This is a genomic window from Cryobacterium sp. HLT2-28, assembly GCF_004402495.1.
GTDB classification, from domain to species: domain Bacteria; phylum Actinomycetota; class Actinomycetes; order Actinomycetales; family Microbacteriaceae; genus Cryobacterium; species Cryobacterium mannosilyticum.
Window position 1 is genome coordinate 1 of record NZ_SOFH01000017.1, and the last position, 114,155, is coordinate 114,155.

General features: G+C 67.6%; 103 protein-coding genes, 3 tRNA genes and 3 pseudogenes (1 of these 109 running past the window's edge). 33 read left to right on the forward strand and 76 right to left on the reverse strand.

From position 1 onward, the window contains the following. Positions 1-95 precede the first annotated feature (95 nt). The 22 genes and pseudogenes from E3O48_RS06820 to E3O48_RS06925 form a co-directional block, all read right to left on the reverse strand. A complete protein-coding gene (locus E3O48_RS06820; RefSeq protein ID WP_241982434.1) occupies positions 96-1,238 on the reverse strand; it encodes an EAL domain-containing protein in 1,143 nt (380 codons plus the stop codon). Between the two features lie 5 nt (positions 1,239-1,243). Continuing rightward, positions 1,244-1,468 (reverse strand): annotated as a pseudogene (locus E3O48_RS06825) (DUF1059 domain-containing protein). A 95-nt stretch (positions 1,469-1,563) separates the two neighbouring features. Then, positions 1,564-1,980, reverse strand: a complete 417-nt coding sequence (locus E3O48_RS06830; protein ID WP_134537828.1) for a nuclear transport factor 2 family protein — start codon at positions 1,978-1,980, stop codon at positions 1,564-1,566. A gap of 38 nt (positions 1,981-2,018) precedes the next feature. Further along, a complete protein-coding gene (nrdF, locus tag E3O48_RS06835) occupies positions 2,019-2,993 on the reverse strand; it encodes a class 1b ribonucleoside-diphosphate reductase subunit beta (RefSeq protein WP_134508909.1) in 975 nt (324 codons plus the stop codon). A 63-nt stretch (positions 2,994-3,056) separates the two neighbouring features. Continuing rightward, the gene (nrdE, locus tag E3O48_RS06840) at positions 3,057-5,189 is read right to left on the reverse strand and encodes a class 1b ribonucleoside-diphosphate reductase subunit alpha (protein WP_134537931.1); all 2,133 of its coding nucleotides are present in this window, start codon (positions 5,187-5,189) and stop codon (positions 3,057-3,059) included. A 5-nt stretch (positions 5,190-5,194) separates the two neighbouring features. After that, complete coding sequence (gene nrdI, locus E3O48_RS06845; protein WP_166788639.1) at positions 5,195-5,599, reverse strand: class Ib ribonucleoside-diphosphate reductase assembly flavoprotein NrdI; 405 nt, start codon at positions 5,597-5,599, stop codon at positions 5,195-5,197. Positions 5,600-5,677: 78 nt separating this feature from the next. After that, complete coding sequence (nrdH, locus tag E3O48_RS06850) at positions 5,678-5,911, reverse strand: glutaredoxin-like protein NrdH (protein ID WP_134363478.1); 234 nt, start codon at positions 5,909-5,911, stop codon at positions 5,678-5,680. A 517-nt stretch (positions 5,912-6,428) separates the two neighbouring features. After that, positions 6,429-7,442 (reverse strand): hypothetical protein, encoded by a 1,014-nt coding sequence (locus E3O48_RS06855; protein WP_134537829.1) that lies wholly within the window; start codon positions 7,440-7,442, stop codon positions 6,429-6,431. Positions 7,443-7,735: 293 nt separating this feature from the next. Further along, positions 7,736-8,827: a sugar-binding protein gene (locus tag E3O48_RS06860; protein ID WP_134508403.1), complete on the reverse strand. Its 1,092-nt coding sequence runs from the start codon at positions 8,825-8,827 to the stop codon at positions 7,736-7,738. A 68-nt stretch (positions 8,828-8,895) separates the two neighbouring features. Further along, positions 8,896-10,224, reverse strand: a complete 1,329-nt coding sequence (gene mmsB / locus E3O48_RS06865; protein ID WP_134508401.1) for a multiple monosaccharide ABC transporter permease — start codon at positions 10,222-10,224, stop codon at positions 8,896-8,898. After that, on the reverse strand, positions 10,221-11,771 hold the full coding sequence (gene mmsA, locus E3O48_RS06870; protein WP_134537830.1) for a multiple monosaccharide ABC transporter ATP-binding protein: 1,551 nt from the start codon (positions 11,769-11,771) through the stop codon (positions 10,221-10,223). The genes mmsB (E3O48_RS06865) and mmsA (E3O48_RS06870) overlap by 4 nt, the downstream gene beginning before the upstream one ends. A gap of 411 nt (positions 11,772-12,182) precedes the next feature. After that, positions 12,183-13,364 (reverse strand): multiple monosaccharide ABC transporter permease, encoded by a 1,182-nt coding sequence (gene mmsB / locus E3O48_RS06875; protein ID WP_134508397.1) that lies wholly within the window; start codon positions 13,362-13,364, stop codon positions 12,183-12,185. Further along, positions 13,361-14,881, reverse strand: a complete 1,521-nt coding sequence (mmsA, locus tag E3O48_RS06880) for a multiple monosaccharide ABC transporter ATP-binding protein (RefSeq protein WP_370249440.1) — start codon at positions 14,879-14,881, stop codon at positions 13,361-13,363. The genes mmsB (E3O48_RS06875) and mmsA (E3O48_RS06880) overlap by 4 nt, the downstream gene beginning before the upstream one ends. A gap of 98 nt (positions 14,882-14,979) precedes the next feature. Further along, positions 14,980-16,107 (reverse strand): multiple monosaccharide ABC transporter substrate-binding protein, encoded by a 1,128-nt coding sequence (gene chvE / locus E3O48_RS06885; protein ID WP_134537832.1) that lies wholly within the window; start codon positions 16,105-16,107, stop codon positions 14,980-14,982. Positions 16,108-16,173: 66 nt separating this feature from the next. Further along, positions 16,174-17,691, reverse strand: coding sequence for an L-arabinose isomerase (gene araA, locus E3O48_RS06890; protein WP_134537833.1), 1,518 nt, complete (start codon positions 17,689-17,691; stop codon positions 16,174-16,176). After that, a complete protein-coding gene (locus E3O48_RS06895; protein WP_134508389.1) occupies positions 17,691-18,401 on the reverse strand; it encodes an L-ribulose-5-phosphate 4-epimerase in 711 nt (236 codons plus the stop codon). Before E3O48_RS06895 ends, araA begins: the two co-directional genes overlap by 1 nt. After that, complete coding sequence (gene araB / locus E3O48_RS06900) at positions 18,398-20,134, reverse strand: ribulokinase (protein WP_134537834.1); 1,737 nt, start codon at positions 20,132-20,134, stop codon at positions 18,398-18,400. The genes E3O48_RS06895 and araB overlap by 4 nt, the downstream gene beginning before the upstream one ends. A gap of 298 nt (positions 20,135-20,432) precedes the next feature. Further along, positions 20,433-21,455: a LacI family DNA-binding transcriptional regulator gene (locus tag E3O48_RS06905; RefSeq protein WP_134537835.1), complete on the reverse strand. Its 1,023-nt coding sequence runs from the start codon at positions 21,453-21,455 to the stop codon at positions 20,433-20,435. Between the two features lie 177 nt (positions 21,456-21,632). Next, on the reverse strand, positions 21,633-22,316 hold the full coding sequence (locus tag E3O48_RS06910) for a cyclase family protein (protein ID WP_134537836.1): 684 nt from the start codon (positions 22,314-22,316) through the stop codon (positions 21,633-21,635). Then, on the reverse strand, positions 22,313-23,620 hold the full coding sequence (locus E3O48_RS06915; protein ID WP_241982435.1) for an APC family permease: 1,308 nt from the start codon (positions 23,618-23,620) through the stop codon (positions 22,313-22,315). The genes E3O48_RS06910 and E3O48_RS06915 overlap by 4 nt, the downstream gene beginning before the upstream one ends. Positions 23,621-23,721: 101 nt before the next feature. Continuing rightward, positions 23,722-24,876 carry a cystathionine gamma-synthase gene (locus tag E3O48_RS06920; RefSeq protein WP_134537838.1) on the reverse strand — a complete coding sequence of 385 codons (1,155 nt, stop codon included), beginning with the start codon at positions 24,874-24,876 and terminating at the stop codon, positions 23,722-23,724. A 26-nt stretch (positions 24,877-24,902) separates the two neighbouring features. Continuing rightward, on the reverse strand, positions 24,903-26,267 hold the full coding sequence (locus tag E3O48_RS06925) for a cystathionine beta-synthase (protein ID WP_134537839.1): 1,365 nt from the start codon (positions 26,265-26,267) through the stop codon (positions 24,903-24,905). A gap of 308 nt (positions 26,268-26,575) precedes the next feature. Between E3O48_RS06925 and E3O48_RS06930 the strand changes: the two genes are divergently transcribed. Together E3O48_RS06930 and E3O48_RS06935 are read left to right on the forward strand one after the other, a co-directional pair. Beyond that, complete coding sequence (locus E3O48_RS06930) at positions 26,576-27,811, forward strand: DDE-type integrase/transposase/recombinase (protein WP_198413041.1); 1,236 nt, start codon at positions 26,576-26,578, stop codon at positions 27,809-27,811. Between the two features lie 63 nt (positions 27,812-27,874). Continuing rightward, positions 27,875-28,606, forward strand: coding sequence for a DUF3105 domain-containing protein (locus tag E3O48_RS06935; protein WP_134537841.1), 732 nt, complete (start codon positions 27,875-27,877; stop codon positions 28,604-28,606). A 127-nt stretch (positions 28,607-28,733) separates the two neighbouring features. Here the strand turns inward: E3O48_RS06935 and E3O48_RS06940 are convergent, their stop codons facing one another. The 4 genes from E3O48_RS06940 to E3O48_RS06955 form a co-directional block, all read right to left on the reverse strand. Further along, the gene (locus tag E3O48_RS06940) at positions 28,734-30,653 is read right to left on the reverse strand and encodes an ABC transporter ATP-binding protein (protein WP_241982437.1); all 1,920 of its coding nucleotides are present in this window, start codon (positions 30,651-30,653) and stop codon (positions 28,734-28,736) included. Positions 30,654-30,842: 189 nt separating this feature from the next. Further along, on the reverse strand, positions 30,843-31,817 hold the full coding sequence (locus tag E3O48_RS06945; protein ID WP_134537842.1) for a carbohydrate ABC transporter permease: 975 nt from the start codon (positions 31,815-31,817) through the stop codon (positions 30,843-30,845). Further along, the gene (locus E3O48_RS06950) at positions 31,814-32,947 is read right to left on the reverse strand and encodes a carbohydrate ABC transporter permease (protein ID WP_134537843.1); all 1,134 of its coding nucleotides are present in this window, start codon (positions 32,945-32,947) and stop codon (positions 31,814-31,816) included. The genes E3O48_RS06945 and E3O48_RS06950 overlap by 4 nt, the downstream gene beginning before the upstream one ends. A 178-nt stretch (positions 32,948-33,125) precedes the next feature. Beyond that, a complete protein-coding gene (locus tag E3O48_RS06955) occupies positions 33,126-34,442 on the reverse strand; it encodes an ABC transporter substrate-binding protein (protein ID WP_134537844.1) in 1,317 nt (438 codons plus the stop codon). 298 nt (positions 34,443-34,740) lie between these two features. Here E3O48_RS06955 and E3O48_RS06960 point away from each other — a divergent pair, with 298 nt between their 5' ends. Then, positions 34,741-35,769, forward strand: a complete 1,029-nt coding sequence (locus E3O48_RS06960; RefSeq protein ID WP_134537845.1) for a LacI family DNA-binding transcriptional regulator — start codon at positions 34,741-34,743, stop codon at positions 35,767-35,769. 3 nt (positions 35,770-35,772) lie between these two features. Here the strand turns inward: E3O48_RS06960 and E3O48_RS06965 are convergent, their stop codons facing one another. The 4 genes from E3O48_RS06965 to rplJ form a co-directional block, all read right to left on the reverse strand. Continuing rightward, the gene (locus E3O48_RS06965; protein WP_134537846.1) at positions 35,773-37,080 is read right to left on the reverse strand and encodes an MFS transporter; all 1,308 of its coding nucleotides are present in this window, start codon (positions 37,078-37,080) and stop codon (positions 35,773-35,775) included. Continuing rightward, entirely contained in the window at positions 37,077-37,622 is a 546-nt protein-coding gene (locus E3O48_RS06970) for a MarR family winged helix-turn-helix transcriptional regulator (protein ID WP_134537847.1), read from the reverse strand. Before E3O48_RS06970 ends, E3O48_RS06965 begins: the two co-directional genes overlap by 4 nt. Positions 37,623-37,936: 314 nt before the next feature. After that, positions 37,937-38,320 (reverse strand): 50S ribosomal protein L7/L12, encoded by a 384-nt coding sequence (gene rplL / locus E3O48_RS06975; RefSeq protein WP_134510997.1) that lies wholly within the window; start codon positions 38,318-38,320, stop codon positions 37,937-37,939. Between the two features lie 52 nt (positions 38,321-38,372). Continuing rightward, positions 38,373-38,888: a 50S ribosomal protein L10 gene (gene rplJ / locus E3O48_RS06980; protein WP_134510996.1), complete on the reverse strand. Its 516-nt coding sequence runs from the start codon at positions 38,886-38,888 to the stop codon at positions 38,373-38,375. A gap of 405 nt (positions 38,889-39,293) precedes the next feature. On the opposite strand from rplJ, the gene E3O48_RS06985 reads away from it, so the two are divergent. Together E3O48_RS06985 and E3O48_RS06990 are read left to right on the forward strand one after the other, a co-directional pair. Beyond that, positions 39,294-40,994 carry an MFS transporter gene (locus E3O48_RS06985; RefSeq protein WP_134537933.1) on the forward strand — a complete coding sequence of 567 codons (1,701 nt, stop codon included), beginning with the start codon at positions 39,294-39,296 and terminating at the stop codon, positions 40,992-40,994. A 2-nt stretch (positions 40,995-40,996) separates the two neighbouring features. Continuing rightward, positions 40,997-41,443, forward strand: coding sequence for a MarR family winged helix-turn-helix transcriptional regulator (locus E3O48_RS06990; protein ID WP_134537848.1), 447 nt, complete (start codon positions 40,997-40,999; stop codon positions 41,441-41,443). Positions 41,444-41,476: 33 nt separating this feature from the next. On the opposite strand, the gene E3O48_RS06995 is transcribed toward E3O48_RS06990, so the two are convergent. Beyond that, complete coding sequence (locus E3O48_RS06995; RefSeq protein WP_134537849.1) at positions 41,477-42,955, reverse strand: cell wall metabolism sensor histidine kinase WalK; 1,479 nt, start codon at positions 42,953-42,955, stop codon at positions 41,477-41,479. Further along, positions 42,955-43,701, reverse strand: a complete 747-nt coding sequence (locus E3O48_RS07000) for a response regulator transcription factor (RefSeq protein WP_134537850.1) — start codon at positions 43,699-43,701, stop codon at positions 42,955-42,957. Before E3O48_RS07000 ends, E3O48_RS06995 begins: the two co-directional genes overlap by 1 nt. A 172-nt stretch (positions 43,702-43,873) precedes the next feature. Between E3O48_RS07000 and E3O48_RS07005 the strand changes: the two genes are divergently transcribed. From E3O48_RS07005 to E3O48_RS07025, 5 genes are all read left to right on the forward strand, one after another. Next, on the forward strand, positions 43,874-45,322 hold the full coding sequence (locus E3O48_RS07005) for an ABC transporter permease (protein WP_134537851.1): 1,449 nt from the start codon (positions 43,874-43,876) through the stop codon (positions 45,320-45,322). A gap of 66 nt (positions 45,323-45,388) precedes the next feature. Further along, entirely contained in the window at positions 45,389-46,060 is a 672-nt protein-coding gene (locus E3O48_RS07010; RefSeq protein WP_134537852.1) for an ABC transporter ATP-binding protein, read from the forward strand. A 112-nt stretch (positions 46,061-46,172) separates the two neighbouring features. Further along, positions 46,173-46,802 carry a YqaJ viral recombinase family protein gene (locus tag E3O48_RS07015; RefSeq protein ID WP_134537934.1) on the forward strand — a complete coding sequence of 210 codons (630 nt, stop codon included), beginning with the start codon at positions 46,173-46,175 and terminating at the stop codon, positions 46,800-46,802. Between the two features lie 373 nt (positions 46,803-47,175). Then, positions 47,176-48,249, forward strand: coding sequence for an NADP-dependent oxidoreductase (locus E3O48_RS07020; protein WP_241982438.1), 1,074 nt, complete (start codon positions 47,176-47,178; stop codon positions 48,247-48,249). Next, the gene (locus E3O48_RS07025) at positions 48,246-49,730 is read left to right on the forward strand and encodes a deoxyribodipyrimidine photo-lyase (RefSeq protein ID WP_134537853.1); all 1,485 of its coding nucleotides are present in this window, start codon (positions 48,246-48,248) and stop codon (positions 49,728-49,730) included. Before E3O48_RS07020 ends, E3O48_RS07025 begins: the two co-directional genes overlap by 4 nt. Here E3O48_RS07025 and E3O48_RS07030 read toward each other — a convergent pair. Beyond that, positions 49,727-50,254 carry a GNAT family N-acetyltransferase gene (locus tag E3O48_RS07030; RefSeq protein ID WP_134537854.1) on the reverse strand — a complete coding sequence of 176 codons (528 nt, stop codon included), beginning with the start codon at positions 50,252-50,254 and terminating at the stop codon, positions 49,727-49,729. The two genes, E3O48_RS07025 and E3O48_RS07030, sit on opposite strands and share 4 nt — an antisense overlap. Before the next feature lie 87 nt (positions 50,255-50,341). After that, entirely contained in the window at positions 50,342-52,087 is a 1,746-nt protein-coding gene (aceB, locus tag E3O48_RS07035) for a malate synthase A (RefSeq protein ID WP_134537855.1), read from the reverse strand. A 142-nt stretch (positions 52,088-52,229) separates the two neighbouring features. Here aceB and E3O48_RS07040 point away from each other — a divergent pair, with 142 nt between their 5' ends. After that, positions 52,230-53,720 (forward strand): helix-turn-helix transcriptional regulator, encoded by a 1,491-nt coding sequence (locus E3O48_RS07040; RefSeq protein ID WP_134537856.1) that lies wholly within the window; start codon positions 52,230-52,232, stop codon positions 53,718-53,720. A 33-nt stretch (positions 53,721-53,753) separates the two neighbouring features. Here E3O48_RS07040 and E3O48_RS07045 read toward each other — a convergent pair whose 3' ends face one another. The 7 genes and pseudogenes from E3O48_RS07045 to E3O48_RS07075 all read right to left on the reverse strand — a co-directional run bounded on the left by E3O48_RS07045 (position 53,754) and on the right by E3O48_RS07075 (position 60,400). Then, positions 53,754-54,092: a hypothetical protein gene (locus E3O48_RS07045; protein WP_134537857.1), complete on the reverse strand. Its 339-nt coding sequence runs from the start codon at positions 54,090-54,092 to the stop codon at positions 53,754-53,756. A 37-nt stretch (positions 54,093-54,129) separates the two neighbouring features. After that, positions 54,130-54,975: a transglutaminase family protein gene (locus E3O48_RS07050; RefSeq protein WP_134537858.1), complete on the reverse strand. Its 846-nt coding sequence runs from the start codon at positions 54,973-54,975 to the stop codon at positions 54,130-54,132. After that, positions 54,972-55,901: an alpha-E domain-containing protein gene (locus tag E3O48_RS07055; RefSeq protein WP_134537859.1), complete on the reverse strand. Its 930-nt coding sequence runs from the start codon at positions 55,899-55,901 to the stop codon at positions 54,972-54,974. The genes E3O48_RS07050 and E3O48_RS07055 overlap by 4 nt, the downstream gene beginning before the upstream one ends. After that, a pseudogene (locus E3O48_RS07060) lies at positions 55,895-57,036 on the reverse strand (circularly permuted type 2 ATP-grasp protein). The gene E3O48_RS07055 and the pseudogene E3O48_RS07060 overlap by 7 nt, the downstream one beginning before the upstream one ends. Positions 57,037-57,174: 138 nt before the next feature. After that, a complete protein-coding gene (locus E3O48_RS07065; RefSeq protein WP_166788640.1) occupies positions 57,175-57,855 on the reverse strand; it encodes a GntR family transcriptional regulator in 681 nt (226 codons plus the stop codon). A gap of 114 nt (positions 57,856-57,969) precedes the next feature. After that, positions 57,970-59,136: an acyl-CoA dehydrogenase family protein gene (locus tag E3O48_RS07070; protein ID WP_370249444.1), complete on the reverse strand. Its 1,167-nt coding sequence runs from the start codon at positions 59,134-59,136 to the stop codon at positions 57,970-57,972. 43 nt (positions 59,137-59,179) lie between these two features. Continuing rightward, entirely contained in the window at positions 59,180-60,400 is a 1,221-nt protein-coding gene (locus tag E3O48_RS07075) for a CaiB/BaiF CoA-transferase family protein (RefSeq protein WP_198413039.1), read from the reverse strand. Between the two features lie 142 nt (positions 60,401-60,542). Here E3O48_RS07075 and E3O48_RS07080 point away from each other — a divergent pair, with 142 nt between their 5' ends. From E3O48_RS07080 to E3O48_RS07100, 5 genes are all read left to right on the forward strand, one after another. After that, positions 60,543-61,319: a GntR family transcriptional regulator gene (locus E3O48_RS07080; RefSeq protein ID WP_134537861.1), complete on the forward strand. Its 777-nt coding sequence runs from the start codon at positions 60,543-60,545 to the stop codon at positions 61,317-61,319. Beyond that, entirely contained in the window at positions 61,291-62,112 is an 822-nt protein-coding gene (locus E3O48_RS07085; RefSeq protein ID WP_134537862.1) for a cache domain-containing protein, read from the forward strand. The genes E3O48_RS07080 and E3O48_RS07085 overlap by 29 nt, the downstream gene beginning before the upstream one ends. Positions 62,113-62,215: 103 nt before the next feature. After that, a complete protein-coding gene (locus E3O48_RS07090; protein WP_134537863.1) occupies positions 62,216-63,649 on the forward strand; it encodes an aminobutyraldehyde dehydrogenase in 1,434 nt (477 codons plus the stop codon). Positions 63,650-63,702: 53 nt separating this feature from the next. Next, positions 63,703-64,101, forward strand: a complete 399-nt coding sequence (locus tag E3O48_RS07095; protein WP_370249386.1) for a VOC family protein — start codon at positions 63,703-63,705, stop codon at positions 64,099-64,101. Positions 64,102-64,251: 150 nt separating this feature from the next. Further along, entirely contained in the window at positions 64,252-65,778 is a 1,527-nt protein-coding gene (locus E3O48_RS07100; protein ID WP_134537864.1) for an APC family permease, read from the forward strand. An 88-nt stretch (positions 65,779-65,866) separates the two neighbouring features. On the opposite strand, the gene rplA is transcribed toward E3O48_RS07100, so the two are convergent. From rplA to E3O48_RS07125, 5 genes are all read right to left on the reverse strand, one after another. After that, positions 65,867-66,556 carry a 50S ribosomal protein L1 gene (gene rplA / locus E3O48_RS07105; protein ID WP_134506161.1) on the reverse strand — a complete coding sequence of 230 codons (690 nt, stop codon included), beginning with the start codon at positions 66,554-66,556 and terminating at the stop codon, positions 65,867-65,869. A 92-nt stretch (positions 66,557-66,648) separates the two neighbouring features. Next, complete coding sequence (gene rplK, locus E3O48_RS07110; protein WP_134424703.1) at positions 66,649-67,080, reverse strand: 50S ribosomal protein L11; 432 nt, start codon at positions 67,078-67,080, stop codon at positions 66,649-66,651. 84 nt (positions 67,081-67,164) lie between these two features. Further along, positions 67,165-68,118, reverse strand: coding sequence for a transcription termination/antitermination protein NusG (nusG, locus tag E3O48_RS07115; RefSeq protein WP_134537865.1), 954 nt, complete (start codon positions 68,116-68,118; stop codon positions 67,165-67,167). 93 nt (positions 68,119-68,211) lie between these two features. Next, entirely contained in the window at positions 68,212-68,487 is a 276-nt protein-coding gene (secE, locus tag E3O48_RS07120) for a preprotein translocase subunit SecE (RefSeq protein WP_134537866.1), read from the reverse strand. Positions 68,488-68,529: 42 nt separating this feature from the next. Then, a tRNA-Trp gene (locus E3O48_RS07125) sits at positions 68,530-68,602 on the reverse strand. A gap of 220 nt (positions 68,603-68,822) precedes the next feature. Between E3O48_RS07125 and E3O48_RS07130 the strand changes: the two genes are divergently transcribed. After that, on the forward strand, positions 68,823-70,052 hold the full coding sequence (locus E3O48_RS07130) for a pyridoxal phosphate-dependent aminotransferase (RefSeq protein WP_134537867.1): 1,230 nt from the start codon (positions 68,823-68,825) through the stop codon (positions 70,050-70,052). An 86-nt stretch (positions 70,053-70,138) separates the two neighbouring features. On the opposite strand, the gene E3O48_RS07135 is transcribed toward E3O48_RS07130, so the two are convergent. Both E3O48_RS07135 and E3O48_RS07140 read right to left on the reverse strand, forming a co-directional pair. Next, complete coding sequence (locus tag E3O48_RS07135; protein ID WP_134537868.1) at positions 70,139-70,387, reverse strand: hypothetical protein; 249 nt, start codon at positions 70,385-70,387, stop codon at positions 70,139-70,141. A gap of 127 nt (positions 70,388-70,514) precedes the next feature. Continuing rightward, entirely contained in the window at positions 70,515-70,976 is a 462-nt protein-coding gene (locus tag E3O48_RS07140; RefSeq protein WP_134537869.1) for a Fur family transcriptional regulator, read from the reverse strand. A 1,011-nt stretch (positions 70,977-71,987) separates the two neighbouring features. On the opposite strand from E3O48_RS07140, the gene E3O48_RS07145 reads away from it, so the two are divergent. Both E3O48_RS07145 and E3O48_RS07150 read left to right on the forward strand, forming a co-directional pair. Beyond that, positions 71,988-72,968, forward strand: coding sequence for an ABC transporter ATP-binding protein (locus tag E3O48_RS07145; RefSeq protein ID WP_370249392.1), 981 nt, complete (start codon positions 71,988-71,990; stop codon positions 72,966-72,968). Then, positions 72,965-73,837, forward strand: coding sequence for an ABC transporter permease (locus E3O48_RS07150; protein WP_134537871.1), 873 nt, complete (start codon positions 72,965-72,967; stop codon positions 73,835-73,837). The genes E3O48_RS07145 and E3O48_RS07150 overlap by 4 nt, the downstream gene beginning before the upstream one ends. 38 nt (positions 73,838-73,875) lie before the next feature. Here the strand turns inward: E3O48_RS07150 and E3O48_RS07155 are convergent, their stop codons facing one another. Next, a complete protein-coding gene (locus tag E3O48_RS07155) occupies positions 73,876-74,604 on the reverse strand; it encodes a response regulator transcription factor (protein ID WP_134537872.1) in 729 nt (242 codons plus the stop codon). Then, positions 74,591-76,042, reverse strand: a complete 1,452-nt coding sequence (locus E3O48_RS07160) for an ATP-binding protein (RefSeq protein ID WP_241982440.1) — start codon at positions 76,040-76,042, stop codon at positions 74,591-74,593. Before E3O48_RS07160 ends, E3O48_RS07155 begins: the two co-directional genes overlap by 14 nt. 127 nt (positions 76,043-76,169) lie before the next feature. Here E3O48_RS07160 and E3O48_RS07165 point away from each other — a divergent pair, with 127 nt between their 5' ends. Both E3O48_RS07165 and E3O48_RS07170 read left to right on the forward strand, forming a co-directional pair. Further along, a complete protein-coding gene (locus tag E3O48_RS07165) occupies positions 76,170-77,864 on the forward strand; it encodes a PspC domain-containing protein (protein WP_166788641.1) in 1,695 nt (564 codons plus the stop codon). Next, positions 77,861-78,256: a hypothetical protein gene (locus E3O48_RS07170; protein ID WP_134537875.1), complete on the forward strand. Its 396-nt coding sequence runs from the start codon at positions 77,861-77,863 to the stop codon at positions 78,254-78,256. Before E3O48_RS07165 ends, E3O48_RS07170 begins: the two co-directional genes overlap by 4 nt. A gap of 222 nt (positions 78,257-78,478) precedes the next feature. Here E3O48_RS07170 and E3O48_RS07175 read toward each other — a convergent pair whose 3' ends face one another. The 3 genes from E3O48_RS07175 to E3O48_RS07185 are packed head-to-tail and all read right to left on the reverse strand — an operon-like array spanning position 78,479 to position 80,617. Beyond that, positions 78,479-79,723 (reverse strand): UDP-N-acetylmuramate dehydrogenase, encoded by a 1,245-nt coding sequence (locus E3O48_RS07175; protein WP_134537876.1) that lies wholly within the window; start codon positions 79,721-79,723, stop codon positions 78,479-78,481. Further along, the gene (locus E3O48_RS07180) at positions 79,716-80,174 is read right to left on the reverse strand and encodes a MaoC/PaaZ C-terminal domain-containing protein (RefSeq protein WP_134537877.1); all 459 of its coding nucleotides are present in this window, start codon (positions 80,172-80,174) and stop codon (positions 79,716-79,718) included. Before E3O48_RS07180 ends, E3O48_RS07175 begins: the two co-directional genes overlap by 8 nt. Continuing rightward, on the reverse strand, positions 80,171-80,617 hold the full coding sequence (locus E3O48_RS07185; RefSeq protein WP_134537878.1) for a MaoC family dehydratase N-terminal domain-containing protein: 447 nt from the start codon (positions 80,615-80,617) through the stop codon (positions 80,171-80,173). The genes E3O48_RS07180 and E3O48_RS07185 overlap by 4 nt, the downstream gene beginning before the upstream one ends. A gap of 69 nt (positions 80,618-80,686) precedes the next feature. Here E3O48_RS07185 and E3O48_RS07190 point away from each other — a divergent pair, with 69 nt between their 5' ends. The 4 genes from E3O48_RS07190 (at position 80,687) to arsM (ending at position 83,591) form a co-directional block, all read left to right on the forward strand. Further along, entirely contained in the window at positions 80,687-81,151 is a 465-nt protein-coding gene (locus E3O48_RS07190) for a GNAT family N-acetyltransferase (protein ID WP_166788642.1), read from the forward strand. Between the two features lie 72 nt (positions 81,152-81,223). Beyond that, positions 81,224-81,835, forward strand: coding sequence for a HEAT repeat domain-containing protein (locus tag E3O48_RS07195; protein ID WP_134509171.1), 612 nt, complete (start codon positions 81,224-81,226; stop codon positions 81,833-81,835). A 53-nt stretch (positions 81,836-81,888) separates the two neighbouring features. Further along, positions 81,889-82,638, forward strand: coding sequence for an SGNH/GDSL hydrolase family protein (locus E3O48_RS07200; protein ID WP_134537880.1), 750 nt, complete (start codon positions 81,889-81,891; stop codon positions 82,636-82,638). A gap of 140 nt (positions 82,639-82,778) precedes the next feature. After that, positions 82,779-83,591: an arsenite methyltransferase gene (arsM, locus tag E3O48_RS07205; protein ID WP_134537881.1), complete on the forward strand. Its 813-nt coding sequence runs from the start codon at positions 82,779-82,781 to the stop codon at positions 83,589-83,591. Positions 83,592-83,596: 5 nt separating this feature from the next. On the opposite strand, the gene E3O48_RS07210 is transcribed toward arsM, so the two are convergent. After that, on the reverse strand, positions 83,597-84,493 hold the full coding sequence (locus E3O48_RS07210; protein WP_134537882.1) for a carbohydrate kinase family protein: 897 nt from the start codon (positions 84,491-84,493) through the stop codon (positions 83,597-83,599). Between the two features lie 151 nt (positions 84,494-84,644). Further along, entirely contained in the window at positions 84,645-84,806 is a 162-nt protein-coding gene (locus tag E3O48_RS17610; RefSeq protein WP_166788643.1) for a hypothetical protein, read from the reverse strand. A 214-nt stretch (positions 84,807-85,020) separates the two neighbouring features. Between E3O48_RS17610 and E3O48_RS07215 the strand changes: the two genes are divergently transcribed. Then, positions 85,021-85,596 carry a TetR family transcriptional regulator gene (locus E3O48_RS07215; protein ID WP_134537883.1) on the forward strand — a complete coding sequence of 192 codons (576 nt, stop codon included), beginning with the start codon at positions 85,021-85,023 and terminating at the stop codon, positions 85,594-85,596. Between the two features lie 59 nt (positions 85,597-85,655). Beyond that, on the forward strand, positions 85,656-86,585 hold the full coding sequence (locus tag E3O48_RS07220; RefSeq protein ID WP_134537884.1) for an ornithine cyclodeaminase family protein: 930 nt from the start codon (positions 85,656-85,658) through the stop codon (positions 86,583-86,585). A gap of 13 nt (positions 86,586-86,598) precedes the next feature. Here the strand turns inward: E3O48_RS07220 and E3O48_RS07225 are convergent, their stop codons facing one another. The 3 genes from E3O48_RS07225 to E3O48_RS07235 all read right to left on the reverse strand — a co-directional run bounded on the left by E3O48_RS07225 (position 86,599) and on the right by E3O48_RS07235 (position 90,674). After that, entirely contained in the window at positions 86,599-88,935 is a 2,337-nt protein-coding gene (locus E3O48_RS07225; protein ID WP_134537885.1) for a bifunctional diguanylate cyclase/phosphodiesterase, read from the reverse strand. Between the two features lie 198 nt (positions 88,936-89,133). Beyond that, positions 89,134-90,381 (reverse strand): type II toxin-antitoxin system HipA family toxin, encoded by a 1,248-nt coding sequence (locus E3O48_RS07230; protein WP_134537886.1) that lies wholly within the window; start codon positions 90,379-90,381, stop codon positions 89,134-89,136. Further along, on the reverse strand, positions 90,378-90,674 hold the full coding sequence (locus tag E3O48_RS07235; RefSeq protein ID WP_134537887.1) for a helix-turn-helix domain-containing protein: 297 nt from the start codon (positions 90,672-90,674) through the stop codon (positions 90,378-90,380). The genes E3O48_RS07230 and E3O48_RS07235 overlap by 4 nt, the downstream gene beginning before the upstream one ends. Before the next feature lie 550 nt (positions 90,675-91,224). Here E3O48_RS07235 and E3O48_RS18315 point away from each other — a divergent pair. Continuing rightward, a complete protein-coding gene (locus tag E3O48_RS18315; RefSeq protein WP_370249447.1) occupies positions 91,225-91,302 on the forward strand; it encodes a hypothetical protein in 78 nt (25 codons plus the stop codon). A 92-nt stretch (positions 91,303-91,394) separates the two neighbouring features. On the opposite strand, the gene E3O48_RS07245 is transcribed toward E3O48_RS18315, so the two are convergent. The 6 genes and pseudogenes from E3O48_RS07245 to E3O48_RS07270 form a co-directional block, all read right to left on the reverse strand. Beyond that, positions 91,395-92,435 carry an NAD(P)H-dependent flavin oxidoreductase gene (locus E3O48_RS07245; protein WP_370249404.1) on the reverse strand — a complete coding sequence of 347 codons (1,041 nt, stop codon included), beginning with the start codon at positions 92,433-92,435 and terminating at the stop codon, positions 91,395-91,397. Positions 92,436-92,839: 404 nt separating this feature from the next. Next, positions 92,840-93,211 (reverse strand): DUF488 domain-containing protein, encoded by a 372-nt coding sequence (locus tag E3O48_RS07250; protein ID WP_134537888.1) that lies wholly within the window; start codon positions 93,209-93,211, stop codon positions 92,840-92,842. Then, entirely contained in the window at positions 93,208-95,064 is a 1,857-nt protein-coding gene (ctaD, locus tag E3O48_RS07255; protein ID WP_134537889.1) for a cytochrome c oxidase subunit I, read from the reverse strand. The genes E3O48_RS07250 and ctaD overlap by 4 nt, the downstream gene beginning before the upstream one ends. A 342-nt stretch (positions 95,065-95,406) precedes the next feature. Continuing rightward, positions 95,407-96,000 (reverse strand): annotated as a pseudogene (ribA, locus tag E3O48_RS07260) (GTP cyclohydrolase II); the annotation flags it as partial. Positions 96,001-96,002: 2 nt separating this feature from the next. Then, positions 96,003-97,133: a transaldolase gene (gene tal / locus E3O48_RS07265; RefSeq protein ID WP_134537891.1), complete on the reverse strand. Its 1,131-nt coding sequence runs from the start codon at positions 97,131-97,133 to the stop codon at positions 96,003-96,005. A 2-nt stretch (positions 97,134-97,135) separates the two neighbouring features. Continuing rightward, entirely contained in the window at positions 97,136-98,365 is a 1,230-nt protein-coding gene (locus E3O48_RS07270; protein ID WP_134537892.1) for an NAD(P)/FAD-dependent oxidoreductase, read from the reverse strand. A gap of 112 nt (positions 98,366-98,477) precedes the next feature. Here E3O48_RS07270 and E3O48_RS07275 point away from each other — a divergent pair, with 112 nt between their 5' ends. Then, positions 98,478-99,125, forward strand: a complete 648-nt coding sequence (locus E3O48_RS07275) for a metalloregulator ArsR/SmtB family transcription factor (RefSeq protein WP_134537893.1) — start codon at positions 98,478-98,480, stop codon at positions 99,123-99,125. Positions 99,126-99,512: 387 nt separating this feature from the next. Here the strand turns inward: E3O48_RS07275 and E3O48_RS07280 are convergent, their stop codons facing one another. Further along, on the reverse strand, positions 99,513-99,638 hold the full coding sequence (locus E3O48_RS07280; RefSeq protein WP_134537894.1) for an SDR family oxidoreductase: 126 nt from the start codon (positions 99,636-99,638) through the stop codon (positions 99,513-99,515). A gap of 115 nt (positions 99,639-99,753) precedes the next feature. On the opposite strand from E3O48_RS07280, the gene E3O48_RS07285 reads away from it, so the two are divergent. Then, positions 99,754-100,863 carry a tellurite resistance/C4-dicarboxylate transporter family protein gene (locus E3O48_RS07285; RefSeq protein ID WP_134537895.1) on the forward strand — a complete coding sequence of 370 codons (1,110 nt, stop codon included), beginning with the start codon at positions 99,754-99,756 and terminating at the stop codon, positions 100,861-100,863. Positions 100,864-100,866: 3 nt separating this feature from the next. Then, entirely contained in the window at positions 100,867-101,199 is a 333-nt protein-coding gene (locus tag E3O48_RS07290; protein WP_134537896.1) for a cupin domain-containing protein, read from the forward strand. A gap of 280 nt (positions 101,200-101,479) precedes the next feature. Here the strand turns inward: E3O48_RS07290 and E3O48_RS18320 are convergent, their stop codons facing one another. The 4 genes from E3O48_RS18320 to pdhA all read right to left on the reverse strand — a co-directional run bounded on the left by E3O48_RS18320 (position 101,480) and on the right by pdhA (position 105,577). Beyond that, entirely contained in the window at positions 101,480-102,070 is a 591-nt protein-coding gene (locus tag E3O48_RS18320) for a hypothetical protein (protein WP_134537897.1), read from the reverse strand. An 89-nt stretch (positions 102,071-102,159) separates the two neighbouring features. Next, positions 102,160-103,464, reverse strand: coding sequence for a dihydrolipoamide acetyltransferase family protein (locus E3O48_RS07300; RefSeq protein WP_174774768.1), 1,305 nt, complete (start codon positions 103,462-103,464; stop codon positions 102,160-102,162). Continuing rightward, positions 103,461-104,468, reverse strand: a complete 1,008-nt coding sequence (locus E3O48_RS07305) for an alpha-ketoacid dehydrogenase subunit beta (RefSeq protein WP_370249449.1) — start codon at positions 104,466-104,468, stop codon at positions 103,461-103,463. Before E3O48_RS07305 ends, E3O48_RS07300 begins: the two co-directional genes overlap by 4 nt. A 5-nt stretch (positions 104,469-104,473) precedes the next feature. Continuing rightward, a complete protein-coding gene (gene pdhA, locus E3O48_RS07310; RefSeq protein ID WP_241982441.1) occupies positions 104,474-105,577 on the reverse strand; it encodes a pyruvate dehydrogenase (acetyl-transferring) E1 component subunit alpha in 1,104 nt (367 codons plus the stop codon). Positions 105,578-105,759: 182 nt separating this feature from the next. Between pdhA and E3O48_RS07315 the strand changes: the two genes are divergently transcribed. Beyond that, positions 105,760-106,404 (forward strand): TetR/AcrR family transcriptional regulator, encoded by a 645-nt coding sequence (locus tag E3O48_RS07315; protein ID WP_166788645.1) that lies wholly within the window; start codon positions 105,760-105,762, stop codon positions 106,402-106,404. A gap of 190 nt (positions 106,405-106,594) precedes the next feature. Here E3O48_RS07315 and E3O48_RS07320 read toward each other — a convergent pair whose 3' ends face one another. From E3O48_RS07320 to E3O48_RS07350, 7 genes are all read right to left on the reverse strand, one after another. Next, entirely contained in the window at positions 106,595-106,786 is a 192-nt protein-coding gene (locus E3O48_RS07320) for an AlpA family transcriptional regulator (RefSeq protein WP_134537901.1), read from the reverse strand. Between the two features lie 171 nt (positions 106,787-106,957). Next, positions 106,958-107,031 (reverse strand) — tRNA-Met (locus E3O48_RS07325). A gap of 33 nt (positions 107,032-107,064) precedes the next feature. Then, a tRNA-Thr gene (locus tag E3O48_RS07330) sits at positions 107,065-107,136 on the reverse strand. An 86-nt stretch (positions 107,137-107,222) separates the two neighbouring features. Next, entirely contained in the window at positions 107,223-109,094 is a 1,872-nt protein-coding gene (locus tag E3O48_RS07335) for a glycoside hydrolase family 13 protein (RefSeq protein WP_198413040.1), read from the reverse strand. Between the two features lie 6 nt (positions 109,095-109,100). Beyond that, complete coding sequence (locus E3O48_RS07340) at positions 109,101-110,009, reverse strand: sugar ABC transporter permease (RefSeq protein WP_134509133.1); 909 nt, start codon at positions 110,007-110,009, stop codon at positions 109,101-109,103. Between the two features lies 1 nt (position 110,010). Continuing rightward, positions 110,011-111,633 (reverse strand): ABC transporter permease subunit, encoded by a 1,623-nt coding sequence (locus tag E3O48_RS07345; RefSeq protein ID WP_134537902.1) that lies wholly within the window; start codon positions 111,631-111,633, stop codon positions 110,011-110,013. 165 nt (positions 111,634-111,798) lie between these two features. After that, on the reverse strand, positions 111,799-113,031 hold the full coding sequence (locus E3O48_RS07350; RefSeq protein WP_134509129.1) for a maltose ABC transporter substrate-binding protein: 1,233 nt from the start codon (positions 113,029-113,031) through the stop codon (positions 111,799-111,801). 126 nt (positions 113,032-113,157) lie between these two features. On the opposite strand from E3O48_RS07350, the gene E3O48_RS07355 reads away from it, so the two are divergent. Then, positions 113,158-114,155, forward strand: partial view of a glycoside hydrolase family 13 protein gene (locus E3O48_RS07355; protein ID WP_134537903.1) — the 5' portion only. It continues 721 nt past the right edge of the window; the window shows 998 of its 1,719 coding nt (coding positions 1-998); it begins with the start codon at positions 113,158-113,160; its stop codon lies off the right edge, out of view.

The following is a 114,155-nucleotide window of genomic DNA, read 5'->3' on the forward strand; positions in this document are numbered from 1 at the left end:
AACACCCTCCGCCTTCGATTAACAGCGTCCACGCCGGGCCAGTCCGATCTGACTAGACGTGTACCGCTACCGACAATCGATTAGGACTCACTCATCTAGCCGCTGTCCTCACAGAGGGCCTGCACCAGTCGTTCGAGGCGCACCAGGCCGGTGTACCGGCCCGCGTTGTCGGTCGCCAGCAGCGGCTCGAACCGGGTCCCGGCATCCCGGGTCATGGCCCGATTGAGAGCCTCAGTCAACGGGGTGTCGAGGTTGACCCTCATGCCGGGGCTGAGCACGCCCAGCTGCGAAGCGTCGGCGTCGAGGACCGCGGTCGGCCGGTGGAACTCGTCGAGGAGCACGACGGATCTCAGTCGCGGATCGGCCGTGAAGGCGGCCGCTGCCTCGACCACACTCGTGGCCGTCGGCACAGGTTCGAGGAAGTCCCGGACGACCCGTTTTCGGGCGGGAGTGCTTCGCCCGGCCAGGCGAAGAGCCACGTCCTGGTCGATCCCGGCCCAGGCCGGGGCCGGCCGGGCCAGCACGTAGCCCTGCACGAGCGGGACGCCGAGCTCGGCCAGGGCGTCGAGCTCGTCCACGCGCTCGACCCCCTCTGCCAGCAGCCAGGCGTCGACGCGGCCGGCAAACGTGCCGATCATCTCGATCAGGGCCCGCTTCGCTTCGTCACGGTCGACGTCCTCGACCAGGGCGCGGTCGAGCTTGATCAACGAGGGCCGGATGGCCAGCAGGTGGCGCAGGCCGGCATAGCCGGCTCCCGCGTCGTCCACGGCGATCAGGCCCCCGGCGGCCCGGAGCCGGTCCAGGTCGGGCTCGAGCGCCAGATATGACTCGATCCGGGCCTGTTCGGTCAGCTCGACGATCAGGCCGGACAGGTCGCCCTCATCGCGCCAGACCTCGCGCACGCTCTCGGTGGAGAGCAGATCGGGCGACACGTTGACCGTGAGGAAGCAGTTCGCCGGCAGCGTCGGCCTCGACCGGAGGGCGGTGCGGAGCGCGAGAACCTCCAGGTCCTCCGCCCGCCCGTGGGCGCGGGCAGCGCGGAACCAGGTTTCGGGGTTGCCTTCGGTGAAGCCGGTGAACCGGGTCAGCGCCTCGTAGCCGACGACGGCGCCACGCCGGGTGTCGACGATCGGCTGGAACACCGTCGACACTCCCTCGCCGCGGCAGGCCGCCGCCAGCATGGCGTCCCAGTCAGCGGGGACGGGCTGCGCGCCGGCGTCCGCCGGACTGCCCGGCACCCTGTCTAACCGACCGTGACGACGGCCGCACGCACGGCCTGGTCCAGTTCGGGCGACACCTCGGCCAGACCGTGGGCAGTCGCGGCGTGCGCCGCCACCGTGAAGAGGAGCTAGTCCTCGGTTGAACACACCCAGCGGGCCTCACAGCCCGGCACGACGTCCCCGCATGCGAATGACTTCATCAGTGTCCCTTTCAGAGTTCGGGTTGCGTCGTCACGCGACGAACGCATCCAAGACACTGTCGGCAGGCAACCGACGACGGTAAGCGGCCGACCGGCTCACTCGGGTGCCCGGCTTGTGCGGGGCTGCGGAAAGTCCGTCCAGATCACGCGCCATCGACGGGCGAGAGTCCCGACATGCCCTGAACGGCCCGCACGATGCCGAGTCCGTCGGTCTCGACATCCTCCATATAGAGCGTTCCCGTGATGATCGCCTGGTCTCGGGACTCGAAGATCGCAACACCGCGCGCTTCAAAGGACCGGCCGTCGATTCGCGTGCCGGACCAGGTCCATTCGCACCAGGTCGTCGCACCGTCCTGGACCACCCGCCCGAGCTCCGCTCGGAAGTCGGGAATCCCCGCGAACATCGCATGCCAGTTGGCCCGCACGTGGGCGCTCCCCACGAAAGTGCGATCCGGATGGGCCGGCTGAAAGCTCCGGTAGTCGGGATGGAAGAGCGCCAGCATCCTGTCCAGGTCGTGGTCGTTGACCGCGGCCACCAGCGTGGCAATGCTGACGCTCATCTCTCCTCCTGAAGCGGTCCTGCCGGGCCTTGTCGTGGTTAGAAGTCCCAGTCGGCGTCTTCCGTGTTGACGGCCTTGCCGATGACGTAGGAGGAACCCGACCCGGAGAAGAAGTCGTGGTTCTCGTCCGCGTTCGGCGAGAGCGCCGACAGGATGGCCGGGTTCACGTCGGTGACGGCCTTCGGGAACATGGCCTCGTAGCCGAGGTTCATCAGCGCCTTGTTGGCGTTGTAGTGCAGGAACTTCTTGACGTCCTCGGTCAGGCCGACCTCGTCATAGAGGTCCTGCGTGTACTGCACCTCGTTCTCGTAGAGCTCGTACATGAGCTCGAAGGTGTAGTTCTTCATCTCCTCGCGGCGCTCCGGCGTGGCCGCCTCGAGCCCCTTCTGGTACTTGTAGCCGATGTAGTAGCCGTGCACCGCTTCATCCCGGATGATCAGACGGATGAGGTCGGCTGTGTTCGTCAGGCGCGCGCGGCTGGAGAAGTACATCGGCAGGTAGAAGCCCGAGTAGAACAGGAACGATTCGAGCAGCACCGAGGCGACCTTGCGCTTGAGCGGGTCGTCGCCCTGGTAGTAGTCCATGACGATCTCGGCCTTGCGCTGCAGGTTCACGTTCTCCGTCGACCAGCGGAACGCCTCGTCGATCTCCTTCGTCGACGCCAGCGTCGAGAAGATCGAGGAGTAGCTCTTCGCGTGCACCGATTCCATGAATGCGATGTTCGTGTAAACGGCCTCTTCGTGCGGGGTGATCGCATCCGGAATCAGGGAGACGGCGCCCACCGTGCCCTGGATCGTGTCGAGCAGGGTGAGACCCGTGAACACCCGCATGGTGAGCTGCTGCTCGACCGGGGTGAGCGTGTTCCAGGACTGCACGTCGTTGGAGAGCGGGATCTTCTCCGGCAGCCAGAAGTTGTTCGTGAGCCGGTTCCAGACCTCGACGTCTTTCTCGTCTTCGATCTTGTTCCAGTTGATCGCATCGACGTGCGAGACGAGCTTGAGCTTGTCAATCATGAGTTGTTCCTTTTTTGGCCACACACAGCAAATTTCACTTCCAGAATCCTCACAGCGACTCACTCATAGTGCACAGGAGACGCAGCCTTCCACCTCTGTGCCTTCGAGAGCCATCTGGCGCAGACGGATGTAGTAGATGGTCTTGATGCCCTTCTTCCACGCGTAGATCTGTGCGCGGTTGATGTCGCGGGTCGTGGCGGTGTCCTTGAAGAACAGCGTCAGGGACAGGCCCTGGTCCACGTGCTGCGTGGCAGCGGCGTAGGTGTCGATGACCTTCTCGTAGCCGACTTCGTAGGCATCCTGGTAGAACTCGGTGTTGTCGTTCGTCATGAACGGCGCCGGATAGTAGACGCGACCGAGCTTGCCTTCCTTGCGGATCTCGATCTTCGACGCGATCGGGTGGATCGATGCGGTCGAGTTGTTGATGTAGGAGATCGACCCGGTCGGCGGCACGGCCTGCAGGTTCTGGTTGTAGATGCCGTGTTCCATGACGGATGCCTTGAGCTCTGCCCACTCGGCCTGCGTGGGAATGTGCACGTCGGCCTGCGCGAACAGCTCGGCGCCGCGCGCGGTGGCCGGCTCCCAGACCTGGTCGGTGTACTTGTCGAAGAACGCGCCGGACGCGTAGGTGGAGTCCTCGAAGCCGACGAAGGCGTGGCCGCGCTCGACGGCCAGCGTGTTGGAGGCGCGGAGGGCATGGAACAGCACCGTGTAGAAGTAGATGTTGGTGAAGTCGATGGCCGCTTCGCTGCCGTAGTACACCCGCTCACGGGCAAGGTAACCGTGCAGGTTCATCTGGCCCAGGCCGATGGCGTGCGACTTGTCGTTGCCGTCTTCGATCGAACGCACGGAGGAGATGTGGCTCTGCTCGGAGACCGAGCTGAGGCCGCGGATGGCGGTCTCGACGGTCTTGCCGAAGTCGGGCGAGTCCATCGACAGGGCGATGTTCATCGACCCGAGGTTGCAGGAGATGTCCTTGCCGATCTGGTCGTAGGACAGGTCCTCGTTGTACGTGGTCGGCGTGTTGACCTGGAGGATCTCCGAGCACAGGTTGGACATGTTGATGCGGCCCTTGATCGGGTTCGCCGCGTTGACGGTGTCTTCGAACATGATGTACGGGTAGCCGGACTCGAACTGGATCTCTGCGAGCGTCTGGAAGAAGTCGCGGGCCTTCATCTTGGACTTCTTGATCCGCGAGTCGTCGACCATCTCGTGGTACTTCTCGCTGACGGAGATGTCCGCGAACGGCACTCCGTAGACGCGTTCGACGTCGTAGGGCGAGAACAGGTACATGTCCTCGTCCTTCTTGGCCAGCTCGAAGGTGATGTCGGGCACGACGACGCCGAGGGACAGCGTCTTGATCCGCACCTTCTCGTCGGCGTTCTCCCGCTTGGTGTCGAGGAAGCGCATGATGTCGGGGTGGTGGGCGTGCAGGTAGACCGCGCCGGCACCCTGGCGGGCACCGAGCTGGTTCGCATAGCTGAAGGAGTCTTCGAGCAGCTTCATCACGGGGATGATTCCGCTGGACTGGTTCTCGATCTGCTTGATCGGCGCGCCGGACTCACGGATGTTGCTGAGCAGCAGCGCGACGCCGCCGCCGCGCTTCGAGAGCTGCAGCGAGGAGTTGATGCCGCGGGAGATCGACTCCATGTTGTCTTCGATGCGGAGCAGGAAGCAGGAGACGAGTTCGCCGCGCTGGGCCTTGCCCGAGTTGAGGAACGTCGGAGTGGCCGGCTGGAAACGGCCGGCGATGATCTCCTCGACGAGGGCGATCGCCAGCTTCTCGTCGCCCTGGGCGAGGCCCAGGGCGGTCATCACGACGCGGTCTTCGAAGCGCTCGAGGTAGCGCTTGCCGTCGAAGGTCTTCAGCGTGTACGAGGTGTAGTACTTGAATGCGCCGAGGAAGGTCTGGAAGCGGAACTTCTTCGAGTAGGCCAGGTCGTTGAGGCTGGTGATGAACTCGAACGAGTACTGGTCCAGCACGGCCTGCTCGTAGTACTCCTTCTCGACCAGGTAGTCGAGGCGCTCGCGCAGGCTGTGGAAGAACACCGTGTTCTGGTTGACGTGCTGCAGAAAGTATTCCCGCGCCGCCTCACGGTCCTTGTCGAACTGGATTTCCCCGTTCGGGCCGTACAGGTTGAGCATGGCGTTGAGGGAGTGATAGTCCATCACCAGGCCGGGGGCCGGGTGAGTCATCGTCTTCACGGCTGTTGCTTCCAAAATTCTTCCAATCCGTCATGAACGATGCGCACATCATCCGGAGTTCCAAGTACTTCAAATCGATACATGTGAGGCACCTTGCACTTCGCGGCGATGATGTCGCCGGCGACGCAGAAGGCCGTGCCGAAGTTTGTGTTGCCCGCGCCGATGACCCCGCGGATGAGCGACCGGTTGTGCTCGTCGTTCAGGAATCTGATCACCTGTTTGGGCACCGCGCCCTTGGTCTCGCCGCCACCATAGGTCGGCACCACCAGGACGTACGGTTCGCTGACCCGCAACGGTTCGTCGCGCGCGTAGAGCGGGATGCGGGCCGCGGCGCGGCCCAGCTTCTCAACGAAGCGGTGCGTGTTGCCCGAGGTGCTGGAGAAATAGACGATATCGGTCACTGAACACCCCCTTCGTGTGTGCATGACAGTCGTGCGTGCCTGAGCGGCGCGCTGGAAGCCGCGGCCTGAGCCGGGCGGTCAGGCGAGGCGCTGTGCGAGTTCGTTGATCTTGTCGGGGCGGAAGCCCGACCAGTGGTCCTCGTCGGTGATGACGACGGGAGCCTGCAGGTAGCCCAGGGCCTTGACGGCTTCGAGGGCGTTCTCGTCGACCGAGAGGTCGAGGATCTCATATTCGATGCCCTTGTTGTCCAGGGCGCGGTAGGTCGCCGTGCACTGCACGCAGGAGGGCTTGGTGTAGACCGTGATTGCCATGGGAAGGGCCTTTCTCGTCGTTCAGGAATCAGTATTCAAACTCAGTATTCAAACTCAGTGCTCAAAATCGGTTTTCATGTGAAATCTGAAGTTCAAGGCGTGCTGTGTTGAACTTTTATACTACATGTAGTGATCGGAAATGGGAATGGCCACTACATGCAGTAATTACAATTATGTAGTTATCCACCGACATTCCACCGGTTGTGCACAGCCCGGCGGATGCAACAACGCCCATTCTCCGCGGCATGCGGCGAAGTTATCCACAGGCCGGCCCCCGGCCGAAGTTTCCCCCTGTGGAAACAGAAACGGCGTGTCGTGATTCCTGGTCGCGCCGCACGGCCGCCGCCCGCACGGTTGCCGCACCGGTCGCCGCACCGATCGTTCGTGGCGCACCTTCGGCGACCCGGCGCACCCTGCAACGTGCGCCGGCTTCCCAAAGGTGCGCCGCGACTTTCGAGCCTGGCCGCAGCAGCAGCCCGACCAGGGGAACACCCCGGCCCCGACGGCACCGGTTCCGTCAGGCCCGCGGCACGCCGCGCTCGCTCAGGAACCGGTGGAAGAGGGTGGGCGAGAACGCGGTGTCCCAGTCCCAGCGGTCGAAGCTGTCGGAGTGCCTCCGCAAGGCGTCCTCTCGGCGTTTCTCCTGCCACACCACTTCCCCGGGGTCCCGCCCCGCAAGCACTCTGCCGCGGGTGTACTTGTGCTTTCCGTCGAACTCACCGATCTTGCGAATCCTCCGCCAGTAGTAGTCGACCCAGTAGTCGCTTCCGTCGACGTTCAGGAAGGGCACCTGCAGCTCGGGCACCTCGAATCCGAGTTGGAAGATCCGCACCCGGCTCAACGATTCCCCGCCGTTTGCCGACCGCCCATTCCCGAACTCGATCGCCCGGTCGGCCTGCCGGGCGCCGAACCGCGGGTTGACGGTCGCGAGTTCGGCGAACAGGTGGGCTTTGGTCAGGGCGGCAGGCAGGACGATGCCGCGCCGCGCCCCACTGGCCACGCGTTCCTGGTCGACACGGAGGGCATGATCGATCATCACGACCCCCGTGAGAAAGCTCGTGGCCGCGGCAACGTCGACGAGGGTTCGGGCAAGGGAGGTGACGTGAATCCCGGCGATCACCTCGATCTGCGGAGCCGGCGCCCCGCGATGACTGGTCGTGTGACGCGCAGTGCCGCCACCGGAGGCGTCGGGGTTGAGCGTATGCACCACGGGCGGCCAGGACCCGATGACCGGCAGGCCGTGCATCGCGGCAGCCGACAGGTGGGAGACCACCGCCGGTCGCTCGGCCGAAGCCACCGTCGCCCGCGTGAAAAGGCGGTAACGCTCGTCGGGGTCGGCGGAACGCCACACCTCGCCCGGCACGTAGACTCCCCGGCGCGGGCGCACCAGCGACCCTCCCCGCACCAGCACCCCGACCGCGTGCGAGGTGAAGCCGCTCTCCCGCAACGCCGCGGCGGGGATGAGCCCGTCGTGCCGCGCACTGACGGCGTCGAGCAGGTCGGACCTGAGGGCATTTCGGATAACAGTCATCCGCCACAGTGGTTCTGGCCGGCGCCCCGGCACGGTGCACCGTCGCATCCGTGGACAAGTCAGACGGATGCCGCCCTGTGGACAACCGCGCTCCCCGAGCTCTCGCGCAGTCGTTCCCTGTCCTGGCGCACCTTGCGGAAGCGGGCGCACTCTCTACCGCGCGCCGCGTGTCCAAGGGTGCGCCGCGAGCCGCTGAAGCGCCGCGGCAACGGCGGGGGTCGCGGGCCGGGCGCGCGGAAAGGGCCGGCCCCCGAGGGGACCGGCCCTTTCTGCCTGCGCTGTGAGGCTGGCCGCTACTTGGTCAGCGGGGACAGCTTCGGGTCGTTCGCGTATGCCTCGGCCGCGTTGGCCTTGGTCACGATGACCGGGGGGAGCAGGAAGGCGGGCACGATCTTCTTGCCGTTGTCGTACGACTTGGTGTCGTTGACCTCGGGGGTCTCGCCCTTCTGCAGGACCTTGGCCATGTCGATGGCCTGCGCCACGAGAACACGGGTGTCCTTGTTGATGGTGGAGTACTGCTCACCGGCCATGATCGACTTGACGGACTCCGCCTCGGAGTCCTGACCCGTCACGACGGGGATCGGCTTGCCGGCGGCCTTCACCGAGGTGATGACAGCGCGGGCGAGGGTGTCGTTCGGGGAGAGAACGCCATCGATGGCCTTGTCACCGTACGTGCTGGTGAGGAGCGAGTCCATCCGGCTCTGCGCGTTCTCGGCCTTCCAGCCGGCGGTCGCGGTCTGCTTGATGTCGGTCTGGCCCGAGGCGACGACGAGGGTGCCGTCATCGATCTTCGGCTGCAGCACGCTCATCGCGCCGTTGAAGAAGACCGGGGCGTTGGCGTCGTCCGAGGAACCGGAGAACAGCTCGATGTTGTACGGGCCGGCCGGCTTCTTCGCCTTGAGACCGTCCAGCAGCGCCTGGCCCTGGAGTTCACCCACCTTGAAGTTGTCGTAGGCGACGTAGTAATCGACGTCGGCGGTGTTCAGGATGAGCCGGTCGTAGGCGATCACGATCGCGCCGGCGTCGTGGGCCGCCTTGACCTGGGTGCCGAGCTGGCCACCGTCGGCGGCGCCGATGATGATGACCTTGGCACCCTTGGTGACCATGGCCGAGATCTGGTCCTGCTGGTCCTTGACCGTGGTCGAGGCGCCGGCATACTGCACGTCGCCCTTGAACCCGGCGGCCTTGAGGCCGTCTTCGAACAGCCCGCCGGCGAGGACCCAGTTCTCAGAGGTCTTCGAGGGGAGAGCGATGCCGATGAGCGAATCGGCGGGGAATCCGGCAGCAGCGCTGGATCCGCCCGTCGTGTCGGTGCGGGTCGAGCAACCCGACAGCGCCATCAAGGCGACCGCGGCAATCGCGGTGGTCGTAAGGAGTTTTCGCATTGTCAATCACTTTCTGTGGGAGAGGTTGGTGCAGGGAAGGGTGAAGCGACGCCCGGAAACGGGCGGGGTCAGGTGGAGACGTCCGACGGCCGCGCGGTGTCCGGCGTGCCGGAGGTCGGGACCACGGCCGGTGGTTCGGCGGGGAACTCGCCCGTCTTGTTCTTGCGGGTCAGGAACCCGATCAGCGAAGGCCGGCCCTGGCTCTTGTTCCAGACGTCGACACCCACCGCGATCAGGAGCACCAGGCCCTTGATGATCTGCACCCGGTCGGCGCCGACACCGAGCAGCTGCAGCCCGTTGTTCAGCACGGCCATGACCAGGCCACCGACGATGGAGCCCGTCACGGTGCCGATACCGCCCGAGACGGCCGCGCCGCCGATGAACACTGCCGCGATCGCGTCGAGTTCCCAGCTCAGGCCGTCCTGGGGTCCGGATGCCACCGAGCGGGCGACGAAGATCATGCCGGCCAGCGAGGCCAGGATCGACATGTTCATCATCACGAGGAAGTTGACCCGGCGGGACTTGACGCCCGACAGTTCGGCTGCGAGCTTGTTACCGCCGACCGCGTAGACGTGACGGCCGAAGATCGTGTTGCGGGTGATGAATGAGTAGAAGAGCACGAGGACGCCGAGGATGATGCCCGACACCGGGAAACTCGTGCCGACCCGGCCACCGGCGAACAGCACCGTCGCGTAGATCACGACCGCGTCGAGAAGCACGACCTTCAGGATGCTGACCCAGAGTGGCGCGGGCTCGGAACCCATGATCTTCTGCACGCGGCGGGCGCGCCATTCGACCATAACGACGGCCACGACGATGATCAGGCCGAGCAGCAGGGTGAAGTTGTTGTACCCGGTGAACGGGCCCACCTCCGGAAGGTAGCCGGAGCCGATCGTGGTGAAGCCTTCGGGGACCGGAACGGTGTTCGCGTTGCCGATGACCTGGTTGCCACCTCGCCAGATGAGCATTCCGGCGAGGGTGACGATGAAGGCCGGCACACCGATGTAGGCGACCCAGAAGCCCTGCCAGGCGCCGATCAGCGCCCCGACGGCGAGTCCGAGGAGGATCGCCAACGGCCAGGGCAGGTTCCATTCCTGCATGGCGGTGGCCACCACGATGCCCGCGAATGCGGCGACGGAGCCGACCGACAGGTCGATGTGGCCGGCGATGATCACCATCACCATACCGATCGCGAGGATCAGGATGTAGGAGTACTGACTGACCAGGTTGATCAGGTTCCCTGAGGAGAGGGTCAGCCCGTTGGTGAGGAATTGGAAGAGCACGACGATGGCGATCAGGCTGAACAGGATGCCGAACTGGCGCACGTTGGAACTGCCGCCGCCGAAGATCTTCTTCAGGTCCCTGAGGCCGCCCCGGGGACTCGTGTCTGCGCTCATATGCTGTGAACCTTCTTCCTTGCGGAGGTCATACTTTTCATCAGGGTTTCCGGGTCGGCCGTTTCGGCCGGGATGCAGTCGGTGATCGCGCCTTCGAAGACGGTGTAGATCCGGTCGGCCAGGCCGAGCAGCTCGGGGAGTTCGGAGGAGATCAGGATGACTCCCTTTCCCTGCGCCGCCAGCTCCTGGATGATGCCGTAGATCTCGTACTTGGCGCCGACGTCGATGCCTCGGGTCGGTTCGTCGAGGATGAGCAGGTCAGGGTCGGTGAACATCCACTTGGCCAGGACCACCTTCTGCTGGTTGCCGCCCGAGAGCTTGTTGACGCCGGCGTCGACGCTGGGCGTCTTGATCCGGAGGCTGGTGCGGTAGCGCTCGGCGATCGCGTACTCCTTCGAGTCGTTGACGACCGGGCCCGCCGAGATCTTGGACAGCTTCGCGGACACGATCGACCGCTTGATGTCATCGAGCAGGTTGAGTCCGAGCGCCTTGCGGTCCTCGCTCACGTAGGCGAGGCCGTGGTCGATGGCCTCGGCCACGTTGCGCAACTCGATCTCCTTGCCGTCCTTGAACACCTGCCCCGAAAGGAAGTTGCCATAGGACCGCCCGAAGATGCTCATCGCGAGCTCGGTGCGGCCGGCGCCCATCAGCCCCGCTATGCCGACGATCTCGCCCTTGCGAACGGTGAGGCTGGAGTTCTTGACGACCATCCGCTCGGCGACCTGCGGGTGCTGCACGTTCCAGTTGCGCACCTCGAAGAAGACGTCGCCGATGTGCGGCGTGCGGTCGGGGAACCGGCTTTCCAGGCTGCGGCCGACCATCCCGCGGATGATCCGATCCTCGTTGACACCGTCCGCGACCACGTCGAGCGTCTCAATCGTCAGGCCGTCCCGGATGATCGTGATCGAGTCGGCGACCTGTTCGATCTCGTTGAGTTTGTGGGAGATCATGATCGAGCTGATGCCCTTGCCCTTGAGACCCCGGATGAGGTCGAGCAGGTGCTGGGAATCGGCCTCGTTCAGGGCCGCGGTCGGCTCATCGAGGATGAGGACCTTGACCGACTTGTTGAGCGCCTTCGCGATCTCCACGAGCTGCTGCTTGCCGACGCCGATGTTCTTGATCAGGGTGTCGGGGTCGTCTCGGAGGCCGACCCGGGCGAGCAGCTCGAGAGCCGTCTTCTTGGCGGTGATCCAGTCGATCGCTCCCCACTTCGTGGGCTCATTGCCGAGGAAGATGTTCTCGGTGATCGACAGCTCGGGGACCAGCGCGAGCTCCTGGTGGATGATCGCGATCCCGGCGGCCTCGCTCGAGCGGATGTCCTTGAAGTGCATGACCTGGCCCTGGTAGACGATGTCGCCCGAGTAGGTGCCGTAGGGGTAGACGCCGGAGAGGACCTTCATCAGGGTGGACTTGCCGGCTCCGTTCTCGCCGCAGATCGCATGGATCTCGCCGGCCCTGACCGTGAGCGACACGTTCGAGAGCGCCTTGACGCCGGGGAATTCCTTGGTGATCGCACGCATCTCGAGGATGATTGGTTCAGCGGACATGGCCGGCCTCCCCACCGCGGCGTGACTGGCCGGGCGACGTCGGAGACAGGTCAGATGTGGCCCCGTGAAGCGCGTCGGCGGAAGTCGTGCGGGCAGCCCCGGGCGGTTGTACTAGTGTTCTCACAGCTTGACCTCGATGTCGTGTCACTGACCTTGACCACGGCCAACTCAATGTGACCGATCACATTGTTTATGTTTGCGTGCGACCCGCGCGCTGTCAAGGGAAAGTTAGTCACGCTTGGGTAACGCCCGGCCAGAGCTGGTTCCGCGGGTGCGGACCGGCCCTCGCCCCGTTGATTTGATAAAGACGGATCGTACTCCCCAGTGGCCGTCACGGCTAGCGGATGCGCCCACGCCCCGCGCGCAGAAGGGCCCGGTGTCGACGACACCGGGCCCTTCTCCACTGACTGGTCAGCGACCGCCGGAGCGGCGCTTGTTGTAGACGTCGAACGCCACGGCCGCCAGGAGCACGAGACCCTTGATCAGCTGCTGGTATTCCGTGCCGACGCCGAGGATCGACATGCCGTTGTTCAGCAGCCCGATGATCAGACCACCGATGATGGCGCCGGTGACGGTGCCGATGCCGCCCGTGACGGCGGCACCACCGATGAAGACCGCGGCGATGGCGTCGAGTTCGAAACCGTCACCGGCCTTCGGGTTGGCCAGGTTCAGCTGGGCGGTGAAGATGAGCCCGGCGAGGGCGGAGATGACACCCATGTTCACGAACAGCATGAACGTGACGCGCTTGGTCTTGATGCCCGACAGGGCGGCGGCGTTGAGGTTGCCGCCGATCGCGTACACATGCCGCCCGAAGACGCTGTTGGCCATCACCGCCGCGTAGACGACCGTGAGCAGGCCGAGGACGACGAGCACGATCGGGGTGCCACGGTAGCTGGCGAGCAGGTAGGTGATGAAGAGGATGATGCCGGCCGTGAAGACGAGCTTGAGGATGAACCAGGCGAACGGCTCGTCCTCGACGTCGTACTTCTTGCGGGCCAGGCGAGAACGGATGCCCTGGGCGACCAGGAGCGCCGTCGCCAGCAGTCCGATACCCATCGTGAGAGGCTCGAGCAGAGTCGTTCCGCCGCCCAGGTCAGGCAGGAATCCGCTGCCGAGTGCGCGGAACTCGTCCGGGAACGGGGAGATCTGCTGGTTCTGCAGGGCGATCTGGGTGAGGCCGCGGAAGGTGAGCATGCCGGCCAGGGTGACGATGAAGGCCGGTATCCCGAAGTAGGCGATCCAGAACCCCTGCCACACTCCGACCACCGCGCCGACGCCGAGGCAGAGCACGATGGCGGCCCACCACGGGATGTTCCACTGCGTGATCATCACACCAGCCATGGCGCCGACGAAGGCGACGACGGAACCGACCGACAGGTCGATGTGGCCGGCGATGATGACCATCACCATCCCGACGGCCAGGATCAGGATGTAGCTGTTCTGCACGATCAGGTTCGACACGTTGATCGGCTTGAGCGTGATGCCGCTCGTCGCGATCTGGAAGAAGATGGTGATCGCGAGAAGGGCGATGATGAGGCCGACTTGGCGAAGCTGGCTGCCAAGGTAATTAAGTGCAGATCTGAACGCGCTCATCGGTTGTCCTTCTCCCTTTCCTGAGTCATGTGTTGCATAAGGTATTCGGCGGTCGCCTGACCGCGGGGTACGTCAGCCGTGATGCGCCCCTCGAAGATCGTGTAGATCCGGTCGCAGATGCCGATCAGCTCCGGCAGCTCGGACGAGATGACGATCACACCCTTGCCGTCGTCGGCGAGTTTGTTGATGATCCCGTAGATCTCGTACTTGGCGCCGACGTCGATGCCGCGGGTCGGCTCGTCGAGGATGAGGACATCCGGGTCGGAGAACATCCACTTCGACAGCACGACCTTCTGCTGGTTGCCGCCCGAGAGCTTGCCGGCCAGGGCCTCGACGCTGGGGGCCTTGATGTTCATGCTCTTGCGGTAGCCCTCGGCGACGACGATCTCCTGGTTGGAGTCCACCCAGCCGCGCTTCGAGATCTTGTGCAGCGACACCAGCGAGATGTTCCGCTTGATGTCTTCGATCAGGTTCAGGCCGTAGCGCTTGCGGTCCTCCGTGGCGTAGGCGAGGCCGTGGTCGATCGCGGCCGCCACCGTGCTGGTGTCGACGAGGGCGCCGTTCTTGTAGACCTTGCCCGAGATGTTGTGGCCGTAGCTATGGCCGAACACGCTCATCGCGAGTTCGGTGCGGCCCGCGCCCATCAGCCCGGCGATGCCGACGATTTCGCCGGCCCTGACCGAGATGTTGGCGTCCTTGACGACCTTGCGCTGGTGGTCCAGCGGGTGGTAGACGTTCCAGTCCTCGACCCGGAGGAGCTCCTCGCCGATGTGCGGCGTGTGGTCCGGGTAGCGGCTGCCGAGGTCACGGCCGACCATCCCCTTGATGATGCGTTCTTCCGAGATGTCGTCGGTGTGCATGTCGAGGGTTTCGATCAGCTTGCCGTCACGGATGATGGTGACCTCGTCGGCGACGGCCTTGATCTCGTTCAGCTTATGGCTGATCATGATCGACGTGATGCCCTGGCCCTTGAGATGCTTCATCAGGTCCAGCAGGTGCGCGGAGTCCTCGTCGTTCAGGGCGGCGGTCGGCTCGTCCAGGATGAGGAGCTTCACCTCCTTGGAGAGCGCCTTGGCGATCTCGACGAGCTGCTGCTTGCCGACGCCGATGTCGCGCACCTTGGTGATCGGGTTGTCCTTGAGGCCGACCCGGGCGAGCAGTTTCGCGGCCTCGAGGTTGGTCTTGTTCCAGTCGATCCAGCCGCCCGACTGCTGCTCGTTGCCGAGGAAGATGTTCTCGGCGATGGACAGGAAGGGGCTCAGTGCGAGTTCCTGGTGGATGATGACCACGCCGGTGGCTTCGGATTCGTTGATCGATTTGAAGGCGACGGTCTCGTTTTCGAAGACGATTTCACCGTCGTAGGTGCCGGCCGGGTAGACCCCCGATAGCACCTTCATGAGGGTGGATTTTCCTGCGCCGTTCTCACCGCAAATCGCGTGAATATGGCCCCGCTGCACCGCGAGGGAGACGTCCTGAAGCGCTTTGACTCCGGGGAAGGTTTTCGTGATGCTGCGCATCTCGAGAATATTTGTGGTCACCGTTACTTCTTCTTCCGGTGGTAGGGGTGAGGGTAGTGGCGGCGTCTCCGCCGCCACTACCCGGTGTGGGAGAAAACCTACTTGAGGTCTGCTTCGGTGTAGTACCCGGTGTCGATCAGGAGTTCCTTGTAGTTGTCCTTCGTGACGACCTTGGGCGGGAACAGGTAGGTCGGGACGATCTTGACCTTGTTGTCGTAGCTCTTGGTGTCGTTTACCTCAGGGGTCCTGCCGTTGAGCAGGTCGTCGGCCATCTTCACGGCTTCGTCGCCCAGCAGGCGAGTGTCCTTGTAGATGGTGGAGTACTGCTGGCCGGCGATGATCGACTTGACCGAGGCCGCTTCCGCGTCCTGGCCGGTGACGATCGGGAGGGCATTGGTGGCGTAACCGGAGCTGGTCAGCGCCGAGATGATGCCGATCGAGAGACCGTCGTACGGGGACAGGACGCCGTCAACCTTGCTGCCGTCGGAGTACGTGCTGGCAATGAGGTTCTGCATCCGCTTCTGGGCGGTCGCCGGGTCCCAGCGCAGGGTTGCCACCTGGGTGAAACCGACCTGGCCGCTTTTGACGACGACGACGCCCTTGTCAATGAACGGCTTGAGGGTGTCCATCGCGCCATTGAAGAAGAACGTGGCGTTGTTGTCGTCAGGGCTGCCCGCGAACAGTTCGACGTTGAACGGGCCGGTCGCGCCGGTGTCCTTGCCGTCCTTGTCGAGAACGCCGAGTCCGGTGAGCAGGCTCGTGGCCTGCTGAACGCCGACCTCGTTGTTGTCGAAGGTCGTGTAGTAGTCGACGTTCTTGTTGCCGTTGATCAGCCGGTCGTACGCGATGACCTTGACGCCGGACTTGGCGGCCTGGTCGAGCTGGTCGCTGAGGGCGGTGCCGTCGATGGAGGCGATGATGAGGACCTTGGCGCCCTTGGTCAGCATGTTGCTGATCTGCTGCACCTGGTTCGGGATCTTGTCGTCGCCGTATTCAAGGTCGACCTTATAGCCGAGCTTCTCGAGCGAGGCCTTGACGGCGTCGCCGTCCTTGATCCAGCGGGAGGAGGTCTTGGTCGGCATGGCAACCCCGACGAGGGCACCCTTGTTGGCTCCGGCCGTGTCGTCAACCGTCGTGGTGCCGCCACGGGTTCCGCCGGAGCAGGCCGCGAGGGAGAGTGCAAGTCCGATGGCAGCGATGCCGGCGAGGACCTTACGTGTCTTCACTGATTTACCTTTCGTGTTTCTGTATCAACTCTGATTGCAGTTGGTGGTGGGTGCTGATGGGTGTGATTACAGGCCTTGTGCCAGTCGGTAGTAGGCCTGGTTCCAGCGCACCTCGCGGGTGAAGTCCCGCAGGGTGGTGGTCTTGTCGATCACGAGAAGCTCGGTGCGAGCGATCTCGGCGAAATCGTGGAACACCTCGATGCCGACGGCGGTCGACATCACGGTGTGGTGGGCGGCTCCGGCGGTGAGCCAGGCTGCGGCGGAGGTGGCGAAGTCGGGCTCGGGGCTCCAGACGGCACGGCCGACCGGGAGCTTGGGGAGCGCCTCGGTGGGTTCGACGACCTCGACGACGTTCGCGACGAGACGGAACCGGTCGCGCATGTCGCTCATCGCGACGACCACGGCGGGGCCGGGGTCGGCGTTGAAGACCAGGCGAACGGGGTCTTCGCGGCCGCCGATGCCGAGCGGGTGGATCTCGAGGGTCGGCCGGGCACTCGAGAGTGCGGGGTTGACCTCGAGCATGTGGGCGCCGAGGATGAGCTCCGCCCCGGGGGTGAGGTCGTAGGTGTAGTCCTCCATCAGGCTCGCACCGCCGGGGAGACCCGCGCCCATCACGCTGGCGACGCGCACGAGGACGGCCGTCTTCCAGTCGCCCTCGGCGCCGAAGCCGTAGCCCTGTTCCATCAGTCGCTGCACGGCGAGGCCGGGCAGCTGGCGGAGGGCGCCCAGGTCTTCGAAGCTGGTGGTGAAGGCGCTGAAGCCGCCGGCCTCGAGGAAGGACTTCAAGCCGATTTCGATCGCGGCGCCGTAGCGGAGCGAGTCGTTGCGCTCTCCGCCCCGGCGAAGTTCGGGGGCCACGTCGTAGAGGTCCTCGTATTCGGCGACGAGGGCGTCGATGTCGGCATCCGTTGCCGCGTGCACGGCATCGGCGAGTTCGTTGACGGGCCAGGTGTTCACCTGCACGCCGAACCGGAGTTCGGCTTCGGTCTTGTCGCCCTCGGTGACGGCGACGTAGCGCATGTTGTCGCCGAAGCGGGCGAGCTTCATGCTGCGGGCCGCGGCCCAGCCGGCCGCGGCGCGGGTCCAGGTGCCGATCTGGTGGGTGACGGCCGGGTTCGACACGTGGCCGACGACGGTCTTGCGGGAAACCCCGAGGCGGGTCTGGATGTAGCCGAACTCCCGGTCGCCGTGGGCGGCCTGGTTGAGGTTCATGAAGTCGAAGTCGATCTCGCTCCACGGCAGTTCGACGTTGGCCTGGGTGTGCAGGTGCAGGAGGGGCTTCGTCAGCGCGTCGAGGCCCGAGATCCACATCTTCGCCGGGGAGAAGGTGTGCATCCAGGCGATCAGGCCGATCACGTGGTCGGCGGAGTTCGCGTCGAGCGCGGCCCGGCGGATCGACTCGGAGTCCTTGAGGACGGGCTTCCAGACGATCTTCACGGGCACATCGCTGGACGCGCCGAGGGCGTCGGCGATGGCCTTGGACTGCTCGGCGACCTGGCGCAGCGTTTCCTCACCGTAGAGGTTCTGGCTGCCGGTGAGGAACCAGACCTCGTAGTGGTCGAGGGTCGTGGAGAGAGTAGGCATTACTTGAGTGCTCCTTGCGGTGCTTGTCCGTAGACGTTCTGGTAGCGGGTGAAGAGGGAATCGATCGCGGCCTGCGGGATGGGGATGAGTTTGCCGCCCTGGCGGGCGATGTGTACGGTGCGGGCCACGTCTTCGACCATGACAGCAGCCTTGACGGCGTCGCGGGCATCCTTACCGATCGTGAACGGGCCGTGGTTCTGCATCAGCACGGCCCGGGAGCGGTGCCCGGTCAGGGCTTCGACGATGCCGCGGCCGATGGTGTCGTCGCCGATGATCGCGAACGTTCCGACCGGCACGGGGCCGCCGAACTCGTCGGCCATGGCGGTGATCACGCAGGGGATCGCCTCGCCGCGGGCTGCCCACGCGGTCGCGTAGGTGGAGTGCGTGTGCACGACGCCGCCGACCTCGGGCATGTGCCGGTAGACGTAGGCGTGGGCGGCGGTGTCGCTGGACGGGGACCGGTCCGATCCGGGGGTGCCTTGGATCACGTTGCCGCCCAGGTCGCAGAGGATCATGTTTTCCGGCGCGAGGTCGGCGTAGTCGACGCCGCTGGGCTTGATCACGAACAGGTCGGCTCCCGGCACGCGGCCGGAGACGTTGCCGCCGGTCCAGACGACCAGATCGTTGCGGGTGAGCTCCGCGTGCAGCCGGGCGATGTCGTCGCGGAGCCGGGCGACGGCCACCTCGATCCTTGGTCCGAACGAGCTCATGCGGGCACCGCCTCGGCGCCGGCGGCCACCGGCGCGACGGCGCCCGGCGCGAGGGCGTCGCGCCGCAGGGCCTTGAGCCGGTGCATCACATCGTTGGCGCCGCGGCCGAAGTAGTCGTGCAGCAGCGAGTACTCCGCGAACAACGTGTCGTAGGCGGTCGCCGACTCTTCGTTCGGGGTGTAGACGTTTCTGTTGAGCTTGCCCATCGCCTTCCCGGCTGCTCGCACATCGGCGTAGGCGCCGGCGGCGACGGCCGCGTGGATGGCCGAGCCGAGCGCTGGCCCCTGGTCGCTCGCGATGGTGGAGATCGGCATCCGCAGGATGTCGCTGTAGGTCTGCATGAGGAAGCTGTTCCTCAGCAGCCCGCCGGCGACGATGAACTCGGTGACCGGCACCCCGCTCGCGTTGAACGTCTCGACGATGGTGCGGGCGCCGAACGCGGTGGCCTCGAGCAGGGCCCGGTAGATCTCTTCCGGGCGAGTGGTGAGGGTCGCGCCGAGCACGAGTCCGGAGAGCTGGTGGTCGACGAGCACGGAGCGGTTGCCGCTGTGCCAGTCGAGGGCGACGAGCCCGTGGCCGCCGACCGGCTGGTCGCGGACCAGCTCGGTGAGGTACTGGTGCACGCTCAGCCCGGCATCCTTCGCGGCCTCGTGGCAGCGCGGCGGAACCTGGTTGGCGACGTACCAGGCGAAGATGTCGCCGACGCCGGACTGGCCGGCCTCATAGCCGTAGAGCCCGGAGACGATGCCGCCGTCGACGACGCCGCACATGCCGGGGACTTCGGCGAGGTGGTCGGAATTCATCACCTGGCAGGTCGAGGTGCCCATGATCGCGACCATCTGGCCGGGCTCGACCGCCTGGGCGGCGGGGGCGGTGACGTGGGCGTCGACGTTGCCGACGGCCACGGCGATGCCTTCCGGCAGGCCGGTCCAGGCGGCGGCCTCCTTCGACAGGGTGCCGGCGGATGCTCCGAGCTGGCCGATCTCGTGGGCGACCTTTTCCGTCGCGAACTGCGCGAACGCGGGGTTGAGGGCGGCGAGGAACTCCTCGCTCGGGTAGGCGCCGTCCTGCAGGATGCCCTTGTACCCGGCGGTGCAGGCGTTGCGCACGTAGTTCCCGGTGAGCTGCCAGACGATCCAGTCGGCGGCCTCCACCCAGTGGTCCATCCGGTTGTACAGTTCGGGGTCTTCCTCGAGCAGCTGCAGACCCTTGGCGAACTCCCACTCGCTCGAGATGAGTCCGCCGTAGCGCGGCAGCCAGCTCTCGCCCCGGCTGGCGGCCAGCTCGTTGATGCGGTCGGCCTGGCGCTGCGCGGCGTGGTGCTTCCACAACTTGACGTAGGCGTGCGGCCGGTCGGCGTACTCGGGCAATTCGTTCAGGGGCGTGCCGTCGGCGAGCACCGGCACCATGGTGCAGGCGGTGAAGTCGGTGCCGACGCCGATCACGAGCGCCGGATCGATACCCGCGGCAGCGATCGCGGCGGGCACAGCGCTCTTCAGCACGGCCACATAGTCCGCCGGAACCTGCAGCGCCCACTCGGGCGGGAGGACCGCTCCGGTGACGGCGAGGACGGTGTCCATCACGGCGTGCGGGTAGTCGAGCACGGCCGATCCGAGTTCGACTCCGTCGGAGACGCGCACGACGACAGCGCGACCGGACAGGGTCCCGTAGTCGATCCCGATGACGTAGCTCTCGTCGCCTGCCTGTGCCGGCGGCTGCTCGGTCGTGCTCACGAAATCGACTCCCTTGTCTGGCTGGTGCTGCGCCTGCCCGGGTGGTTCTCGGACCGGATGTGACAGTCGAATGTGATCGGTCACATTCGATGGTCTTATGTTAGTCCCACTAACGACTCCGGTGTCAAGTCCGATTTGCGTCGACTTGAGAACGGTCCCCCCAGTCCGGGGTTGGGCGGTTTCTCGGCCGACCGGGCGCGGCATCCGCTCGCTCCGGTGCGGCTTCATCGTCAGGGCGCGCCGGTTTCGGCAGGCCGCCCCCGCCCCAAGGTGGCGGCCTGCCGAAACCGGCGTGGGCTCAGAAGGCCGGCGGCGCCGTCGACTCGCGCACGATCAGCCGCGGCATGATCGGATCGCGGTCGACGATGGGCTCACCGCCCGGGAGATTGCTCAGTAGCAGGGCGATGCAGCGGCGGCCGAGTTCGCCGAAGTCCTGCCGCACCGTGGTCAGCGGCGGCCAGAAGTGCGCCGCCTCGGGGATGTCGTCGAAGCCCACGATGCTGATGTCCCGCGGGATGCCCAGGCCGGCGTCCCTGGCCGCGTGCATGAGCCCGAGCGCCATCTGGTCGTTCGAGGAGAAGATCGCGGTGAAATCGCGGCGGCCGAAAAGCTCCCGCCCCGCGTGGTAGCCGAAGTCCGCGGTCCAGTCGCCGAGGATCGGAGCCGTCGTGGGGACATCCATCGCCCCCATCTCATCGAGGAAGCCGCGCATCCGCGCCTCCGCCTCGATCCAGTCCTGCGGGCCGGCCAGGTGGTAGATCCGCCGGTGGCCGAGGTCGATCAAGTGCCGGGTGGCAAGCCGGGCGCCGGCGATCTGGTCGACCGACAGGGCGTGGTCGTCGAGATGGCCGGTTGACTGCAACGACACGAAGGGCACCGTGATCGAGAGTTGCTCGAGCACGTCGAAGACCCGCACCTGGGGTGCGATCACCACGATTCCCTCCACGGCCTGCAGCATCAGGTGCATGAGGGCCGCCTCGATCGACTCCTGGTCGACCGTGGTCAGGTTCGCGGTGTTGACGTAGTACCCGGCTTCCCGTGCCGCGTCCTGGATCGCCGCAATGCTGCTGGCGGGTCCGTACTCGGAACTCTGCGCCGAGAGGATCCCGATCGTGCGGGATCGCCCGCGGGAGAGTGCCCGCGCCGCACGGTTCGGCCGGTACTGGAGGTCTTCCATGACCTGGAGTACGCGGGCCTTGGTCGTCTCACGAATGCTCGGGTGGTTGTTCAGAACGCGCGACACGGTCTGGTGGGAGACCCCGGCCAGGCGGGCCACATCCCGGATGCTGGGCGCCCGCACCTTGGGCAGATTCTCTGTCACGTAACGACCTTGTTCACATGTGCACGGTCACAAACGTGAACGCATATCAATTATGCACACCTGGCCGCCGGTCGGAAAGCACGGTGTGACAGTCACATTGCCGGGAGGCGGTGCCGGCGTTCCCTTGAGGTTACTGTCACATCCCGGCGCGTGACTGTCACATCGGGCCGGTGAGCGTCACAGCCGCGCGTAGGCCCGAACCGGGAAGGTGCCGAAGCCCGCGACCTTCGGCGGCACGGCCGTGAAGCTGGCGCCGGCGTCCGGCAGCGCCGCGAGCCCGGTGAGGTGCTCCACCACATGGATGCCCGCGGCAAGCAGCAGGGAATGCGCGGGCCGTTCCCCGCCCGACTCGGTGTCGTCAATGTTGAGGGAATCGATCCCGACCAGGACGACCCCGGAGTCGATCAGCACCTGCGCGGCCGCGCCGGTCAGGTACGGCGCGCCGACGGCGTACCCCGGGGTGCCGAAGTGGGCGTCCCAGCCGGTGTGGAGCAACACGGCGGAACCGGCAAGGCCGCTCCCCCGCCGGTTGAATGCGTCGGGGGATATGCCGCGGGAGGTGGCATCCGTCAGATGGAATACCTCCGCGGGCAGGTCGGCCAGGGTGTCGAGGGCGAGGCCCGCCAGGTCGGTGCCCTGAGGGTAGCGGTGGAACGGGCTGTCGAGATAGGTGCCCGTGTTGCCGATCATGGTGATCATATCCATCGCGAATTCGGTCCCGGGGGCGTATTTCGACCGGGAGTCTTCCCGAGTGAGGTGCGGCGAGATGACGGGGGCAGGAAGCCCGGGGTAGGTCACCAGACCCGCCCGGATCTCGTGGCTGAGGTCGACGAAGCGGGGGCGGGGGCGGGTGCCGGTCATAGGGGCTCCTTGGTGAGGGACGGACGGAGACGGTGCCGTTTGGCGGCCCGCACGATGAGCGCCACGACCGCCAGCAGGGCGGGGACGACGAGGTTGGGCCCTGCCAGCACGAGCAGCCCGGCGGTGAGCGCCACAGACACGACGGCGAGCCACCAGCCCGGCGACCAGGTGGCGAGCAGGCGCACGGCCGCGATCATGCCGAGCGTGTAGATGGCCACCATCGAGCTCGTGTGGATGAGGATGAAGGCCGCCAGGGGCAGCCCCTGGCTGACCATGACGGTGAAGTAGCTGCCGGTGAGCCCGGCCACGACGGCCAGGCTGCGGCGCGGGATACCGCCGGATTCGACGCCGGGGGTCATCCACCCGGGCAGGTCGCCGTCCCGGCCGAGTGAGGCGCCGAGCTTCGCGAAGGCGCCGATGTACACGTTCAGCACACCGAGCGCCACGACGGCGGCGATCACCGCCACGAGGAGCGGCCCGACCCCGAGCGGCGCGGCCTGGACCAGGTCGAGCAGGGGCACCTGGCCGTGGCCGGCCCGCGGGCCGAGCACGGCGATGGTCACGTACTGCAGGGCGAGATAGGCGATCCCGACCACGACGAGGGCGATCGCGGTGGCGAGGGGGATGACCCGGCGCGGGTTGCGGAACTCGCCGGCGATGTGGGTGCCGACCTCCCAACCGGCGAAGGCCCAGACGAACAGGCTGATCGCCGTGCCGACGCCGCCCCAGCCGTTCGGCAGGAACGGTTCGAGGTTGCCGGGGTCCGCGGCCGGGAAGGCCACGGCGACCACGCCGACGACGACGAACAGGAGGGCGCCGGTGAGCGCGAGCTGCACCAGGCCGGACACCCGCAGGCCGAAGAAGTTGGAGACGAACGGAGGGATCAGGATCAGGAGGGCCACCCCGGGGACGGCAGCCCGGTCGGCGCCGATGATCGCCACGACATATTCCGCGCCGAGCATGGCCACGACGGGGGCGCCGAAGCCCACCCCGAAGAAGAACCAGTAGCCGGTCATTCGAGCCCAGGTCTGGCCGAGCGAGCGCCGCACATAACTGGCCACGCCACCCGGGTCGGGGTAGCGCGAGGCCAGTGCGGCGAAGGTTCCGGCGAGCGGGATCGAGAGCAGGAACACGGCGAAGACGGCCACGAGCGAGGCCGGCCCGGCCGCGGTCGCCGCGAGGCCCGGCAGCACCAGGATTCCGGTGCCGAGCACGGCCGCGATGTAGAGGGCCGTGCCCTGCACCAGGCCGAGGGATCCGGCGTGCGCGGGCCGCGCATCCGTCGACAGAGGGTCAGGGATCACTGTCTCAGTGTCTGGGTTGATCGTCACTCCACCATGATCGTGCGCCGTCGCCGCCAGCGAAATGGCAGAGACGACACACTCCATCGAAAAACTGCCAACGTTTAGCGAGTGGGCAGGGCCTGCTCCACGTCGTCGATCAGGTCGGCCACGTCTTCGATGCCCACCGAGAGGCGGATGATGTTGTCGGGCACCTCGAGTTCGGTGCCGCGCACCGAGGCGTGCGTCATCTCGGACGGGTAGTTCACGAGGGACTCGACCCCGCCGAGAGACTCGGCCAGCTGGAACAGGTGGGTCGACTCGGCGAAGGCGCGCGCCGCGGGCGCTCCCCCGGCGAAGGCGAGGGACAGCATGCCGCCGAAGCCGCGCATCTGCGTTTTCGCCAGGTCGTGGCCGGGGTGGTCCGGCAGCCCGGGGTAGTACACGGTGTCGATCGCCGGGTGGCCCTGCAGGTGTTCGGCGATCGCCTGCGCGTTGCTGCAGTGGCGGTCCATCCGCACCGACAGGGTCTTGATGCCGCGCACGGTGAGCCAGGCGTCGAGGGGCGCGGAGACCGGGCCGGCCGCGAACTGCAGGAACTGGGCCTTCTCGGCCAGGGCGTCGTCGTTGATGACCAGGGCGCCGCCGAGCACGTCGGAGTGGCCGCCGAGGTACTTGGTGGTGGAGTGCACGACCACGTCGGCGCCGAAGGCCAGCGGATGCTGCAGCGCGGGCGAGGCGAACGTGTTGTCGACGATGACGGTGACCCCGAACCGGTGCCCGAGCTCGGCGAGCGCGGCGATGTCGCTGATCTTCATCAGCGGGTTGCTCGGCGTCTCCACCCAGAGGATCTTCGTCTCGCCGGGGATGATCGCCCGTTCGACGGCGGCGAGGTCCGACATCTCGACCGTGGTGTTCCGCACACCCCAGGCGCCGTGCACCTTGTTGATCAGCCGGTGGGTGCCGCCGTAGACGTCGTTGCCGAGCACGATGTGGTCGCCGGGCACCAGGAGGGCGCGCAGGATGGTGTCCTCGGCGGCGAGCCCGCTGGCGAAGGACAGCCCGTGTTTGCCGCCCTCGAGCGCGGCGAGCAGGGTCTCCAGCACGGTGCGGGTGGGGTTGCCGCCGCGGCTGTACTCGTAGCCGCCGCGCAGGTTGCCGATGCTCTCCTGCACGTAGGTGGAGGTCTGGTAGATCGGCGGGATGACGGCGCCGGTGGTCGGATCGAATTCCTGTCCGGCGTGGATGGCGATGGTGTCGAAGTTCTGCGTGCGAGCCATGGGTGGTCCTTACTGTCGGAGACGGTCTAGGCGCTCAGGTAGGTGAGCAGGTCGTGGCGGGTGATGACGCCGAGGGGTTTGCCGCCGTCGGTGACGAGCAACGCATCGTGGCCGGCGAAGGCGGCGCGGGCTGCGGCGACGGGCTCGTTCACGCCGATCATCGGCAGGGAGTCGCTGACGAAGGCGCTGACCTGGTCGCCCAGTTTGGCTTCCCCGGAGAAGACGAGTTCCATCAGGTGGCGTTCGTCGAGGGAACCGACGACCTCGCCCATGACGACCGGCGGTTTCGCGGTCAGCACGAGCACCTGGGAGACGCTCGACGACGTCATCCTTTCGATAGCGTCGCGCACGGTGGCGCTCGGGTGCACGTAGACGAACGCCGGGAGCGTGCCGGTCTTCGATTCGAGCAGGTTGCCGACGGTGTGCCCGGCGGGCGCGTTGGTGAAACCGTAGCTGCGCATCCAGCCGTCGTTGAAGATCTTGCCCAGGTAGCCGCGGCCGCCGTCGGGCAGCAGCACGACGATGGTGTCGGCGGCGGTGAGCTTCTCGGCGGCGCGGAGGGCGGCGACGACGGCCATGCCGCTCGAGCCGCCGACCAGGACTCCCTCCTCGAGGGCGAGGCGGCGGGTCATCGCGAAGGAGTCGGCGTCGGAAACGGCGATCACCTCGTGCACGACGGCCGGGTCGTAGGCGGCCGGCCAGAAGTCCTCGCCGACGCCCTCGACCAGGTACGGCCGGCCGGTGCCGCCGGAGTAGACCGATCCCTCCGGGTCTGCGCCGATGATGCGCACGGTGTCGCCAGACACCTCGCGGAGGTAGCGCCCGGTGCCGGTGATGGTGCCGCCTGTGCCCACGCCCGCCACGAAGTGGGTGATGGTGCCGTCGGTGTCGCGCCAGATCTCGGGGCCAGTGGTCTCATAGTGGCTGAGCGGCCCGTTCGGGTTGGCGTACTGGTTCGGCTTGAACGCCCCCGGGATCTCCCGGGCCAGCCGGTCGGAGACGCTGTAATAGGAGTCGGGGTGGTCGGGGGCGACGGATGTCGGGGTCACCACGATCTCCGCGCCGTAGGCCGTGAGCACGTTGCGCTTGTCCTCGCCGACCTTGTCCGGCAGCACGAACACGCACCGGTAGCCGCGCTGCTGGGCGACCAGGGCGAGGCCGACGCCGGTGTTGCCGGAGGTGGGCTCGACGATGGTGCCGCCGGGCAGGAGCAGGCCGTCGCGTTCGGCGGCGTCGATGATCCGGGTCGCGATGCGGTCCTTGGACGAGCCGCCCGGGTTGAGGTATTCGAGCTTGACCAGCACGGTGGCGGTCACGCCCTCCGTGACCTTGTGGAGCTTGACCAGCGGGGTGTCGCCGATCAGGTCGAGAATGGTGTCGGCAATTTTCATGGAGTGTCCTTCGTCATGGTGTCGCGTCGTGGTTCACTCGCCGCGCGGCCGGAGGCTGCACGCGCCGAGGGAATCGCGAGGTCGTGTGGGAATACGGGGTTGGCTAGCGACAACAACACCACGGACACGACATCAGAACGAACACGTTTCCCACTCTAGCGATGCGTGCTCGGAGTCACCAGACTGCGACGAGACTCACGTAAAGTGCTCGCGTAATGGGGTGCGTGCCTCATTTGATAATTGCTCGCGAAATGCCGGTCGTCGTTTGAGTACTGCGGTGTGCTTGGCGGATGGGTGAGTCATTGTCGATGAGCGCACGTCGAGAGATCACGAAGAAGCACGCCGCGGAGTATGCGCGGGCGCCCAAGAAGGCCAAGGGGGTGATGTTGGACCAGTTGGTTGCCACGACGGGCTGGTCCCGGGCGAACGCGAGGCGGGCGTTGACGGCCGCGTCGAAGCGGAAGGGGCCGGTGAAGCAGGTGAGGCGCAAGCCGAGGCCGCGGACCTATGGGTATGACACCCTCAAGCTGTTGATCCAGGTATGGAACCTTGCCGGGCGGCCGTCGGGGAAGTATCTGGCCGCGACGATGCCGATCTGGCTGCCCAAGCTGGAGGACCATCACGAGCTCGACGCGACGCGATTGACTGATCAGACCCGGGCGCAGCTGCTGGCGGTGTCCGGGGCGACGATCGACCGGCTGCTCAAGCCCACTCGTGATGGCGCGCGGCTGGTTGGCCTCTCGGGCACGAAACCCGGGCCCCTGCTGCGCAACTCGATCCAGATCCGCCGCGCCGGCGATGAGCACGAGCATGCCCCCGGGTTCGTCGAAGCGGACCTGGTGCTGCATTGCGGTCCGACGCTGATCGGCGAATTCATCCGCACCTTGACCGTGACGGACGTGTTCACCGGGTGGACCGAGAACATGGCCATCAAGAACAGCGCCCACCGGTGGGTGATTGACGCGATGACCGAGATCGAGGCCCGCCTCCCGTTCCCGCTGGTCTGCCTCGACACCGATAACGGGGGCGAATTCATCAACCACGCCCTGATCAAATGGGCCGGAGATCGTGACTTGTTCTTCACCAGGGCCAGGCCATACAAATCAAACGACAATGCCCACGTCGAGCAGAAGAACGGAGACGTTGTGCGCCGCCACGCGTTCCACTACCGGTACGACACGAGCCTTGAGCAGCAGCTTCTCAACGACCTCTACGCGCTCGTACGGGTGCGGCTGAACATGTTCACTGCGACAACCAAAGCGATCAGCTGGCGGTCCAACAAACACGGCAAGAAGACCCGGGTCTACGACAAACCGCGAACCCCCTACCAGCGCGTCCTCGATTCCGGAGTCCTCACTCCGGAACGCACGAACGAGCTCGACCAACTCTTCGCCGACACGAACCCCGCCAAGCTGACACGCCAGATCACGGCCATCCAAACCCGCCTCATCTCACTCGCGAGAGACAAAACAAATACCCTCACCACCGGAGTTTCGCGAGCAAAACTAGATGAGGCACCGGAACAGATTTCGCGAGCATCTTGACATGAGGCATCTCGGACTGCGGCCCGCGCAGCAGGTTCAGCCGGGCTGCGTAGAATCGCGACCATGCTGAAGACGCCCGTGCCCGCTGACGACACGACGGATGCCCCGCGCTCGCCCCGCGAGGTGAAGCGCCTGGTCTGGAACCGCCGGTTCGGCCTCGCCCTGGGCGTGCTCGCCGCCGTCGCCGTGAGCGCGCTGCTCCTCTCCTCGGTGCTCGCGCCCGCGAGCGCGCCGGGCGAGTCCGCCGGCACCACCGGCGCCGACACCACCGGAGCGGACACCACCGGAGCCGGCGCGACGGGAGCCGCCCCGGCGACGCCGAACGCGATGCCGGCCGCCACCCCCGGCGCGGCCCCGATCGCGGGGCTGGAGACGTTCGCCAACGAACCGAGCCACGTCACGACATCCGTCGCCTACCCGCAGACCCCGCCGACCGGCGGGCCGCACAGTCCCGTCTGGCTGGACTGCGGGGCCTACGACCGGCCGGTGCCGAACGAGAACGCCGTGCACTCCCTCGAGCACGGCGCGGTCTGGGCGACCTACGACCCGGCGCTTGCCCCGGCCGAGGTCTCGGCATTGCGGGCGGCCCTGCCCGGCGACCACGTGCTCGTCTCGCCCTACCCCGGGCTGGGCTCACCGGTCGTGCTGACCGCCTGGAACGTGCAGCTCCGGCTGGACTCGGCCGCCGACCCGCGCATCCCGGCCTTCGCCGCCTACTATCGGAACGGACCGACCGCGCCCGAGCCGGGCGAGTCCTGCTCGGGCGCCCTCGACGCCCCCGGCAAGGTCGGCTAGTCGCCTGCTCCGCTCACGCTCGTGGCGCACCTTCCGGCTGCGGGCGCACGATAGAACATGCGCCCGCTTACCAAAGGTGCGCCGCGAGAGCCGATAGCTCGGACTACGCGGGCGCCGGATGCCGCGGCTACTCCGCGGGGAGCAGCCGGGACGGCGACGGTGCGGTCACCTGCTCGGCGTACAGCCGCGCGTAGACGCCGTTCGCGGCGAGCAGCCGGGCGTGGGTGCCACTCTCGACCACCCGGCCGCCATCCACGACGAAGATCACGTCGGCGGAGACGATCGTGGACAGCCGGTGGGCGATGGCGATGGTCGTGCGGCCCCGGGACGCCGTGTCCAGCGCGGTCTGCACGATCCGCTCGGAGATGGAGTCGAGGGCGCTCGTCGCCTCGTCGAGGATGAGCACCTCGGGGTCCTTCAGCAGCACCCGGGCGATCGCGATCCGCTGCTTCTCACCGCCGGAGAGCCGGTACCCGCGCTCCCCCACCACGGTGGCGTAGCCGTCGGAGAAGGAGGCGATGGTGTCGTGGATGCTCGCCGCGCGCGCGGCGGCCTCGAGTTCGGCGTCGGTGGCATCCGGTTTCGCGTAGCGCAGGTTCTCGGCGATCGTGGCGTGGAAGAGGTAGGTCTCCTGGCTGACGATACCGATGTGCGAGACGAGGGACTCCTGCCGCAGCTCCCGCACGTCGACGCCGGAGAACAGCACCCGCCCGGCCGAGGCTTCGTAGAATCGCGGGATCAGGTAGGACACCGTGGTCTTGCCTGCCCCGGACGGGCCGACGAACGCCGCGAACTCGCCCGGTTCGATTCGGAACGAGACGGCGTCGAGGGTCGGCCGGGAGTCGGCCGCGGCATCAGGGTAGGCGAACGTGACGTCATCGAACTCGACCCGGCCGGTGGCCTCGCCGGCGGCCGGAACGTCCCCGGCGGTCGGCGCGTCGCTGATCGCCGGGGTGAGGTCGAGGTACTGGAAGATGCGGGCGAACAGGGCGCTGGAGGTCTGCAGGTCGAGCGCCACCCGCATCAGCCCCAGCAGCGGGAACAGCAGGCGGGACTGCACGGTGGTGAACGCCACGATCGTGCCGGGGGTGACATCCGTGGTGCCGTTGGCCATCAGCAACCCGGCGACCAGGTAGACGATCGCGGGAATGCTGGAGAGGAAGATGCTGACCATGGCGAAGAACCACTGGCCGCTCATCTGCTGGCTGACCTGCAGCCGAACCTGGTTGTCGTTCTCGTCCGAGTAGCGGCGGATCTCGGCCTGCTGCCTGGTGAAGCTCTTCGAGAGCAGGATGCCCGACACGCTCAGGGTCTCCTGGGTGATGGCCGTCATGTCGGAGAGCGACTCCTGGGTCTTCGAGGCGATCCGGGCGCGCACCTGGCCGACCCGGCGTTGCGCGATGACGAGGACGGGCATCAGGATCACCGCCACGATGGCGAGTTGCCAGTTCAGCAGCAGCATGGCGACGAGGGCCGCGATCACCGTGACGACGTTGCCGAGCAGGCTGGAGATGGTGTTGGTGAGCACGCTCGCCACCCCGCCGACGTCGTTCTGCAGCCGGGACTGAATGATGCCGGTCTTCGTCTTGGTGAAGAAGCTGAGTTCCATCGCCTGCAGGTGGGTGAACAGGCGCACCCGGAGGGCGCCCATCACCGAATTGCCCACGGTCGCAGTCAGCCAGGTCTGCCACACGCCGAGCAGCTGGGATCCCAGGTAGATGCCGATCATCAGGCCGACCAGGGTGGCCAGGCGCGGCAGGTTCGGGTTGCCGCCCGGCGGGAAGAGGCCCTCGTCGAAGGCTCGCTGCACGAGCAGCGGCGGCACCACCGACAGGGCCGCGCTGATGAACACGAGCACGATCGTGATCGTCAGGTCCCGGCGGTGCGGCGCGAAGAGGGAGCCGATGCGTCGCAACAGGTTCGGGATGCGCGGCGCAGCCGCGTTCTCCGCCCGCTGGGCCACGGCATCGCCGCCGCTGACGCGGCCCCGGGGACGCCCGTACTGACCGGCCTGGCGAGGGCTGCTGCCGCCGTGCATTCCACTCATGGATTCACTCTAAGCTCCCCTACCGCCCCGATCTCGCGATGTCCCGCAGTCCCGGGCGCCTACCAGCGGCGTGCAGGTCGGTGTTGCTGCCGAACGCGCCATTTTCGCCGCTACGCCCCCGGCGTGCCTGGCGCGTAGCGGCGAAAATGGAGCGCTGGAACAAGCCGAGCGAGGGGGGCGGATGCCGGGCTAGCCCTTGGTCGAGCCGGCCAGCAGGCCGCGCACGAAGTAGCGCTGCAGGCTGAAGAACACGATCAGCGGCACCAGGATCGAGATGAAGGCGCCGGCCGTGAGCAGGTGCCAGTCCTGGCCGCGGCTTCCGGTGATCTCGGCCAGAAGCTTCGTCATCGGGGCGACGGCTCCATCGGCGAAGATCAGCGCCACCAGCAGGTCGTTCCAGACCCAGAGGAACTGGAAGATGGCGAAGGATGCGATGGCGGGCATCGTCAGCGGAAGCACGATCCGGAAGAAGACCTGGCCGTGGCCGGCGCCGTCGACGCGCGCCGCCTCGATCACGTCGGCCGGGATCTCCGAGACGAAGTTGTGCAGCAGGTAGATCGCCAGCGGCAGGGCGAACATGGTGTGGGCGATCCAGACCTGCGAGTACCCACCCGCGTCGCTGATCGCCGTGACCACCGGGAAGCCGAAGATCTCACCCTTGGAGAAGAACCGGAGCAGCGGCACGAGGGCCATCTGCAGCGGCACGATCTGCAGCGCGAAGACCGCGATGAACAGCACGTTCTTGCCCCGGAAGTCGATCCAGGCGAACGCGTAGGCGGCGAGGCTGGCGACGATGAGGGGAAGCAGCGTAGCCGGGAGGGTGATCGCAATCGAGTTGATGAAGGCGCCGGCCAGGTTCAGCTGGCTGTTTCCGGCCTGGAGCACGTCGGAGTAGTTGTCGAACGTGACACCCCAGTTCGCGAACAGCGTCCACCAGCCGGTGGTCCGCACCTGCTGGGCGGGCCGGAACGACGAGACGAAGAGGCCGAAGGTGGGAATCGTCCAGACCACGGCGATCACGAGGGCCGCGATCGTGGCGCCCCGGCTGGTCAGGCGCTTCTTGGTGCGCCGGGCCGCGGCGAATTCCGTCCTGCGGGCACCGTTGCGCAGCTGCTTCGCGGTGGACTTGTCGACGGGGAGCTCAACTGGAAGGATCGCGCTCATCGGATTTCCCTCTGCTTCTGGATCTGGCGGGCGTTGTAGATGACGATCGGAAGCACGAGCAGGAACAGCACGACGGCGAAGGCCGCCGAGCGGCCCAGCTCGAAGTTCTTGAACTGCGTGTACATCTCGTTCGCGATGACGCTCGTGTCGTTGGCGCCGGCGGTCATGGTCCGGACGATGTCGAAGACCTTGAGCGAGGCGATGGAGATCGTCGTCAGGACGACGATGAGGGAACTGCGGATGCCGGGGACCGTGACGTTGGTGAACTTCTGCCAGGCGTTGGTGCCGTCGAGTTCCGCGGCCTCCAGCTGCTCGGCGGGCACGCCCTTGATGGCCGCGGACAGCACGACCATCGCGAATCCGGTTTGCACCCAGATCAGCACGATGATCAGGAAGAGCGTGTTCCACGGCTCGTTGGCGATGAAGTCGACCGGCTGGCCGCCGAACCAGACGACGATCTGGTTGAGCAGGCCGATCTGGTTCTGGTCCGCCGGGCGGGCGGTGTAGACGAAGCGCCAGATGATCGACGCGCCGACGAAGGAGATGGCCATGGGCATGAACACCATGATCTTGAAGTACTTCTCACCGCGGCTCTTGTCGATGAACACCGCATAGGCGAGTCCAGCGATGGTCGACACTAGCGGGGCGATCAGCACCCAGACGATCGTGTTCAGCACCGTGCGGATGGCCTCCGGCTGGGTGAACACCCAGATGAAGTTGTCGAGGCCGATGAAAGCGGTTCCCCGCGCATTCATGAACGCCTGCACCGTGGTCTGGATGGTCGGGATGACCAGGCCGATCACGAGCAGAAGGACGGCCGGCGAGAGGAATCCGAAGAGCTGGAAAAGGTAACCGGCTCCGGCGCGGGAGCGGTAGTCGACGATGAAGAACACCCCGCCGAGCACCGCGGCGGCCGCCGAGGCCCACCAGTACGACCCGGCGGCGAGGAGCACGAGAAGCGGAGCAGCCACGCACACCACGAGCCGGATGACGGTGTAGATGGTGCCGGATCGCGGGGCGATCTCGACGAAGAACAGGATCGCCCCGACCATGGCCACGAAGGCGAGGACGATGATGGGGATTTGTGCGAGGGACGGCAATTGCCCCAGCCAGGCAAAGAACGCTGACATCTGAAACCTCTCGAGTACGACTGTGGACTCACGGTGATCGCTGGTCTGGCGGGAAAATTTACCGCCACGCTACACCCACAGCGGCGTGGGCCGCCCGGTTTTGAGGACGAGCGGCCCACCATTGCTGGGTGCTGCTACTACACGTGCTGTGTTGCTGGAGGCCTGAGGCCCGGTCGTGCTACTTGGACGGCCAGCCGCCTTCGATGCTGGTCAGCACCTCGTCGGTCGGAGTGCCGTTGATCCAGTTGACCATTCCCTTCCAGAACGTCCCGGCTCCCACCGAACCCGGCATGAGGTCGGAGGCGTCGAAGCGGAAGGTGGTCTTCGGGTCCTGCAGGATCTTGATGGCTTCCTGAAGGATCGGGCTCTTCGCGTTGGCCGCGTCGAGACCCTTGTTGGCGCTGATCACTCCTCCGAGACTGACGCGGCTGTTGGCCCAGTCGGCGCTGGAGAGGTAGGCCTGGACCTTCTGGGTGTCGGCGTCGTCGGAGAATGCGCCGACGATCTCGCCACCACCGGTGACGGCCTGTCCGCCGGCCTTGGCGGCCGGGGTGATGAAGGCCCACACGTCGCCGTCAGGACCGACCTTGCCGCCGGCATCCGTGATGAAGCCGTCGAAGAAGGATGCCTGGTGGGTCAGGGCACAGGTGCCGTTGGCGATCGGAGTGGCGACGTCGCCGAAGGCGGTCGTGTTAATCGAGCGCACGTCGCCGAAGGTGGCGTTGACGTAGGCCGGGTTCAGCAGGATCTCGCCGAGGGAGTCGAACGCGGTCTTGATCGCGGGATCGGTGAACGGGATCTCGTTCTTGACCCACTTGTCGTAGGTCTCTGGTCCGGCCTCGCGGAGGACGAGGTCTTCGACCCAGTCCGTTCCCGGCCAGCCGGTGGCGTCGCCGGAGCCGAAGCCGGCGCACCATGGTGCGGTGCCGGACTTCTCCTGGATGGTCTTGGTCACGGCGAGGAGCTCGTCCCAGGTCTTGGGAACTTCCACGCCCCACTCCTTGAACTTCTTCGGCGAGTACCAGATGAAGCCCTTGACGCTGGCCATCAGCGGGGCGCCGTAGAAGGTGTCTCCGACGGTGCCGTACGCCTTCCAGTCCTTGGACCAGTTCTTGTCGACGTTGTCTTCGACGGTCTTCGGAGCCGGCTTGAGGAAGTCGCGGCTGGCGAGGTCGGCCATCAGGCCGGGCTGCGGGAAGATCGCGAGGTCAGGAGCGTTGCCGCCCTGCGCGCGGATCGCGATCTGCGCCTCGAACTCCTTCGACGATTCGTACTGAATGTCGATGTTGTTCTTCTTCTCCCAGTCAGCCCAGGACTGTTCGAGCAGCTTGGCCTCGGTGTCGGCGATCGTGCCGTAAACGGTGACGACGCCATCGCCCTTGGCTCCGGCGTCGGACGTGGTGCTTCCGGGTCCCCCGGAACAACCGGCCAGGGTCAGGCCGGCGATCGCCGCGAAGGCGATGGATGCTGTGAAACGGCGGTTCGAGAGCCGCATTAGTCCTCCTCATTGAGATGTTGCGGTGTTCGAGTGGGCTTTTCCCAGGGACACCGAAGTGCTGCAGGTGCTGGAAACGATCGAATAGGGAACCGGTTCCACACCACAAGTTACGGCACGACCCCCTGATCCGCAAGACCGATGTGGTCACGAATTGAAAAAGATCGGATGAGAGCGCTCTCCAACGGCGATGGGGCACGTGCGGGCGGCGCACCGCACAGATATTCATGGAACCGGTTCCAGATCGGGGAGAATTGCCGCTAGTCTGTCGTCAGCACCACCAAGGACGGAGGCCGGAATGAGCGCGATCGCGGATGTCGCCCGCCTGGCCGGCGTGGCGAAGGCCACGGCTTCCCGGGCGCTCAGCGGCCGGGGCTACGTGTCGGAGGAGACCCGGCTCAAGGTCGTCGCCGCGGCCAGGGAGATCGGCTACGTCGCCTCCCCCAACGCCGCCAGCCTGGTCACCGGCCGCACCAAGAGCATCGGCGTCATCATCCCGTTCATCAGCCGCTGGTTCTTCTCCGAGGTGCTCGAGAGCATGGAGGAGGCTCTCCTCGCCGAGGGCTACGACATGACCCTCTACAACCTGCCGGCCGCATCACCCGAGCGGGACAGCGTGTTCGAGTACTTCCTCGCGCGGAAGAGATTCGACGGGGTGATCTCGGTCGGGGTCGCCCTCAGCGAAGGCGAGGTGGACCACCTGCACCGCCTCGGCCGGCCGCTGGTGGGCATCGGCGGGCCCATCCGCGGTGTGCCGACCATCGCGATCGACGACGTCGCCGCCGCCCGGCTCGCCACCGAGCACCTGCTCAGCCTCGGCCACCGCGACATCCTGCACATCGGCGGCAACCAGGCCGATGAGATGGACTTCAAGGTGCACAGCCAGCGGCTGACCGGGTTCTACGCGGCCATGCACGACGCCGGCTGCCGCACCGAGGGCGCCTTCTACCCCTGCGAGTTCACGATGCCGGGCGGCTACCAGGTGGGACTCTCCGTCTTCGCCGACCCGCGCACCCGGCCGACGGCGATCTTCGCCGCGAGCGACGAGATCGCGATCGGCCTCATCGTCGCGGCTCGGGAGCTCGGCATTCAGATACCGGCGGACCTGTCCGTGATCGGCATCGACGGGCATCCATACGCCGACATGTTCCGCCTGACCACGCTGGAGCAGCACCCCCGGCAGCAGGGCCGACTGGCGGTGGCCACCCTCCTGGCCGAGCTCGCGTCTCCCGCGATCCGGGAGGAGTCCGACCACCTGACCGTGCTGCCGACCAACCTGGTCTTCCGTTCGAGCACGAGCGGACCCCGAAGCCCGCTGAGCGCCTGAGTCTCAGCTGTCGCCGGCCCCGATCGCCTCGGCCTCCTCGAGCGGGTCGACCTGCCCGAGCGGGTCAACCTGCCCATTGGCCCGGCCCAGGTGCCGGTGCCCGGCCACGAGGATCGCCACGGCGACGAGCACGGATGCCGCGGCGGCCACGAACGGGCTGGCCGGCCCGACCGACGCCGCCAGCAGCGTCGCGGCGGGCGGGGCGATCGCGCCGCCGAGGAAGCGGACCCCGGAGTATGCCGAGCTCGCCACGGATCGCGGCAGGTCGGTCGCCTCCATCACGCATTCAGTGAGGACTGTGTTCAGCACGCCGAGCAGCAGCCCGCCGACGACGACGCAGGCGACCAGGCCCACGGCGGACCCGATCGACACGGCCGCGGCCAGGAGGTCGAGCGCGAGCAGCGGAAGGACGATCCAGAGCACCTGGGTGCGCGGCATCCGGCGGGTCAGCAGCGGAGCGACCCAGACCGAGGTGACCGCGAGAGAGAGCCCCCAGCCGAAGAAGACGAGCCCGAGGGTCACGGCGCTGCCCAGGCCGAGCGGCACGAGCGCGAACGGGGTGTAGGCGAGCAGCACGAAGAAGCCGATGTTGTAGAAGAACGCGGCGGCGGCCAGCACCCCGAGCCCGGGGCGGGCGAGCGCCCGGAACGGCGCCGAGACGCGGATCGGCGCAGGCCTGGTCGGCTCGCTCTTCAGCATCACGACGATCGCGATGAATCCGACCGCCATCAGCGTCGCGCTTCCGAAGAACGGGCCACGCCAGCTCACGCTGCCGAGCAGCCCGCCGATCAGCGGCCCGATCGCGATACCGAGGCCGAGCGCCGCCTCGTAGAGGATGATCGCCGACGAGGTGCCGCCGGAGGCCGCCCCCACGATGGTGGCCAGGGCGGTGGAGATGAAGAGCGCGTTGCCGAGGCCCCAGCCCGCCCGGAAGCCGATGATCGACTCCACGTTCTGCGACAGGCCGGCCGCGAGGGCGAAGGCGATGATCAGGGCGAGGCCGATCAGCAGGGTGCGCTTGGCGCCGATCCGGCTGGACAGCCAGCTCGTGAAGAACATGGCGATGCCCGTGATCACGAGGTAGCTGGTGAACAGCATCTCGGTCTCGGTGGGCGTCGCCGCGAGGTCCCGGGCGATGGCCGGCAGGATGGGGTCGACCAGGCCGATCCCCATGAACGCGATCACGCAGGCGAAGGCGACCGCCCAGACCGCGGTCGGCTGGTGCAAGATGCTGCGGGCAGGTTCCGGTGCCCCGGCGTTCGCCGTCGTGCCGGTCGCCTGCACCGTCGCGTCCGCGTTCGCGCGGCTCATGCGCTCACTCCGGCCGCGGTGCTCGAACCGGGCAGGGTGCTCGTCCCGGGCAGGGTGCTCGAACCGGGCAGGATACCGCCGGATGCCGTGTGGACGGCCGGGCGCACGGCGGACGTCTCGCTGCCGTCCAAACGTGCCCGCAGGATCCCGATCGCCTCTTCGAGGGTCTCGATCTCGGCATCGGTCAGCCCGGAGAACATCGGCAACAGCGCCTCGGCGAGCTCGCTGCGCCAGGAATCGAGCGCGGCCACTCCGGCGGGGGTGATCACGGTGCTCGCGACGCGTGCGTCGAGCGGGTCGGCGAGGCGCTCCGCCCAGCCCCGCGCGGCGAGATGGGTGACGAGCTTGGTCGCGGTCGGCTGCGAGACGCGGCTGCGGGCGGCGAGTTCGCCGAGCCGGATCGGGCCGAGCTGGCGCAGCACGCTCAGGGTGCGCCAGGTCGCGGGCGACTCCGTCCCGTGCGCGGCGTGCGCCGCCACCCGGGTGAGGCGATTGTTCACGGTGATGAGGTCGCCCAGGAGGGCGGAAAGATCGGAAGACATTCCCCCACCATACATAGCCTGACTATGTACGTCCATAGCTCGGCTATGGACATCCGTCACCCGCGTCGCCGCCCTGTGCCGAATTCAGGCGTGGAACCCGATTCCGGTCCGCCTCAGCCCGAAAACCCCGGGAAGCGGATGCCGACACCTGAATTGGGCGCACACTCCCGCAGGTGGACGGCGAGAGGGGAGGCGGGCGGGGGCCGGGGCCGATTAACGGCCGACGGGCGTCGCACCCAGTGGATGCGACGCCCGTCGGCGTGCTGGACGACTGACGCCGTCCGACCTCACTGGACCCCTGGGGGCCCGGTTGGTTACTTGAGGACTGCGGTGGCGCCGGCAGCTTCGAGAGCAGCCTTGCCCTTTTCAGCGGCCTCCTTGGAGACGCCTTCGAGGACGGCCTTCGGCGCGCCATCGACGACGGCCTTGGCCTCGCCGAGGCCCAGGCTGGTGAGCTCGCGCACAACCTTGATGACCTGGATCTTCTTGTCGCCGACGGCTTCGAGAACGACGTCGAACGCGCTCTGCTCTTCGACCTCTTCAGCAGCAGCGGCAGGTCCGGCGGCACCGGCAACGGCGACCGGAGCAGCAGCGGTGACCTCGAAGGTCTCCTCGAACGCCTTGACGAACTCGCTGAGTTCGATCAGGGTCAGGCCCTTGAACTGTTCGAGCAATTCTTCGGTGGAAAGCTTTGCCATGATTTTTCTCCCTATAGTTTCTTAGTTACTCACCGCGATGCCAGGCAAATGCCTAGTTCGCGGACTCCTGCTTCTCACGCAGCGCGTCGATGGTGCGAACAGCCTTCGACAGCGGTGCGTTGAACAGATATGCGGCTCCGAACAGCGAGGCCTTGAAGGCACCGGCCAGCTTGGCCAGCAGCACCTCACGGGACTCGAGGTCGGCGAGCTTGCCTACCTCTGCAGCGGTGAGCGGGTTACCGTCGAAGTAACCACCCTTCACCACCAGGAGAGGGTTTGCCTTGGTAAAGGCACGCAGGGTCTTCGCTACGGCGACGGGGTCTCCGTGCACGAAGGCGATTGCGGACGGACCGACAAGCTCGTCGTCAAACGACGTGATGCCGGCGTTGTTGGCCGCAATCTTGGTCAGCGTGTTCTTTACCACGGCGTACGTGGCGTCCGCACTGATGGATACGCGCAGCGTCTTGAGCTGCGCAACAGTGAGACCGCGGTACTCGGTGAGCAGAACGGCGGTCGAGCTCTGGAATTTCTCCGTCAGCTCGGCGACCGTTGCTTCCTTGTTCGCCATGGCGCTCCTCTTGGTTTTCATGTGCCGGTAGCCCGGGGCGCAGACATGAAAAAAGCCCCAGCGCAAGCGCCGGAGCTGGGAGGCAATCCACGAGGGAGTGCATTCTGACTTCGATTCCTGCGCGGGCCGTTCACGTGAATGAACCTTCGATCAACGCTTCCTGTGCAGGGGCGATGACAACCGGCGGTCTTTGGCTGTAGATCACTCTAGGTGACCCGGGCCCGGCCCGCAAATCGACGGCCCGGCGTTCGTCCCCGACATTTAGTTGACCTGAGTTCACTAACGCCATATAGTTGACGTCTGTCAATTATATCCGGGAGTCTCATGCCACGCGCTTCGCGCACCACCACCTCGTCCGCCAGGCCCGCCGCGCCGGCCGCACGCACCGTTTCCGCCGACGGTTCCATGTCCAAACGCCAGGTGCTCGAGGCCCTGTCCGGCCTGCTGCTGGGCATGTTCGTCTCGATCCTGGCCGGAACGGTGGTCAGCACCTCGCTCCCGATCATCATCTCCGACCTGCACGGCAACCAGTCCGCCTACACGTGGGTGATCACGGCCACCCTGCTCGCCACCACCGTGAGCACCCCGATCTGGGGCAAGTTCGCCGACCTGTTCAACCGCAAGCTGCTCATCCAGCTGGCCCTGGCCGTGTTCGTGCTCGGCTCGGCGCTGGCCGGGCTGTCCCAGGACACCGGCACCCTGATCGGCTTCCGGGTGTTGCAGGGCCTCGGCGCCGGCGGCCTCGCCGCGCTCAGCCAGATCATCATGGCCGACATCATCAGCCCGCGCGACCGCGGCAGGTACGCCGGCCTGTTCGGCGCCGTGATGGCCGTCGGCACCGTCGGCGGCCCGCTGCTCGGCGGCGTGGTGACGGATGCGTTCGGCTGGCGCTGGAACTTCTTCATCGCCCTTCCCGTGGCGATCGCCGCCATCGTGCTGCTGCAGCGCACCCTGCACCTGCCCGAGCGGATCCGTCGCGCGGTGCGGATCGACTACCTCGGCGCCGTGCTGATCACCGGGGGCGTATCGCTGCTGCTGATCTGGGTGACCCTGGCCGGGAGCCAGTTCGAGTGGGCATCCGTGTCGTCGTTCCTCATGGTCGGCGGCGCCGCGCTGCTCCTGTCGCTGGCCATCGTGGTCGAGTCCCGGGTGACGGAGCCGATCATCCCCCTCGGCCTGTTCCGCGACCGCACGTTCACCCTGGCCACCATCGCCAGCGTCTCCGTGGGGGTCGCCATGTTCGGCACCTCGGTCTTTCTCAGCCAGTACATGCAGCTCGCCCGGGGCGCGACGCCGACCCAGTCCGGCCTGCTCACCATCCCGATGATGGGCGGCTTCCTGGTCTCCTCGACCACGTTCGGCACCCTGATCAGCCGCACCGGCAAGTGGAAGTCGATCATGGTCTCCGGCAGCGTGCTCGTGATCGTCGGTCTGCTGCTGCTCGGTTCCCTGACCAGCACGACGAGCCTGCTCTTCGTCGGGGTCTTCATGTTCGTGCTCGGCTCCGGGCTCGGCATGCTGATGCAGAACCTCGTGCTGGTCGTGCAGAACGGGGTCGAGGTCGCAACCCTCGGGGTGGCCACCAGCGCGGTCACCTTCTTCCGCAGCCTGGGCGGCACGATCGGGGTCTCCGTTCTCGGCTCCGTGCTCGGCACGGTCGTCTCCCAGCAGATCACCGCCGGGATCGGCCAGTTGAGCCCGGCCAACCAGGCGGCCGCTGCGGCCGCCCTCGGCTCCGGCACCATCCCGCAGATCGCGGCATTGCCCGACGCGATCCGGGTACTGGTCGAGTCCGCCTACGGTTCGGGCGTCGGCACGGTCTTCCTGCTCGGCGCGCCGCTGGCCGTGATCACCCTCATCGCGGTCGCCCTGCTGCCCAACGCGTCGCTCGGCACCCGCACCGGCATCGCCCGGGCGCACGCAGACGCGGCAGGCGGTGCGGCCGACGGTGCGGCCGTGCGTGAGATCGCGCTGGTCGAGGACATCCTGATCGACGCGGGGGCGGCGGCCTCGGCCCTCCCTCCGGTCGGCCTGAACGATCCGACGGAGGCGGCCCTGGTCGGCTGCGACGGCGAGCCGGCGCCGTCCGGGCTGCGTAGTCTGTGAGCATGACGCAGACCAGCCAGGGCGACACCGGCGCCGCGATCGCCGAGGTCGAGGAGCAGTTGAGCGTGCTCGCCGGGCACATCCGGGCGAGCATGCGCGACGCCGCCCTCAGCATCGACCCGGCGCTGCAGCCGTTCGGACTGAAGATGCTGCGCCTCCTCGCCCGGTGCGGGCCCACCCACGCCAGTGCCGTCGCCGCGGCGCTCTACGTGGACAAGAGCGTGATCAGCCGCCAGGCCAGGCTGCTCTGCGATCTGGGGCTGCTGGAGACCCAGGTCGATCCGGCCGACGGCCGGGCGCGGTTCCTCGCGGTCACGCCGGAGGCGGTGCGGAAGCTCGCCGAGGTGCGGGCCGGCGACACGGCGATCGTGCACCGCCGTCTGGGCAGCTGGCCGGCCGGCGAGCTGCGCGAACTGGCCCGGCTGCTGGCCAAGCTCAACACCCCGTAGCCGCGCGCGGCCCCGGGTCAGCCGAGCGACAGGTCAGCCGAGCGGCAGGGACACCCGGAAGCAGGTGCGGCCGGGGCGACTGTCCACGGTCACCTCGCCGTGGTGGGCGGTCACCACGGCATCCACGATCGCGAGACCGAGGCCGGTGCTGCCCGTGCCGCGGAAGCGGGAGCTGTCGCCGCGGGCGAAACGCTCGAACAGGGTCGACATGAGGTTCTCGGGGATGCCCGGGCCGTCATCCGTCACGCTCACCACGGCCCGGTCGCCCAGGGTGGTCAGCGCGACCTCTACCCTGGTCTCCGGCGGCGTGTGGATGCGGGCGTTCGCGAGCAGGTTGGCGAAGACCTGGTGCAGCCTGGCGGCGTCGCCGACGACCTGGACCGGTTCGTCGGGAAGGTCGAGGTCCAGGACCCGGTCCCGGCCGGCCGCATGGGCGTCGCTGACGACGTCGACGAGCAGGCTGGTGAGGTCGACCGTCCCGTGTTCGAGCTCCCGGCCTTCGTCGAGCCTGGCGAGCAGGAGCAGGTCCTCGACCAGCCCGGTCATCCGGATCGACTCCGATTCGATCCGCCCGAGCGAGTGCAGCGCGTCGGCCGGGAGATCCTGGCCGGTACGGCGGGTGAGCTCGGAGTAGCCGCGGATCGAGGCGAGCGGCGTGCGCAACTCGTGGCTGGCATCCGCGACGAACTGGCGCACCTTGCGCTCGCTGGCCTGCCGGGTCTCCAGGGCGACGTCGACGTGGTCGAGCATCCGGTTCAGCGCGGACCCCACCCGGCCGACCTCGGTGCGCGGGTCGGTGTCGGCGGCCGGAACCCGGTCGACCAGGGAGACCTCCCCGTGGTCGAGCGGCAGTTCGGCGACCCGGGCCGCGGTCTCGGTGACCCGCTGCAGCGGGCGGAGCGCGAGCCGCACGATCCACAGTGCCAGGACGGCCACCACGATGATGCCGACCAGGGAGACAACACCGATGATGATCGCGAGTTGCGCCGCGGTGCCGTTCACCTCGGCGAGCGGGAGGCCGACCAGGTAGAGCACACCGTTGCGGTTGACGTTCGCCATGATCCGGTAGTCGCCGACGCTGCCGCCGAGGTCGATGCTCACGGCCCGGGACGGTTGCAGCTGCCGGGCGAGAAGTTCTTTCTGGTGCGTGCTGAGCGCGGCGATCTCGCCGCTGACCGTCGTGTAGCCGGAGGAGACGCTCGCCCCGTCGAAGACCAGCGCGAGGGTGCCCGGCGGCTGGGCCGGGCCGTTCAGGATCGTCTCCGCCGTCGGGATGAAGAGCGCGGGGGCGCCGTCGTCGAGGTCGCGGTGCCCCTCGAGCACGCCCCGGGAGCGGTCGGCCGCGGCGCTGAGCTGCTGGTCGAGGCCGTCGAGCAGGGAAGCCCGGAGGATCGCGACGCTGACCACGCCGATCGAGACGCTGACCAGCGCGAGCAGGCCGACGACGGCGAGCACGAGCCGCCGCCGGAGGGTCCAGGGCGCGCGGGGACGGCGCAGCCGCCGGGGCGTCATCAGGCGGTCTTCAGCATGTAGCCGGCGCCGCGCACGGTGTGGATCATCGGTTCGCGCCCGGCGTCGACCTTCTTGCGCAGGTAGGAGATGTAGATCTCCACCACCGACGATTTGCCGCCGAAGTCGTAGCTCCAGACCCGGTCGAGGATCTGCGCCTTGCTCAGCACCCGGCGGGGGTTGCGCATCAGGAAGCGCAGCAGCTCGAACTCGGTGGCGGTCAGCTCGATCGGCACGCCCGCCCGGGACACCTCGTAGCTGTCCTCGTCGAGGGTGAGGTCGCCGACCGAGATCCGCGGGTCGGTGGAGTCGGACACCGCGAGGGTGGACCGGCGGATGAGGCCGCGCAGCCGGGCGACGACCTCTTCGAGGCTGAACGGTTTGGTGACGTAGTCGTCGCCGCCCGCGGTCAGGCCGGCGATCCGGTCGTCGAGGGAGTCCTTGGCCGTGAGGAAGAGCACCGGGGTCTCGTACCCGTCGGCCCGGACCCGCTGCAGCACCTGCAGTCCGTCGATGTCCGGCAGCATGATGTCGAGCACGATCGCATCCGGCCGGAATTCACGGGCGATGGTGAGCGCCTGACGTCCTTCGCCGGCCGTGCGCACCTCCCAGCCCTCGTACCGGAGGGCCATCGACAGCAGATCGGTGAGGGTGGGCTCGTCGTCGACCACCAGCACCCGGATCGCACTGCCGTCCGCCTTGTGCAGCCGCGGGCCGCGCGCCGCATGGTCGGTCTCACGAGTGCTCATGCTCCCAGTATCCCCAGTCGGCTATGAAACGGCTATGCGAGACCCGTGCCGTTCCTGTGAAGACGCCTATTCCCGGTTCCATGGCCGATTCATAGCCTGCCGATAGCGCCGCCATAGCCGGCGTTCGTAGCTTCAGTTCCGGCGGTGATCCCATCGCCGGAACTGGAGAGCCATGTTTATCACCTACCTGCGGCGGGAGCTCGCCGGCCGCCGAAAGCAGACCGCGATCGTCGCGATCGGCATGGCCCTGGCCATCGCCCTGGTCATCATCGTCAATGCCGTGTCCAGTGGGGTGCAGCTCGCCCAGGCCACCGTGCTCGAATCCGTCTACGGCGTCGGCACCGACATCACCGTGAGCCAGACGCCGGCGGCCGGGGACACCAGCGGCGGAGGGCAGAAGTTCGATTTCGGCGCCGCCGACGGCACCAGGGCCGAAGGCACCACCACGGTCAGCCGGTCCCGGCTGACCGCCACTCGCGGCACGTCGACGTTCGATGCGACGGCGCTGGCCACGGTCGGCGCCGTCGACAACGTGAGCGGGGCATCCGCCACCCTCGCGCTGGAGAACACGACCTTCAACGGGGCGCTGCCCACGCGCACCCAGGGCACCGCGCCCGCCGAGGGCGCCACCCCGCCGGAGGGCGGCCCGGACGGTGCCGGCGGCAGCTCGTTCAACGTGGACTCCTTCTCCGTGCTCGGGTTCGACCCGGCCGATGAGGCCGTCGGCCCGCTCTCTGCGGTCACCCTCACCGACGGCCGCTCCCTCACCAAGGCGGATGCCGGCGCCCACGTCGCCGTGCTCGACTCGAGCTACGCCACCTCAGCGTCGCTCGCCACCGGCGGCACCGTCGCCATCGCCGGGACCGACTTCACCATCGTCGGGCTCGTCACCGCGGCATCCGCAGACGCCGCCACGGCCGCCAACGCCTACATCCCGCTCGATGTCGCGCAGACCCTGTCCGGCCTGACCGGGCAGGTCTCCAACATCTACGTGCAGGCGGCGTCCTCCACCGACATCATTCAGGTGCAGTCCGAAATCGAGAAGGCGCTCCCCGCCGCGACCGTGAAGACCCAGGCCGACCTCGCCTCGAGCGTCTCCGGGTCCCTCTCGAGCGCCTCCGACCTGGTCAAGAACCTCGGCCTGTGGCTGTCGCTGATCGTGCTCGCCGCGGCATTCCTGATCGCGGTCCTGTTCACGGTTTCCGGGGTCACCCGGCGCACCCGGGAGTTCGGCACCCTGAAGGCGATCGGCTGGTCCAACGGCACGATCGTGCGCCAGGTCGCGGGCGAATCGCTCGTGCAGGGCCTGATCGGCGGCGCCGCGGGCATCGCCATCGGCCTGCTCGGCATCCTCGTGGTCAACCTCGTGGCCCCGACCCTGACCGCGGGCACGACCAGCGTGGCCGCGGCCGGCGCGGGCGGGCCCGACGGCGGACGCGGGTTCGGCGGCGCCGCGCAGGCGGCTGCGACCTCCGACATCGTGCTGACGGCACCGGTGACGGTGTCGGTGATCCTGATCGCGGTCGGCCTGTCGGTGCTCGGCGGGCTGCTCGCCGGCGCGATCGGCGGCTGGCGCGCCTCCCGGCTGCGCCCGGCCGAAGCCCTGCGCAGCATGGCGTGACCGGCCCGCCGTATCGGCCGACCCCGCGTCTCGACCCTCGACCCTCGGCCCTGAAGGAACCAACAGATGTATGAACTGACGAACGTGACCAAGAAGTACGACCAGGGCAAACGCTCCGTCACCGCGCTGAGCAACGTGACCCTGACGATCCCGGACGGCCAGATGGTCGCCATCCAGGGGCCGACCGGCGGCGGCAAGTCCACCCTGCTGCAGATGCTCGGGGCGCTGGACCGGCCCACCGACGGCACCGTGCACCTCGGCGAGGCGGACCTGTCCCGGCTCGGCGACGGCAAGCTCGGCGTGATCAGGGCCACCAGGATCGGCTTCGTCTTCCAGGGCTTCAACCTGATCCCGACCCTCACCGCGCAGGAGAACGTGGAGACGGCGCTCGCCCCGCTCGGGCTCGGCCACGCCGACCGCCGGGCACGTGCGGCCGCGGCGCTCGACTCCGTCGGCCTCGGCGACCGGGGCGGGCACCTGCCCGCCGAGCTGTCCGGCGGGCAGCAGCAGCGGGTCGCGATCGCCCGGGCCCTGGTCAAAGAGCCGACCGTGCTCCTCGCCGACGAACCCACCGGCAACCTCGACGAGGGAACCCGCGACGAGATCATGGACCTGCTCGAGGGGCTCTGGCGGGACCGCGGTCTGACCCTGATCGTGGTCACCCACGATTCGGCCGTCGCCAGGAGGGCCCAGCGCCGCCTGCAGATCACGCAGGGAGTGCTCAAGGAAGTCGCCTGACTCTCCGCCTCCGCGACTCTCCCCCTCCGTTGTCTCTCCCGAGCAGACTGCCCCACCGCGCCTGGCGCCGGCGGGAGCCCGGACGGGAGACAATGGGGAGGTGACCGACACCATGCTCTCCCTATTCGAGGAGGACGAGTCACCGGTTCCGGTCGTGGCGGCCACGGCACCGCACCTGCTCCGCATCGTCGCCGATTCGACCGACCGGGTGGCCTGGCTGCGGGCGCGGGCCCAGGGGATCACGGCCACGGATGTCGCCAAGCTCGCCACCCCGAAATCGGTGCAGAACGCGGCCTTCGACAAGTTCAACGGCAGCAGTTTCAGCGGCAACACGTTCACGGACCACGGCCGGGCCCGGGAACCGGAGATCGCGGCCTGGGTGCTCGGCAACTACGGGATCGAACCCAGCACCACCCTTTTCCACGCGGCGGAGCATCGCCGCCACCTGGCCACGCCCGACGGCGTGGGCGCCGGGGCGGCAGGGCTGGAACTCGCCGAGATCAAGACGACCAGCAAACCGTGGCGCAGCATCCCCCGCTCGTACCTGCGTCAGGTCTGGTGGCAGCAGTACGTGCTCGGCGCCGAGCGAACCCTGCTCGTCTGGGAGCAGCACAGGGACTTCGTGCCGGTGAACCCCGAGCCGGAGTGCCGCTGGATCGAGCGAGACGACGACCAGATCGCGATCCTCGTCGGCTACGCCAACGACCTCATCGCCCGGCTCAACACGATGAGCGCCCGGTAACGGACAACCGCAGCCCGGGCGAGTGGCGGAGGATCGCGCCGGTTCGGGTTCGGCGCGATCCTCCGCCCACTGCAGGAAGAAATTGATCGTGGGACCGGATCCACCGGTTGCCCGGTGGCGCCGCCAGTGATGCTTCCCCCCTCAAGGGAGAACCGCGGTCCCCCTTTGTGAGGACAGACTATTGCGGGACGCCATCCGACGTCCAGACCCCGGCACCCCCAAGCCGAGGGACAGCGGCGATTCCCGCACCCCCCAATTCGGGGCCCCACCCTGACCGCGGCCGGGATCCGGCCGACTACTGCCGCGGCACCTCCCGCCGCCTGGCAACCTCCGGCCGTCGCGGCGGCGCGGGCTGCCGGTGGAGAATGGGGAAATGGGAAACGCCACGAAACTGCCCTTGTCCATGCGCGCCCTCGTGATCGACCGGCCCGGCGCTGCCGACGAGTTGCACCTCGCCGACGTGCCGGCTCCGATCGCCGTGCTCGATGAACTCATCGTGCGTGTCGTGGCGGCCGGGGTCAACCCGATCGACGCCAAGACCCGCGCCGGGAAGGGCGTGTCCGCGGCGATCTCCGCCTACCCCGCGGTGCTCGGCAACGACTTCAGCGGCGTCGTCGTCAGCGCGCCGTACGAGGCGTTCCCGCTCCAGCCCGGCGACGAAGTGTACGGCATGGCGAGGGTCCCTCGCACCTCGGGCAGCTACGCCGAGTACCTCCCCGTGTCCAGCCTGAGCGTCACCCGCAAACCCAAGCGGCTCAGCCACATCGAGGCCGCCGCCGTGCCGGTCGCCGCGCTCACCGCCTGGGGGATGGTCGTCGAACTGGCCGAGGCAGCACCGGGGCAGCGGATGCTCATCCACGCCGGCAGCGGCGGCGTCGGCCACTTCGCGGTGCAGTTCGCCAAGGCGTTCGGCGCCCATGTGATCGCCACCGGGTCGCCCCGCAACCTCGACTTCCTCCGCCAGCTCGGCGCCGACGAGGTCATCGACTACACCGAGACCCGGTTCGACGAGGTCCTCTCCGAACTCGACTCGGTGATCGACCTGATCGGCAACGTGCACGACAACACCGGCACCCGGTCGCTCACCGTGCTCCGCGAAGGCGGCATCCTGGTGAACGCGCCCACCGGGAGCTGGCCGACGATGGCCGCGGATGCCGCGGCCGCCGGCATCCGCGCCACCGGCTACAAGGTCCCCGCCGACGCGCGCACCCTCGACCGGATCAGCGGACTGATCGAGGACGGCACCGTGCGGGTGCACGTCGACCGGGTGTTCGAGCTCGCCGACGGGGCAGCGGCCCACCGTCTGATCGAACAGGGCCACACCAGGGGAAAGATCGTGCTGCGAATCTCGGACGTGCCGCTGACCACCGCGGGCGGCGCGGTGACCGGGAGCGAACCCGGCCCCGCGAACGGCCGGGGCCCGGCTGACGCGGACCCCCGCGCGTGACCGGCGCTCGTGCAGGGGACGACGCCGCCGCGGGAACCGGACCGTCGATCGTCTGGTTCAGGGACGACCTCCGCCTCGCCGACAACCCGGCGCTGCACGCGGCCGTCGAGCGCGGCCGGCCGATCGTGGCCGTCTACGTGCTCGACGAGGAATCGGCCGGGATCCGGCCGATCGGCGGTGCGGCCAGGTGGTGGCTTCACGGGAGCCTGGTCTCCCTCGCCGATTCGCTGGAGAGCCTCGGCGCGCGGCTGACGCTCCGGCGCGGGCCGGCCGAGGCGGTTCTGACCGGACTGGCGGCATCCGTCGGGGCGGGCGCAGTGTTCTGGAACCGCCGCTACGGCGCCGCCGAACGGGCCGTCGACGCCCGCCTGAAAACAGGGTTGCGGCAGTCCGGCCTCTCGGCCGACAGCTTCGCCGGGTCGCTGCTGCACGAGCCGTGGACGATCCAGACCGGCCAGGGCGGGTCGTATTCGGTGTTCACCCCGTTCTGGCGGGCCTGTCAGGCCGCACCGCCGCCCCGGCCTCCCTACCCGGCGCCGGCGGCGCTCCCCGGCTACCTGGGGACGCTCCCCTCCGACGACCTCGCGGACTGGGCGCTCCTGCCAGAGCGGCCCGACTGGGCTCCGGGGCTGCGCGCGGCGTGGCAGCCGGGCGAGGCCTCCGCGCAGCGTCTGCTCGACGGTTTCCTTCGCGACGCGCTCCCCCGGTACGCCGACGAACGTGACGAGCCGGCCCGGGCGGCCACCTCCCGGTTGTCGCCGCACCTGCGCTGGGGCGAGATCAGTCCATTCCAGATCTGGCATGCGACCGAGTGGACTCGGATCGGCCTGACCGGTCGAGCGCAGGAGAGCGCTACCCGGTTCCTCACCGAGGTGGGCTGGCGGGAATTCGCCCACCACGTGCTGTTCAACGCCCCCGACCTGGCCACCGTGAACCTGCGGCCCGAGTTCGACGCATTCCCCTGGCCGCCGCTCGACCGGACGGCCCTCGCCGCCTGGCAGCAGGGCCGCACCGGCTTCCCCCTGGTCGACGCCGGGATGCGCGAGCTCTGGCGCACCGGCAGCATGCACAACCGGGTGCGGATGGTGACGGCGTCGTTCCTGATCAAGAACCTGCTGATCGACTGGAGGGAGGGCGAGGCGTGGTTCTGGGACACCCTCGTCGATGCCGACGCGGCGAGCAACCCGTTCGGCTGGCAGTGGGTGGCCGGCTCCGGCGCCGACGCCGCGCCCTACTTCCGGGTGTTCAACCCCGAGCTGCAGGCGAAAAAGTTCGACCCCCAGGGCGAGTACATCCGCGAGTACGTGCCCGAGTGGGGCACGGATGCCTATCCAGCGCCGATCGTCGACCTCGGCGAGACGAGACGGGCGGCCCTGGCCGCCTACGAGCAGATCAAGGGCGGCAAGGATCAGGCGCTCGCGGCCCGCGCCCTGGATCCAGGGTCGACCGGCACCCGCTCCGGCGGACCCGGATCGGCTTAGAGGGCCCGTTCCAGCACGAAGTCATCCTCGTACCGCCCGCCGACGAGGAAGCGCTTCACGCCGACCTTGACGAAGCCGTTCTTCTCGTAGAACCGGATGGCTCGCCCGTTCTCCTGGTTCACGCCGAGCCAGCTGCCGACGGCGCCGCGCTCCCTGGCCGCAGCCAGCGTCGCCGCCATCAGCGGGGCAGCGACTCCGCGGCCATGGATTTCCTCGCGCAGGTAGCATTTGCTGAGCTCTGCGGTGGGGCGGATGCTGATGGCGGCCCTGGCGTCGGCATCCGTCGGATCGCCGAAGACGAGCATGGTGTACCCCTGCAGGGTGCCGTCCTCCTCGGCGACCAGGACGACCCGGTCCGGGTCGGCCAGAAACCCGGCGAAGTTGGACTCGGCGAGCACGTCGCGGAGGAACTCGGCCACCGCCTGCTCCGTGGTGTGCGCGGGCGTGGCCAGCCGGAAGGTGGCCGCGGCCAGTTCGGCCAGCGCCGCGGTATCCGCCCCGGTTGCCCGTCGTATCGTCACCATCGCTTCACCCTACCGATAGCCGCGCCCGCCGGTCGCAATCCCCCCTCCATCGCCCGACAGGCCGCGAGGAGGGGAGATCGGACGGGGTTACAGGTAGCGGGCGTAAGCGCCGACGGTGAGGAACGTCGGGAACTCGGGCTCCAGGGCGGATGCCCGGAACACCTCGAGGGCGTCGTCGAAGCGATCGCCCGGCGTGCGCTCGAACCCGGCGAAGACCTCGGCGACCTGCTCGTTGACCCAGGTCTTGTCGATCCGGCGACCCTCGGCGGTGACCGAGTTGTCGTGGACCCACTGCCAGATCTGCGAGCGGGAGATCTCGGCAGTCGCGGCATCCTCCATCAGGTTGTCGATCGCGGCAGCCCCGACGCCGCGCAGCCACGACTCGATGTAGCGCAGCCCGATCTTGATGTTGTCGCGCACCCCGGACTCGGTGATCTCGCCGCCGGCGGATGCCACGTCGAGCAGGTCGGACGCGGTCACGGACACGTCGTCACGGGTGCGGTGCACCTGGTTCGGCGTGTCGCCGAGCACAGCGTCGAACTCTGCCTGCGCGGTGGGAATGAGGTCAGGGTGCGCGACCCAGGTGCCGTCGAAGCCGTCGGTCGCCTCACGCCGCTTGTCGGCGGCGACCTGCTCCAGAGCGCGGGCCGTCACCTCGGGATCGCGACGGTTCGGGATGAACGCGCTCATGCCGCCGATCGCATAGGCCCCTCGGCGGTGGCAGGTGGAGACGAGCAGTTCGGTGTAGGCCCTCATGAACGGCAGGGTCATCGTGATCTGCTTGCGGTCGGGGAAGACGAATCGGCGTCCGCGGGAGCGGAACGTCTTGATGATGCTGAAGATGTAGTCCCAACGGCCGGCGTTCAGCCCGGCGCAGTGGTCGCGCAGCTCGTAGAGGATCTCTTCCATTTCGAACGCGGCCTGGATGGTTTCGATCAGCACGGTGGCGCGGATCGTGCCGTAGTCGATTCCGAGGCGTTCTTCGGAGTGGCTGAAGATGTCATCCCACAGCCGGGCCTCGTAGTGGCTCTCCAGCTTCGGCAGGTAGAAGTACGGACCGCTGCCGTCCTCGATCAGCCGTTTCGCGTTGTGGAAGAAGTAGAGTCCGAAGTCGACGAGGCTTCCCGACGCGCTCATCCGCCGGTTGGCCCGGTCGACGAAGATCAGGTTCTTCTCCACCAGGTGCCAGCCGCGCGGACGCATCACGATCGTGGGGGTCTGGCCCGTCGGTCCGCCGGTCACCGTGTACTTCTTGCCCTCCGGGCTGGTGAAGCTCAACTGCCCGCGCACGGTGTCGAACAGGCTCAGCTGGCCCTCGATGACGTTCGCCCAGGTGGGGCTGGTGGCGTCTTCCTGGTCGGCCAGCCACACCTTCGCTCCGGAATTGAGGGCGTTGATCGCCATCTTCCGGTCGGTCGGGCCGGTGATCTCCACCCGGCGGTCCTCCAGGCCGGGCCCGGCGCCGGCGACGCGCCAGCTCGGGTCTCGGCGCACGTGCGCGGTCTCGGTCAGGAAACCAGGGTCGCGGCCGTTGGCGGCGTCGACGCGCTTGCGGAGCCGGGCGGCGAGAAGGTCGTGCCGGGTTCCGGCGAACCGGTCGTGCAGTTCAGCGAGGAAGACCAGGGCTTCGGGGGTGAGGATCTCTGCGTATCGGGGCCCGAGGTCGCCGGTGATCTCGAGGTGCGGCTCGATCGTGGCGAAGCTGCCGGTATTGGTCGTGGTCCCGGTGGTCGAAGCGGTGCCGGTGGTCGAGCCGATCCCGGTGGTCGAGCCGATCCCGGTGGTCGAGCTTGTCGAGACCCGGTTGGTGGTCGCGAGGGGCGGGGTGTTCATGATCTGGTCTCCTTCGGTGAGCGTCCTTGCTTGCCTGTGCACCAACTCTGCGCCGCCCGGGCACCCCGCAGGCCGTTCCAGTCAACAGAAGAAGATCAGTTCTTCTGCTTGCGTGAACTTCTGCCCCGTGTGACGATGAGTCATGGTCAACGCCGATCCGCTCCTTCGTTCCGCCCTCTCCGCTCCCCCGGCGGCCGAGCACGGGCTTGACGCCCTCACGCTCGGGCGTCGCATCCGTGAACTGCGCACGACCAGGAGGATGACCCTCGACAGCCTCGCTGCGGCCATCGACCGGGCCCCGTCGCAGGTCTCGATGATTGAGAACGGCAACCGGGAGCCACGCCTGTCGATGCTGCGCACGATCGCCATCGCCCTCGGCACCACGGTCGACGACCTCCTGAAGCCGGAGGCCCCCTCCGAGCGGGCCGCGCTGGAGATCGCCGTCGAACGCGCCCAGCGCGGTGCGGTCTTCACGGCGCTCGGTCTGGCGAAAATCCGGGTCAGCCGGGCAACCAGTGACGAGACGCTGCAGACGATCCTCACCCTGCACCATGAGATCGAACGGCTGCATCGCGAACGGGCGGCCACCCCCGAGGAAGCCAGGCGGGCCAATGCGCAACTGCGGGCGACGATGCGCGCCAGGGACAACTACTTCCCGGAGCTCGAGGAACAGGCGCTCGAGTTGCTCACCGCCGTCGGCCATTCCGGCGGGCCCGTGTCGCACCAGGTGGTCGCCGACATGGCCACCCACCTCGGCTACTCGCTGCACTACGTCGGCGACCTGCCGCATTCGACCCGGTCGGTCACCGACAAGCGGAACGGCCGGATCTACCTGCCGACCGCCCAGTCTGCCTCGCGGGACTCACGCACCCCCATCCTGCAGGCGTTCGCGAGCCTGCTCTGCGGCCACGACGAACCCGGAAACTACGCAGAATTTCTCCGCCAACGGGTGGAGACGAACTACCTGACCGCGGCCATCCTGCTGCCCGAGAAGGACACCGTTCGGCTGCTGACCGAGGCGAAGAACCTGCGCCGCATCTCGATGGAGGACCTGCGCGACGCCTTCTCGGTGTCCTACGAGACGGCCGCACACCGGTTCACGAACCTCGCCACGGCGCGACTGGGCATCCCCGTGCACTTCATGAAGGTGCACGAGTCCGGCACGATCATCAAGGCCTACGAAAACGACTCGGTGCGCTTTCCGAGCGACGCCCTCGGCGCGGTCGAGGGCACGACCGTCTGCCGCAGCTGGACCGCACGGACCGTGTTCGACGTGCCGGACCGGTTCAGCCCCTGGTACCAGTACACGGACACCCCGAGCGGCACCTTCTGGTGCACCTCGCGGATCGAGAAGGCGAAGGAGGGCGAGTACTCGGTGAGCGTGGGGGTACCGTTCGACCATGTGAAGTGGTTCCGCGGCCGGGAGACCACCAATCGCGCCGTCTCCCGCTGCCCCGACGAGTCGTGCTGCCGCCGGGCCCCGAACGACCTGGCCACCCGCTGGGCCGGCCAGTCCTGGCCGGCCGCGCGCACCCCGACGAGCCTGCTCGCCGCACTGCCCACCGGTACCTTCCCGGGCGTCGACCAGACCGAGGTGTACCAGTTCCTCGAATCCCACTCTCCGACGCACTGACCGGGCCGGGCCGCCGTCCCGGTATCAGCCGGGTCAGGCGGCGGACGCGGGTTCGGGCACGCGGTGCAGGACGTCGACGAGCGCCGGCTCCGGCTTCCATTCGGCGTCGGCGAGGGTGCTCGGGCTCGCGCTCATGCTCGCGGCGGCCCGCGGTGCGCGCCGCCAGGCATCCGTCCCCCGTCCCGCGACTGTCGGCACCGGCGGCAACGCGGATGCCGGCCCCGTGCCCGACCGGGAACCCGCCCCGGAAACCGCCCGGGTCTGACCTGCCTCCTGTGGCCAACGCAGGACATCCGCGGCCCGGCCGGCGTGAACCCCGCGGACCAGTGCCGCGGATGCGCGCGGCCGGCCCGGATCTCCTGAGTTAGCCACCAGTCGACGCGCGCTCGGGCCGAGGGCGGGAGCGGCCTCAGGCCTCCCGGGTGATCTCCACCCGCACGAACAGCTCGGAGCCGAACGGCCCGGCGAACACGCCGCGCAGCGGCGGCACGTCATTGTAGTCGCGGCCGCGGCCGACCGAGACGTGGCGGTCGCCGATCCCGATCGAGTTGGTCGGGTCGAAGCCGCGCCAGTCGCCGCAGAACCACTCGACCCAGGCGTGGGATTCGCCGGTGACGGTCTCGCCGATCCCGGCATCCGGCCGGGGGTGCAGGTAGCCGGAGAGGTAGCGGGCGGGGATTCCGACTGAGCGCAGCGCGCCGAGCGCGATATGGGTGATGTCCTGGCACACCCCGCGCTTGTCGCTCCAGGCCTCCGCGGCGGTGGAATGGACGCCGGTGACACCCTGCACGTACTGCATCCGCTCGCCGATCGCCGTGCAGATCTCCAGCGCCGCGTCGCATGGGCGCTCGTGCCGGGAGACGATCTCAGCGGCTAATTGCTGCACGTCGGCGGGCGGCTCGGTGAGCCGGGTCTGCCCGGAATGCTCCACGGTCGCGGTGCTGCGCACGGCGATCGCGGCCAGTTCGGCCCAGCCCATCGGATGGGCCAGGTGGGTGAGCGGCCGCACCTCGACCAGGCTGGTGGCAGTGAGGGTGAGCTCGGCGTGCGGGGTGAGAACCTCGAACGAGGACACCTGGGTGCCCCAGTGGTCGACGTAGTTGTGGTTGCTCGACACCGGAGAGATCTCGAGGTTGGAGTACAACACCAGTTGCTCGGGGGAGCTGACCGGGAGCATCCGGGCCTCGTTGTAGGAGGCAGCCACCTCACCCTGGTAGCGGTAGCCGGTGCGGTGCCGGATCGGGTGCCGGTTCACGAGACCTCCCCCGTCCAGGTCGGCACGGTGCTGGTCGGGAAGTACCGCTCACCGATGGCCCCCGAGGCCGTGCTGGTGGCCTCCTGCACGATGTCCATCTGGTGCGGCAGATCATTCAGGATGTCCATGATCGGCCGGTATTCAAGCTGGCTGCGAATCTGCCCCAGCACCCGCTGCGCCTGGTCGGACACGCCGACCCGGTCCGTGCGGGGCTCCATCTCCCGCAGGCACTGCTCGGCCCGGGACACGGAGAACACGATCGACCGCGGGAACAACCGGTCCAGCAGCAGGAATTCCGCCGCATTCCGCGCCGACGGCACGCCGCGGTAGGTGCGCAGGTACGATTCGTAGGCGCCGCAGGAGCGCAGGATCGTCGTCCAGGACGGCCCGCTCGTCTCGGTCAGCGACCGGGTCGCCAGCAGCCGGGCGGTCATGTCCGCCTGCTCGAGGCTGCGGCCGAGGTTGAAGAAGTGCCAGGCCTCGTCGCGGCTGACCCCGGACTCCACGATTCCCACGGCGAGCGCGGCGCGTTCGCGCACCCAGCCGAAGAAATCGTGGGTCTTCTCGCTCGCCACCTTGCGCGGCATCCGGGCGCTCGTCGTGTTCAGGCATTCCCACAGCTCGGTGGGCACGATCTCCCTGGCCCGCCGCGCGTTCTCCCTGGCCGCTTTGACCGAATAGGCGATCGAGGCCGGATGCGCACGGTCGACGGCCAGGGTCGCGAGCACGTCCTTGCGGGTGAGCAGCCGGTCGGGCGGAACGTCGCTGCCCATCAGGTGCAGCAACGACTGGCAGGCGATGCTCTCCTCGATCCACGGATCCTCGAGCAGGAGCTGCAGGTGCACATCCAGGATCCGGGCCGTGCCGTCGCTGCGCTCGATGAAGCGTCCGATCCAGAACAGGCTTTCCGCGATTCGGCTCAACATTCCTGGACCTTCCTCTTCCCGACAGGTCGCGCGCACGCCTGTTGCTCGTTGTCGTTGAACGGTTTGTCCTGCGGCGAGTGGTCGACCGCGTGCACCACCCCGGCCGAGCGCACGTTCGCCGCCTGGTCCGCGACGAGACCCTGCACACCGCGGGCCGCCGTCTCGGCGGAGAAGTCCGGTTCGGACCCGATCACCCAGGTGTCCTTCGACCCGCCGCCCTGGCTGGAATTGACGACGAGTTCGCCCTCCGGCAGCGCCACCCGGGTGAGGCCGCCCGGCAGCACCCAGACGTCGGTGCCGTCATTCACGGCGAACGGGCGCAGGTCGGCGTGCCGGGGGCGCAATCCGTCTTCGACGAGGGTGGGGATGGTTGAGAGCTGCACGACCGGCTGGGCTATCCAGCCGCGGGGGTCCTTGACGAGTTGCTTCCGCAGGGTCTCCAGTTCGGCCGCGGATGCCGCCGGCCCCACCACGAGGCCCTTCCCGCCCGACCCGTCCACGGGCTTGACCACGAGCTCGTCGAGCCGGTCGAGCACCTCCTCGAGGGCGAGCGGGTCCTCCAGCCGCCAGGTGTCGACGTTGGGGATGATCGCCTCCTCGCCGAGGTAGTAGCTGATCAGTTCGGGCAGGTAGGTGTAGACGAGCTTGTCGTCGGCGACGCCGTTGCCCACCGCATTGGCGATGGTCACATTGCCCAGCCGGGCCGCCATCAGGATGCCGGGCGACCCCAGCTGGGAGTCGGCGCGGAACTGCAGCGGGTCGAGGAACTCGTCGTCGACCCGGCGGTAGATCACGTCGACCCGGGTCGGGCCGGCCGTGGTGCGCATCCAGACCCGGCCACCCGAGCAGAACAGGTCACGGCCCTCGACGAGTTCGGCGGGAACGGGCGTTCCTCGCCCGCGAAGTCGAAGGTCACCCCCTGCGCGAGATAGGAAGAGGCGAGGGCATCCGTTCGCCCCCGGAGTTCCTCCTGGGTCATCCGGGCCAGCGCGTTGAAGACGTCCTTGTACGCCGCGCGGGCTTCGAACGGGGTGAGCGAGGAGAGATCGGGGAACATCTCGTCCCAGGCGCTGAGGGCGCCTCCTTTCGCCCGAAGTGCCGCGGTAGCGCCGTAGCCCGTGAACAGGTCAACCATGATGGGAGCGTAGCGGCACCGTGTTGCCACGATGTTTCACGGAAATGTCCACCGAACGGCATACGATCGTCCTCCCCATTCGGGTTCCGAACGGCGGACATCCGGGCCGTTCGGCCCCCCGGCGGACGCGGGGATTGCCTACAGTGAGGCCACTCGCATCCGTTCTTCCTCATCGCGCACGACCGTCGGTGCGACCGAGTTCCGGGCCGCGAGGATGTGCGAGCGCATCGCGACCTCGGCCCAGAGCGTGTCGCCGGATTGCAGGGCGGTGAGGATGTCCCGGTGGTGGTGGTTGCTGACCGCCCGGAAGCGTGCCCCGTCGCGGCGGAAGTAACTGCTCATCATGGGAACCCGGGTGACGGATGCCGCGAGCGCGATCAGCTGGGTGCTCTGGGACGCGGCGACGACGATGTGGTGGAACTCGGCGTTGAGCTCGCTGAGCCGGGCGATGCCGGCGTCGTCGGTCGCCCGCACGAACTCCTCCATCTGCCCGATCAGCACCGCGAGCCGCTCGAGGTCGGCCTGCCCGATCAGGTCCGCCGCGAGCCCGGCCGCCCGGCTCTCCAGGGTCGCCCGGAGGAAGTACGTCTCCCGGAGCGCGTCGGCGGTCCAGGCGACGACGGTCGCCCCGCGGTTGGGCACGAATTCGACCAGGCCGGCCTCGTCGAGCCGGCGCAGCGCCTCGCGCACGGGGGTGCGACTGACCCCGAGCTCCTCGGCCAGGGCCGCCTCGCGCAGGGTGGCATTGGCCGGCAGGTCGCCGGAGAGGATGCGCCCGCGCAAGGTCGCATACGTGGTCTGGCCCCCGGTCACCGCCACTTCGCCCCCAAGTCGCACAACGCTAGAAGCTCACTATGGCACAAACGAAACCGGCAACCCCGCTATCCGCCCGGGTCAAGCCCGGCCAGGACCTGCCGGAGGGCGCCCGGCCCGTCAGGCAAACGCGTTCAGGCCGGTCAACGCCCGGCCGAGAACGAGCTGATGGATCTCATCCGTGCCCTCGTAGGTGCGCACGGATTCGAGGTTCGCCATGTGCCGCATCACCGGGAACTCGCTGGTGATGCCGTCGCCGCCGAGGATCGTGCGTGCCTCGCGGGCGATCAGGATGGCCTCGCGCACGCTGTTGAGCTTGCCGACGCTGATCTGGGCGGGGGTGAGCGCGCCGCGTTCCTTCAGCCGGCCGAGGTGCAGGGCCAGCAGCACGCCCTTCTCGTATTCCACGAGCATGTCGGCCAGTTTGGCCTGGATGAGCTGGGTGGCGCCGATCGGCTTGCCGAACACCTCCCGGGTCTGCGAGCGCCCGATCGCCGCGTCGAGGCAGCTGCGGGCGGCGCCCATCGCCCCCCAGACGATGCCGAACCGGGCCTCGTTCAGGCAACCGAACGGCCCGGAGAGCCCGCGCGCGCCGGGCAGGATCGCCTCGCCCGGCACGCGCACCGCGTCGAATTCGACGTCACACTGGATCGAGGCGCGCATTGACAGCTTGTTGTCGATCGGAGTGGCGGTGAACCCCGGCGTTCCGGTGGGCACGAGGAAGCCGCGCACGCCCTCGGAGGTCTCTGCCCAGACCACCGCGACGTCGGCGATGCTGGCCAGGCCGATCCAGCGCTTGGAACCGTCGAGCACCCAGTCGTCGCCGTCCCGACGGGCCGTGGTTCTCATCGCCGCCGGGTCGCTGCCGCCGGTGGGCTCGGTGAGCGCGAAGCAGCCGACGAGTTCGCCCGCGGCCATCCCGGGCAGCCAGCGCTGCTTCTGCTCCTCGGTGCCGTACTTGTGGATGGCGGACATGGCCAGCGAGCCCTGCACCGACACGAAGGTGCGCCAGCCGCTGTCGGCGGCCTCGAGCTCGAGGCAGACCAGGCCGTAGCTCACGGCGCCGGCGCCGGCACAGCCGTAGCCGTCGAGGTGCATGCCGAGGAAGCCGGCCGCGCCGAGTTCGGCGACCAGCTCCCCCCGGAATCGCTTGTCCTCGTAGTCCTGCTCGATGGTGGGCAGGATGCGGTTGGTCGCGAACGCGCGGGCCTTGCGCGCCCAGGCGATCTCGTCGACCTCGAGCAGGTCGTCGAGGTCGAAGACGGAGTCCACGAGGGGGCTGTGCACGAGCGGGGTGGGGCGGCCGGAGGCGGTCACGAGTGTCCTTTGGTCAGGTCAACGGAACGGGGGTCAGCGGGGCGGGGTCCGGGCGGAGCCAGTCGGCGCCGTCATGCTCGCCGAGCCGCGGCGGCGGCAGGCGGTAGCCGGGCGGCCGGCCGGCGAGGTGGATGGGGTTGGCGACCTGCCGGCTGCCGGACACCTCGACCACCGGGGCGAGCCCCAGCGCGGTGGCGAAGGCGAAGGCCTCGTCGACGGTGTTGACCAGTCCGGCCGGCACCCCGGCATCCGTCAGGGTGGCCACCCACTCGGCGGCCGGCCGGGCGCGCAGGAGTCTTTCCAGCAGCGTCTTGAGCTCGGTGCGGTGCGGCACCCGGACCGTGTTGCCCTCGAAACGGGGGTCGGCGGCCAGCTCCGGAGCACCGAGCAGGCGCACGAGGGTGCGGAACTGGCGGTCGTTGCCCACGGCGATCACGAGCGGTCGGTCCTGGCCGGCGAAGAGTTCGTAGGGCGCGATGCTCGGGTGCGCGTTGCCCAGCCGGGCCGGCGACCGGCCGGTGGCCAAGGTGCCCGCGGCCTGGTTGGTGAGCGCGGAGAGCAGGGTGCCCATCAGGTCGACCTCGACCCGTTCGCCGGGCGCTGGCACGGCACCGCCGCCCGCGGACGCGGCACCCCCTGCGGAGCGGGCGGCATCACGAGCGCGGAGCCCGAGCAGGATGCCGCTGAGCGCGTTCAGCCCCGCGAGCACGTCGACCAGGGCCACACCGGCCTTGCTCGGTTCACCGTCGGGGTCGCCGGTCACGCTCATCAGACCGCCGACCGCCTGCACCAGCAGGTCGTAGCCGGGCAGCCGGGCGCCGGCGCCACCGCCGAAGCCGGTGATCGAGCAGTAGACGACCCCCGGGTTGGCCGTGGCCACGGCGTCGAAACCCAGCCCGAACCGGTCGAGCACCCCCGGCCGGAAGTTCTCGACCACGACGTCCGCCGTCTCGGCCAGGTGCCGGGCGGTCGCCAGGCCCGCCGGGGTGGCCAGGTCGCAGACGACCGAGCGCTTGTTCCGATTCACCGCGCCGAAGTAGGTGGACTCCCCGTGCGCGTCGACGGGCGGGCGCCACTGGCGGGTGTCGTCGCCCTGCGGGCTCTCGATCTTGATCACGTCCGCGCCGAAATCCGCGAGCATCATGGTGGCGTACGGGCCGGCGAGCACGCGGGAGAAATCGGCGACCCGCACCCCCGCCAACGGACCGTTCCGCCCGCCCGTCTCCTGCGGCAATCGCGTCTCCTGCAGCAATCGCCCACCTCGGTCCCGGTTCCACGACGGATCACCGGGCACCGGCAATGGTCGCACTTGATGTGATCCTATATCGCATGATTAAGTTCCCGCCACCCGGCAGGGCGTCGGCTAGATTGGGCCTATGAAGGCTCAGCTGCGACCCGGCGCCCGGGAAGCGATCTTCGCGCAGCTCATCGAAGCCGGCCGCGCCGAGCAGGTTGCGCGCCGGCTCACCGACGCCATCATCCTCGGCGTGCTCACCCCGGGCGAGCGCCTCCCGAGCGAGCAGGAGCTGGCCCGCCGCTTCGGCGTCGCCCTGATCACGGTGCGGGAGGGCCTAGTCATCCTGCGCGATGCGGGCCTGGTCGAGACGCGGCGCGGGCGCGGCGGCGGCAGCTTCGTGATCAAGGCGGATGCCCCGCACGGCACGCTGCTGCAGGCCCGGCTGCGCGGCCTCGCCCAGGTCGAGCTCTCGGACCTGGCCGTGTACTTCTCCACGATCGCGGAGGGCTGCGCCGAACGAGCCGCCCTCCGCGCCTCCGCCGCCGATGCCGAACGGCTGCACGCCTGGCTGCTCCACGCCGACTTCTCGACCACCGCGGGCGCCCGCACCAATGCCGGCGGGTTCTACCTCGAACTCGCCGTGCTCAGCCAGTCGGCCAGGCTCGTCCGGGAGCAGATCCGCCTCCAGGCCGAATTCGGCCCGCTGCTCCTGCTCGGCCTCGGTGACCCCGACACCCGCGCCCAGGTCACCGGGTTGAACGGCCGGATCGCCCTGGCCGTCAGCGACGGCGACGGCCAGGCCGCCCGCACTCTCGTCGCCGACCAGGTGCGGCTCCTCGGCGAGTGGCTGCTGACCATGAAGGCCCGGATCGAGCGAGGAGGACACCTTGACGACGCCATCGTCGACGACGCCTGAGACGGCCAGGCCCGCGGGTCCCCCGGCCGGGCTGACCACCGCGGAGGACTGTGCGATCGAGGTCGGCGAGATCTTCGCGCGGGTGTTCCGCACCCTGGACGACTGGCGTGAGCGCATCGCCGCCGCCGTTCCCGACCGGGCCGACCTCGACATCCTCGTGGAGTCGCTCGTGGTGCCCGCGCTGCTCGCCTCCGCCGGCTCGCCCGCCGCTGACGGCCCGCCGGCCACCGAATCGCTCCTGATCGGAGCCGGCTTCATCGCCGCCCCGCAGTACGTCAACGGCCGCGACGCGCACTTCGCCTGGTGGCTCGGCCCGCTGGCGTCGAATCCGCTGCTGGGTAACACGAGCGGCGCGAGCCGGCTCGACCTGGCCACCCGGGTGCACACCGAGTACCTCCGCGACTTCCGCGAACTCGAGTGGTACGCGGTGCCGGAGGCCACGAACCAGACCCACGTGACCGGCCCCTACGTCGACCAGCTCTGCACCTGCGACTACATCATCACCCTCACCATGCCGGTGCGGCTGGGCGAGCGGATGATCGGGGTCGTCGGCGCCGACGTCTACGTCAAGCGCCTGGAACAGGTGCTGCTGCCGCACTTCCTCGCCCTGCCGGGACCGGTGGTGCTCGTGAACCAGTCGGGCCGCGTCGTGATCTCGACCGAGCCGACGCTCCCGGCCGGCGACATCCTGCCGAACCGGCGGCATCCGGCCGACGGCTTCGACCTGCTTCCCTGCCCGGGCACCCCGTTCCTCCTCGCGACCCGCGTTGCCATCGCCACTCCCGCATTTTAAACATTGCATTCCAGATGATTTAGGGTAACGTCGTCCACGGCGAGCCACCGGCTCCCGGGCGAGGCAGCACTGCCGGGCTCACCGCACTTCCGAAAGGTCGGCCATGCCCATCCGCGAACTCCGCAACTTCGTCAACGGAGGGTACGTCGACTCCGCCGCCACCGACCGGCTCGACATCATCAACCCGGCCACCGAAGAGGTCTACGCGCAGACGCCCGTTTCCACCGAGGCGGATGTCGCGGCCGCCTACGGCGCGGCGGCCACGGCCTTCGAGACCTGGGGCGAGACGACCCCGGGCGAACGCCAGCGGGCGCTGCTGCGGTTCGCCGACGCCCTCGAGGCCCGCACCGAGGAGATCGCGGACCTGGAAAGCGAGAACACGGGCAAGCCGCGCGCCGGAATCGTCGGCGACGAGGTCGAGGTGATGATCGACCAGGTGCGATTCTTCGCCGGGGCCGCCCGCGTGCTCGAAGGCAAGTCGGCCGGGGAGTACCTCAAGGACCACACCTCGATGGTGCGGCGCGAGCCGATCGGCGTGATCGGCCAGGTCACCCCGTGGAACTACCCGATGATGATGGCGATCTGGAAGATCGCCCCCGCCCTCGCGGCCGGCAACACCGTCGTGCTCAAGCCCTCCGACTCGACGCCCGTTTCCACGCTGCTGCTGGCCGAGATCGCCGCCGAGTTCCTGCCCGCCGGAGCCTTCAACGTCGTCGCCGGCAACCGGGAGACCGGCCGCGCCCTGGTCACCGACCGCACGCCGCAGATGGTCTCGATCACCGGTTCGGTGCGCGCCGGCATGGAGGTCGCCGGCACCGCCGCCCTCGACCTCAAGCGCGTGCACCTCGAGCTGGGCGGCAAGGCCCCCGTGATCGTGTTCAACGACGCGGACATCCAGGCCGCCGTCGAAGGGATCACCGCTGCCGCGTTCTACAACGGCGGCCAGGACTGCACCGCCGCCACCCGGCTGCTCGTCCAGGAGGGCATCCACGACGAGTTCGTCGCCGCCCTGGCCGCGCACGCCAGGAAGAACGCCCGCACCGGCGGCCCGCGCGAGGAGGGCATCCTCTTCGGCGCCCTCTCCAGCGCCGACCACCTCGCCCGGATCGAGAGCGTGATCGACCGGCTGCCCGACCACGCCGAGATGATCCTCGGCGGACACCGCCAGGGCAGCGTCGGCTACTTCCACGAGGCGACCATCGTCGCCAACCTGCGCCAGGCCGATGAGGCCGTGCAGGAGGAGTTCTTCGGCCCGGTGATCACGGCGCAGAAGTTCACCGATGAGGCCGAGGCGCTCGCCTGGGCGAACGACGTGCAGTACGGCCTGGCCTCGTCGGTCTGGACGAAGGACCATGCGACCGCGATGCGGATGGCCAAGCGGCTCTCCTTCGGCTGCGTCTGGATCAACACGCACATCCCGCTCGTCGCCGAGATGCCGCATGGCGGGTTCAAACACTCCGGCTACGGCAAGGATCTCTCGATGTACGGTCTCGAGGACTACACCCGGATCAAGCACGTGATGAGCTACATCGGCTGACTGAGTGCCGGCCCCCGTCGGCCCGGGGGTGGACAGGGCGGCCCGGTCAACGGATGATCGTGGTGGAGGACACCGTGGAGATCCTGCAGGTTGCCCAGCACGCCGACGATCTCGACCGGGCGTGCGCCTTCTACGAGCTGCTGCTCGGGGGCCCGCCGGCCGCCCGGTTCGATCCCCCCGGCCTGCTCTTCTTCAACGTGGGCCGGTCCCGCCTGCTGCTCGATCGGGCGGCGCCCCCCGCCCTCGTCTACCTGCAGGTCGACGATGTCGCGGCAACGATCGAGCGGCTCCGCGGGTTGCAGGTGGAGATCGTCGACCTGCCGCACATCATCTTCAGCCATACCGACGACTCACTCGGTCCGGCAGGCACCGACGAGTGGATGGCGTTCATCCGCGACAGCGAGGGCAACACGGTCGGGCTGGTCAGCCACGAGCCGCGCCACGATCCGTAGCCCGCGCTTCGGGCCGCAACACGCCGAAGAGTGAATCATTCGGTTCTATACCTTTTGGCGTTGCCGGTCCAGTATGTTGAGCACACACAATGAGGTGTCGCGGCCAGGGGGGTGGCTGCCCGTCCCTCCGGCTTGATCGGAAAGGTCATCATGAACGACAACCCGTCCCCGCAGAAGGGGCTCGGCGACAGCGAGCACCTCAAGGCCCTCGGCTACGAGAACTCCTTCCACCGCTCCATGGGCCTCTGGGCGAACTTCGCCCTCGGCTTCACCTACCTCTCGCCGCTCGTCGGCGTGTACTCGCTGTTCGCGCTCGCCCTCAGCACGGGCGGGCCGCCCTCGATCTTCTGGCTGATCATCGTCGGCACCGGCCAGCTGCTGGTGGCGCTCGTCTTCGGCGAGGTCGTCTCGCAGTACCCGATCGCCGGCGGGATCTACCCGTGGACCCGCAGGCTCTGGGGCAAGCGCTACGCCTGGATGGCGGCCTGGGTCTACGTCTGGGCGATGATCGTGACCATCACCGCAGTCGCCGAGTTCGGCACGGGCTTCCTGGCCAGCCTGATCAACGCGCCGGTGACCAATGAGGTCACCCTGGGCCTGTCGGTGCTCTTCCTCGTGGTCGCCTTCGGCCTGAACTTCTCCGGCACGAAGACACTCGGCCGGGTCGCCCGGATCGGCCTCGCCGCGGAACTCGTCGGCGTCGTCGGGCTCGGCCTCTACCTCTTGATCTTCCAGCGTAAGCAGGAGTTCAGCGTCTTCTTCGACACCATGGGCGTGCAGGGCGACGGCAGCTACGTCGCCGCGTTCCTCGGCGCGGCCCTCGCCGGGCTGTTCCTGTTCTACGGATTCGAAGCCTGCGGGGACGTGGCCGAGGAGGTCGAGAACCCGGCCAGGGGCATCCCCCGGGCGATGATCCTGACCATCCTCGTCGGCGGGGTCTCGGCCCTGTTCTCGTTCGGCGGCTACGTGCTGGCCGCCCCCGATCTCCAGGCCATCGTCACCGGGAAGGACATCGACCCGATCCCCGCGATCCTCGACGCCTCGCTCGGCACCGTCGGCGCGAAGATCTTCCTCGTGGTCGCGCTCACCGCGTTCCTGTCCTGCGTGCTGAGCCTGCAGGCCGCTGCCAGCCGGCTCCTGTTCTCGTTCGCGCGGGACGGGATGATCCCCGGCCACGCCTGGCTCTCCCGGGTGTCCCCGCGCACCGCGGTGCCGGTGAACGCCCTGATCGTGGCCTGCACGATCCCCCTCCTGCTCTGCCTGCTCATCTACGTGGGCGGCAGCACGCTGCTGGCCCGGATCACGGCCTTCGCGGTGATCGGCATCTACGTGGCGTTCCAGGCCGTGGTGCTCGCGGCGCTCCGGCAGCGGCTCAAGGGCTGGCGGCCGGCCGGGCCGTTCAACCTGGGCCGGTTCGGTTTCGTGGTCAACGTGGTCGCCCTCGCCTACGGGATCTTCGCGATGGTGCTGCTGGCCAGGCCGGGCGCGACCGGGGTGTTCCTCGACGACTGGATCGTTCTGATCGGACTCGCGGTCGTGATGGGCACCGGGCTGCTCTACCTGTTCATCGCCAAACCGCACAGCGCATCGCACCAGCCGGAGGGTGATGCGATCGCCGTGGCCGCGATGCTGCGGGCGCACCCTGACAACGCTCGGTCGACATCCGACACCGACTGAGCGCCGTTCGACCTGACGCCGTCCGGCCGAACGCGTCTTAACGAACGAAGGGCCCGTCTCGCGACGGGCCCTTCGTGCTGGTGGGGGTTTAGATGCTGTTCACATCGAGCGGGATGCCGGGGCCGAACGTGGTCGACACGGCGCCCTTCATGATGTAGCGGCCCTTGGAGGAGCTGGGCTTGAGGCGCACGATCTCCTCGAGTGCTGCGGCGATGTTCTCGTTGAGCTGCTCGGCGGTGAAGGATGCCTTGCCGACGACGAACTGCACGTTGGCGTGCTTGTCGACGCGGAATTCGATCTTTCCGCCCTTGATGTCGGACACGGCCTTCGCGACGTCAGGCGTCACGGTGCCGGTCTTCGGGTTCGGCATGAGGCCACGCGGGCCGAGCACCTTTCCGAGACGGCCGACCTTGCCCATCAGCTCCGGGGTCGAGACGGCGGAGTCGAACGAGGTGTAGCCGGCGGCCACCTTCTCGATCAGCTCGTCGCCACCGACCTCGTCGGCGCCGGCTGCGATGGCCGCATCGGCGGCCGGGCCGGTTGCGAAGACGATGACGCGGGCGGTGCGACCGGTCCCGTGAGGAAGAATAACGGTTCCACGCACCATCTGGTCCGCCTTGCGCGGGTCGACGCCGAGCTTGAGGGCAACCTCAACGGTCGAGTTGAAGTTCGCCGAACCGGTCTCGCGGGCCAGCGTGACGGCCTCGACGGGGGTGTAGAACTTGTCGGCTTCGATCTTTTCGGCCGCGGCCCGGTAGGCCTTTGACTTCTGTGCCATTTGAATCTCCTGTACAAAAATTTGAGAGTGTGGTGCGAGCCTGGCTGGCTCTTCCACGTACTGCTGGGTGGCGGGATGCCGGGGGTTTAGGCTCAGGCCTCGACCGTGATGCCCATCGAGCGGGCCGTGCCGGCGATGATCTTCGACGCAGCGTCGAGGTCGTTCGCGTTGAGGTCGACCATCTTGGCTTCGGCGATTTCGCGAACCTGCGCCTTGGTGAGCTTCGCAACCTTGACGGTGTGCGGGGTACCGCTGCCCTTGGCGACGCCGGCAGCCTTCTTGATGAGCTCCGCCGCGGGCGGGGTCTTCAGGATGAAAGTGAATGAACGGTCGTCGTAGACGGTGATCTCCACCGGGATGACGTTGCCGCGCTGGGATTCCGTCTGGGCGTTGTAGGCCTTGCAGAATTCCATGATGTTGACGCCGTGCTGACCAAGCGCCGGCCCGATGGGCGGTGCGGGGTTGGCGGCGCCGGCCTTGATCTGAAGCTTGATCAGACCAGTTACCTTCTTCTTCGGTGCCATTGTTCTTCCTTCTTTGTGATGACGAGCAGCCGCGAGGGCCGCTCTCCCGGTGGCCCGGATGGGCCCCGGTGAACTGGAAACTTCTTAGAGCTTGGTGACCTGGTCGAAGCTGAGCTCCACCGGGGTCTCGCGCTCGAACAGGGACACCAGCACGATGAGCTTGCCGCTCTCCGCCTTGATCTCGCTGATCGATCCGGGCAGACCCGCGAACGAGCCTTCCTTGATCGTGATGGTCTCGCCGATTTCGTAGTCGATCTCGGCCGGGAGGGCGCGGGTGGGAACCTTGCCGCCGTGGCCTGCGCCGGACTTCGCGGTGGGCACTTCCTGGATCTCGACGAGGCTCTTCAGCATGCCGAAGGCCTCTTCGAAGCGCAGGGGGGTCGGGTTGTGGGCGTTGCCGACGAAGCCGGTGACGCCGGGGGTGTGGCGAACCACGGACCAGCTGTCTTCGTTCAGGTCCATCCGCACCAGCACGTAGCCGGGGATGCGGACGCGAGTGACCATCTTGCGCTGGCCGTTCTTGATCTCGACGACGTCTTCCATCGGAACCTCGACCTGGTAGATGAAATCTTCCATGGCCATCGACTGCTTGCGGTTCTCGATGTTCGACTTCACGCGGCGTTCGAAGCCGGCGTAGGAGTGGATGACGAACCACTTGCCCGGCTGGAAGCGCAGTTCCTTGCGGAACTCGGCGTACGGGTCCTCGTCGACGGCTTCCTCGGCCGCGGCCTCGGTCGCCTCTTCGTCCTGCACGGCCTCGACGGACGCATCCGCTTCGTCGGCGGAGTCGATGTCGAGGGCGTCGTCGACGAGCGCGTCGGCCTCGGGGTCGACCGATTCGGCGAGCGCGTCAAGCGCGGCGTCGAGATTGTCTTCGACGCCGATGCTCGGGTCGAACACGTGCACGGCTGCCTGCTCGGCGGCCTCTACGGAGTCTTCTTCGGCGGCGAGGGTGTTGCCCTCCTGCGCCTCGTCTTCGTCTGAGGACTGTTCGGCAGCGGTGGCCCAGTCGACATCGTCGTGATTCGTCTCAGTCACTAAATCTCAATCCTTATCTATTGCCTGGGCACGAAAGCGTGACCCGTTCAGCGTTGCCATGAATCCTTGCGGGAGCCGCCTGGCGGCATCCGTTCAGCCGCTTGGCGTTCCGAACACGTATGTCACGACGAGCGCGAACACCCAGTCGAGTGCCGATACCAGGGCCATCATGATCACCACGAAGACCAGCACGACACCCGTGTAGCTCAGAAGTTCCTTGCGGGTCGGCGTGACGACCTTGCGGAGCTCCGCCATGACCTGCTTGAAGAACAGGGACATCCGAGCGAAGGGACCGCGCTGGGAATCGCGCGCCATTCTCGCGTTTGCGACGATTTCCTCACTGGGTTCGTCGACAACTTTTCGGGCCACCTGTTCACACCTTTCCTGGGCCGACGGAATGCCACCGACTTGCAGGGCGGACAGGACTCGAACCTGCAACCTGCGGTTTTGGAGACCGCTGCTCTACCAATTGAGCCACCACCCTATGCAGAGAATCCTGAGCGCCACTCGTCTTCGCGGCTTTCGGGCGAGTCACTCGGACACACCAAAAAGGGCGCAAAAAAGCATGGCAGAATTCAACTACCTCGATCAAGTCTAGGTCACTCCGGGACGAGAGTAAAGCCGGGGCACCGCGGGGGCCGCCCGCTCCGAGATTCACGTCCCCGCGCCTTCGCCGGGATGGCCTGCCGCCGTATGCTCGAAGCGTGGCTCACGAACTCAAGCGAATCTCTACTCGGATCGGCTCCATCGCGGAGTCGGCGACCCTCAAGGTCGACGGCAAGGCCAAGGCGCTCCAGGCGGCCGGCCGGCCGGTGATCAGTTTCGCCGCGGGCGAGCCTGACTTCCCGACCCCTCCGCACATCGTCGAGGCGGCGCTCCTGGCGGTGTCGGACCCGAAGAACCACCGCTACACCCCGGCGGCCGGGCTGCCCGACCTGCGCGAGGCCATCGCGGCCAAGACCCTCCGGGACAGCGGGCTGGTGATCTCGCCCAGTCAGGTGGTCGTCACCAACGGCGGCAAGCAGGCGGTCTACCAGGCCTTCGCCACGCTGCTCGACCCGGGGGACGAGGTCATCGTCCCCACCCCGTACTGGACCACCTACCCCGAGTCGATCCGGCTGGCCGGCGGCGTGCCGGTCGACGTCTTCGCCGGCGCCGACCAGGGCTACCTCGTCACGGTCGAGCAGCTCGAGGCCGCGCGTACCCCGCGCACCAAGGTGCTGCTGTTCGTGTCGCCGTCGAACCCGACCGGTGCGGTCTACTCTCCCGAGCAGACGAAGGCCATCGGCGAATGGGCCGAGGAGCACGGCCTGTGGATCATCAGCGACGAGATCTACCAGAACCTCACCTACGACCCTTCGACGAGCTCAGGGCAAGCGGCGGAACAGCGCGCCGTGTCGATCGTCGAGGCCGTGCCCGCCCTGGCCGACCGCACCATCCTCGTCAACGGCGTCGCCAAGACGTATGCGATGACCGGCTGGCGCCTCGGCTGGATGGTGGGCCCGCAGGACGCGATCAAGGCCGCCGCCAACCTGCAGTCGCACCTGACCTCGAACGTCTCGAACATCTCCCAGCGCGCCGGCATCGCCGCCCTGACCGGGCCGCAGGATGCCGCGCTCGCCATGCGGGACGCCTTCGACCGCCGCCGCACGGTCATCGTCGCCGAGCTGAACAAGATCCCCGGCATGGTGACCCCGACGCCGCAGGGCGCGTTCTACGTCTACCCTGACGTCACCGGCCTGCTCGGCCGCCCGTGGGGCGGCGTCACGCCGACGACGTCGCTCGAGCTCGCCGACCTGATCCTCGACCAGGTCGAGGTGGCCGCGGTCCCGGGTGAGGCCTTCGGCCCGAGCGGCTACCTCCGTTTCTCCTATGCGCTCGGCGACGACGCCCTGCTCGAAGGAGTGCAGCGCCTGCAGCGCCTCTTCGCCTGACCTGGCCGAGAGCCGTCAACAGCCAAACCAGGCCGAGCGGTGGGGCACGGTATTCTCACACACGTGCACACGGAGCGATAACCGCGCTAGAGACTGACGTACGAGCCGGCGATCATGGAGGCGGCCTTGGTGCCGCTCACGTAGTTTCCGCGCAGGTCGCGTCCGGAACCGACAGCACGGGATGTCGTCACATAGCTTCCGACCGCGGAGGCCCGGGGCAATCGAGTCGTGACGTAGGTGCCCTCTTCCTGGGGAGCGAGTCGGGGAGCAGGCCTTTCAGTCTCGCGGGACGTCTCAAAGTCGGTGGAGAGGTCGAGTTCGCTGGTGATCGTCATGGTGCAGTCCTTTTGTTGATTGAGGGATTGGTGGTGGGTAGTGGCGCGCCGAAGACATCCGGACAGCTCCCTGCACGCACTCAGGTCAGAGTTCGCATGCGCTGGGGGCGTTGCTGCCGGAGTGTTGCTAGCTGGCCGCGCCCTCGATCGCGATCTGGCTCCGGCAGGCTCCGCAGAGTCCGGTAAAGGTGACCTCCGCAGCGAGAACCGTAAAGCCAGAGGTGTCGGACGGGGTGAGGCACGGGGCCGCTCCGATGACGCAGTCGACATCTTTCAGGTCCCCGCAGCGCACGCAGAGAATGTGGTGGTGATTGTCACCGACACGGTACTCAAACCGTGCGGGTGAGCCGGCGGGGTCAACGCGACGCACAAGACCCGCGGAGGTGAATGCAGCCAGAACTCCGTACACGGCTTGCACCGAAGTGCCCGGCAGCTCGGGGCGCACACTCGCGAACACTTCATACGCGCTGGAGTGCGGCGCACTCTGCAGTGTCTTCAGGACGGCCAGTCGTGGAGCGGTGACTTTCAGCCCAGCCGCTCGCACCGCGTCGGCCAGGCTGGCCGAACCGAGGGAATCTGAATGCGTCATTTCGATAACACTACAGGTTGTTTTGATAATATCAAATCTAGTCGGTGATCCGGTGCCTCGTGCCGGTTGGGTCTACCCTGCCAACGGTGCCGCTCAGGCAGCGCACAGGCGGGAATTCCCGCCCTCGCGGGTGGATATCCCGTAGACGCGTCGGTGACGACGGAGATCCTGGTCGAAGACTTGCCCCAGCCCGGTTGAGCGAATCGCACACGCGGTGGTCCTGGAGCGTCGTCGATCTCCTCGTCAACAACGCGGGGAATGTGCGCGCGGGGAGGCTTGAGTTGAGATGCGGGTGTCCACTCGATGATCGATCTTGATCTCACCGCCCCTATCCTGTTGACCAAGACCCTGTTATCCACGCTCCTTCGGAATTGGGAGGGGCGCGGCAGCATCCTCTTGAACGTTTCCAGTGGGATTGCGCTCGTCGGATGCCGTTCTACGCGATCTATGCGGCAACGAAGTCGGGCATCGCGCAGTTTGGCGAGTCGCTTCGAGACATCCGGTGCCGGACCTGCGCCCGCGTTCCAGACCTCCCGCAACGACAGCAACCCGTGGCGGATGTAGGGCGACAGCCGGGACGCACCGCAAGCCGATTCCGGAAGCACCTGGTTGCGCGTCGCGGCATACCCTGCCACGTCGAACGCGTTGAGCGCAGCATCCGCAACGGTTTGGCCACCCCGGATGTCGGGACTCGCCCGGACGCGATCACTCACGGGGTGCGACAGGTAGCGTTCGACAACGGCCTCCGGCGAGATCCCGGCAAGGGAGATGATCACCGGTCGATTCTCAGTTGCGGAAAGGAAGAAATACCAATGTCGAACCGGGTTTGCACCTCGACCATCTCGGGTGCACTCCCTGCCCCCGCCCGACTCTCTCCCCCGCCTCGGGACCCATTATTGAGGGTGCGCCAACTTTCTGTGGCCATTGATCGTGGCGGCATCCGAAGATTGGCCGGCCGCCCCTAAACCCTCGCGGGCGGCGCTTGCCGCTTCGCCCCCGGGCTGGCACGCTATGGAGATGGAATCTTCGTCCGCCGTCGTGCGCGTGCGCGACCTGCACAAGTCTTATGGGAGTTTCGAGGCCGTCAAGGGAATCAACTTCGACATCCACCCAGGTGAAACGTTCGCTTTGCTCGGCCCGAACGGCGCCGGCAAGAGCACCGTGATCGAGATCCTCGAGGGCTACCGCGACCGCAGTTCCGGCGAGGTGAGCGTGCTCGGCGCAGACCCGCAACGCGGTGGACTTGACTGGAAGGCGCGCTTGGGCGTCGTGCTGCAGTCCACCGGCGAGAGCGGCGCCGTGACTGTGACCGAGCAGCTCAGCCACTTCGCCGGCCTCTACCCCAATCCGCGCGGCGTCGCGGAGGTCATCGCCGCCGTAGGCCTCGAGGAGAAGGCGAAGACCCGCATCAGCCGCCTCTCCGGCGGGCAACGCCGGCGAGTGGATGTCGCACTCGGCATCATCGGTCGGCCGGAGCTTCTGTTCCTCGACGAACCGACCACGGGGTTCGACCCCGAGGCGCGGCATCAGTTCTGGGACCTGGTGCGCCGGCTCAAGGCGGAGGGCACCACCATCCTGCTCACCACGCACTATCTCGACGAGGCCGCCCAGCTGGGCGACCGAGCCGGGGTGATCAACGGCGGACGGCTGATCGACATCGGAGCCATCGACGAGATCGGCGGCGCCGAGGCGCGGGTGCCGCTCGTGCGCTGGCGGGACGCCCACGGAGTAATCAAAGAAATTCGCACCGATCGGCCCGGCCAGGTGGTGGCCGAGCTGGTCGGCGCCGCGGGCGCAGAACCTGTCGACCTCGAGGTGATCCGGCCCAGTCTGGAGGCCGTGTACCTCGGCCTCGTTCGCGGGGCGACCGATCAAATCCGTGGCGAGGAGGATGCCGGCAAGCAGTCGGACGACCGCGATACGGCCACTGGCCGGGTGGCAGCCGACGAGTTGGCGGCCGACGAGACGACGGTCACGGAGGCGCATTCATGAGCGACGCCACCACAGCCGCCGCCCGCCGCCCGGTCGACGGCATGCGGATGCGGCGCCCCGGCCTGCTCGGGCTCGGCGCCTCCCGCGTGGTCTACGAGACCCGGATCTACTTCCGCAGCCCCGACAGCGTTTTCTTCACCTTCCTGTTCCCGTTCATCATGCTGGGCATCTTCACGGCGGCGTTCGGGGCTCGGGGCAATATCGGCGAGGCGCCGGACGGCACCGGCGGCATCAGCGTGGGTGCGTACTACCTGCCAGGAATGCTCGCCGCGGGCATGCTGCTCTCCGGGGTGCAAAACCTCGCGGTGGACATCGCCGGGGAGAAGGGGGACGGCACCCTCAAACGCCTCGGCGGCACGCCGTTGTCCCCGCTGAGCTACTTCATCGGCAAGATCGGCATGGTACTGGTCACGGGCACGATTCAGGCGGCGCTGCTGATGCTCGTTGCACGTTTTGTGCTGAACATCGACCTGCCGACCGACCCGGACACCTGGCTGACCTTCGCCTGGGTCTTCCTGTTCGGAACGATCACCTGCGCCTTCCTGGGCATCGCACTGTCTGCGCTCCCACGCTCGGGAAGGAGCGCAACGGCCGTGGTCATCCCAATCGTGCTGATCCTGCAGTTCATCTCCGGTGTCTACCTGCAGTTCTACCTTCTGCCGGAGTGGATGCAGAACCTGGCGAGCGCGTTTCCCCTGAAGTGGATGGCGCAGGGCATGCGCGCAGTGTTCCTGCCGGAGAGCTTCGCCAACCTGGAGCAGTCGGGCTCGTTCGACCTCCCTCTGGTGGCGCTCAACCTCGGCATCTGGCTCGTGGTCGGGCTCGTGCTCAGCAGAGTCACGTTCCGGTGGATCCGGAAGGACGCCTGAGCCACGGACGCCCGGCATCCGCGCGCACACGGCGGCGTCTACAGCAGCTTGCGCTCGAGCGCCCAGGCCGTGAGCTCGTAGCGGGAGGACAACTGCAGCTTGCGCAGCACCGCCGACACGTGCGTCTCGACGGTCTTCGGCGAGATGAACAGGGTGCCGGCGACCTCCCGGTAGGTGTAGCCGCGGGCGATCAGGCGCATCACCTCCTGCTCGCGGCCGGAGAGCCGGTCGAGCTCCTCCATCGTCTCTGCCATCTCGCCGGCGACCGCGCCGAAGGCGTCGAGCACGAACCCGGCCAGCTTCGGCGAGAACACGGCGTCGCCGGACGCGACCCGGCGGGCGGCCTCCGACACCTCGGCGCCGGACGCGCTCTTGGTGATGTAGCCCCGCGCGCCCGCTCGGATCACCCGCACGACGTCGTCGGCGGCGTCCGACACGCTCAGGGCCAGGAAGAGGGTGTGCGGGGCGCTGGGCGCTGCGTCGAGGATGACCTCGCCGCCGCCGCCGCCGCGACCTCCGGGCAGATGCACGTCAAGCAGCACCACCCGAGGTTGCAGCCGGGCGACGATCGTGACCGCCTCGTCGACGGTCGCGGCCTCGCCGAGCACCCTGATGCCCGCGTCGAGTTCGGCGCGCAGCCCGGAACGGAAGATCGAATGGTCGTCGACGATCACGACCGACAGGAGCGCGACATCCGCGCCAGGCCCGTCGAGCGTGGCGGATGCCTCGGCGACCGGATCGCCGGATCGCGCCTCATTGCTCGTCATGGCCCTGATCCTCTGCTCCGGTTCCGGCGCCGGCTGTTGCTGCGCTGGGTGCTCCGGCGTTTGCGGTTGCGGCGCCCACGCCGATAAGCGGGGCGGATGTCGCAGTCCCGCCGAGCGGCAGGCTCAGCAGGATCTCGGTGCCCGACCCGCCTGGGCCCGGCCGAACCGCTGCGGATCCACCGATCCGATTCATCCGCCCGATGATCGACTCGCGCACGCCGTGCCGGTCGGACGGAATGTCGGCGAGTCGGAAGCCAGGTCCCCGATCGGTGACGCTCAACGTGCTGCCGACCTTGCTCGTCTCGAGGTAGACCGAGACGGTGCCACCAGCGTGCCAGGCCGCGTTCAGCATGGCCTCGCGGGCCGCGGCGATCAGCGCATCCGGCACGACGGCCGGCGCGGTTCCGACCGTCACCACCTCGAACTGCACCGGGAAGTCGGCCTCGATCTCCCCAACGATGCGCCGAAGCGCGGCCGGCAGATCGATCGGCGCCTCGGCGGGGGCGAAGGTGCCAGAGGTGTCGGCAGGGTCTGCCGGGCGGGCCCCGCGTGCACCGGCGCCGTGCACTCCGGTGAACAACCACTCCCGCAGCTCCCGCTCCTGGGCCCGGGCCAGGCGGGCCGCGTCGCTGTGCGGGCCGGCCTTCTGCTGGATCAGCGCGAGGGTCTGCAGCACCGAGTCGTGGAGGTGCGCGGCGATCTCTGCCCGCTCAGACTCGCGAATCCGCTCCGAGCGTTCATCGGCGAGGTCGCGGGACAGCCTCACCAGCCACGGCGCGATCACGACGATCACGCCCAGCAGCACCGAAACGGATGCGACGACCACCGTCCATCCGCCCTGTTGGTCACCCGTGACGAAGAACAGCAGGATGCCGACCGCGACCAGCAACAGGGCGCCGAGCGCCCGCACGAGCAGCGCCGAGGAGTCACTTCGCGCGCCGACCCGGATGTCGGCGAACTGCCGCCAGGCGAGGGCGACGCCCGCGAGCACGACGATTCCGGGGATCACGACGGCCAGCGGCACATTCAGGCCGAGTCGACTCGCCGCCAGTGCCGATCCGGCGGCGAGCAGGGCAAGGCCGAGCAGGATTTCGGTGACCGGGGCCGCACGCGCGGCGGTGGCGTCCGCTGACCCGACGGATGCCGCTCCACCCGAGACCTGCCCGTCGACCAGTGGACCGCCACGGTCCGGAACGCTCAGCCCACCTACTCGACCAGGTGCGGCCGCCGGCCGAGCCAGGCTCGCCTTCGGCAGGGCGCCGGAGCGCGGCGGAGTGTCGGGGATGGTCACCCAGAGCCAGGCGTAGAGCAGGGCACCCGCGCCGCCGGCCATGCTGAGCAGCACCGTGCCGACCCGCACCGCGGTCACGGGCAGCCTGGTGTGCTCGGCGAACCCGGCGCAGACGCCCGCCACCAGCCGCTGCCTCGGCCGCGTCATCCGCTCGGTTCTCATCTCTTCATCAAAGCACCCTGAACGACGGCTGGGGCCCAGGCATCCGGATCTCAGGGTTGAATCAGGGTCGTCCCTGATGGCCCTGTCGCCCCGCCGGTGGTTGAGTCTAAGCATGACAGCAGAGAATCCCGACTACCCCGCGAAGGGTCAGACCCCCACCAGGCCGGATCAACTCACCCGTTTCTTCGACTGGATCCGGCGCAGCGGACTCGTGCGCGGCAGCGAACGCTGGCTGGCCGGTGTCTGCGGCTCCGTCGCGGCGATAACGGGCCTCGACCCCATGATCGTGCGCGGAATCGTCGTGGTGCTGGGCGTGCTGGGTGCTCCCGTCGTGTTGCTGTATGCGATCGGCTGGGCGCTGCTGCCGAACGTGCTCGGCCGGATCCACGCCGAGGAGGCACTCCGCGGCCGGTTCGAACCCGCGATCATCGCCATCATCGCGCTCCTCGTGCTGACCATCGCGCCGTTCAACCGCGGATTCTGGTGGGACGGTGCCCCCGGCGCCTGGGGAATGCCCGACTGGATCACCGCGACACTGAGTGTGGCGTGGGGCCTCGCCGTCGCCGCGGGAATCGTGTGGCTGATCGTCTACCTCGTGCGGCGCCGCCAGGCCGGGACCACGCCGGGCGGGCCGGCGCAGGGCGGGCCAGCACTGGGCGGGCCGGCGCCATACGGTTCTGCGCCCTATGGATCGACGCCATACGGTTCTGCCCCCTACGGATCGGCTCAGGGCGGGCCGACACCCCCGGCGTCGCCGGACGAAACGACGATCACGACGCCACCGCCTCCCGCGGTGCGGCCGGTGCCCGCCGACCTCGGCCCGCTGACGGCCGATTCGGCCGCCGCAGCGCAGCCGACCGAGGCATTCCCTCAGGGGGCGCCGAACCAGGAGACGCCGAGCGATACGTCACCGCCCGCGGCGTACTCCACCCAGGCACCTTCCAGTCCGGCATTTTCCAGTCAGGAGTACCCCCCGCAGGGCTCCCCCATTCACGAGCAGGCCGCAGCGTGGGCGGGTCAGGAGGAGCAGAACCGGCTGCGGGCGGATCAGAACCGGGCCTGGCAGGACCAGAACAGAGTGCGGCGGGAGCAGCAACTCGCCCAGCAGTCCGAGCGTGCCGCCCGGTGGCGCGCACGCCGACCCAGCGCCGCCACCACCACGATCACGCTGGGCCTCGCTCTCCTGGCCGGCGCGATCGCCTACCTGGGCTACTCGAGCGGCGAGTGGTCGACCGGCGCATTCGTGTTCGGCCTGGCCATGGCACTCGGCCTGGTCGCCGTCGGAATCATCGTCGCCGGCATCCGCGGTCGGGAGAGCGGCGCGCTGGGCTGGATGGCCCTTCTCGCCGTGGTGGCGCTCGTGTGGGTCGGGGTTGCGCCCCAGGGAACCCAGTTCACGTTCGCCGGCAACCAGCGCTGGAACGTCGTGTCCTCCGCCGAAGACTCCCCAACCGGCTACGCCATGGTCGCCGGCGCTCCGACCGTTGACCTCAGCGACCTGGACACGGCAACGGGACGCCAGACGAACGGTCAAACGGTCGACGTGTGGCTCGGGTTCGGGGTCACCACCCTCGTTCTGCCGGCCCGGCGGCCGGTCGAGGTCGAGGTCCATCTTCTCGCCGGGGTGGTCGGCTCTGAATCGACCGGCGGCGAGCCCGTGCGGGGCGGTGTGCTCATTCGGGACGTGCGCACCGTCAACGGCACGGATGCCCGGTCCGTTCCCCGCATTCGCGTCTGGTCGCTCGCCGGCCAGGTCAAATTCATCGGCGGCAGCGATGCCGGCAGCACACTCAGGAGCACCCCATGACCGATTCCGAGAACTCGACCCCGACCGTGGATCCGACCGTGGATCCAACGCCGACCGCGACCGAGAACCCGACCGTAGACAGTGCGTCCGTGCCGGATGCCGCGACGCTCCCGTTCCAGACCCTGCCTAATGCGTCAGCGACACTTCCGTTCCCGACGATGCCGGAGGCCGTCGCGCCGCCAGCCGGGTCGTCGACCACGCCCCGACGGAATCCCCTGTTCGGCACCATCCTGTGGGGAACCCTCGCGCTCGCATTCGCCGGGTTCATGGTGTTTCGCACCCTGGTACCTGGCTCGATGGACCCCTCGCTGTGGCTGCTCGGCGGCGTGATCGCGACGGGTCTCGTGCTCGTCGTCGCCGGAGTGGCGGCGGCGATGCGGCACCCGTCCTGATCGCACGGCCACCGGCATCCGCCCCGCAGGCGCCCGCCGGCGCCCGCAGGCGCCCGCCGGCATCCCTCACCCGCCGGGCCGAGATGCTCGCGGCGCACCCTGCGGAAGCCGGCGCACGTTCTAACGCGCGCCCGCTTCCTCAACCTGCGCCGCGAGCATGTACCGAGACGAGCGAGCCCGCGCGACGAGCGAGCCCGCGCGACGAGCGAGCCCGCGCGACGGCTAGAGGCCGAGGCCCACCAGCATGGGCTCCGGCTGCAGGATCACGCCGAACTCCGACTGCACCCGGCCCTGCACGAAACGGGCGAGCTGGCCGATCTCGTCCGCGGTGGCCCCGCCGCTGTTGGTGAGCGCGAGGGTGTGCTTGCTGGAGATGGCCGCGCGCGACCCCGGCAGCCGGAAGCCGCGCGAGATCCCGGAGTTCTCGATCAGCCAGGCCGCGCTGAGCTTGACGAGCCGCACGGGGCTCGGATCCGCGACCGGCCCGACCCCGTAGTACTCGTCCAGCGGGATCACCCGGTCGGGCAGCTCCGCGTCCCCGAGCGGCCAGCGCGGCGCCGCATCCGGCATCGTGCGGGAGAAGGCCAGCGACACGATCGGGTTGGTGAAGAACGACCCGGCGCTGTGCGTGTCGGGGTCGCCGGGGTCGAGCACCATTCCCTTGGCCCCGCGCAGGGCGAGCACGGATGCCCGCAGCGCCCCGAGCGGCACCCGGTCGCCCACCTGCACCCCGAGCGCCCCCGCCAGCTGCGGGTAGGCGACCGGCCGGCTGAGCGCGCCGCCGAGCACGGATGCCTCGGCCTGCGTGTCGTGCAACTCCAGTTCGACCGCGAGCACGAGGCCGCGCAGCCCCTGCTTGAGCACGGAGGTGCGGTAGCCGAGCTCGAGCTCCGCCGCCTCGATCCGGCGGCGGACGCCGGTCTCGTAGTCGAGGAAGTCGATCGCGACCAGGCTGTCGGAGAGCTCCTGGCCGTAGGCGCCGATGTTCTGCACGGGCGCGGCCCCGGTCGAACCGGGGATGCCGGAGAGCGCCTCGAGGCCTGACCAGCCCCGCTCGACGGTGTGGGCGACGAGATCGTCCCACGGTTCGCCGGCCTGCACGCGCAACCGCACCCGGTCGGCCGCCGCGGCATCGGCCGCCGGGGCAGCGCCCGCCGTGGCACCGCCCGCCACGGCATGGGCCGCCACGGCATCCAGCACCGTCACTCCACGGGTGAGCACCCGGATCACGGTGCCGTCGAAGCCGTCGTCGGAGACGACCGTGTTCGAGCCGCCGCCGAGCAGCATCCACTCGTCGCCGGAGCCCCAGGCGGTGAGGGTGGCGTCGACGAGTTCCTGCTCGGTGGCCGGGGAGAGCAGCCGGGCCGGCAACCCGCCGACCCGCATGGTGGTCAGGTCGGCGAACCGGGGCGCCCGCCCGGCGAGCGCGCCGGAATCGGGCACCGAATCGTCCACGGAATCAGGCATCGCTGAGCGGTGCGGCGGCCAGGCGGACGCGCACCTGCGCTTTGCCGAGCACGGTCACCTCGTTGAACGAAACGGTGAGGTCGATCCGTGCGATTCCGGCATCCGCGTCGATGGCGCCGACCTTGGCGACAACCGTCACGACGGCGCCGGCGACCGGGTCGACGAGCACCGGGCGGGTAAAGCGCACCTGGTAGTCGACGATGCGGCCCGGGTCGCCGGCCCAGTCGACGACCGGCTGCACGGCCAGGCCCATTGTGAACATGCCGTGCGCGAGCACGCCGGGCAGCCCCACCGAGACCGCCACATCGTCGCGGTAGTGGATGGGGTTGAAGTCCCCGGATGCCCCGGCGTAGCGCACGAGGGAATCGCGGGTCAGCGGGAAGCTCGCTTCGGCGACGACGGCGCCGACGACCAGGTCGTCGAGGCGGGGCGTGGTGCTTTCGATGCTCATTCGTCTCCCCTGACGACAAGGGTGGAGGTCGCGGTCACGACGTGGGCGCCGGCCGCGTCCACGACGCGGGACTCGGCCGTGACCATCGAGTGGCCGCCCAGGCTCTTCACGCTCGCCACGGTCAGGGTCGCCGTCAGCAGGTCGCCGGCGACGATCGGGCGGCTGAAGCTGAACCGCTGGTCGCCATGGACGACGCGGCTGAAGTCGATGCCGGCATCCGGTTCGGCCAGCAACTGGGCCAGGGTCGCTTCCTGCACGACCACCGCGAAGGTGGGCGGGGCGACGACGTCGGCGTAGCCCGCTGCGCGCGCGGCCTCCGGGTCGTGGTTGATCGGGTTGGTCGCGAAGACGGCGCGGGAGAACTCGCGCACCTTCTCCCGGCCGACGAGATAGGAGGCGACCGGCGGGAAGACCCGGCCCTGCAGTTCGGGGTTGACAGACACAGGAGGAGTTTACCGGTCGCGCCGGGAAGCGGGCCGATCAGGCAGCCTGAATCGGGCAGACTGAGGGGTGTGAAACTTGCCCGCGTACGCCTGGCCGACCCCGAGGTCGCCCCTCTCCTCGCCGACCTTCGCCGCGAGTACGAGGAACGCTACGGCGACGGCGACTCGGTGCACGACGTGGAGGCGGACGCCTTCGACCCGCCGCACGGCGGCTTCATCGTGCTCCTCGACGGCGGCAACACCGTGGCGGGCGGCGGCATCCGTCGCCTCGACGACGCCACCTGCGAGGTCAAGCGGATGTGGACCAACCCGGCCTACCGCCGGGCCGGCCACGCGTCGACGGTGCTCGCCGCCCTCGAGGAGCTGGCCCGCGAACTCGGCTACCGGCACGTGCGGCTGGAGACCGGCTACGCCCAGCCGGAGGCGCTTGCCCTCTACCGCCGCCTCGGCTACCGGGAGATCGGCAACTACGGCATCTACGACCGGGCGACCGGGTTCGAGCGGTCGTTCCCGGCCGACGACGCCGCCCGCTGAGCCGCAGCCGTCCCGGCCCGCGATATCCGGCATTGGCCTGCACCGCGCGCGCTTGCTAGTTTTGGCAGTGCCATGCATAACAAATTAGATCCCCACCCCGACCTTCCCATCGACCTCCCGACGGCCGAGCGCATCCACGCTGCCGTGGAGCACTATGGCGAACAAGCGGTGATCGACAACTCCATCGCTCTCCTCCGCGCCAAGAACGCCGGCAAAGACTTCCTGCTCTACGCCGGCGGCCGCCACGCGCTGGGCATCCTCGACGGCGCCCCCGCCCTGTACTGGCCCGAACTGTGGGGCGCCCGCGCCCTGCTCTACGTCTGGAGTGACGCTGCGGCGCCCTACGTCGTGGTGGGCCTGAACAACCAGGCCTGGCGGGTGCGCGAGATGTGCGCGCGGGTCATCATGCTGCGGGGCCTCGAGGTGGCCCCCAAGCTCGTGCGCCTCACCACCGACGAGGTGCCCCGGGTGCGCGCCGCCGCCCTGCACGCCCTGGCCGCGCAGGGGACCGCCGACCACCTCGCCACGATCGTGCAGCGCCTGCGCGACCCCGACAAAGAGGTCCGCCGCGCCGCCCAGCAGGCCAGGGACGTGCTCTCCGGCCGCTGGAACCTGCCGAAGGACCCGAGCCAGGGCGTGGAGCAGACCCACGGCACCCGGCACACGCACGACGAGAGCGAGTAGCATCACCTCTCGGCGGATGTCGCCGACGGCATCCGCAGGGTGAGGGGATCCTGATGTTCCAGCGTTACGTCGCCATCGGCGACAGTTTCACCGAGGGTGTCGGCGACGAGCTGCCGGGCGGCCGGCTCCGCGGCTGGGCCGACCTGGTCGCGCTCGGCCTCGCCGCGGCCTCCGACGCCCCGGTCTCCTATGCGAACCTCGCCGTGCGCGGGCGCCTGCTCGGCCCGATCGTCGCCGAGCAGCTCGAACCGGCCATCGGCCAGGCCCCCGACCTGCTATCGATCTGCGGCGGCGGCAACGACCTGATGCGACCCCGGGTCGAGATCGGCTACGTCATCGACCTGATGGACCAGGTCGTCGAGCGCGGGCTCGACAGCGGCGCCCACGTGCTCGTGCTCAGCGGAGGCAACCCGTCACGCCACCTGCCGATGGGCGCGGTGATGCAGCGCCGCGGCGACCGGCTCGCCGAGGCCGCCCGGGACGCCTTCGTGCGCCCGGGGGTCACCCTGGTCGACAACTGGGCCGACGCACACCTCGCCGACGCGCGGTTCTGGTCGGTCGACAAGCTGCACCTGAACGCCCTCGGGCACACCCGCGTCGCCTCCAACGTGCTCGACGCGCTCGGCGTGCGGGTGCCCGCCGAATGGGCCGAGGTCGAGGCATCCGCCGCCGACCGGGTGCAGGGCACCGCCGCGTACTACCGCGAGTACGTGTTGCCGTGGATCGGGCGCAGGCTCACCGGCCGCTCCTCCGGCGACGGACGGCCGCCGAAACGCCCCACCCTCGAGCTCGTCGACGCCTGAGCCGGGGTGCCGCCCGTTCCGGCCGGCGACGCCTCGCCCCGGAATCCGGGGTCACGCACGCCCGCGTCCAGACATTGACGTTCATCAATATATGGTGGATGATTGCATCGACAACGATCAATGCACCGAGGGAGAGCCACATGAGTGAGCACACCGACACCGTGCGCGAGGCGGTGCGCGCCCGCTATGCCGGCGCGGCCCTCGCCGTGACCCGGCGGGACGGGACCCCGGCCGCATCCACCGCCTGCTGCGGACCCGGCGACGCGGCGGATGCCGCGGCCGACTGCTGCGGACCGGCGTTCGTCGACGAGAGCCTCGTCTTCGGCGCCGCGCTGTACGACCCCGCCTCGACCGACGACCTCCCCGAGGCGGCGGTGCTGGCCAGCCTCGGCTGCGGCAACCCCACGGCGGTCGCCGATCTCCGCACCGGGGAGACCGTGCTCGACCTCGGCTCCGGTGGCGGAATCGACGTGCTGCTCTCCGCCCGCCGGGTGGGCCCGACCGGCTTCGCCTACGGTGTCGACATGACCGACGAGATGCTGGACCTGGCCCGGGCCAACGCCACGGCCGCCCACGCCGAGAACGTCGAGTTCCGGAAGGGCACCATCGAGGACCTCCCGCTGCCCGGGGAGAGCATCGACGTCGTGATCTCCAATTGCGTGATCAACCTGTCCACCGACAAGCCGGCCGTGCTGCGGGAGATGTTCCGGGTGCTCGTTCCGGGCGGCCGGGTCGGCGTGTCCGACGTCGTGGCCGAGAACCAGCTCAGCCCGGCGGACCGCGCCTCACGCGGCTCGCACGTCGGCTGCATCGCCGGTGCCCTCTCGGTGCAGGAGTACACGAACGAACTCGGCCTGGCCGGCTTCGAGCAGGTGAGCGTCAGCCTCACCCACGAGGTCGCCCCCGGCATGCACGGCGCGATCGTGCGAGCCGTCAAGCCGCTCGCCGCCTGATCCCGTCAGACGACGGGCGGCACCCGCAGCAGGGCACCCTCCTCGCGGCAGGTGGCGGCCGCGATGCGCATGGCATCGGCCAGCAGTCGCTGCCAGCCCGCGGCATCGGCCGGCACGCCCCGGGTCAGGAACGTCTGCACGCTGGAGGCGAGGGTCGCGTCACCCCCGCCCATCGTGTCGACGACCGCGCCGGGCAGCGGGGTGATCGGCTCGCTCACGAGCAGGCCGTCGTCGGTCTCGATCGTCGCCCCGTCGCGGCCGGCGGTCGCCAGCACGTGGTGGGTTCCGGCGGCCACGAGCCGCGCTCGCAGCTCGGCCAGGGTGCTGCCGTAGAGCAGCTCGGCGTCGTCATCGCCGACCTTGGTCAGCAGGCTGCGGGCGGCGGCGCGCTCGAAATTGCGCACGAACGCCTCGCGGTCGGCGAGCATGCCGGCGCGCGGGTTCGGGTCGATCACCAGGCGCGCCTCCGGGTCGGCGACGGCGGACAGGAAGGCATCCGTCTGGGCCGTGTCGTCGAACGGGAAGCAGCTCACGACGACGAGACGGGCGGCGTCGAGGGCGGCGCGTTCCGCGGGCCCGAACTCGATCCGGCGCTTCTTCGCGGCCTCGTTGAACGCGTAGCGCGGCTCGCCGTCGGTGCGGTCGGAGGTGGCGCGGGAGCTGCCGTGCGGGCCGGGAGTGGCGATCAGGGTGACGTCGTGAGCGGCGAGGGCTTCCCGCAGCACCGCGCCGTCCGCGTCGTCGCCGACCATGGCGATGAGCGTCGTCGGAACGCCGAGCACCGCGAGGCCGACGGCCACGTTCAGGGCCGCGCCACCCGGGAATTCGCGCAGGGACTCGGCGTCGCGGAGTTCGTCGATGAGGGCGTCGCCGACGACGACGACACGGTTGGATTCAGTCATTCGGTCGTATCTCCCCTGATCCGCGAGTGATCAGCTCGTCCTTGCGCCCAGCCTACGACCCCGGGTCCGCGGACGTAGGACGAAGGACGTACGAGCGAGGAAGGGCCGCCCGATCTCCGGGCGGCCCTTCTGTTGTCCAGTGCGGTGTTCGTCAGGTGCGCCGGCCCGAGATCGACCGGACCAGGAACATGATCACGGCGATGACGAGAAGCACGACCCCGACCCAGAGCAGGAACTGCAGGGATTGCACGAAACCGCCGGTGAGGAGAAGCACGACCGCCACGATTGCGATGATGACCAGTAACAGGTTCATGATTGCCGACCTCACTTTGCTCTACTGCCGGGGGACCTCCCCGGTAACCGGCAGCATAATCCGATCCGGTCGGTTCGGGCAGCAACCGGCTCAGGAATTTCCGAGCCGGCGTTGTTGACGAGCACGTCGAGGCAGCCGGCCTCCCCGAGGACGGTCGCGATCCCGATCATCCGGTCGACGCGGCACTCAACCAACCAGTTAGTAAGCTCGGTGCATGGCACGAGATTCCCAGGGCACCCGGCGGCGCATCCTCGAGGCGGCGACCGCCGAATTCGCCGAGCGGGGCATCGCCGGTGCGCGGGTCGACCGGATCGCGGCGAGCGCGGGCTGCAACAAGAGCCTGCTTTACACCTATTTCGGCAACAAGGACCGGCTGTTCGAGACGATCTTCGACTCCCTTGTCGCCGAGATGGTCACGGCCACCCCCATCGACACGACCGACCTCGCCTGCTACGCCGGCCGGCTCTTCGACCGGTACTGCACCCACCCCGAGGTCGTGCGCCTGGCGCTCTGGGATCGGCTCGAACGCGACGGCCAGGGGATGCGGGTGGCCGGTATCGTCGCCGCCGAGACCGCCAAGGCGGAGGCTCTCGCCCGCGCCCAGGACGGCGGCGCCGTCTCGGCACTGCTCTCCCCCGCCGATCTGCTCGCCGCGATCACGCTGGTCACCTCGCTCTGGCCGCTCATGCAGGCCCATGACGATTCACCGAGCCCGGCCCGGCTCGCCGAGATGCGCACGGCCGTGACCGCAATCGTCTCCCGGCTCACCGACCCCGGCCCCACGCGCTGAGCCCCTCTGCCCGCTCCCGACGACGGAGGCGAGCCCCACCCACCACGACGGGAGTCTTCATGACCGAAACCACCGGACCACCCTGGATCACCGGGGCCGAGATCTTCCGCCGGGTCGGCTTCCGAGCCGCGGCGCGCGCGATCGACGAGGCACTCGCGGGTGGGCTCGATCCGGCGCGGGACTTCGACCGCGGCATCCTCGACCTCGACCATGGCCAGCTGCTGCTGATGCCGGCCCAGGCGGCGCGGTTCGCCGGCGTGAAGGTCGCCACGGTCGCCCCGGGCAACCCGGCCCTCGGCCGGGAGCGGATCCAGGGTGTCTACCTGCTGCTGGACGCGGCGACGCTCGGCCCGGTGGCGATCCTCGACGGCGCCGCCCTCACCACCCTGCGCACCCCCGCCGTCTCCGCCGCGGCCGCGAACCACCTCGCGCCCGCCGGAATCGACCGGATGGTCGTGTTCGGTTCCGGGCCGCAGGCCTGGGGTCACATCGAGGCGATGCGCGGCATCCGCGAGATCGGCCAGGTCACGATCGTCGCCCGAAACCTGGGCCGGGCCGAGGACCTCGCCGCCCAGGTGCGGGAATCCGGTCAGGCCGCGGGCGTCGGCACGGCCGCCCACGTCGGTGACGCCCAACTGATCGTCTGCGCGACGACCGCGCGCACCCCGCTCTTCGACGGAACCCTGGTGCCGGATGACTCGTGCACCGTCGCCGTCGGATCGCACGAACCCGACGCCCGCGAGCTGCCCTCGGCCCTCATCGCCCGCGCACAGGTCGTGGTCGAGGACGCGGCGGTCGCCCTCCGGGAGGGCGGCGACGTGATCATCCCGATCGAGGAGGGCGTCGTCGCAGCCGGCTCCCTCGTGCCGTTCCGCTCCATCGTGACCGGGCGAATCCCGGTCGACCGGGGCCGCCCGCGCGTGTTCACGAGCTCCGGCATGTCCTGGGAGGACCTGGTCGTGGCCACGGCGGTGTTCCAGGCCCGGTGACCCGGCCGCCCCGTCACCTCCCGGGCCCCGCCGCCGTTCCGGCGATGGAGGGCATGCCGCCCGGGTCGAGGACCGCACCCGGGCCGGCCGCGGCCAGTCGGTGTTCGGCCAGCCAGCCGTCCAGCTCGGCGGCAGGCACGGGGCGGCAGAGGAAGTAGCCCTGGGCCTGGTCGCACCCGTAGCGGGTGAGGTCGTCGCAGGCCACGGCATCCTCAACGCCCTCGGCGACCATGATCAGCCCCAGGCTGTGCGCGAGGTCGATGGTGGAGGACACCAGTGCCGCGGCGCGCGGATCGTCGGACATCGGGAAGACGAAGGCTCGATCGAGCTTGAGCTCGTCGATGGGGAGTTCGCGCAGGTAGGCCAGCGAACTGTACCCGGTGCCGAAGTCGTCGACCGAGACGCGCACACCACTCCTCCGCAGCCGGCCCAGGATGTCGCGGGCGCGGTCCCGGTCGTCCATCAGGAACTCCTCGGTGATCTCCACCGTCAATACGGAGGAGGGCAGCCCCCTCGCCTCGAGCATCGCGCCGATGCGTTCGGGCAGGCCGGCGTCGACCAGGGAGCTGGCCGAGAAATTGACCGCGACCGACAGCGGAGTGCCCTGCCGCTGCCAGGTTGCGGCCTGGTCCAAGGCGAGGCGAAGAACGATTGTCGTCAGATCGCGCATGAGCCCGGTCTCCTCGGCGAGGGCCAGGAACGTGCCCGGGTAGAGCAGGCCCAACCGCGGGTGGTTCCAGCGCACGAGGGCCTCGACTCCCCGGACCTGGCCCGTGGCAAGCTCGATCTTGGGCTGGTAGTGCAGCACGAGCTGATCCTCGGCGAGCGCCACCCGCAGTTCCTGGAGGGTGCGCAACCGTTCCTGGCCTCGGTTGTCATCGGAATCGACGTAGACGTGGTGGCCGCTGCGCGCGGCCTTGGCCTTGTACATCGCCATGTCGGCCTTGCGCAGCAGGGTGGTCAGGTCATCACCGTGGTCGGGGAACAGGGCGATTCCGACGCTGGCGCTGGCCTGGAGGGAGATGCCCGCGAGGGTGAACGGTGCCGCCATCGCCGCGCGCAACCGGCCGGCGGCGAGCACGGCCGCGTCGGGCCCGGCGTCGTCCAGGAGCACCGCGAACTCGTCTCCGCCCAACCGTGCCAGTAGATCGCCGGAGCGCAGCTGCTCCGACAGACGGGTTCCGATCTGAACCAGCAGGAGATCCCCGATGTCATGTCCGAGGCTGTCGTTGACCTCCTTGAAACGGTCGAGATCGAGCAGGAGCAGCGCACTCCGCCCGCCCCGGCGGGCGGCCAGCCGCAACGGCACGTCCGAATGCAGGGCGCGGCGATTGGGCAGCCCGGTCAGGTCGTCCGTCCTGGCCAGGAGCCGGAGGTCCGCGACCTTGACCACTCGCCGGAAGGCCAGCTGGGTGCGCACCCCAGCCAGGAGGATCGTCAGCCCGGCCAGGACGACCGCCAGGCCCGGCACACTCCCCTGGCTCGCCAGCAGCAGGATGCCGAGGGCGGCCGCCGTCGCCACGGTCGGCACGGCAAGCGGGCCGGCCCCTGCGACGGCGGGATTCGCCGGGCCGCCCCCGCGGGGCAGCTCGTTGGCCCAGACCGCGATGAAGGCGAGCCCCACGGCCCAGCCGGCGTCCAGCGGCGTTCCACCCTCGTAGGCGGCGGAGTGCTGGAGCAGTGCGTAGGCGGCGTCAGTGGCCGCAAAGATCAACAGTCCGCCGGCCAGGAGGATCCAGCGACCCGGCGCCAGCCGCGGAGACGCGGCGATCCCCACCACGGCGGCTACCAGGAACAGGTCGGCCAGGGGATAGGCGACCCCCACGACGGTCGCGGACGACAGCGGCCCGCTGGCCGCGGACTCCAGGATCGGGCTCAGGACCACGGCAAGCACTCCCGCGGCGCCGAAGGAGCCCACCGTGCTGTCCAGCAGCGCCGACCACGGGAACGTCCTGGCCTGGCGGTGCACGACCGCTGTCAGGCCGGCCAGGATGAGGGGACTGAACAGCAGGTAGCCGATGTCAGCCGGAGAGGGAAAGGGCGGACTGCCGCCGATCGGAGCGGAGAGGATGTAGTAGCTGTCGCCGAGGGCGTACGATGTCACGCCGGCGGCGCACAGGGCGAGCGGGGCGCGCATGAACCGGGACCTGGCCACGGCGGTCCAACAGACGAGGGTGGACATCCACATCGCCAGCGCGGACAACCAGCCGTCCAACGACGGGTTGAATCCCTCGCCCGGGATCAGCAGCACCAGGACGTAACAGGCGACGACCAGCCACATGGCCCAGACCAGCCAGCGCCTGGCGCCCGTGGGACGCCAGGATTCCCGGCGTCGTGTGGAAATGCTCAACATCTTCGCCCCCCGCGAGTTCCGTTGACCTCACGCTAGCCGACGGGCGACCCCGCACCCTCGTCGCCGCTCACCCAGAACGGGTGTCAGCCCGTGCACAGAAGTTCGAACCGACACCGATAGTGCGGATAAGTGCGATTATCGGGGCGGGATGCGCGATCCAGTGGGTGAGCGCCGCCGGCGCCCAGGCGGGACCGGCTACGCCGCGCGCAGCGTGCTGAGACCCGTGGCGAAGGACGCCTCGAACCTGGCGATCTGCGACTGCGGCACGCCGTTGCCTATGGCGACTTCTCTCCACCGGCTGACCTCGTCGGCGACCTCAGCAAGCACTGCCCGTGCTTCGGCTGCGGATAGCCGACAAGGTCGGGCGAGCTCCATGAGCCCCTCGGACTCATCCGCGGGTGAGTCAGCACCAGCGATCGTGGTCTGCCGCAGCCCTGGATGCGGGTTCGGGTTCACGTCGAACGCCGGGCTGAGTGTCCATCCTCCGCGGCCGTGGAGGAACCCGTGATTGCGGAGGTGGTCGTCGGTGTTGTTCAGCCCGACGCTGATTGCGACGCGACGGAACAGCTGGAGCGAGTCCTCCTTCGCCTGGGCACTGACCTCGGCGAGGATGTCGGCGATGTCGACGTAGTCGGCGCTTTCGCCATCACGGTGCACGAGCATGGTCATCACGCTTGAGTAGCCGATTCGGCCGCCGTTCTCTGTGCGGTCGAACCGGTTGAGCAGGAGCACGTGTCGTCCATCGACGCGTACGAGCCGGCGAGGGGGCACGGGCACTCCGGCCGCGGCCGCGAGGTCCAGCGCGGTCGCCTCCCAAGCCATGACGTCCCATTCGTCTTCCGGGTGTGGGAACTTCGCGATGAGCTGGCGGCTGTCGTTGTCGAGCACGGCAGCTTTCGGTCGAGCGCCTCCGAGGGAGCCCGTTCCCGCGGCCAGGAGCAGCTTGAGGGCCTCGTAGCCGTCGTCGCCTGTGTCTCCTGACGCTGTGTCGGCTGCATTGAGAAGTTCGGGAAGGCTGAGCAGCCGGGGCACGGTGTGGTCCGGCTCGAGGAACGCAGAGCCTGGTTCAGCCCGGTATCGCAGAGAACCTTGCCGGGTGACGTCGCTGACCCCGGCTAAGAAGTCCGCGTCATCGAAGTCTCGCGGCCGGCGAGACTCTGCGCGCGCGAGGAGTCGCTCGCGTTTCTTGATGAGGTTGCGCCCCCAGCGGTCCGGCGCTGAGTCCGAGAACGCTCCGGGCAGGCCCTGTGTCTGTTGGGTGCCGGAGACGAGCTGAAGCGCCGGGTCGAGCGGGTATGCGGAGGTGTGAGCAAGGTAGCTCTGGTCGTAGTGGAACGTCGTCGAGGTGAGGTTACCGCGGCTACGGTGGAATTGCGCGCGGCCAGCGAGCACCGTCTCTCCGGCGAGTTCGACGTGCACCTCGAGTGCGTCGTAGAGGGTCATCGAATGCGCTTCCGCTCGAGCTGGCCTGCTCGTGCTCGGCCGAGATCGGTGTCAAGTGGCTCCAGCGCCTTGGTGAGCGTCTCGAGGATCCCCAGGGCGCGGGCTACGCGAAGCACGACGTGGAAGCTCACGCCCGGATCGCCGTGCTCGAGCTTGCGAAGCGTGTCCCGGCTGATGTCGGCTCGGTCTGCGACCTGGGCGGCCGTGAGCCCGAGGATCTTCCGCCAGCCGGCGAAGTCCTGACCGATCTCGCCGGCGGATCTGAGGATCGCATTGGGCAGGTCTACTACCATGGAACGCCTCCGGACTTAATGACGATTATTACGGCCACTATAGCGGTTAGTGGCTAGCAAAGCGGTCATTACTAGCGGTAGTTCGTGGCGTAATGCTCCTCGGCGACGATGTGCCAGGGCCGCGTTGAGCTGGAGTTCGGCGTCTTCGGCGCTGAGTTCACCAGTGAGGATTCGCCGGGCGGATTCGAGGGCTTCGACACTCGGGTAGTGGCCCGCGAGCTGCTGACCCTCTCGCGTTCGGGGTGGTTCCCGAAAAAAAGAAAGACCCCGTGACCGATGGAATTCTGGGTCACAGGGCCTTTATGTGTAGCGGGAGCGGGAATTGAACCCGCGACACCACGATTACGTTCGACCCGATTCGACCTGTTGGACCAACAGCGCGAAACCTCGTCAAACCTCGACTGGACTAGAAGTTCCTGGTAAGAGGTGATCCGATTCTATCCAAATGCTTCTGCCCACTTAGGCCGGTCTCGACGCAATAAACGGTGAATAAAGGTGCGTGCGTCGAGTCCACTTTCAGAGGGCACAGTGACCATCGGATCATAGGATCATCGATGGAGCCTTGGCCGCTCACTTCCTGCAAACTTTGACCCGTCTGATCGAGGTCCCCTGGACGATCATCGTGTGATCGTCACTGGGGATAGGTGCGGTGCTCGGACGGCGCGGTCTCGCTCCCCTGCCCGTGCAGAAGCGTGTCTGCGGTGCGGAGGAGGTCGTCGATCAGCGCACGGGCGCTCCCATACCGGACCAGAGGCGCTCCCTGGCCCGCCCACAGAGACATGAGATCTCCGACTCCGCGGTCTGCGGCCGTGGGACGGAAACGTCCGGTGAGCCAGTTCTGCACAGGAAACGGTGCGATTCGATCCGAGTCTTCGAGGTCGCGCGTGAGGCGGTTCGGGACCCCCTGGCGAGTCGGCCACTCAACGCCTTGGTCAGGACCGTGTGGCCGGCGCCCTCGCTGCCAATGGCGGCACGGTGCACGGGTGCGGCCTCGGACTCCTCGGTTGCGAGAAACGCCGTACCGATCTGGACCGCGTGGGCACCCAGATTGATCGCCGCCGCCACGCCTCGGCCGTCGGCGATCCCGCCGGCAGCAATGACCGGAACAGAAACGGCGTCCGCAACCTGGGGCACGAGAGCGAAGGTGCCAACGAGTGAGTCTTCGGGTTTCCGAAGAAAGGACACGCGGTGACCACCAGCTTCCATACCAGTAGCGACGATGGCGTCCACGCCGGCACTATCGAGAGCAATCGCCTCATCGACGGTCGTGGCCGTGCCAACTGTGAGGATGCACAGCCCCCGCGCGGCGTCGAGGACCTGCGCCGACGGGATACCGAAGACAAAACTCAGCACCGCCGGCCGCGCTTCGAGCGCCGCGGCAAGCTGTTCGTCGAAGGGGGGCAGGTAGGCGGCTGGACGCAGCGGGAACTCCACCTCGAGTTCGTCAAAGTATGGTCGCAACACGTCGAGGTAGTGGCCAAAAGTTTTCTCATCCGGACGGGTCTCGTCGCTTTCCTCGTGCGGTAGCCAGAGATTGAGCGCGAAGGGTTTCGACGTCGCACGGGCCAGGTCCCGCGCCGTCGTGGTGATTCGGTCGTAGTCGTAGCCATACAGCCCGTAGGACCCAAGGCCCCCCGCTTCGCTAACCGCGGCGGTGAGCTTAACGGAAGAAAGTCCGCCAAAAGGGCCGAGCACGATCGGCATCTCAATACCGAACAATCGGGTGGCTGGAGTGTCGCGCCAGGAACTGTCGGGATTCATGAGTTCGCTTTCGTCGTATGTCGCGTTCGGAAGTGACTATTTCATGATCGTCTCTGAAGGCCTACGATCTCGAATACTGGGAGGTTCTTGATGGCTGGGCAACGCAATCCGGGCGAGATCGTAGCTCGCGGTGAACCCGTCTGCTGGCTTGAACGAGTGTGCCCGGAATGCGGCGCGCTGGTCGAGGCGGACCTACCGGCATTGTGCTGGCGCTGCGGCGTCGAGGTCCAACCCCCCTGAATCCACCCTCGGCCAGCCTGTGAGGATATCCGGACACTCGGGTTCTGACCCTGGTCAGGCCTGTCTGGCAACCTTGGCTCACCGCACCTGTGAGCTGCAAGGGCACTGGCTTGGCGCGCCGACACCATTGAGCACCGACCGTGGCCAGTGGGACATCGATGATGTCAGGTGCCAGGGTCATTGGCGAGGTATTCGGCCAGAATCCGCGCATGGTTTATCTGCGGGTCTTTCGCGCCGTAGACGAGGGTGATGGTCGTCGCGCTGCGCGTCCCGAGTGCGCGCAACTCGGCGATGGCACGGACGGACTCAGGGGCGCCGTCAAGTTCGGCGCGGTACCGAGTGGCGAACTCCTCGAGGCGTTCCGAATCATGATTCCACCACATGCGCAGTCCTGGCGAGGGGGCCACGTCCTTGAGCCACGCATCGAGGTGAGCACGCTCTTTCGTTATCCCGCGCGGCCACAGACGGTCGACCAACACCCGGTAGCCGTCGTGGTCGGACACTTCGTCATAGACGCGCTTGATCCCTATGGTCATGAGAGCACTGAGGGCGTCGGACCCGTGACCCCTGGCACTGCGGCGGAAGCGACGCCGGGGAAGACTGCCTGATTCCAGGACCGGCTTGCGTTTCGACTCATCTCGTTCTCCCTTCTAGAGACTGCGTCATAGGTGGGCGCATCTATCGCGTCCTTACCTGGACCGATTCCGACGGTCATGGCCACCTCTGGGTGGTTCAGGTCGAACGCGGGCCGTTCGGAGCGGATGCGCGGGATCGAGGTGAAGTTGTGCCGCGGCGGCGGGCAGGACGTCGCCCACTCGAGCGAGGCGCCGAAGCCCCACGGGTCGTTCACGGTGACCAGCGGAGCCTTCCGCGCCGTGATGTACACGTTCAGGAAGAACGGGATCATCGAGACGGCGAGGATCATCGCGCCGATCGTCGACAGCTGGTTCATCCAGGTGAACCCGTCTTCGGGCGAGTACGACGCGTACCGGCGGGGCATCCCGACGACGCCGAGCCAGTGCTGCACGAGGAAGGTGGTGTGGAAGCCGATGAAGAGGAGCCAGAAGTGCCACTTGCCCAGGCTCTCGTTGAGCATCTTGCCGGTCCACTTGGGCCACCAGAAGTAGAAGCCACTGAACATGGCGAAGACGACGGTGCCGAAGATAACGTAGTGGAAGTGCGCCACGACGAAGTAGGTGTCGGAGACGTGGAAGTCCAGCGGCGGCGACGCGAGGATGACACCGGTCAGCCCACCGAAGGTGAACGTGACGAGGAACCCGAGGGCCCAGAGCATCGGAGTCTCGAAGGTCAGCGACCCGCGCCACATGGTGCCGATCCAGTTGAAGATCTTCACCCCGGTCGGTACCGCGATCAGCATGGTCATCAGGGAGAAGAACGGCAGCAGAACGGAACCGGTGACGTACATGTGGTGCGCCCAGACCGCGACGGACAGTGCCGCGATGGAGATGGTCGCGTAGATCAGGGTCTTGTAACCGAAGATCGGCTTGCGGCTGAAGACCGGGAACACCTCGGACACGATGCCGAAGAACGGCAGCGCGATGATGTACACCTCGGGGTGGCCGAAGAACCAGAACAGGTGCTGCCACAAAATGGCGCCGCCGTTGGCCGGGTCATAAATATGGGAAAGGAAGATCCGGTCGGATGCGGCGGCGAGGAGCGCGGCGGCCAGCACCGGGAAGGCCATCAGCACGAGGATGGAGGTGACCATCGTGTTCCAGGTGAAGATCGGCATCCGGAACATGGTCATGCCCGGCGCGCGCATGGTGATGATCGTGGTGATGAAGTTCACGGCGCCGAGAATGGTGCCGAACCCGGACAGGCCAAGGCCCACCATCCACAAGTTGCCGCCGACCCCGGGCGAGAAGGTCGTGCTCGCCAGCGGTTGGTAGGCGAACCAGCCGAAGGATGCCGCTCCCTGCGGCGTGAGGAACCCGCCCACTGCGATGAGGCTGCCGAAGAAGAACGCCCAGAAGGAGAACGCGTTGAGCCGTGGGAACGCCACATCGGGCGCGCCGATCTGGAGCGGCATCAGGGAGTTCGCGAATCCGAAGAACAACGGCGTCGCGAACATCAGCAGCATGATCGTGCCGTGCATGGTGAAGAGCTGGTTGTACTGCTCTTTCGTCTGCACGACCTGCAGGCCGGGCTCGAACAGCTGGGCCCGGATCACCAGGGCCATCACGCCGGCGAGGCAGAAGTAGACGAAGGAGGTGATCAGGTACATGTACCCGATGACCTTGTGGTCGGTGGAGGTGATCCACCGCACCAGGACGTTGCCCTTCTGGTCTGAAGACGGCGGGCCCGGGTGCGGGATACTCGCGGGTTCCGTCACCGTGGCCGATCTCAGATCTTGAATCCGCTCGGTCATCTTCTTGCACCCCACTCACCTGTGATAGACAGCCGATCGAAGAGAGCGCGGGTGAGCCGTCGACAGCCGTACACGCCCTCGACCTGGCTCGTATGGTGCAAGAATTTCTCCACGCTTCTCCCTCCCGACGGCACCTTGCGGCTCCGCATCGGCTGTGGGATGCGACGCACACTCCCGACGACTGGGACCAGGTGCACTACATTGTGAGGATATAGCTCATTTTTAAAGCTGGCAATGGTTGTGACTCCGCGACCGTTGCGGCCGCACTCAGTGGGTCAGGACGCCTGCGCCCCGCAGGAACGAAGCCTCAATGGAACAGGTTCAGACCCAAACAGGGATCGGTCACGCAGGGGTCGTCGCACCTAGCAGGTGTCCCATTCGTGCCTGCTTGGTCGACAGGTAAGCGGTGTTGAACGGACTTTCTCCGACGACGAGCGGCACGCGCTCCACGACGATGCCGCCCCGAGCCAATTGGTGAAGCTTGTCAGGGGTATTCGTGATCAACTGCACCGAGTGAATGCCAAGTTCGTCCAAAATCGCCACAGCGGCTGAGTAGTCGCGTTCATCGGCAGGGAGTCCGAGCGCGAGGTTGGAATCCAACGTGTCCAAACCAGACTCCTGAAGTCGATATGCCTTGAGTTTGTTGATGAGACCGATACCGCGCCCCTCGTGGCCGCGCATGTAGATGACGACCCCGCCGCATCGAGCGATCATGTCGAGCGCCGCATCGAGTTGCGGGCCACACTCACACTTCAGCGACGAAAATGCCTCACCGGTGAGACACTCGGAATGAACGCGGACGAGCCCGCCGTCACCGAGGAGACCCGAGACGATAGCGAGGTGTTCCGCGCCGGTGACAAGATCCCGATATCCCCGAAACTGAAAGTGCCCATATTTTGTGGGCACTCGGGTTTCGACCTCGAAGACCACCCGCGCGTTCACCGCGCAGCCCGAAGCGCTGCATCGACAGTGTCAGAAAGCTGCCTCCACGAGGCGATGAATTTGTCGACTCCTTCGCGTTCCAGTGTCGCGGTGGCGTCATCGTAGGAGATACCGAGCGCGGTGATCGCGTCCATAACCGCCTGCGCAGACCGATAGGTGCCGGCAATGGAATTGCCCCGAATATTGCCATGGTCGAACACTGCCGCGAGTGTCTTTTCCGGCATCGTGTTGACTATTCCGGGCGCGACAAGGTCGACCACGTAGGTCGTGTCAGGTAACGAGGGGTCCTTGACCCCAGTGGACGCCCACAGCGGCCGTTGAACGTGTGCGCCATCGGCAAGTAGCTCTCTGGCACGGTCGGTTTCGAACTCGTGCTGGAAGATCTGATAGGCGAGCCGCGCGTTCGCGATACCCGATTTCCCTTTCACAGTCTGCGCCGCGTCGGTGCCGATGGCGGTGAGGAGCTTGTCGAATTCGGTGTCGACGCGGGAGACAAAGAATGACGCCACGGAATGGATGCTCCGCAGATCGATGCCTGCGGCGCGCGCGCTCTCCAACCCGCTGAGGTAGGCGAAGATGACTTCCCGATAACGGACGAGGCTGAAGATCAGGGTGACATTGACGCTAATCCCGAGCGCGGTCGCCGTGGTGATTGCTTCGAGACCCTCGACTGTGGCAGGGATCTTGATGTAGACGTTCGGCCGATCGATTTTCGTCCTGAGCTTTTTGGCCTCGTCAACCGTGCCCGCCGCGTCGTGGGCGACGTTCGGACTTACCTCGATCGAGACCCATCCGTCGATACCGTCGGTGCTGTCGAGAATGGGGCGCAGGATATCGCACGCCGCGGCAACATCGTCGGTGGTGAGTTCGCATACGGCCTCGGCCAAGGTGGTGCCGGCTGCGGCCAGGTGAGATATTTGCGCGTCGTACGCGTCGCCGGTGGATAGTGCCGCCGCGAAGATGCTGGGGTTCGTGGTGATGCCGACGACATGGCGTTCAGCGATGAGCATCCGGAGCCCCCCAGAAAGTATCCGTTCTCTTGAGAGGTCGTCCAGCCAGATGCTGACCCCTTCCTTGGAGAGCGCATCAGTGGGCGAGCTCGATGGGGTGTCTCGTGTCGCATTCATGTTCAAACCGCGTCCAACGGGATTTCAGTGTTTTCGAGATCCTGAGCTTCCACGTGCTTGCCGCGGCGAATGAGGCCCTGCAGGGCGTCGTTCACATCCCAGACGTTCACGTTCATTCCAGCAACTACTCGACCGGAAGCTAGCCAGAACGCGATGAACTTGCGTGCACGTCGGTCTCCTCGAAAGACGACCTGGGCCCCACGGGTGAGCGGGCCGAACCCCGAGTACTCCATTCCCAGATCGAATTGGTCAGTATAGAAGTACGGAATGTCCTCGTACGAGACGTCAGCGCCGAGCATCGCGCGGGCGGCCGTGCGGCCACCGTTCAACGCGTTTGCCCAGTGCTCGCTGCGCAGGCGTATGTCGGCCAGCGGGTGATATGCGTTCGCAATATCGCCAGCGGCGAAGACGTCCGGATTGCTGGTCCGAAGCGAGGCATCGACGATCACTCCATTGTCGACATCGAGTCCTGCGCCGACGGCCAGGCCGATGTTCGGAGTCGCGCCGACACCGACAAGGACAAGGTCTGCCGGAACGACTTCTCCGCCGGCTAGCATCACCGCACTCACTCGCCCATCTGAGCCCACAATGCTGTCCACCACAACGGAGAGCCGGAGCTTCACCCCGTTCTCCACATGCAGATCGGCGAACATCTGGCCGAGCTCGTCACCGAGCGCATTCGCCAACGGGACCGGATCGCGTTCGAGGATTGTCACCTCGTTGCCCAGCGACCGTGCGGTCGCCGCGACTTCCATGCCGATCCAGCCAGACCCGATCAGAACGAGCCTCTTTCCGCCGTCGGCCAGCTGGGCACGCAGCGCGTCTGAGTCCTCAAGCGTGCGAAGGTACCGCACACCGTCGAGCTCCACCCCCGGAATCGTCAGCGTCCGCGGCGACGAACCGGTAGCAAGAAGGAGCTTGTCGTACCTGACGACCTCGCCGTTTGCGAGCCCGAGCTCGCGACGAGCAAAATCAAGCTTCTCCGCCGTCGTGTTGGAAGAGAATTCGATCTCGTTCTCCGAGTACCACGTGTCCGGGTTGACGAACACCGACGCGCGGTCCGACGCACCGCTTAGATAGTCCTTCGAAAGCGGCGGACGGATATATGGTCTGTGTGTCTCTGCTCCGATCAGACGCACTCGGCCCGTGAACCCTTCCTCCCGCAACGTCCTGGCCGCTGAAGCGCCCGCCAGGCCGGCACCGACGATGACAAAGTTTCTTGAGCCGGACATTGTCGCTCTTTTCGATTTGGGTGTCGAGCGTTCTCCGCTCTCGGATATCACGACTGTAGAAGCATCCACATTCTTTTGTCAAGATTAACTATTTTAGAGATAGGCTGACCACATGAATCCACAAGCCCGGCTCGATAACATCGCTGCAGTGGCCTCGATCAACGACCCCGTTCGCAGATCACTCTTCGATTTCGCAGTACGCAGTGAAACGGCGATCGGGCGAGACGAAGCCGCCACAGCATTGGGCATCCCGCGCGGAACGGTTGCATTCCACTTGGACCGCCTGGTCGAAAGCGGTCTGCTCACAACTGAGTTCCAGCGCCGAACAGGCCGGACCGGTCCCGGCGCGGGACGACCCTCAAAGCTCTACCGACCCACCAGGGCCGAAGTTGTCGTCTCCCTACCGGAGCGACACTACGATCTCGCTGCAGACCTGCTCAGCTCGGCGATCGAGGAATCGGACCGAACCTCCGAACCCATCCGCCAGGCACTCATTCGGGTATCGACCGCCCGTGGCCGCGCACTGCGAATCAGCGCAGGGTCGTTCGCCGCGATGCTCTCGGACACAGGCTACGAGCCCCACGACAGGGTTCACGGGGGCAAGGTGCTCACCAACTGTCCCTTTCACCGGCTTGCCTTGAGCCACACGGAAATAATCTGTCAAGCGAATCTGGCGCTACTGCAAGGTGCGGCGGAAGGCGAAGAGGAAATCCGTTTCGACCCAGGTGAAGGACGATGCTGCGTGCAGATCGGCGCATAGAAGAGAAAATGAAGCTCTGACGAAGATTGCCGGCAAGCAGACGTCGCCCAGGCGCTCGGCACCGCGGCGATCTACGCCGGTGCGCGAAACCTCGCCTCCATGCTCAACGCCGCTGAGACCCACACGGGCTCCCACGTGGCCAGCGAAAACCGGCCCGTGACCCCAAGCCACCAGCGGGTGAGCTGCGATCAGCGCCCCACCCGTCCCCGAGGCTACGGGCAAACTGGAAGAGAGCGTATGCGGCCTGTCTCGTCGACGACGACGCCTGCGCACACTGCCTTGGACGCAAGGACCTAGGAATTTGCACGTCGGCCATGGATGACCAGGTGAAAAGGATAGGCCGCCGCCGACGGCACATGGACTGCACAGCCTTACGGATCCACAGACTCAACGAATGGCGGTTAATCCGCCATCGACGACCAAAGCTGCTCCTGTGATGTAGGAGGCGGCGGCGCAGAGGAACACTATCATCGGGGCGATTTCTGTCGGGCTGGCTTGCCGTTTCAGCGGCACAGGGTCAAGTGGACGGCCCTATTTCCACGACAAGGGCATTGAATATTACCGCTACGTTTCACCCTCGTCTTCTCGCTGAATCTGGTCTAGCGAGTCAGAGCGTTAGGCTGTGAAAATGGCGTCTGAGGGTGGCACGCGCGTGGGTTCCGCTGTCCGTGGGATGCCTCCGGGCTACTTCGCGCTGGTCATGGCCACGGGAATCATTTCGGTTGGGATGCACCTGATCGGCGTCCGAACGCTCAGTGTCGCCCTCCTGATCGTGTGTGCCACGGCCTACCTGGTACTCATCGTGCTGACCGGATGGCGGTTCGTCGCCTATCGGGTCGCCTTCCTCGAAGACTTGCACGATCCGCACCGGGGCTTTCAGTTCTTCACTTTCGTGGCCGGCACCAACGTCTTGGCCGCGCGCCTGGCCATCGAGGGCTGGTTCGCGGCGGCCGCGACGCTTCTGGGGGCTTCCGGCCTCACCTGGCTACTACTCGGCTATGTAGTCCCCTGGCTCGCTGTCTTGGGCCATACGGCGCGGCCCGTACTCGGCGCTGCGAACGGCACCTGGTTCATCTGGGTTGTCGCAAGCCAATCGGTCGCCGTCGTGGCAGCCGCCTTGGAGCCCGCATCTGGGGATGCACGGGCGTTGCTCGCGGTCCTTGCCATCCTGTCCTGGTCTGTGGGCATCTTCCTCTATGGAGCCGTGGGTGTTTTCGTCGCATTGCGACTGGTGCTGTACGAAATCCGCCCGAAGGACATGGACGCGCCGTACTGGGTATCCATGGGCGCCTGTGCGATCACGGTGTTGGCGGGCGCACGAATCGTCGAGATGGCAGACGCACCGATGGTGAGCGCGACAAGAGGCCTTGTTGGAGGTGTCTCCGTCATGTTTTGGGCGTTCGCCACCTGGCTTGTCCCCGTGCTCATCGCGGTCGGGTTCTGGCGTCATGTCAAGCGCCGCCTACCCCTCCGTTATGGAGCAACACTCTGGAGTATCGCGTTCCCGGTCGGAATGTACGCCGTCGCCGGCATCTATCTCGGCCAGGCCGACAAACTTCCGCTGGTTGGACAGATCGGGACCGCCTCACTCTGGGTGGCCCTGGCCGTCTGGGTGACCGTGTTCACCGCAATGGTCCGTCAGCCGCTCAGGGATGGCGGATACCTTCGTGGAGAACGTGAGAAGCCGATTACCCCGACGCGCCGGCTTTCGCCGGCGGATGGAGAGAGTGAGGACTGAACAGTGCAGAAAATCTCGATCGAGGCGCTCGCCCGCCAACAGCTCAAGGCCGCCACCAACAGCACGAGTGGTCGCGCAGCCGACACGGTCTTCGGGGGTCACGAGAAGATCATGCGTCAAACGGTCATCGCCCTGCTCGACGGGAGGTCCCTGAGCGAGCATGAGAATCCGGGCGAGGCAACAATTTACGTCCTCAGCGGGCGGGTACAGCTGAGAATGGACGACGTCGTCTGGGAAGGCCGCACCGGGGATCTCCTGATCGTTCCTGATGCACGCCATAGCCTCGCCGCGATTGAAGATTCCACGGTCCTGATGACCGTCGCCAAAAAGGGCTAGGCCATGGCGCTTGGCTGAACCCGGCCGGTGCGGGAGTGAATAGCTGCCTCAGCTGCAGCCACTCGTGCTGCCACAGCTTTCGCAGGCGTAGCACGAATCCAACGGTCGCATAGCGGTGCCGCAAGACATGCACAGTGGCGCATCCAGGATGAGCCCTGCTGAGCCTCGAGCAGTTCCGCCGAGAAATGTATCGAGTGAGTCGCCGAGGAGCCAACAGGCCAGTAGTGGCGATCGTCAGGAGTGTCCCAGCGAATACGTGGAGCGTTGCGCGGGCAGTCGTTCAGTGCCTTTCCAGGCACGAGCAACAAGAGGATGCCTCGGCTGACTCCAGTACCGAGGGACTCGGGAGGGCAAGTGAGGACCTGCGCCGGGCTCTCCAGGTCCGACGCCATCCAGCACGGTCGGGACTCGGCGACCCCTGTGGATTGACAGGCGAAACGCCGCGCGCTCCTGCGGCAGGTGCCGCACCGACGTCGGTGAAGTCGGGAACCTGAATTTCGTGGTCGACGATCGCTCCGTCTGCGATAAAGGCACCTCGGCCGACCTGCGTGTAGCTGCCCAGGCGCGCTTGGTTGCCGACGACCGCATCAGGTCCAACATGCACGTTGGCTCCAATGAATACTCCCGCGCCGATGATCGCCCGGTGATCGATCCAACTCCCCTGCCCGATCCACGAGCCCGGCCCGACCTGGGCTCCGCTCTCTACATAGGCTGCGCTCGAGACAAAGGCGCTGGGGTAGACACGAGCACCGGGGGAAACAAGCCCCTTGCCATTCACGTGACGCCGGTATTTCGACACTTCACCTGGGTTGAGTTCCACTTCCAGACTCATTCTTACCAATTTGTAACTCCTCGTTTCGTCTTGCAACATGGCTCGTTCGATCCCGCCCTCATCTCGAGGACTCCCGGGAAATCGCTCCGGGACCGACCCGTCATTCGAGTGGCCGGTCCCATCGGCCGTCAGGCGATGATTGTCCACGGAGTCTCGATCAGGCGGGTCAGGGTCTGCAGGAACTGCGCGGCCACGGCGCCGTCGATGATCCGATGGTCCGCCGACAGGGTGTAGCGCATCCTGTGCCGGACGACGATTTCGCCGCCCACCACGACCGCTTCGGGGGTGGTGCCGCCGACAGCCAGGATCGCCCCTTCGGGCGGGTTGATGATCGCGGTGAATTGCTCCACGCCGAACATCCCGAGGTTGCTGATCGTGAAGGTTCCGCCCGACATCTGGGCCGGCGTGAGCTTCTTGGCGTTGGCCAGCATGACCAGGGCCTTGGCCTCCGTGCCGAGCTGGCTGACCGTCTTCTGGTCCGCGTCCTCGATGACGGGAACAACGAGGCCATTGCCGGAGGCGACTGCCACACCGATGTTGACGCGGTGGTGCACCAGCATCTCGCCGCTCGGGTCATCGATATAGGACGCATTCACCTCGGGGTGCTCGCGCAGGGCGAGCGCGCTCGCCCGAATCAGCAGGTCGTTGATGCTCACCCTCGGTCGGCCGGCCAGAACAAGCTGCGCGTTCAGGTCAGTGCGCAACTGCACCAGATTCTCCGCGTCCGCTGCGGCCGTGACGAAGAAGTGCGGGATGCTGCGGGCGCTCTCGCCCAGCCGTCGTGCGATGATGCGGCGCATATTACTGAGCGGGACGGCCTCGGATGCACGCTTGTCGTCGGCCTCATGCGCGACTGCGGAAGTTTCCGCAGCGGGCGCAGCGGTCACCGATGTGCTGAGCGCGCCAGGACCGGGACCCGTCGCCTGCGCGAGCAGTTCGTCGGTATCCGCCCGGATGATTCGACCGCCGGGCCCCGTGCCGCGCACCTGGCTCAGGTCGAGATGGTGCTCCCGTGCGAGTTTGCGCACCAGCGGCGAGGCAAAGAGGCGATCGCTTCCCCCGGAGGCCTTTTCGGTGGCCGAAGCAGGTGCCGAGTCGGGGCTCGCGGGGGCATCCTCGGTCAACACGACAGGGGCCGTCGCGGCAGAATCGGCCGCGGCGGCGGGCGTCGCCCCTGGCGCAGGACCTGTGCTCGGCTTGCCGTCGTCGAGCAGTGCGATGGGCACGCCGATGGAGACCAATTTGCCCTCGGGCACAAGATGCTCGGACAGAGTGCCGGCCTCGTAGGCTTCATATTCCATCGTGGCCTTGTCGGTCTCGATCTCGACGAGCAGGTCGCCGACCTCGACTCGGTCGCCGGGCTGCTTGTGCCAGACGGCGATGGCGCCTTCCTCCATCGTGTCGGAGAGGCGGGGCATGGTGATTTCGATCATGATTGTGCACCCATCGGGTAGCGGCGACGACCGACGGCATCGAGGGTCTGGCGAATGGCGCCGATGACGTCATCGACCGACGGCAGCGCAGCTGTCTCCAGTGGTTTTGAGTAAGGCAGCGGCACTTCGGCCATCGCGACGCGTCGAACAGGCGCGTCCAGATAGTCGAAGGCGCCGTCGGAGATGGTCGCCGCGATCTCAGCGCCGATTCCGTAGGTCAGCCAATCATCCTCAAGGATGACGGCGGCATGCGTCTTCTTCACTGACTCCACGACCGTTTCCCGGTCGAGCGGACGCAGGCTGCGCAGGTCGATGACCTCGATGTCCAGGCCGTCCGATTCCGCGAGCCGTTCCGCAACCTGAGACGCAACATAGGCCATCCGCGAATAGCCGATCAGGGTGATGTCGCTCCCCCGACGGGTGACGGCTGCTTTACCGATCTCAGCCGGCACGTCACCGTCGGGCACCTCCCCCTTGTTGTTGTACAAGGACAGATTCTCCAGGAAGAGAACCGGGTCGTTGTCCCGAATCGCCGCGATCAGAAGCGCCTTGGCGTCGGCGGGTGTGCTGGGCGCCACGACCTTCATCCCGGGCACGAAGGCATAGAAGAGCTCGATGTTCTGCGAGTGAGTCGCACCCAGCTGCTGGCCACCGCCACCCGGCGTACGGATGACCAGGGGAACCCTGGCCTGTCCGCCGAACATGCCGTATATTTTGGCAGCGTGGTTCACGATCTGGTCGAGGGCTAGCAGGGAGAAGTTGATGGTCATGATCTCGACGACGGGGCGGAGACCAAGCATTGCGGCACCGATGGCGGCACCGGTGAAGCCCTCTTCGGCGATGGAGGTGTCCCTGACACGCTTCTCACCGAATTCGTCGAGCAGTCCGGCGGTGATCTTGTAGGCGCCTTCGAAGAGGCCGATTTCCTCGCCCATCAAGAACACGTCCGTGTCCCGGTGCATTTCCGAGCGCAGAGTATCGTGCAGCGCCTGTCGATAGGTCATGATGCTCACTGGCTGACTCCGTACTCGGGGATTGGTGCAGGTTCGAACAGAGGTTGCCCTGGCAACCGATGGGAGTCGTTTGCGACAGGTGTGGCGTAGGTGTAGTCGAAGAGGGTCGACACGTCGGGGAATGGACTGTTTTCGGCAAATGCCGCGGCCGCGGCCGCCTGTGCGATTGCGTCCTGGTCGATGGACGCCAATTCCTGCTCGTCGAGCAGTCCGTCCGCGAGGAGCGTCGCCGCAAAGGCAGGAACCGGGTCTCGCTCTTTCACCTGGATCATCTCTTCGGCTGAACGGTACTTTGCGGGGTCAACGACGGAGTGTCCTCGGAGCCGCTCGGTCACGACTTCGAGTAGGAACGGCTTGCCGGCACGAGCCATCGCGACCGCCCGTTCGGTCGCCTCGAACACGGCGAGGGGATCGAGACCATCGACGCGTTCGGACGCCATCCGGTAGGCGGATGCCCTCTTGTAGAGATCGGGCTCCGCGGAAGACTTCTCGACCGTCGTGGCCATCCCCAGCGCGTTGTTGATGACGACGTACACGATTGGCAGATTCCAGAGTGACGCTATGTTCAGGGATTCGTGGAAGGCCCCGATGTTCGTCGTTCCGTCGCCCATCGTGCACAGGACGATCTCATCCCCACTGCGATAGTCGATGGCCAGGGCTGCTCCCGTGGCGAGGGGGATCTGACCGCCGACGATGCCGTAACCGCCCAGCATCCGCTTCTCAAAATCGAACATGTGCATGGACCCACCCCACCCCTTGGACACGCCATCGGCCCGGCCATACAGCTCCGCCATCACCCGATTGGGATGGATGCCGCGAGTTATCGCGTAACCATGCTCGCGATAGTTGGTGAAAAGGTAGTCGCTCGGGCGAAGCGCCGCCATGAGTCCGACGACTGCGGCCTCCTCGCCAAGATTCAGGTGGCAGTATCCGCCGATCATCGCCTGAGTGTAGGCCCGCGCCGCTCGCTCCTCGAACCGGCGAATGAGCATCATCTGGCGGTAGAAACCGACCCAGCGTTTGCCGGTTCCCTCTTCGGCCAGTGGCGAGGCTGGGGCACGTTCCACCGACCGCGCGGGCGGTATGGGCACCTGCGGCACCCGGGAGGTCTTGGGGGCCGCTGTTGTTCGCGGACGCGTGGACATAGGAGCACTCCCTGCTCGGCCTTCGTAAGGTCGGGGATCGACGAGTCGTAGCAATCTTTAATGATACGAATTGGTTTCATTCTACATCGAAGAGTACGTTTGAGGTAAGAATTCTTCCCACATCCGAAGGGCTCACCGTGGACCCAGCGACCACAGCGCACACCGTTCGCAGACGCGGCCGTCCCACAGAGGCGGGGCGCATCGAACGTCGAGGGCAGATCCTGGATGCCGCCCTGCCGATCTTTCTCGGCTACGGCTTCGGCAACGCGACGGTCGACCGGATAGCGGTCGCGGCCCGGGTCACCAAACGCACCATCTACAGTTACTTCGGCAACAAGGACGGTCTGTTCACCGAGATGCAACGACGCCTCGCCGCGAACGTCAGCGGCGAGTCAATGGTTCCAGAGACCCTGGAATCACTGGCCACGCGCATCGTGTATGGCTTGCACTCAGCCCAGATGATTGGGCTGCACCGGCTCGTGATCGCCGAATCGCTACGGTTTCCGGAACTCGCTCGAAACCTCCACGACAACGGCGACATGCAGCACATCAGGCGCCTGGCGGACCAACTTCGAGCCGAGCACGGCCCGGCTGTTGCAACCCGTGCGGAATCGCTCTACGCACTGCTTCTGGGTGAGGACTATCGGCGGCGGCTACTCGGGCTGCTGGGTCCGGTGACGGCTGCCGAGGCCACGATCCACGCACAGTCGGCACTAGCGCTCATCTGTCTGACGAACAGCGCGGACGTCGAGCACCCCGCAATCACCGAGAACGATCAGTGACCTCGACTATCGGGAGGATCGTGATGGACGGCAACCCGCGTGACGTTCCCGCCCGTGGTGACCCTGTCTGCTGGCTCGAGCGAGTGTGTCCGGAATGCGGTGCGCTGGTCGAGGCTGACCTGCCGGCAATGTGCTGGCGCTGCGGCGTTGGGGTCCAGCCTTCCTGAAACCGAGCTCCTGGGCATCACCGTCAGGTCTGCTCGACGGCCACGGCCATCGGAGACGCGATAGCGGATCTCCCGGCCACTCGGATGCCGGATGGGCCGCGGCCGTCGGTGCGCAGGTCGTAGATGGCCAGCACGTGCACACCGAGATACTCGGCGAGCTCACTCGTCGTGAGGACTGGCTCGAGGCCGAGCCCAGAGAGGATTTCGGCATTCATATACCGTAGGTGTCCGAGGACACCCCAACTCACTCGAACTGGGTCGTGCACCCTCTCCGCGAACGCCCAAAACAGACTGGCGCCGCGGAATATACGGTGAACAAACGTCGAATGCATCAAGTCTTGCCCTTCCAATGAGGACAAGAAACCCAGGTCAAACTATTTCTCGTGTAGCGGGAGCGGGAATTGAACCCGCGACACCACGATTATGAGCCGTGTGCTCTAACCAACTGAGCTACCCCGCCACGGCCTGTCGGCTGCAAGAGCTTCCAAGCCTGAGCCCCCTGTGGGAATCGGACCCACTACCTCTTCCTTACCAAGGAAGTGCTCTACCAATGAGCTAAGGGGGCAGAACTTCCAACGGGCAGAAGCTGAGCCTTTGTTTTTCGGCAACCGGTAAAGATTATCACCAACTTTGCCTGCCCGTTGACCGCGCTCAGTCGATGGGCAGCCGAACCCCCGGAAGCGCCCACGCCGTGAACGATGGGCCGACAACCGTGAAGCGGATGCCGCCGGCATCCACGCCCAGTTCGGCGTCGCCGAAGAGCCTCGTGGCGGCCTCCGCTCCCGCCACCGCCCAGCCGGGGACCACGGCCTCGCCGGCCGCACGGGCGGCCACCAGAAGCACCGACTCCCCCGCGGTTTCGCGCAGGTAGACGAGCACGTCCTCGCCGACGTGCAGCCAGCGCATCCCGCCCTCGGTCAGCGCGGGGTGCCCCGTGCGCAGGTGGATCAGCGCCGAGTACAGCTCGATCGTGTCCGCGACCTGCGGCTCGTCGACGCTCGGCCACGGGATCGGGGTGCGGGAGTGCTCCCCGTCGACCCCGACGAGGCCGAATTCGTCGCCGGCGAAGATCATCGGGATGCCGGGCAGCGTCACCGACATCCCGAAGGCGACCGGCACGCCGCGGTCGATCGCGTGGGTGCGGAACCGGGGGGTGTCGTGGGTGTCGAGGGCGTTCATCGTGGACAGCCGGGTGCGCCACGGGAAGCCGGCGACGAACCGTTGGTGGGTGGCGACGAACTGGTGCCCGTCGTACTGCGGGATCGAAGAGTAGGGCAGGCCGAAGAACGACGACGACGGGCTGCCCGGCCGCGACAGCCAGCTCCAGAGCGGCCGGGTGAAGTTCGTGTAGGTCATCGCGCCGTGCCAGCCGTCACCCTGGAAGTCGGCCGACGCGTCGTTGGTCGACTCCCCCAGCAGGAGCGTGTCGGGGTTGGCCTCGATCATGGTGCGACGGATGGTCTGCCGCACCTCGGCGTTCAGGTCCTCGCCCGCGAGCCGGCCCGTCATGTTGGCCACGTCGATCCGCCAGCCGTCCAGGTGGAACGGCGCCTGCAGCCACTTCGCGACGACGGACCCGGGGCCCTCGATGAAGCGGGTGCGGAGCTCGGCGGATGCCCAGTTGAACTTGGGCAGGGTCGGCACCCCGAACCACGAGGTGTAGCTGCCGTGCTCGGCGTCGAGCCAGTAGTAGAAGGAGCTCTCCGCGGCATCCGGGCTCAAATGCGCGGCCCGGAACCACTCGTGCCGGTCGCCGGAGTGGTTGGAGGTGAGGTCGCCGATCACCTTGAAGCCCCGGTCGTGGGCGGCCTCGACCAGGCGCACGAGGGCGGCGTCGCCGCCGAGGGCCTCGTCGACCTCGCCGAAACTGGAGGCGTCGTAGCGGTGGTTCGACCCGGCCGGGAAGACCGGCGTGAGGTAGATCAGCGTGACTCCGAGCCGCTGCAGGTGGTCGAGGTGCAGGACGATGCCGTCGAGGTCGCCGCCGTAGAACTGGTGCGAGCGCCCCGGGCCGACCTGGTCGACCGGGTCGTCCCAAGCCGCGGGGATGCCCCACTCGGGGGTTTCCCGGGCGTCGGCGGCCGGGGAGCGCCCGAACCGGTCGGGGAAGATCTGGTAGATCACGCTGGAGGCGGCCCAGTCAGGCGCCGCCGGGTAGGCGAGCAGCTTGAAGTCCTCGGTGTCGAGGGTTTCGATGTCGGACAGGCCGGTGGCGTTCAGCCACCAGTGGGTCCCGTCGGCCAGGTCGATCAGGAACCGGTAGCCGTGCACCGGGTTCTCCACCACGATGGCGGCCTCCCACCACTGCCAGCCGTCCGCCGCGCCGAGGAGCCTGGCCGCGTCGAATCGGGGCTCCTTGTCGGGGTTGGACCGGGCATAGACGCTCGCCACGGTCCCGAACGACTCGGGGATGCGCACCCGAACCGTGACGCTCTCGCCCAATTCGGGGTTCGGGGTGGAGACGTGAAGCGGCGAGCCGTCGTGGTGGGGCGTCAGGACGGAACGAAACCGCGGATCGGGCACGGACCGCTACTTCACGGAGCCGGCGGTCAGGCCGCCGACGATGTACTTCTGCAGCCACAGGAACAGGGCCATCACCGGCAGTGCTGCGAGCACGGCGCCGGCCGCGAAGACCGAGTAGTTGCTGGAGAATTCCTGCGACACGAACTGGTACAGCCCCACGGCGAGGGTCTGCTTCTCGGGGGTGATCAGCACGATGCTGGCGATCACGAACTCGTTGGTGGTGCCCACGAAGGAGAGCAGTCCGACCACGGCGAGGATCGGCGCGACCAGGCGCAGGATGATCGTGAAGAAGATCCGGGCGTGGCCGGCCCCGTCGATCTTGGCGGCCTCGTCGATCGAGGCCGGGACCGTGTTGAAGAAGCCGTACATCAGGTAGGTGTTCACGCCGAGGGCGCCGCCGAGATAGACCATGATCAGGCCGACCTGCGAGTCGAGCCCGATCGCCGGGAAGATGTCGGAGATGCCGTTGAGCAGCAGGAAGATGGCCACCACGGCGAGCAGCTGCGGGAACATCTGCACCAGCACGAGCATCAGCAGGCCGGGGCGGCGGCCGACGAAGCGCATCCGGGAGAACGAGTAGGCGGCGAGAGCGCCGAGGAACACGGTGCAGAGCGAGGTGATGCCGCCGATCAGGAGGGTGTTGCCGTACCAGGCCGCGTAGGGCTGCTGGGGCAGGTTGAACAGGGTCTGGTAGCTGCCCAGGTCGACCTGGCTGAAGAGGCCGTTCGCCGTGATCAGGGTGCCACCGGGGTGCAGTGACGCGGAGAGCACGTAGAGCAGCGGGAACGCGGAGAAGACGACCATGATCGCGCCGACCAGGTGGCGCCAGCCGGTGCGGGAGAACCACCGGCCGAAGTTGAACGGTCGTTTCGTCGGGATGTACAGGTCGCTGGTTTCGGGGGCTGCAATCCGCATCTCAGTTCAACTCCTCTAGCGCCTTGGTCTGTTTGAAGCTGATGACCGACACGAGGGCCACCAGCAGGAAGATGATGATCGAGAACGCGCTGGCGAGGCCGTAGTCGCGGTTGGCGCCGACGAACGCGACCTTGTAGACCATCGAGATCAGGATGTCGGTGGAGCCGACGTTCACTCCGGCCGTGACGTCGCGGGGGCCGCCGTTGGTCAGCATGTAGATCAGGTTGAAGTTGTTGAAGTTGAACGCGAACGAGGAGATCAACAGCGGGGCGACGGAGACCAGCAGCAGGGGCAGCTTGATCAGCCGGAACACCTGGAACGGCCTGGCGCCGTCGACCGTGGCAGCCTCCTGGATCTCGTCCGGGATCGACTGGAGCGCCCCGGTGCAGACCAGGAACATGTACGGGAAGCCGAGCCACAGGTTGACGAAGATGATGCTGAACTTGGCCAGCCATTCGTTCGTCAGCCACGGGATGTCGGCGCCGCCGAACAGCACCTGGTTGACGAAGCCGAACTGCGGGTTCAGCATCCCGGCCCAGACCAGCGCGGAGAGGAAGGCGGGGAACGCGTACGGCAGGATCAGGACCACCCGGTAGACGTTCCGGCCGCGCATCCGCAGGTCGTTGAACACGATCGCGAGGAACAGGCCCAGGCCGAAGGTGGTCAACACGGAGAGGAAGGCGAACGCGAAGGTCCACAGGGTCACGCTGATCAGCGGGCCGCGGATCGACTCGGAACCGAACGCCTTGGCGAAGTTGGCGAGGCCGACCTCGACCTTCCAGCCGGGCAGCAGTTCGGTGCCGTCGGCGGCGACGAACGAGCCGGTCTTGCCGTTGTCGGCGTAGACCGTGTTCGCCTTGGTGTCGGTCATCGTGCCGGCGGCCTCGTCGTAGACGAGGTCGGACAGGTAGAGGTAGGCCTTGGACCCGTCCGGGGTGCGGAGGGTCCCGTCGTTCGGGTCGTCCGAGAGCGGCACGGACAGCGCCGCGATCTTCTCCTGGTTGCCGACGATGTCGTTGAACTTGAGGCTGGCGTAACCGGGGAGCGCGACCGCCTTGCCGGTGGCGTCGAGGGTGGCGTCGGTGACCGGGCGGAGCGGGGCATCCGTTCCGCCGAGGCTGACGGTTCCGTCGGGTTCGGTGACCAGGAAACTGTAGTTGCCGAGTTGTTCGACGACGGTGAGCTTGTAGGTGGCCGAGTCGGGCACGCGCTGCTGGGAGGAGACGATCAGGGCGTTGATCGCGTCCTGCTTGGTGCTGTTGTGACCGGTTCCGTAGTTGGTGAACGCGATGTAGCCGGAGTAGCCGACCACGAAGATCTGGAAGATGAGCAGGAAGATCAGCCCGGGGGTGAGGTACTTGGCCGGCAGTTTCTGCTTGCTGAAGTAGATCCAGTTGACGATGAGGGTGACCAGGAGCACCGCGCCGAAGACGACCCAGTCGGCTCGGAGGAGGAGCACGAAGAGGGCATACACGCTGATCGCGTCGACGATGCCGAGCAGGAAGATCTTGACCAGGAGCGTCTTCACCCCGGCGGATGCCGCTTCGGCGATGCGGGCGGCCTGTCGTGAGCGCTTCGACTCTCTGACCTGCGCCTCGTCGCGCTCGGTGCCTGGGTGGGTCATCTTCGTCCGCTCTCTGCCGCTATGCGTTGTGGATCTGTTCGCCTGCCGGTGCCGGACAGGGGACTACGTGGGCCGGGCCGCGTGACGCGGCGGGGCCGGTTGTCGCCCGGCTGCCCCCGGCCTCGAGTCAGAGGCCGGGGGCAGCCGGGTAACGGGGTGGTGCGCCTACTTGATGGCGGTCTGGATGTCGGCCGTCATCTTCTGCCACAGCGCCGTGGGGTCACCCTGGCCGCTGATGATCGCGGCCTCGGTGACGCCCCAGAACTGCCAGACCTTGCCCATCTGCGGGATGCTGGGCATCGGGACGGCCTTGGCCGCGACCGCGCCGAAGCCGGCGGTGATCGGGTCGGCGCTGGCTGCCTCGAAGGCCGAGGTCAGTGCCGGTGCACGGCCGCCGACCTTGTACAGCTCGGTCTGGACCTTTTCGCTGCCGATGTAGTTCACCAGGAACTCGTTGGCTGCGATGGCGTTCTTGGACTTGGCGGAGACGACGAAGCCCTGCACGCCGACGAACGGCTGCGCGGTTTCGCCACCGGCGGACGGGATCGGGTCGACGGCCACGTTGATTCCGGCCTTCTGGGCGTCCGGCACGTTCCACGGGCCGGTGATCAGGAACGGCGAGGCGCCGGCGTTGAACTTCTCCTTGGCGATGTCGCCGGTGACGTTCACGCTGAGGTGTCCGGCGGCGCCTTCCTTGGCGAGCCAGGCTGCGTAGGCCTCACCACCGGCGTTGCCGATGGACAGGTCGCCGGCGTTGTAGCTGCCGTCGGCGTTGGTGCCGAAGACGGGGGCGCCGAACGAGGTCTGGAACGGGTACAGGTGGTACGGGTCGGACTCCGGGCCGACCTGCACGAGGTACGGGAATTCGGTTCCGGCTGCTGTGCCGGCCGCGATCATGTCGTCGTAGGTGGCCGGCGCGGTGGGCGCGAGGGCCGTGTTGCGCAGGAGGGCGATGTTCTCGATCGAGTACGGCACGCCGTAGGTCTTGCCCTCGACGCTCATGGCGGTGACGGCGACCTTCTGGAAGTCCTTGGCCGTGTCGCCGAGCTCAACCGGCTGCACGACGCCGTTGCCGACGAAGTTGCCGAGCCAGTCGTGGGCGGCGATGGTCACGTCGGGGCCCTTTCCGGTGGGAACCTGGGCGATGAACTGCTCCTGGATCTTCCCGAAGTCCTTCTGGACGAGCTTGACCGTGACGCCGGATTCCTTGGTGAAGGCCGCTGCCGCGTCCTTCAGCACGGCCGCGCGGTCGGCGTCGACCCAGACCGTGAGCGTGCTGGAGGCCGCATCGGAGCTGCCGCTCTTGGAGGACGAGGCGCCGGAGCATCCGGCCAGGGCGAGGGAAGCGGCGACCGCGACTGCGCCGGCAGCCAGCAGGCCTTTCTTATTCACCATCATTGGTGTGTGCCTTTCGTAAGGACATTGACAATTGTGCAAGCGTTTACATGTATAGCTTCTCGCAGATCGATTGACAACTCAAGAGCTTGAGCCGACGAATTTATTTGTTGAGTTCGTTTAACGGGAATGCCATGCAAGCGCTTCCATGTTGTGGAGAATGCCGTAAGGTTTTCTTTCATGACAGGCACTGAGTGGTGGCGAACCGCAGTTATTTACCAGATCTATCCCCGTTCCTTTGCGGACGCCAACGGTGATGGGATGGGTGATCTCGCCGGCATCACCGGGCGTCTCCCGGCCCTCCGCGACCTCGGGATCGACGCCATCTGGCTGTCCCCGTTCTACACGTCTCCCCAGCACGACGCCGGCTACGACGTGGCCGACTACTGCGACGTCGACCCGATCTTCGGTTCCCTCGCCGACTTCGACACCCTGGTGCGCACCGCCCACGAGCTGGCCATCCGGGTGATCGTCGACCTGGTGCCCAACCACTCCTCGAGCGATCACCCGTGGTTCCAGGCCGCACTCGCCGCCCCGGAGGGCAGCGCCGAGCGGGCGCACTACATCTTCCGCGAGGGCAAGGGCGAGATGGGCGAGCTTCCGCCGAACAACTGGGAATCCGTCTTCGGCGGCAACGCCTGGACCCGCGTCACAAACCCCGACGGCACGCCCGGCCAGTGGTACCTGCACCTCTTCGACACCACCCAGCCCGACTTCGACTGGGACAACGAGTGGGTGCGGGCGCAGTTCCGCGGCGTGCTCCGGTTCTGGCTCGACCGCGGTGCCGACGGCTTCCGGGTGGACGTCGCGCACGGCATGATCAAGGCGGCCGGGCTTCCCGACTACACCGCTCCCGTCGAGGGCGGCAGCATGGGCGGCGCCTCGGTGCTCGAGCCGGGCATCATCGCCGAGTGGGCCGAGACGGCGCCGTATTGGGCGCAGGGCGGTGTGCACGAGATCTACCGGGACTGGCGCCTCGTGCTCGACGAGTACCCCGGGCAGCGCATCCTCGCCGCCGAGGCGTGGGTCGACCCGCTGCGCCGCGTCGCCGAATGGGTGCGCCCCGACGAAATGCACCAGGCCTTCAACTTCGCCTACCTCGAGACGCCGTGGAGCGGCCCGGCCCT

Excerpts from the sequence above, each read along its gene's own strand:
- tal (WP_134537891.1), bottom strand. The coding sequence starts at position 97,133 with ATGAATGCGACACGAGACACCCCATCGAGCTCGCCCACTGATGCGCTC.
- E3O48_RS07015 (WP_134537934.1), top strand. The coding sequence starts at position 46,173 with ATGCTCTCCCTATTCGAGGAGGACGAGTCACCGGTTCCGGTCGTGGCG.
- E3O48_RS07175 (WP_134537876.1), bottom strand. The coding sequence starts at position 79,723 with ATGCCTGATTCCGTGGACGATTCGGTGCCCGATTCCGGCGCGCTCGCC.
- E3O48_RS07090 (WP_134537863.1), top strand. The coding sequence starts at position 62,216 with ATGCCCATCCGCGAACTCCGCAACTTCGTCAACGGAGGGTACGTCGAC.
- E3O48_RS06985 (WP_134537933.1), top strand. The coding sequence starts at position 39,294 with ATGTCCAAACGCCAGGTGCTCGAGGCCCTGTCCGGCCTGCTGCTGGGC.
- E3O48_RS07010 (WP_134537852.1), top strand. The coding sequence starts at position 45,389 with ATGTATGAACTGACGAACGTGACCAAGAAGTACGACCAGGGCAAACGC.
- E3O48_RS06990 (WP_134537848.1), top strand. The coding sequence starts at position 40,997 with ATGACGCAGACCAGCCAGGGCGACACCGGCGCCGCGATCGCCGAGGTC.
- E3O48_RS06935 (WP_134537841.1), top strand. The coding sequence starts at position 27,875 with ATGCTGAAGACGCCCGTGCCCGCTGACGACACGACGGATGCCCCGCGC.
- E3O48_RS06970 (WP_134537847.1), bottom strand. The coding sequence starts at position 37,622 with ATGTCTTCCGATCTTTCCGCCCTCCTGGGCGACCTCATCACCGTGAAC.
- E3O48_RS07170 (WP_134537875.1), top strand. The coding sequence starts at position 77,861 with ATGACCGATTCCGAGAACTCGACCCCGACCGTGGATCCGACCGTGGAT.
- E3O48_RS06860 (WP_134508403.1), bottom strand. The coding sequence starts at position 8,827 with ATGCGAAAACTCCTTACGACCACCGCGATTGCCGCGGTCGCCTTGATG.
- rplK (WP_134424703.1), bottom strand. The coding sequence starts at position 67,080 with ATGGCACCGAAGAAGAAGGTAACTGGTCTGATCAAGCTTCAGATCAAG.
- E3O48_RS07145 (WP_370249392.1), top strand. The coding sequence starts at position 71,988 with ATGGAGATGGAATCTTCGTCCGCCGTCGTGCGCGTGCGCGACCTGCAC.
- E3O48_RS07095 (WP_370249386.1), top strand. The coding sequence starts at position 63,703 with ATGATCGTGGTGGAGGACACCGTGGAGATCCTGCAGGTTGCCCAGCAC.
- E3O48_RS07180 (WP_134537877.1), bottom strand. The coding sequence starts at position 80,174 with ATGAGCATCGAAAGCACCACGCCCCGCCTCGACGACCTGGTCGTCGGC.
- nrdF (WP_134508909.1), bottom strand. The coding sequence starts at position 2,993 with ATGATTGACAAGCTCAAGCTCGTCTCGCACGTCGATGCGATCAACTGG.
- E3O48_RS07165 (WP_166788641.1), top strand. The coding sequence starts at position 76,170 with ATGACAGCAGAGAATCCCGACTACCCCGCGAAGGGTCAGACCCCCACC.
- E3O48_RS07220 (WP_134537884.1), top strand. The coding sequence starts at position 85,656 with ATGACCGAAACCACCGGACCACCCTGGATCACCGGGGCCGAGATCTTC.
- E3O48_RS07020 (WP_241982438.1), top strand. The coding sequence starts at position 47,176 with ATGGGAAACGCCACGAAACTGCCCTTGTCCATGCGCGCCCTCGTGATC.
- E3O48_RS07135 (WP_134537868.1), bottom strand. The coding sequence starts at position 70,387 with ATGACGATCACCAGCGAACTCGACCTCTCCACCGACTTTGAGACGTCC.
- mmsB (WP_134508401.1), bottom strand. The coding sequence starts at position 10,224 with ATGAGCGCAGACACGAGTCCCCGGGGCGGCCTCAGGGACCTGAAGAAG.
- E3O48_RS18320 (WP_134537897.1), bottom strand. The coding sequence starts at position 102,070 with ATGTTGCAAGACGAAACGAGGAGTTACAAATTGGTAAGAATGAGTCTG.
- E3O48_RS07300 (WP_174774768.1), bottom strand. The coding sequence starts at position 103,464 with ATGATCGAAATCACCATGCCCCGCCTCTCCGACACGATGGAGGAAGGC.
- E3O48_RS06995 (WP_134537849.1), bottom strand. The coding sequence starts at position 42,955 with ATGACGCCCCGGCGGCTGCGCCGTCCCCGCGCGCCCTGGACCCTCCGG.
- E3O48_RS06945 (WP_134537842.1), bottom strand. The coding sequence starts at position 31,817 with ATGAGCGCGATCCTTCCAGTTGAGCTCCCCGTCGACAAGTCCACCGCG.
- E3O48_RS07140 (WP_134537869.1), bottom strand. The coding sequence starts at position 70,976 with ATGACGCATTCAGATTCCCTCGGTTCGGCCAGCCTGGCCGACGCGGTG.
- E3O48_RS07320 (WP_134537901.1), bottom strand. The coding sequence starts at position 106,786 with ATGAATGCCGAAATCCTCTCTGGGCTCGGCCTCGAGCCAGTCCTCACG.
- E3O48_RS06965 (WP_134537846.1), bottom strand. The coding sequence starts at position 37,080 with ATGAGCCGCGCGAACGCGGACGCGACGGTGCAGGCGACCGGCACGACG.
- E3O48_RS06895 (WP_134508389.1), bottom strand. The coding sequence starts at position 18,401 with ATGAGCTCGTTCGGACCAAGGATCGAGGTGGCCGTCGCCCGGCTCCGC.
- E3O48_RS06855 (WP_134537829.1), bottom strand. The coding sequence starts at position 7,442 with ATGACTGTTATCCGAAATGCCCTCAGGTCCGACCTGCTCGACGCCGTC.
- E3O48_RS07230 (WP_134537886.1), bottom strand. The coding sequence starts at position 90,381 with ATGACCCTCTACGACGCACTCGAGGTGCACGTCGAACTCGCCGGAGAG.
- rplL (WP_134510997.1), bottom strand. The coding sequence starts at position 38,320 with ATGGCAAAGCTTTCCACCGAAGAATTGCTCGAACAGTTCAAGGGCCTG.
- E3O48_RS17610 (WP_166788643.1), bottom strand. The coding sequence starts at position 84,806 with ATGAACCTGTTACTGGTCATCATCGCAATCGTGGCGGTCGTGCTTCTC.
- mmsA (WP_370249440.1), bottom strand. The coding sequence starts at position 14,881 with ATGCGCAGCATCACGAAAACCTTCCCCGGAGTCAAAGCGCTTCAGGAC.
- rplJ (WP_134510996.1), bottom strand. The coding sequence starts at position 38,888 with ATGGCGAACAAGGAAGCAACGGTCGCCGAGCTGACGGAGAAATTCCAG.
- ctaD (WP_134537889.1), bottom strand. The coding sequence starts at position 95,064 with ATGACCGAGCGGATTCAAGATCTGAGATCGGCCACGGTGACGGAACCC.
- E3O48_RS06940 (WP_241982437.1), bottom strand. The coding sequence starts at position 30,653 with ATGAGTGGAATGCACGGCGGCAGCAGCCCTCGCCAGGCCGGTCAGTAC.
- aceB (WP_134537855.1), bottom strand. The coding sequence starts at position 52,087 with ATGAACACCCCGCCCCTCGCGACCACCAACCGGGTCTCGACAAGCTCG.
- E3O48_RS07000 (WP_134537850.1), bottom strand. The coding sequence starts at position 43,701 with ATGAGCACTCGTGAGACCGACCATGCGGCGCGCGGCCCGCGGCTGCAC.
- E3O48_RS07270 (WP_134537892.1), bottom strand. The coding sequence starts at position 98,365 with ATGTCCGGCTCAAGAAACTTTGTCATCGTCGGTGCCGGCCTGGCGGGC.
- E3O48_RS06950 (WP_134537843.1), bottom strand. The coding sequence starts at position 32,947 with ATGTCAGCGTTCTTTGCCTGGCTGGGGCAATTGCCGTCCCTCGCACAA.
- E3O48_RS07350 (WP_134509129.1), bottom strand. The coding sequence starts at position 113,031 with ATGATGGTGAATAAGAAAGGCCTGCTGGCTGCCGGCGCAGTCGCGGTC.
- nrdH (WP_134363478.1), bottom strand. The coding sequence starts at position 5,911 with ATGGCAATCACGGTCTACACCAAGCCCTCCTGCGTGCAGTGCACGGCG.
- E3O48_RS07005 (WP_134537851.1), top strand. The coding sequence starts at position 43,874 with ATGTTTATCACCTACCTGCGGCGGGAGCTCGCCGGCCGCCGAAAGCAG.
- araA (WP_134537833.1), bottom strand. The coding sequence starts at position 17,691 with ATGCCTACTCTCTCCACGACCCTCGACCACTACGAGGTCTGGTTCCTC.
- E3O48_RS07200 (WP_134537880.1), top strand. The coding sequence starts at position 81,889 with ATGTTCCAGCGTTACGTCGCCATCGGCGACAGTTTCACCGAGGGTGTC.
- E3O48_RS07215 (WP_134537883.1), top strand. The coding sequence starts at position 85,021 with ATGGCACGAGATTCCCAGGGCACCCGGCGGCGCATCCTCGAGGCGGCG.
- E3O48_RS07275 (WP_134537893.1), top strand. The coding sequence starts at position 98,478 with ATGAATCCACAAGCCCGGCTCGATAACATCGCTGCAGTGGCCTCGATC.
- rplA (WP_134506161.1), bottom strand. The coding sequence starts at position 66,556 with ATGGCACAGAAGTCAAAGGCCTACCGGGCCGCGGCCGAAAAGATCGAA.
- nrdE (WP_134537931.1), bottom strand. The coding sequence starts at position 5,189 with ATGACTCACCCGGCCCCCGGCCTGGTGATGGACTATCACTCCCTCAAC.
- E3O48_RS06930 (WP_198413041.1), top strand. The coding sequence starts at position 26,576 with ATGAGCGCACGTCGAGAGATCACGAAGAAGCACGCCGCGGAGTATGCG.
- E3O48_RS07195 (WP_134509171.1), top strand. The coding sequence starts at position 81,224 with ATGCATAACAAATTAGATCCCCACCCCGACCTTCCCATCGACCTCCCG.
- E3O48_RS06960 (WP_134537845.1), top strand. The coding sequence starts at position 34,741 with ATGAGCGCGATCGCGGATGTCGCCCGCCTGGCCGGCGTGGCGAAGGCC.
- arsM (WP_134537881.1), top strand. The coding sequence starts at position 82,779 with ATGAGTGAGCACACCGACACCGTGCGCGAGGCGGTGCGCGCCCGCTAT.
- E3O48_RS07250 (WP_134537888.1), bottom strand. The coding sequence starts at position 93,211 with ATGACCATAGGGATCAAGCGCGTCTATGACGAAGTGTCCGACCACGAC.
- E3O48_RS07155 (WP_134537872.1), bottom strand. The coding sequence starts at position 74,604 with ATGACGAGCAATGAGGCGCGATCCGGCGATCCGGTCGCCGAGGCATCC.
- E3O48_RS07040 (WP_134537856.1), top strand. The coding sequence starts at position 52,230 with ATGGTCAACGCCGATCCGCTCCTTCGTTCCGCCCTCTCCGCTCCCCCG.
- E3O48_RS07030 (WP_134537854.1), bottom strand. The coding sequence starts at position 50,254 with ATGGTGACGATACGACGGGCAACCGGGGCGGATACCGCGGCGCTGGCC.
- E3O48_RS07210 (WP_134537882.1), bottom strand. The coding sequence starts at position 84,493 with ATGACTGAATCCAACCGTGTCGTCGTCGTCGGCGACGCCCTCATCGAC.
- E3O48_RS07100 (WP_134537864.1), top strand. The coding sequence starts at position 64,252 with ATGAACGACAACCCGTCCCCGCAGAAGGGGCTCGGCGACAGCGAGCAC.
- mmsA (WP_134537830.1), bottom strand. The coding sequence starts at position 11,771 with ATGTCCGCTGAACCAATCATCCTCGAGATGCGTGCGATCACCAAGGAA.
- E3O48_RS07285 (WP_134537895.1), top strand. The coding sequence starts at position 99,754 with ATGGCGTCTGAGGGTGGCACGCGCGTGGGTTCCGCTGTCCGTGGGATG.
- E3O48_RS07345 (WP_134537902.1), bottom strand. The coding sequence starts at position 111,633 with ATGACCCACCCAGGCACCGAGCGCGACGAGGCGCAGGTCAGAGAGTCG.
- E3O48_RS06925 (WP_134537839.1), bottom strand. The coding sequence starts at position 26,267 with ATGAAAATTGCCGACACCATTCTCGACCTGATCGGCGACACCCCGCTG.
- E3O48_RS07080 (WP_134537861.1), top strand. The coding sequence starts at position 60,543 with ATGAAGGCTCAGCTGCGACCCGGCGCCCGGGAAGCGATCTTCGCGCAG.
- E3O48_RS07150 (WP_134537871.1), top strand. The coding sequence starts at position 72,965 with ATGAGCGACGCCACCACAGCCGCCGCCCGCCGCCCGGTCGACGGCATG.
- E3O48_RS07160 (WP_241982440.1), bottom strand. The coding sequence starts at position 76,042 with ATGACGCGGCCGAGGCAGCGGCTGGTGGCGGGCGTCTGCGCCGGGTTC.
- mmsB (WP_134508397.1), bottom strand. The coding sequence starts at position 13,364 with ATGAGCGCGTTCAGATCTGCACTTAATTACCTTGGCAGCCAGCTTCGC.
- E3O48_RS07340 (WP_134509133.1), bottom strand. The coding sequence starts at position 110,009 with ATGCGGATTGCAGCCCCCGAAACCAGCGACCTGTACATCCCGACGAAA.
- E3O48_RS06920 (WP_134537838.1), bottom strand. The coding sequence starts at position 24,876 with ATGGCTCGCACGCAGAACTTCGACACCATCGCCATCCACGCCGGACAG.
- E3O48_RS07305 (WP_370249449.1), bottom strand. The coding sequence starts at position 104,468 with ATGACCTATCGACAGGCGCTGCACGATACTCTGCGCTCGGAAATGCAC.
- E3O48_RS07245 (WP_370249404.1), bottom strand. The coding sequence starts at position 92,435 with ATGAATCCCGACAGTTCCTGGCGCGACACTCCAGCCACCCGATTGTTC.
- E3O48_RS07235 (WP_134537887.1), bottom strand. The coding sequence starts at position 90,674 with ATGGTAGTAGACCTGCCCAATGCGATCCTCAGATCCGCCGGCGAGATC.
- E3O48_RS06830 (WP_134537828.1), bottom strand. The coding sequence starts at position 1,980 with ATGAGCGTCAGCATTGCCACGCTGGTGGCCGCGGTCAACGACCACGAC.
- E3O48_RS07055 (WP_134537859.1), bottom strand. The coding sequence starts at position 55,901 with ATGTTGAGCCGAATCGCGGAAAGCCTGTTCTGGATCGGACGCTTCATC.
- E3O48_RS06955 (WP_134537844.1), bottom strand. The coding sequence starts at position 34,442 with ATGCGGCTCTCGAACCGCCGTTTCACAGCATCCATCGCCTTCGCGGCG.
- E3O48_RS06910 (WP_134537836.1), bottom strand. The coding sequence starts at position 22,316 with ATGACCGGCACCCGCCCCCGCCCCCGCTTCGTCGACCTCAGCCACGAG.